Source organism: Winogradskyella sp. A3E31, assembly GCF_046720935.1.
In the GTDB taxonomy this organism is placed as follows: domain Bacteria; phylum Bacteroidota; class Bacteroidia; order Flavobacteriales; family Flavobacteriaceae; genus Winogradskyella.
This window is the reverse complement of record NZ_JBHNWH010000008.1, coordinates 115,344-230,686: the sequence shown is the minus strand read 5'-3', so window position 1 is coordinate 230,686 and position 115,343 is coordinate 115,344. Positions and strand designations below refer to the sequence as shown.

The following is a 115,343-nucleotide window of genomic DNA, read 5'->3' as shown; positions in this document are numbered from 1 at the left end:
TTTATCTGTTGAAAGTTGTGACAACACAGCATGTACAGAAGAAGATGTAGATAACATTTTAAAGGAATGTCCGTGGAAGATAACATCTTATAATGGAAGTGACGATTTGTCCATCTACGAACTAGATTTCAATTTAGAGCAAGAACTTGTTATTACGAATCTCAATACTAATGAAACATCTGTTGGCTCATGGATGACGTTCACAGGCGACAATGGAGTGGATATTACTTTTGAGAACATTGCAGTGCCAAATCTGCAAGCCATAGGTGGAATTTGGACAGTTGTTGAATGTACCGCTGAACAATTGATACTGCACCGCGGTGAGGATCAAATAACCCTAGATCGCGTTTGCGGCTAAAGTTTTAGAATACCGCTATAAATTTTAGTCTTTTGAGGAAAGGACTGCTCATAATGAGCAGTCCTTTTTGCTTTTAATTTATTTGGAACGACTTCATTTATAGACTGTAAATTCTTAAATTTGCAACCTGTTAAATAAGAAGTAAGATTATGTTCAATAATTTAAGTGATAAGTTAGATAAAGCGTTACATGTTTTAAAAGGTCATGGCAGTATTTCGGAAGTAAATGTTGCTGAAACTTTAAAAGAGGTGAGACGTGCGCTTTTAGATGCCGATGTTAACTTTAAAATAGCTAAGGAATTTACTAATACAGTTAAGGAAAAAGCCCTAGGTCAAAATGTATTGACCACCTTACAACCAGGCCAATTAATGGTTAAAATTGTTAAGGATGAATTGACAGAGTTAATGGGTGGAGAAGCCGAGGGCATTGATCTTTCTGGCAATCCAAGTGTTATTTTAATGTCTGGTCTTCAAGGTTCTGGTAAGACGACATTTTCAGGTAAACTAGCTAACTTTCTAAAGAATAAAAAAACAAAAAAACCGCTTTTAGTAGCTTGTGATGTGTATCGTCCTGCGGCGATTGACCAGTTGCATGTTGTTGGTGATCAAATAGGTGTTGAGGTATTTAGTGATAGAGGAAATAATGATCCCGTTGCTATTTCAAAAGCAGGTATTGCCTATGCAAAGGAAAATGGATTTAATGTTGTGATCATTGATACCGCTGGTCGTTTGGCAGTTGATGAGGCCATGATGACCGAAATTTCCAATATTCATAAAGCCATTGAACCACAAGAGACCTTGTTTGTGGTAGATTCTATGACAGGTCAAGATGCAGTGAATACGGCAAAAGCCTTCAATGACATTCTAAATTTTGATGGTGTTATACTTACCAAATTAGATGGTGATACTCGTGGTGGTGCAGCCATTTCTATTAAATCCGTAGTCAATAAACCAATTAAATTTATTGGTACTGGTGAGAAGATGGAAGCTATTGACGTGTTTCACCCATCACGTATGGCGGATCGAATTTTGGGAATGGGAGATGTGGTGTCTCTTGTTGAACGGGCACAAGAACAGTATGATGAAGAGGAAGCACGAAAAATTCAGAAGAAGATTGCTAAAAACCAATTTGGATTTGATGATTTCTTAAAACAGATTCAGCAGATCAAGAAAATGGGTAACATGAAGGATCTCATCGGAATGATACCAGGTGCTGGCAAAATGATGAAGGATATTGATATTGACGATGATGCTTTTAAAGGTATCGAAGCAATGATTCATTCTATGACACCTGAAGAGCGTTCTAATCCTTCAATTATAAATTCAAGTCGAAAAAAACGTATAGGAAAAGGATCAGGGACATCTGTACAAGAAGTGAATCAATTATTGAAGCAGTTTTCACAGATGAGTAAAATGATGAAGATGATGCAAGGCGGAGGCGGTAAGCGTATGATGCAGATGATGAATGGGATGAAGTAGGGTAGAGCCCCATTGTCTTACGACATTTCCCCAGAGGGGAAAGTTTGAAATAACTAAATAAACAGTATATAATATAATGCTTTGCGCTCTTTGCGCCTCTGCGAGATAAAAGAAACAACATGACCATATTAGACGGAAGAAAAGTCAGTAATGACATCAAAAATGAAATTGCCGAAGAGGTAAAACAAATGAAAGCCAATGGCGAAAAAGTACCGCATTTGGCTGCAGTAATTGTAGGTAATGATGGGGCTAGTTTAACCTATGTTGGTAGCAAAGTAAGAGCTTGCGAACGTGTCGGTTTTGAGTCCACTATGGTGCGTTTATCAAATACGACTAGTGAAATAGAATTACTAGATAAAATTGAGGAATTGAACACTAATGATGATATCGATGGATTTATCATTCAATTGCCCCTTCCTCCTCAAATCAATACACGTAAAGTATTAATGGCTGTTCATCCAGATAAGGATGTAGATGGATTTCATCCTACAAATTTTGGAAAAATGGCATTAGATATGTCAACATTTATTCCTGCAACACCGTTTGGTATATTAGAGTTACTTGATCGGTATGGTGTAGAAACAAAAGGGAAACACACTGTGGTTATAGGAAGGTCTCATATTGTAGGTCGCCCAATGAGTATTTTAATGGGGCGAAAAGGATTCCCAGGAAATTCTACTGTGACCTTAACGCATAGCCATACTAAGAATATCACACAAATTACGTCGCAAGCAGATATTATCATTTCCGCACTGGGTATTCCAAAGTTTTTGAAAGCAGAAATGGTTAAGGATGATGCCGTGATTATCGACGTTGGTATTACCAGAGTACCTGATGACTCAGATAAAGGTTATTATATCACTGGAGATGTTGATTATGAAAAGGTTAGTGAAAAAGCCAGTTATATCACACCAGTTCCAGGAGGTGTTGGTCCAATGACTATTGCAATGCTTCTTAAGAACACCTTGTTGGCACGTGAGCAACACAGAAATAATTAAGAAAACTAGATGTTTCTGTTTAAGTCTATTGTAATTAGTGAACGAGTTACAATAGGCAGTATTCAACATTTAGCACCAATAGTTTTGGTAGCTGTTTTAGCGTTCCTATTAATCCCATATTCAAAAAAATATTTAGATAAGCAACAGCAATATCTAGTATTTAAAGGTATTGGCTGCTTGGTTTCTTTAATGGTGATTAGCTATCATATCTGGAAAATTCTTTCAGGTAATTATAACTTTAGCACGGACCTCCCCTTATTCTTGTGTAGTTTTTTAGCATTGATTATTCCTGTTTTCTCATTTTATAGAAAATTTTGGATGTACGAAGTACTCTTATTTATAATTATTGCCGGTACAACTCAGGGAGTTATCACACCAGATATACCAGAAGGGTTTCCTTCTTTTGACTATTTCCGCTACTGGACTGTACATTTGGGATTGCTCTTGGTTATTTTTTATGCCACATTTGTTTTTAGAATGCGGCCAACATTCAAGAGTGTTTTTAAAGCGTTTTTGGCGCTTCAAATTTATGCTATCGTCGTTTTGCTCTTAAATTGGTTGCTGAATGCCAATTACTCATATTTATCAAAAAAACCAGAGTCAGCTTCGGCTCTTGATTTTTTTCACGATTGGCCCTATTATATATTAGAGTTAGAGCTTATTGTTTTGCCCTATTTTCTTCTGATTTATGGGGTGTTTTATGTATTTAGAGCTAAAAATTAAAACCTTTAGTTTTTTGATTTCAGGAATATGACTATCTTTTTGGAAATAATCAATCCAATCATGAAGCCAATTATCTTTATTTCAGTTTTTTCGATGTTGCTATTTGTCAATTGCAATTCCAGCGACTCATTAAAAACTTCAACAACCAAAGTCAGTGTTACTATTTCAGATTCTTTGCAAACAGAACCTTTAGACGGACGATTATTATTGATTTTTGCTGATAATGATGAAAAAGAACCCCGCTTTCAAGTATCTGAAGGCTTAAATGCCCAACCAATTTTCGGTATTGATGTTGAAGATTTTAAAGTTGGTGAAATAGCTGTATTTAATGATAGTGTTTTTGGATTTCCTTATGAGAGTTTATCTCAAATAAAGCCTGGTGACTACTATGTGCAGGCTTTATTGCATACTTATGAAACGTTTAATTTATCTACAGGTCAAACTGTAAAATTACCTATGGATAATGGAGAAGGACAACAATGGAAGACCTCACCAGGTAATCTTTACAGTAAACCATTTAAAGTAACCATAAATGAAAATGGGGTTGAAAACTTTACAGTGACATTAAATAATATTATACCTCCAATCGTAGAGCCAGAGGACACTAAGTGGATTAAACACATTAAAATGAAATCTGAATTGTTGTCTGAGTTTTGGGGCAGAGATATGTATTTAGGGGCTCATGTTTTGCTGCCCAAAGGCTTTGATGAACATCCTGAAGCAAAATATCCGTTGATGATTTTTCACGGACATTTTCCATCAGATTTTGGCGGATTTAGAACCACACCACCAGACCCAAATATAGAACCAGTATATTCTGATCGTTTTGATGTTGAAGGCTATAATATCATACAACAACAAGAAGCGTATGATTTTTATAAACGTTGGAACGAGCCTGACTTTCCAAGGTTTTTAATCATAGAAATTCAGCATCCAACACCTTATTACGATGATTCCTATGCTGTAAATTCTGCAAGTCAAGGGCCTTATGGTGATGCACTGACGTATGAATTAATTCCGCATATCGAAAAACTATTTAGAGGACAAGGAGAAGGCTGGTCTCGGTTTTTGTATGGGGGCTCTACAGGTGGCTGGGAAGCATTGGCAGTACAAGTTAAATATCCTGATGAGTATAATGGGTGTTTTGCAGCGTGCCCAGACCCTATTGATTTTAGCTCGTATATGTTAACAGATATTTATAATGATGACAATGCTTACTATGCTAAAAGTGAGCATAAAACGATTGAGATACCAGGTCATAGAGATTACTTAGGAAACATAAGTTCAACGGTAAGAGAAGGCAATCATCTAGAGTTGGTTTTAGGAGCCAAATCGCGTTCTGGTGGACAATATGATATTTGGGAAGCCACGTATTCTCCACAAGCCGATGATGGTTACCCTGTAAGACTTTGGGACAAATATTCTGGTGATATAGACCACTCCGTTGCTGAGTATTGGAAAGAAAATTACGATTTAAAACATATTCTTGAACGCGATTGGCATAAACTTGGTAAAAAACTCAAAGGAAAGATTCATATTTATTGTGGTGATATGGATAACTATTATCTCAATAATGCGGTTTATAAGATGGAGGACTTCCTAGAAAGTACAACCGACCCATATTACGATGGCGAAGTGGATTATGGTGATAGGGCAGAACATTGTTGGAATGGCGACCAAGACAATCCAAACCATATTTCAAGATTACGATACAACAGTATGTACGTGCCAAAGGTTATGAAACGAATTCTGGAATCTGCACCTAAAGATGCTGATTTAACCAGTTGGAGATATAAATAAACCTATCTATTTAGCAAAAAGCTGATCAATATCCTTAAAAGCTTTAAATTCTAACGCATTACCAGATGGGTCTTTAAAAAACATAGTGGCTTGTTCACCAACTTCACCTTCAAATCGTATATAAGGCTCGATAATAAACGCCACCTTTTTTTGTTTTAATACTCCGGCAAATTCATGAAAATCGCTCCAATCTAATACAACCCCAAAGTGTGGTACTGGAACGTCTTTTCCATCAACAGCGTTTGTATGAGCTTCATCTTCAGATTTAGCCTTGTAATGTATGACCAATTGATGCCCAAAAAAGTTATAATCTACCCAATGGTCACTACTTCGACCTTCCGCTAACTCTAAGGTGTCTGTGTAAAATGCTCTACAATCAGCAAGATTATGAACGGGTATTGCTAAATGAAAAGGTCTTAATGTATTACTCATTTAATCTGATGTATTATCTCCATTAGATTGGACGGGCTTATCTTTTCTGTATTTTAACATGGAAACACCAGAAATAAAAAACACACCTCCTAAAATGGTTAATGCCCATGGACTAAGGCTTACCATATTATTTCCAAATATCCCTAAAACACCTAGAATAAGTGCAATGGCTCCTCCAATTGTCATGATTATGGCTAAAATCTTTATCATAATAAGTACTGTTTAATACAGCTAAAATTAGTTATTAATCATTTACAAAGAAGAAGTGAGTGTCAAAATAGTTAAGAAAAACAGCGTATCAGTTATTTTTCACAGTCAATTTTCCATGTGGGATACACAACTTTTTCGGTCTTATCTACCCATTCTCCAATCCATTTGTACCCAGTTTTGGAGATGTCATAAAACGTCAACCTATAAAAGCCTTCAGTCCCGTTTGGTGCTTTTTGGTCACGATATAAAATTATTTTTCCGTCTTCAGTTTTTGCGCCTTCCCATGAGGGTAGAGTTTTAGGAATACCGCTAGAAGAGTAATAGTGTACATACCACTTACTACTGTCTGCATTAAATTGTCTTATGCTACCCGAATGTGCTCCGTCGGCCTTTAAAGTTTCATCCTGCACAGCTTTTCCATTCATAATGTACTTAAATGTCCATTGCATATCGATAGCTTCAGCCCAGGAGCCGTCTTGTTTTCTTGAGCTCGATTTGCATTTGCTTTTTCCGATAAGAGACTGAAAATCTTTGAGTTGCTGTGGAGCATCTGGGTGGACTTTGCCGAATGGAAATTCTTTTGAAGGTTCATTTTCATATTGGGAATACCCAAATGAAAAACAGAGAAGACATGAAAGGAGGAGTAATGAAGATTTCATAATGATTGAATTAGTTGCTTCAAGATATTTATAAATTCAACCCATCACTGTTAAGGCAATGTGAAAGCCCAAAACTTTAACTTTTACGAGGTCTTCTAGAATTTGACCTGGACTGAAATGTTTTCGTAGAATCCTTTAGCATAGTATTGAGTGTTTTTAGCTCTTCATCTGTAAATTCCCTGTATTCGCCAACAGGCACATCAAGAGAAATATTCATAATCCGAACACGTTGTAGTGTCAGTACTTCGTAATTTAAATATTCGCACATACGGCGTATTTGCCTATTTAAACCTTGGGTAAGAATAATTTTGAAGGTTTTAGAATCTAGTTTCTCAACGACGCAAGGACGTGTTGTTTTTCCTAATTCTTCTAAAGGAATACCGCCCGACATCCGGGATATAAACGTTTGTGAAATCGGCTTGTCAACAGTAACAATATATTCCTTCTCGTGATGGTTACTAGCTCTGAGTATTTTATTAACGATATCTCCATCGTCGGTTAAAAAAATAAGACCTTCACTGGGTTTGTCTAAGCGGCCAATGGGGAAAATGCGTTTTGGGTAATTGATATAGTCAATGATATTGTCTTTCTCCACCCGTGTATCTGTTGTGCAAACAATGCCTACAGGCTTATTAAATGCCAAGTACACAAAGTCTTGCTTACGATCCTTAATGGCTTTTCCATCAACCGCAATGTCATCTTCTGGGGTTACTTTTAAACCCAACTCAGGGATGGTACCATTGACGGTTACACGACCTGCATCAATAAGCCGATCGGCTTCGCGACGCGAGCAATAGCCAACTTCACTGAGGTATTTGTTTAAACGGGTAAGGTTTTCAGACATGCTGCAAAGGTAAGCTAATCTTTAGTTATTGATAAACTCAATAATTTTTGGGGTCAACGACTCATCTTTTAGTCCGTGACCAAACCCAGTAGTACTTATGAATTCAGAATTTTTAAACTTTGAGGCAAATAATTGCCCGTCCTCGTAAGGAATGATTTTATCGTTCTTATCATGAATGATTAACCCTTCTATATCAAATTCAGAAGTAAAATTTGCTGCCGAAAAATAGTCTACAGGTTTCCCTAACTTGTTTAATACATAACGGTCTAGCCCATTGGCCACTTTTTTATTATAGCCCATCATTATTTTGTAGCGTTTAAAAACACCAGTAAAATGAGCTGGCGAGCCTAAGAGAACCACTTTTTTAACTGAAGGCAGGTCATTGTGATGCAAGCAAAATACTGTGGCCATGCCACCAACGGAATGTCCGAGAACAGCTTCTGGTTGAAATTTATTAATTACAATGCTTAAAAATTCGGCATACTTTATGGCATTAAATTGTTTACCGTTGGACTTGCCATGAGCAGGAGCATCCAAGGCAATAATATTATACTCTTCTGTTTTTAATTTTTCAAGAATATACTGCCATCTAGAGGCATTGCTTTCCCAGCCGTGAGCTAAAAGTACGGTCTTGTTTTTCCCAGGCCAACGATAGGTGGCAATGGAATGACCATTAGCTTCAACCTCTTCAAAAAAAGCAGAAGCAATGACTTTGTTTTGTTCAGAATTATAACGGCCTTTACGTGGCGAACTAAAGAGGTCAACAGCTTTTTTTGCAGCATATTTTGGGGCCAATATACTCGTTGCGTTAATAACACCACCAATAGTCTTTACAACAGTTTTAGTCATTCTTCTTCTCGGTTTACGGTGTCTATTGAAAACGCAGGGAGGCAAATTGCTAAATATTCACAAGGTTCTGTAAACGGGTTAGAATACTGAACCCTTGTATCCTTTTCAATTTTTATAGATTGCCCAGCCTCGAGTACAATAGTTTCGTCTTCAATAATAAATTGCTTTTTTCCTTTAATAATGAATGTGTATTCTTCAAATTCTGGAGTTTGAAATGGTTCTGACCAACCAGCAGGAGCAATCATATGTGCAATGCTTATTTTACCATTTCCATCGGTAGCTCTTCCAAAATGCTCTTTAATGATTTTGCCATCATCAGTAGGGATTAGAAATGGTGAGTTTTGTATGGTGTATTTTGCCATATCTTTTTATTTCAAGGGTTTCTTTTTTATCATACCTCCTTTTAAGTCTTTAACAATACCCATAATAATGAAGGCACGTTTGTCTATTTTGTCAATTTCGGTCTGTAATTTTGTCAATTCAAGTCGAGTTACCACCGTATAAATAATGTCTTTATCATAGCTTTTGCCACTTGTGCCATATCCACCTTTACCAGAATAAATCGTACAGGCTCGCTGTAATTTTTCAATAATCATAACCCTGATAGCTTCATGATGTTCAGAAATAATGGTAACGCCAACGTATTCTTCAACACCATCCACAACAAAATCTACAGTTTTGGCCGCTGCCAAATAGGTGAGAATTGCATAAAGAGCGATTTCAACAGATAAAATATAAGCGCCAAAAGAGAATATTAAAATATTAATCAGTAACAATACATCACCCACGGTTATGGCTAATTTCCGACTTAAATATATGGCCAAAACTTCTGTACCATCAATAACACTGCCTCCTCTCATAGACAGGCCAATTCCTAGCCCTAAAAAGAATCCTCCAAATACTGCAATAAGTAATTTGTCGTCCGTAATTGTTGGGTAATCAACAGAGTGAACAATAATGGCCAATAATGAAATTGCCACGATACTCTTAATGGCAAATTTTAAACTGAACATTCTTGATGCTAAAATGATAAATGGTAAGTTCACCAGGATTAAAAAATAACTCAAGTTTAAGTTGGTTATATTTTCTAATAATAGTGAAATCCCAGTAGCACCACCATCAATAAATCTATTGGGAAGTAAAAAACCTTTTAACCCAAAACCTGCTGAGAACACACCAATAATAATAAAAACATACTCCTTTACAGCATGCACCAATTCTACGTGCAGTGTCCTTACCAAGGGAACAATTTGTTTTTTGCTCACCTGTTTGGTCTTTTGCTTTGCTGCTATGCGTTTGCGGGCAATTTCAACTAGTAATTTAGATAAAAATGGATTCATTTATTTTAGTATGAGTATTAATCCCAGTGCAGGAAAAAATATTTGATTTTAGCATCATCAGGAATTTGAATCGGATCAATTTCCATATCCACAAACCGTGCACTTGCTGGTAATTCTTTTTTATCGATTGTAAAGGTGATATTAGATTTCTTGACACTAACAAGCACAGTATTGATTAAGTTAGAAATGCTCTTAATATCATAGGCATCTTTAATATCCTTAAAAGTGCTGATATTTGAAATGCCTTTTTCGGTAATATACCTTGGGTCAATAAACCGAACCGAAGTGATAGTGGAGGTAGAGTCCTTTGCCGTGGCTGGTGTTAGTGCCAACAACGGATTACCGTTTTTCTCAAAAACCTCAATGGTATTGATATTGCTCGAAAAGCCTTCACTCTCCTCAAAGCGATAAATAGAATCCCCTTCAAAAATCGTTTTTAATTCTCTGACTTTGGTAGAATCGGTAAGTAGTCCAACATTTTGTTTGTGGATTTTGAACGGATCTGGATTTTTGTCAGAATTGCATGAAAATATTAGGGCAAGAATCCCGATGGCAGCTATTAATCTAAGTTTCATTATAATGGTTTGGGTTTTATTTAATCATTTTTGTTAATATGCCCAGCACGCTGCGAATAACAGTAGGGCTTGTCAATACTTTAATCAATGGGTTTTGTCGCGTACTTGTGCTGCGACGTGTTGTTGTTTTTCGTTTTGAAGCCGCTTTTTCTAAGGCTTCTTTTTCTTGTCTGGCTTTCTCTTTGGCTTCTTCAGCTTCTGCCTTTTCAATTTTTTCATTCAATAGTTCGTAAGCACTCTCACGATCAATATCTTCATTGTACTTCCGTACTAATTTAGATTCTGAAAATAAATTGCCTAGTTCACTATCAGTCAATATATCCATACGACTCATTGGTGCACGCATCATAGTAGCTGCCAAAGGAGTAGGCTTTCCTTTTTCGTTTAACGCAGAAACCAAGGCTTCTCCAATCCCCAAAGACGTGAGTACTTCGGTAGTGTCATAATACTCAGTATCTGGATAATTTTGAGCGGTCAACTTAATGGCCTTTCTATCTTTAGCTGTAAAAGCTCTAAGTGCATGTTGTACTTTTAAACCAAGTTGACTTAACACCGCTTCTGGGACATCGGTTGGATTTTGAGTTACAAAATACAAACCAACACCTTTACTTCGGATGAGTTTTACGATACTTTCAATCTGACTCAATAATGCTTTTGAGGCTTCATCAAAAATTAAATGAGCTTCGTCTATAAACATGATTAATTCTGGTCTACCAGAATCGCCTTGCTCCGGAAACGTAGAATAGATTTCAGCCAATAAACTCAGCATAAAAGTTGAAAACAGCTTTGGCTTATCTTGAATATCTGTTAAGCGAATAATATTGATATAACCACGACCATTGTCATCAACACGTAATAAATCTTGGGTGTCGAATGATTTTTCCCCAAAAAACACATCTCCTCCTTGTTGTTCAAGCTCTACTAACTTTCTGAGAATAGCTCCAGTTGAAGCGGTAGAAATTCTACCATAAGCCTCTTGAAATTCTTCTTTACCTTCATCAGTGGCATATTGAAGAATTTTCTTGAAATCTTTAAGGTCTAAAAGAGGTAGTTTGTTGTCATCACAATATTTGAAAATTACAGAAATTATACCTGCTTGTGTTTCGGTAACGTCTAAAATCCTCGAAATTAATACAGGACCAAATTCACTGATTGTAGCTCTTAGTCGTACACCATCTCGTTCAGAAAGTGACATGATTTCAACAGGAAAGGCTTTAGCGTCAAATGGAAGTCCGATTTTTTCATGACGTTCATCAATTTTGGGATGTCCAGGGCTTGGTTGAGCCAAACCGCTAAGGTCACCTTTAATGTCCATTAATAAAACGGGTACTCCTTTTTCTGATAAATTTTCGGCAATTACTTGTAGAGACTTTGTTTTCCCTGTTCCCGTGGCACCTGCAATTAGGCCATGGCGATTCATGGTCTTAAGAGGTATGTTAACGTAGGCATCTTTGATGGTTTCACCATCTAACATGGCCGATCCTAAAGTGATATAATCTCCTTTGCAGGCGTTGCCTTCGGTAATATGTTTGAAAAATGTCTCTCGGTTTTGCATGCCTTTCAAAATTTGCATAAAAATAGCGTAATTTTAATCAAGTTTAAAATCTATAGTCATGAAGAATTTTTGTTTAATTACTTTGGTTTTAGTGGGAATAATTTCTCAATCTTGTCAAGAAAGACCCTCAGAAATAACATTCCATAAATCCCACGAGCCGAGTCGCGCCAATGTTCCATTTAGTGACGCTGTTGAAACTGGGGATTTGTTATTCTTAACAGGTCAAATTGGTAAGAATCACAAAGCGGGAGAATTAGTTTCTAGTGGTATTGAGGCTGAAACAAAGCAGGTGATAGAAAATATTAAGGCCGTTTTAGAACATCATCAATTGTCCTTGGATAATGTGGTAAAATGTACCGTAATTTTGAAGGACATTGAAGACTTTTCAAAATTCAATTCTGTTTATACGCAATATTTTACTAAGAAACCAGCACGGACGACTTATGCAGCGGCAGGTTTAGCAGGTGGCGCGAGTATTGAGATTGATGTGATTGCAGCTAAGTAGCTACAGGATTTTTTCTATATAAACATTGGTAGTACCAGCACTGCGCAAGTTTACAGTACCATTATTTCCAGCACGTTGCACTTTTATAGTTAATACTTGATTTCCAGTAACTTCAATAACCTCAGTAAAATTCACTGAGGATTCATTATGGCCAGAGTTACGTCTCATATACCCCGTAGAGGCAAAACCACCAATTTGCATATCATCCAAAGCAACATACATTTCAGGATTGGCGCGTTGAGGACCATTAGAAGCAACAGAAAATGCTGCATTTACAACAATTCTATATCTACCAGTCTCATTAATTGTTATTTCATTTGTAACTGCATTAACACTGTACAATGAAGTATTGTCATTCCATAATTCATTACCACACACAGGAAGGTTTATTGGAGTATTCTGATTTATGTTAGTGGTAATATCCGAATTACTGTATTTAACTGACTGTCCAGGTGAAGATGTAGCCGTTGGTGTTAAGCTAAACGCTAGCCAATTTGGTGTAATTGTATTTCCAGCATTAAACTGAAATTCATCAGAGTCCGTATTAAAAATTAGCAAACCATTTGCAGGATCTATGATATTGTCTCTTTGCTCGGATGTAAGTTTTGGAATTAATAAGCCAGAGTTATTTGATTCAATATGAAGGGCTGAAGAATTGTCTGGAGTAGTTGTGCCGATGCCAACTTGGGCATTAACTGCGCATAAAGGGTACGCAATCAATATTGCCAAGGCAATAAAAATTTTCATAGGGTAATAGCCAATAAATTAATTAATCCGTAGCGAAAATACTACATAATTGAATTTAAAGCAAATAAGATGCTTTTTAATCTATATGTGTATCTTTGCCGACCATGACACGAAGAGAGCGACAAGAATTAATTGATAAAGGACTTTTACTGCCATTGATGGAGGAGTTTTATACCATCCAAGGTGAAGGCTATCATAAAGGAACAGCAGCTTATTTTATTAGGATAGGTGGTTGCGATGTAGGTTGTCATTGGTGTGACGTTAAAGAAAGCTGGCTAGCTGAATTGCATCCACCAACAGAGACCGAAAAGATTGTTGAAAATGCCGTAAAGTATAGTGATACTATTGTAGTCACTGGTGGCGAACCGTTAATGTGGGACATGAACCCATTAACAGACCAATTAAAAGCAAAGGATGTTAACACACACATTGAAACTTCTGGCGCTTATAAACTGACAGGGCAATGGGACTGGATTTGTTTATCGCCCAAAAAGAATAAACTCCCTACAGAAGAAGTATATGACAAAGCTCATGAGCTTAAATGTATCATCTATAATAAAGACGATTTTAGATTCGCAGAAGAGCAAGCATCAAAAGTTAATGACAATTGTATTTTATACTTACAACCAGAGTGGAGCAAACGTGATAAAATGATGCCGCAAATTGTGGATTATGTTATGGCTAACCCCAAATGGAAAGTGTCCTTACAAACACATAAATATTTGAATATTCCATAACCTTAGAAAGTTTATCTTAGAGCTGTTAGGCTTCTAAATCGATACAAATAAAAAAGTTCCGACAGTTATTAAAACTATCGGAACTTTTCAGTTTAATTGATTGATTTAAGCTATTTTGTAAAAGGAACGGCAACTCTCATTTTGCCCCAACCCATATGCATGTGTACACCCTCATCAACTTTTTCGAAAGCCATAGAGAAAGCTTCTAAAGAATCTTCAGCCATTTTTACGGGTACTGTTGCACTTGCAACTACGTTGTCTTTTTTGTATCCGGAAGCACCCCAGTTGTTTCTATCTGAGCTTACAATAACCTCCCAAGTTTTTTCACCAGGGATTGTAAATAATGAGTAGGTGCCAGCTTTAACCGTTTTGCCACCAAGTTTCATATCTGTGTACAAAATAAGCTCAGTCGCTTCATTAGCGCCTGTTCTCCAAACTTTTCCGTTCGGTGTCAAAGACTTTACGTCTCTTCCGTTAAGTTGAGGTCTGCTGTAATAGACTTTAATCACTTGGTCATTTCCTCTACCTAAGGACGCAGCATCCATAGGGCTTTTGTCTAAGCCTCTAAATTCTTGCGCCTCTACATTAAACGATAATAGCATCATAAATGCAAAAGCAATAGTTGTAAATAATCGTGTAGTTTTCATAATATCTAATAGTGTTTTTAGAAATCTAAAATTAATACATAAGCTGTCCTGAAAGTGGTAAAGAAATACTAAAGTTTACAGATTGATAGTTTTTTAAGATGATTTTGCATTTTAAAGTTTCATTTATTATAAAAATTTATAAATATTATTTCAATATGAAACTAATTATATTAGTTATGTTTTATAATTTAAAGTTTAATCTCATTTTTGCTTCGTAATTAATAATAACTGAATGTTAGGCAGAGCAAAGTCGAAGCCTAAATTCAAAATAAAATATAAAAGTTATGTGCGGAATTGTATGTGCATTTGATATAAAGCAAAAATCTGATGAATTGAGACCTCTGGTTTTAGAAATGTCAAAAAAAATAAGACATCGTGGGCCAGATTGGAGTGGCATTTATTCTGATAGTAAAGTCATTATGGCTCATGAGCGTTTGGCAATTGTAGATCCAGCATCAGGTAAGCAACCGTTATTTAGTGAAGACAAAAAGCTCATTTTAGCAGCAAACGGTGAAATCTATAACCATAGAGAACTGCGTGCTCAATTCCCTGATTATAAATTTCAAACACAAAGTGATTGCGAGGTTATCTTGGCTTTGTATCAAGAAAAAGGTCATGATTTTGTAGATGATATGAACGGGATTTTTGGTTTTGCCATCTATGATGTTGAAAAAGACGAGTATTTTATTGCTAGAGATCACATGGGTATTATCCCATTGTATATTGGTTGGGATAAGCATGGTACCTTTTATGTGGCTTCAGAATTGAAAGCTTTAGAAGGCGTTTGTACCAAAATAGAGTTGTTCCCTCCAGGGCATTACATGTCTAGTAAAGATGGACAGTTTGTACAATGGTACAAGCGCGACTGGACCGAATATGATGCTGTAAAGGAAAATGAAACAAGCATTGCCGAAGTGCGCCAAGCTTTAGAGGATGCTGTTCATAGACAGTTGATGAGTGATGTGCCTTATGGAGTTTTGTTATCTGGTGGATTAGACTCTTCTGTAACTTCAGCAATCGCAAAAAAATACGCACAAAGACGAATTGAGTCGGATGACAAAGCAGAAGCATGGTGGCCTCAATTACATTCATTTTCAGTAGGATTGGAAGGGTCACCAGATTTAGCTGCAGCTCAAAAAGTAGCAGATCATATCGGTACGGTACATCACGAAATAAAGTTTACCATACAAGAAGGCCTAGACGCGATAAAGGATGTTATTTACCAGTTGGAAACTTATGATATAACAACCATTAGAGCAAGTACACCAATGTACTTAATGGCAAGAGTTATTAAGTCTATGGGTATAAAAATGGTGCTTTCTGGCGAAGGTGCTGACGAATTATTTGGCGGGTATTTGTATTTTCATAAAGCACCTAATGCCAAAGAATTTCATGAAGAAACTGTTAGAAAACTAAGTAAGTTACACATGTACGATTGCCTACGTGCAAACAAGAGTTTAGCGGCTTGGGGTATTGAAGGGCGTGTGCCATTTTTAGATAAAGAATTTATGGATGTGGCGATGCGAATTAACCCACAAGATAAAATGATTAATGGAGAGCGTATGGAAAAATGGGTGGTGCGTAAGGCTTTTGAAGATATGTTGCCAGAATCAGTGGCCTGGAGACAAAAGGAGCAGTTTAGCGATGGAGTTGGTTATAGTTGGATTGACACGCTAAAGGACATTGTAAATGAAGAAGTCAGTGATGAGCAAATGGCAAATGCCCATTTTCGTTTCCCGATACAAACCCCTCAAAACAAGGAGGAATATTATTACAGGACTATTTTTGAAGGACATTTTCCGAGTGATGCAGCGGCATTAAGCGTCCCTCAAGAACCAAGTGTGGCTTGCAGTACCAAAATTGCACTAGAGTGGGATGAAGCATTTAAAAACATGAATGATCCTTCAGGTAGAGCAGTGGCGAAAGTGCATGATGATGCGTATTAATGAGATTCCAGATGTTCAAGACGCAGTCGTAGAACATCTGGCTAATCGAATTAATCACGCTTTCAGTGCGGGATCTTTTCCGATGATATATAGTTTTCAAGACGCAGTTGTAGAACATCTGGTTAATCGAATTAATCCCGCTCCAGAGCGGGATTTTTCGTGAATGGGTGTAATAATAGGGATAGAAAATTAATATATACTTGAAAGTCAGTTTTTAAGCTGGCTTTTTTGTGCTGTTATTTGTAACATTTTCTTACATTTAAGCACCAATATGTAACACCAACCAACTCTACATACCTCTTCCTGCTTGCAAAGTGATTGTAAGCCATGCTCACGTTTTTTCGTAAAATCCGTAAAGGTCTTCTTACTGACAGTAAGTTCTCAAAATATACGCTGTACGCCATTGGCGAAATTATCCTCGTGGTAATCGGAATATTGATTGCACTTCAATTAAATATTCAAAAAGAAATAGCGAGTGATAAAAAAGTAACAGAAGAACTTTTAATAGGCCTTAAGGCCGATTTAAAATTAGAAGTTGAGCGTATTGAATTTCTGCAGGATTACTACTCTGACATTACGGACGGTATACAAAAAATTCTTCTAAATTATCAAGAAATAGAATTATATAATAATCAAGAATTAGGTCAATATTTCCTAAATACATTTGAGTTTCGAAAATTTTCTAAATTCAACATAAATTATCAAACACTTTACGGCAGCGGACTTCTGCAAAAGATTGAAGACAAAACCCTAACAGAAGAAATTGTAACCTACTATTCCAAACAATTCTTAGAATGGTCTTTAGAAATCTATCAACAAAAAGCCAGCACGTTTAACTTCAATAATGCAACGCAATTTTATTCTTTAGATAAACTTCAAACGCTTACCCCTTATAAATCTATTCCTAATTTTCGCTTAGATATCAATAAGCCTTATGAAACTAATTTTAAAGTTTTCCTCAAAGAGCCTCAAGTATTAAACTTCTTGGTAGACCTGCTACATCAGAGCGAGTTAGTTTATTATAACCTTAAAACATATAAAGATTCAAATACGGTCTTGTCTAACCGCATACAAAAATACCTAGACCAATGATTAAATTCTTTAGAAAAATAAGATATAAACTTATGAGTGAAAATAAGACAGGTCGCTACTTTAAATACGCTATTGGCGAGATTATCCTAGTTGTCATTGGGATTTTAATTGCATTGCAAATAAATAATTGGAACGACGCCAAGAGAGAAAAAAATGAACTCAACCAATATTTGGCTAAAATCAGCAACAATGTAGCATTAGACATTAAGAATTTAAAAGATATAAAGGCAAGAAGACAAGAAACCAATAAAGCCTGTCAACAAGCATTGATCAATTTTCAAAATGATGAGTATAACTTATTTGTAAATATGAACGCAGCAAGTGTTTTTATAGATTTTTATTTTTCACCAAACCAAAGTGGTTATGAGGCTTTAAAAAACTCCTCATATTTAGGTAAAATTAACGGTACTAGAGTTGATGGCTTAATTGACACATACAATACAATAGTCAATAAAACAATAAAAGAAGAAATCAGTTACTTCACCTTTGTAGAAAACATGGAAGTGATGTGGACAGCAAAATTTGATATGTCGGAGTTTATTAGTTTATATATGACCCAAAATAGATTAAACTATGAAGAACTAGATGGTAATCTAAAAAACAACCTCAAAGCAACTTTTGACGATGCAACATTTAGATCTGCGGTAACAAGATGTGCAATTCAGACAGGTATGTTAGGTTATTATGAAGAATTAATAAAGGTTGGAGATGAATTAATTAAAGAAATAAAAATAGTTACCAATGATTAAATTCTTTCGCCAAATACGCCAATCACTAATTATGAAAAACCAAACAGAGAAATATTTTAAATATGCCATAGGTGAAATTATACTTGTCGTTATAGGTATATTAATTGCGTTACAAGTTAATAATTGGAATGAAAGAAGGGTAACAAAAATAGAACTTGATAAAATTCTTGTTGATATTAAATATGACTTAGAAGATGATTTAAAAAAAGTAGAGGAAAGTACTTTGAGTAGTTATAAATTTAACGAAAACTTACGTCAACTCCAGTTAAAAGGAAACACTATGAGTGCTGATACGTTGCTAAAAAGAATTTCTGCAGCACACCGTGTTTTAGCCTTTAAGCCTAAAATATTTGGTTATAGTAAACTAACCCAACACACCCAGACCGACATATTACCCAAAAAATTAACCAAAACACTTTCGAGCTATTACAATATTTTTACCTCAGTTGGTAATAATACTAGTTATGAAAACCTATCTATATATAGTCTAAACAAATTACGCGATTATTTAATTGACTATGGTTTTCCAATAACCAGACCCACTACTGAGACACCTAAGAATATAGAAATCCTTGAAGAGATTATTACGGACAGAAAGTTTCAAGGTATTCTTAGAAATGTAGAGTACAATAGAGTTATTCAAATAATGGGATTAAAAGAGGCGCAATTAGAGATAAAGAATAGTATTAATGCTATTGAGACTTATTTAAAAACCAATGATTAAATTCTTTAGAAAAATAAGATATAAACTTATGAGTGAAAATAAGACAGGTCGCTACTTTAAATACGCCATCGGTGAAATTATCCTCGTGGTCATAGGTATTTTAATTGCATTACAGATTAACAATTGGAATGAAGCTAGAAAAGTAAAACTTCAAGAAATAAAACTTGCAGAGCAATTACTTACTGACGCCATAGCAGATTCAGTTTTTTTTGAATCCAGAATTTCATTTCAGAAAATTAGGGACACTCTTTTCAATAACTTTATAAGTTTAAGCAACAATGAATCGGTAGACTCTATTTCTGTTTTAAAAGTTAATGATGACCCGTTTTTCTTTAGGCTCGCTTTCCAGTCAAACCTTATCAATAATAATCCTACTGCTTACGATTTAATTTCTAATGAGCCCATTAAAAATAAATTAAGGGACTATATAAAAAGACATGATTATGTGGTCAATTCAATAGAATTGAATAATCGTATTTGCGAACAATATGGCGTTCCGCTTCAAATAAAATATGACGAGCTGATTCGCAAATTACCTGCCGCACCTATTTATAATGACTATTTGTTTGTCATTAAAGACAAAGAAACTATTGCAAAATTTAATGTTTTCAAATCTTATGGTTTAGTCTATTTAATTCAATGCCAAGTATTTTTAAAAGTAAATTATGAGCTTATTCAATTACTTGAACAATATCTAAAAGAAAACCAATGATTAAATTCTTCCGTCAAATAAGATATAACCTCATGGAAAAAGGAAAAACTGGTCGCTATTTTAAATACGCTATCGGTGAAATCATCCTAGTAGTGATTGGTATTTTGATTGCATTACAGATCAACAACTGGAATGAAATGAGAAAAGCGAACGCTTTAGAGAAAAACTACTATTGTTTATTGTTAGATAACCTTAACCAAGATCAACAACAAGTAAATGTACTTAAAACTCTAGTACAAGAACGCATTGACTATTCAAACAAAATGATTTCAGTCATTCAACAAGACCAAAGTGATGCCACTAAATTTGGAAAAAATTTAAGATATGCTATACGTTTAGCTTCAAAAACTTTTCAACCTAATGATGCCACTTATCTAGACATAAAGTCTAGTGGAAATCTTAGTCTTATTAGAGACAAGGCTATCATTGAAGCATTAAACACCTATTTTAAAACAACTGACGGTTATAGTAAAACCATTCTTAGGAATGTAGAACTTGACTTTATACAAATTACTAGTTTTAAAAATTGGATGGATATTGGCATATTCAATTCGAATGATGAATTTTACAAGGATCAAATATTTACAAAAGAAATTAGACAGAAACTTAGTGAAGATCTTCCTCAATTTGTCTCTGGGGATATTAAACCAAGGTTATATTCTGTAGCTCTTAGTATAGGTCTAAATAACAGACGACGCCTAGAGTTATTGAACTTAATTGAAAGTGAAGTAATCATTATGCAGAAATTGCTGCAACAAAAATGTAATATTTAATGATAAAATTCTTCCGTCATATCCGCCAATCTATGATAAACCAGAATAGAACAAAAAAATATCTACTCTACGCTATTGGCGAAATTGTGCTTGTGGTTATTGGGATTTTAATTGCATTGCAGATTAACAATTGGAATGAAAAAAGAAAAGAAAGAGTAAGAGAACATAAATACCTTAATCGTTTACTAAATGAAATAGAACGCGATAGTTCTAATTTAGACTGGAGTATTAGACTCACTTCCCAAAAAACTAAACAAGCTGAAAACTTACTTAAACATTTTAATACTACAATTGCAATACAAGATAGTTCAGTATTTGTAAATGATGCTTTTTTAGCTGGCCGTGGCGGAAGCTTTTACCCGAATATCCATGCATATCAAGAGTTGTTAGCGACAGGTGATGTCGGCATTATTCAGAATGAAAACATTACCGAACAAATAGCCAGGTACATAAAAAGAGTAGAAGGCTTTGAGTCTTTTATATACCGAGATGGTGAAACAAGAAGAACTAAGTATAATGATCATTTACACCACTACTTTTCTGCTTTAATCATGAACGAAATATGGAAAGAGGATTTTGGGGAGTATGTCGAGCTTAAGGTTTTAAATGATCTTGGGATAGATATAGAAGGTTTTATAAAAGACTCTAATTCTGCCTATCATATAAGGAATATGGCTGCACTTAACTTGGAACTAAACAGATTATATACTCAAACTATGGAAAGATATATACTTGAAATTTTAAAAGAGCTTAGAAAAGAATTACAACTAAAGTAATATATGATTCTCTATGATTAAATTCTTCCGCCAAATAAGATATAACCTTATGGAACAAAACAAAACAGGAAAGTACTTTAAATACGCCATCGGCGAAATTGTCCTTGTCGTTATTGGGATTCTCATTGCATTACAGATTAATAATTGGAATGAAAGTAGAAAGATAAATAGTCAGGAGGTTGTTTATTTACAAGACCTGAAAAATGATTTCACTTTTGATATTGAGACGCTTAATGCAAAAGTTGCAGATAATAATGAAAGAGTACATAATATTGATACCATCTTAACACTCATTTCCTCAAAAAATGTATTTACAGAACAAGATGAACTGTTACTTGCTAATATGACATTGAAATTATTCGGTGAATCTTATTTTATTCCCGAAAAAGGAACCATTAATCAAATACAATCAAGTAGTTCAGGTAGCTATATAAAAAATAAAACCTTACGAGATCTTATTTTTAGATATTATTCCAACAATGAAAGAATTGAAAAAAACATGGAACAAAGTATTCAAATTTATCAACATCATATTATTACTCCCACATTAATACATCCTGCGATAGCAAAAAAGAGCATGAATATAGATGCAGAAGTATCTCCATTAGACATGTCTCTGTTGATAAAAGATAATGATTATTTAAATGCACTAACATTAAAATCAGTTGGCACTCAAAACCAAAACATCGAGTATATAAAAATCATAAAAAAAGCACAGCAAATCTTAACGATTATCAATAGCGAATTGGCTAATGATTAAATTCTTTAGACATATACGCAAAAACTTACTTATGGAAAACAAAACATCTAAATACTTTAAATACGCCATTGGCGAAATTATACTCGTCGTTATTGGTATTTTAATAGCCTTACAACTCAATAATTGGAATGAGCAACGCAAGGCTAGCCAAGCTGAGAAGAATCTCTTAATTGGTTTACAAAATGAATTCAAATTAAACTTAGAAAAGATTGATGGTTCTGTAGAACTAAACCAAACGAATATTGATGCATGTTTTAGAATAACAGAAATGATACGAGACAATACATTAGAAAAGCAAACTGTAAAGTTAGATAGTCTTTTGGGTCGCCTAGGAGTTATTTCTAGTTTTGATGCCAGACGCGCAGTTACTGATGAAATCATTAATTCTGGAAAATTAGATATTCTAAAAAATGATGCGCTAAGAGTTTTAATTACAAGATGGCCTGCTGAGTTGGAGGAAGCCAGAGAGGACATAGGGTTTACAGTAATGAATTACAATAATAATTTAATGCCATTTTTAATAGATAATTTTCCTTTGGCAAATGCTGAGATTACTAAGAAGTGGGAAAATGATAACATTAAAATGTATTCTAACCCATCTAGTTTTAGCACCAATTTTTCAGAATTAAATACCATGAAGTTTGAAAGTGTTATTTGGCATCATAAACATAACATTGATTTTATTCTTGGTAATGATTACGATTTAAAAGAAACAATAAAAACTATCATTAATGCCATAGAAAATGCACTTGCAGATAAAAACTAAATATGATTAAATTCTTTCGCCAAATAAGATATAAACTCATGAGTGAAAATAAAACAGGTCGTTACTTCAAATACGCCATTGGCGAAATCCTACTGGTAGTCATAGGAATTCTAATCGCACTACAAATCAATAACTGGAATGAATCTAGAAAAGAAGCTGTTAAAGAACAGATTGTTTTAAAAAAGTTGGTTATAGAGCTTAACAATGATGTCCAAGTTATAAAGGAAGTGATTGAGGGAGGCAGACTTAATGTAGCTCACTATAAATTTTGTTTAAATGTTTTGTCTAATCAAGTCAAAACTGATCGAAATACGTTTAGAAAACGATTTTTTTCTACAGTAGTTTTCCTAGGGTTTGATATCAATAGAACAACATTTAATAGTATTACGGAGTCTAGAACAATAGATTTTATTAAGAATAATCAGTTGGTAGATTCTCTTAATGCATTTTATAATTCTGATTATGTGAGTTGGGATACGGCAAGCAGAGACTATACACGAAATATAATTGCACCCTATTTAATGAAGTTTGATTATTTGCCAACTATGGATGAAGAGATATTAGGTAGTAACTTTGATGATAAAAATTTCACCCAAGTAGATTTATCCAAATTTGAAGTCAATGCAAAAACCATAGAAGACTATAAAAAAGATATTTTTATTATTAATCTCTTACGCCAAAGGTTATATCTAACAGAAGGACAAATTGTTAATTATAAAGCTCTAAAGAACAAAATGGAAAGTTTGGTAAAACAGATAGAAGCAGAAATTAAATATGATTAAATTCTTTAGACTATTCGAACATAATTTTGCCTTTGCAAAATCGAAGCTCTTGAAGAGCTTTGGTGAGGATACAAATAGTACCTTAATCATCAATTTATGATAAAGTTTTTTAGACATATACGTTACAACCTTATGGAACAAAACAAGACTGGTAAATATCTAAAATACGCCATCGGCGAAATCCTACTAGTGGTCATAGGTATTTTAATCGCACTACAGATTAATAATTGGAATGAAAGTAGAAAAGCTCAAATACAAGAACAACTGTTGCTTAATAACTTAAGAGTTGAATTTGAGGATAATCTTAAGGATTTAGATTCTATTAATGGAGAAGTAGATAAGGTAATTGTTTCACTTGAAAATGTTTTTGAGTTATTTGGACCATCACCCAAGATAGTATCCTTAGACTCTTTAGATTACATGCTTTCAAGTTCATTAAGCTCACCCAATTGGAGGCCAAGCGAATATTTACTTAATAATTTGGCTGGTTCTGGAAGCATTGCAGATTTAAAAAATGAAAAATTAAAACTTTTACTCTACAAGTGGTCAAGGTTGCGTAATCAAATGCTAGAGGTTGATGTTAGAACAGAGAAAACGGGCGAAGAGATTATAGCCTATTTAAAAAAATATGGATCATTAAGAAATGCCGATGTCACCAATGAACAATTTAATTATAGGAAATCGACACTTGGGGTAAGTAATTTAGAACTTTTATCAGACCCTCAGTTTGAAAATCATATTGATGATAAACTCTATATGTATGGCAACACAAAAACAATTTTAAAAGAAGCGAAAGCTTTAATTGTTAAGATGATTGAAGAAACAGAAGGGATATGATTAAATTTTTCCGTCAAATACGCTTTAAACTAATGGAACAGAAGAAAACTTCACGTTACTTCAAATACGCCATAGGTGAAATTATACTTGTAGTCATCGGAATTTTAATTGCTTTACAGATAAATAATTGGAATGAACACCGTAAACAACTTCGGCAGCAAGATTTACTATTTAACCAATTACTGTCCGATGCTAAAGCAGATTCTATTTTTTTTCAGGATCGCTTAAGGGGACTGTCCATATTGGATAGCACACTAACTGCAATTCGGCAATTTGAAGACAATCCAGACTTTGATATTTCTACTATAAACACCAATGGAACTGGCAATCTGTTTCCAATGTCGTCGTTTAGGCACAACTCTAATCTATTGGCTAATAATGAAGAAGTGTATAAAGAGCTATTGGATTTTGAAATCAAATCTACTCTTAGAGAGTATCGCGCAAAGTATGAATATATCGTGTCGTCTTACAGCCTTTTAAATGCTATCATAGAATCAAATTGGCTAGAGATGGCGAAAAAATATTATAAAGAATTGAGATCTAATAAGGCAAACAAATCTGAGGACGCCTTAAAGGTAATTTATCAAGACCATCAGCTACTATCATCAATTGATCTAATAATGGAGAGAAGTGACATTTGTAAGACCCGTACAAAAGAAATATTAGTAATTAACGCAAAAATGCTAAAGACTCTCAAGAAGATGATCCGTAACGATAAATAACCTTTTTTATAAAAGCTCAATATATATAAACCTCTGATAGTGTTTGGTTTATTTTAGTAATAAATAGGAGAATCCAAGTTTATTTTCTATCTTAGAAATTCCTTTAATAGCACATTGATTTTTTAAGATTATCCCAACTGCTATAATTTCCCTGTCTTATTGTATGGTTATTTTATTAACCAATTAATTAAATCATTAACATGAAAAAATTAGCAGTATTACTATTTATCCTGCCATTACTATGCTTTGCACAAGAGCCACCAGCGATGGTGGAAATGGTAGAAGTCGATGTAAAATTTGGTCACGAGCCATCATTTTACAAAGCAATGACAGAGTATAACGCATGCCTAAAAGAGAATAACTGGGATGGCAGTTATGAAGCATGGTGGCGAAGACAAGGAGAAGGCACACAAGTTGTCTTTGTACGAGATATTATGACCTATGGAGATTTAGACAATGACAGTTCAGAGGCATCAGAAAAATGCCAAAATGACCACATGCCTGATCTGACATCGCATTCGAGGGCATACAGAAGTTCTTACATGGTACCTCTAACAGACTGGTCTGCTTCAACGCCTCCAGTTGGTAAGGTCGTTAACGTTATGAATTTTGATGTCCATGATCCTTTTACATTTGGCGAAATCATTCAAGAAATCGTTGGTACGGTAAAAGATGCAGAAGGCTATAACGCACATTGGCTTGGTTCAAAGGGTGGAGATACTCACGATTTCTCTGTAGTTTTCTTTTACGACAGTTTTGCTGAAATGGGTGAAGATAGATTTAACCCATGGGCAATATATGCTAAAAAACATGGCGAGGAAAAACTAAAAAAAATGCGTTCTAAACTTACGGCTTCAATAAAAAATGTCACGGAGTTTATGTATCAGCTAGATGAAACCATCAGTTATAGGCCTTCAGAAGATTAATAATTATACGCTTAAAAAATCATTAAACAGCACCAATTTGGTGCTGTTTTTAATTTAAAAGAGAGCCTGTAAGCGTTTCGTAAAAAATCATGATTTTAATTTGAGTAAAAATTAATCAAAATCTAATTTAAGCTACTTTTTAGCCGTTTTAAGCAACTTTCTTGTAATTAACAAATGTTGATAAATATTAGCTAAATCCGATAAAATGCTTCTAAAAAGCTTTGATATTTCGTATCTTTGATAGTACTCAAAATGAGACGCCAAGGCGTCTTTTTTTATGGTATAATTAAGAATTAATTTTAAGTAGTATTGTCTGAGGTGTTACACTGAACTTGTCGAAGTGTGCTCAAAGACAAACTCATAAAAACTCAAAATATAATGAGCGAAAAGAAAGAAGAATTTAACAAGCATAACTATTCGGCGGATAGTATTCAGGCCTTAGAAGGGATGGAGCACGTGCGTATGCGCCCATCCATGTATATTGGTGATGTCGGTACAAGAGGACTACACCATTTAGTGTATGAAGTTGTCGATAACTCTATTGACGAGGCATTAGCTGGTCATTGTGACAATATCACAGTCATCATTAATGAGGACAACTCTATTACAACAGAAGATGACGGTAGAGGTATCCCAGTAGATTTACACAAAAAAGAAGGGGTTTCTGCCTTAGAAGTAGTAATGACCAAGATTGGTGCCGGTGGTAAGTTCGATAAGGATTCCTATAAAGTTTCTGGTGGTTTACATGGTGTTGGTGTAAGTTGTGTTAACGCACTTTCTGAGCATCTTAAGGCAACTGTTTATAGAAACGGTGTTATTTGGGAACAGGAGTACGAGCGTGGTAAAGTAATGTATCCTGTTAAGCAAGTAGGTGAAACAGATAAGCGTGGTACCATTGTTACCTTTAGACCAGACTCTACAATTTTTACACAAACGCGAGAATATAGCTATGACACTTTAGCAAGTCGTATGCGTGAGTTGGCATATCTTAATAAAGGTATTACCATTCATTTGATTGATCGTCGTCATAAAAAAGAAGACGGTGAGTTTGAAGGTGAAACTTTCCATTCTGAAAATGGCTTGCCTGAATTCGTAAAATTCTTAGATGGTAATCGTGAGCCTTTAATGAAAGATGTTATAGCATTTGAAGGTGAAAAGAATGGCGTACCAGTAGAGGTTGCTATGGTTTACAATACGTCTTATGCCGAAAATTTACACTCCTACGTTAACAATATTAATACGCATGAAGGGGGAACGCACTTAACAGGTTTCCGAAGAGGATTGACACATACCTTAAAAAAGTATGCTGATGAATCTGGGATGTTAGATAAGTTAAAGTTCGATATCGCAGGTGATGATTTTAGAGAAGGACTGACTGCAATCATCTCAGTAAAGGTACAAGAACCTCAATTTGAAGGACAGACTAAGACGAAACTTGGTAACCGTGAAGTTTCAGCATCTGTATCACAGGCTGTTTCTGAAATGTTGACCAATTATTTGGAGGAACATCCAGATGATGCTAAGATTATTGTACAAAAGGTGATATTAGCGGCTCAAGCTCGTCATGCAGCACAAAAAGCACGAGAAATGGTGCAGCGCAAGACGGTAATGAGTATAGGTGGCTTACCAGGAAAACTATCGGATTGCTCAGAACAAGACCCGACTAAATGCGAAGTATTTTTAGTTGAGGGAGACTCTGCAGGTGGAACAGCAAAGCAAGGTAGAGATCGTAATTTCCAGGCAATTTTACCGCTTAGAGGTAAAATTCTTAATGTGGAAAAAGCGATGACCCACAAGGTTTTTGAGAACGAAGAGATCAAGAATATCTTTACAGCACTTGGTGTCACTATCGGTACAGAAGAAGATAGTAAGGCTTTAAACCTCTCAAAATTACGTTACCATAAAGTTGTTATTATGTGTGATGCCGATATTGATGGTAGCCATATTGCCACTTTGATTTTAACGTTTTTCTTTAGATATATGAAAGAACTGGTAGAAAACGGTCATATTTATATTGCCACACCACCTTTATATTTAATAAAGAAAGGCGCTAAAAAGCAATATGCATGGAGTGATAAGGAACGTGATGCTATTGTTGCAGAATTTGGTGAAAGTTCAAAAATTCAACGTTACAAAGGTCTTGGTGAAATGAATGCTGAGCAGCTCTGGGATACGACTATGAATCCTGAGTTCAGAACAATGCGTTTGGTTCAAATTGACAATGGTGTTGAAGCAGATCGTATATTCTCAATGCTTATGGGTGATGAAGTACCACCTCGTAGAGAGTTTATTGAAAAGAATGCCATCTATGCCAACATAGACGTGTAGAGTTTTATGTGAATAATGTGATGAAATTTTCGTCAGTTAGAGTGGCAAATCTGCGATTTGTTGTATCGAAAACAAGAAAATTTTGAAGTTAAACCACTTCTAGATACACCACGCTTTTTCCGAGGCACTCAAAGAGACGATTTAGAGCTTAAATATTATTCTCGTCATATAGCAAAACAATAAAACCAATAGAGAAGCAGTTACGTTAATAACGTAGCTGCTTTTTTTGTTAAGCACAAACCACGATTAAATGCAGTAAAAACTCGATAAAACGCAAATATTTAATAAATTTTATTATTTTTAAGCCCTCAAATAAACATAACCTATGAAAAAGTTAATCATCTATTCCTTTTTAGGACTACTCCCATTTACAAATCAGGCTCAAGAAAATGTTAATGACCTTTTAGCCGCTGGTGTTGCTGATGCCAAACGCTTTACTACAGATTATTTAGCACCAGCTTCTGATGGACTGGCTTATGGTATTAATAATGGCTGGTTCAATTCGGCCAAGGCAACAGGTCGATTTAAGGTTGATTTATCGATAATTGGAAACATCGGTTTTATTGAAAACGATAAAAAATCCTTCCAACTTAATGTTGCGGACTATGAAAACATACGCTTTCCGGATGACAGTCCTTCAAAATCAGTGGCAACTGCACTTGGTCACAATGATCCAGATATTACTGTAATTGTTACATACGATGACCCTATTTTTGGAAATAGTGAAGCAGAAATAACACTTCCAACAGGTTTAGGTGCCGAAAATATTAACCTAATACCAACAGGATTTTTACAGGCAGGATTTTCTCCATTTGTAGGAACGCAATTAAAAGTTCGCTTTTTTCCAAAGACAGAAGCTGAAGATGCCGAGATAGGTTTATATGGAGTTGGTATTCAACAAGAGTTTACAAAATGGTTGCCTGCTGATAATTTATGGCCTGTGGCAGTATCTGGATTGGTAGCCTACACAAGACTAGATGGAAATTATGATTTAGCTAATACGAGTACTGTTGAAGGAGAAAATCAACAAATCGATACTAAGGTATCTACACTATTGGCTGAACTTATAGTAGGTACAAAACTCAAGATTATTAATTTTTATGGTGCAGTTGGGTATCTAACAGGTACATCGACCACAGATCTTTTAGGAACCTACAGAGTCTCTGATGGTGCGCTCTTCTCTGAGGAAATCGTAGATCCATTTTCTATAGAACAGGATGTCTCGGGCGTTAGAGCAACTGTTGGAGCTAACCTTAAACTAGGATTCTTTGGGTTAAATGCAGACTATACCTTAGCTGAATTTAATAGTGCAACTGTTGGGATAAACTTTTCATTTTAAGTTTCCAAATAATTGTATTTTTAAGCGCTATTAACTAAAAACCAACCACATGAAGGTGATTGCCCGTTTAACGCTTATTCCTATAGGCTTACTTTTTTCGATTTCAACATTTGCTCAATCTAATCAAGATATAGATGATGTTGTTTCCGATCTTATTTTATTATCACAACGGTATATAAACCCGGCGGCAAAAGGTGTCTCTTACCAAGCCTCTTCAGGATGGTATTCTACAGCAGAACAAAAGCACCAGTGGAACTTGGAAGTTTCTGTGCAAGGAGGGTTGTTAGTCCTTCCAGAAAAATTTAAAACATTTACAGTTAACCAATCAGAGTTAATCAACCTAAGTATTTTAACACCAGACCAGGTTGTTGAACTGCCAACGTCCATTGGTGGAACAGACATTTTAGAATTAGAAGGCTCAATCAATGATGAGGTTTTTAGATTTGATGCCCCAGAAGGTATTGATGAAGATTATGTGAGCCAGGTAAATATTCAGGCGGCACTGACGTTTTGGAAAGGCACAACGTTGATGGCTCGTCTTTCTCCAAAAATTAAAGTGAAAGAAACGAGTTACAATACTTTTGGGGTAGGCTTGCATCATAACTTATCGCAATGGTTTGGACAACCAGATTCTAATTTTAGTTTAGGAGCCATGGTGGCGTATTCAAACTTTAATGTAGAAGATACCTTTACAAATATTAATCTTGTTATCGGCAATTTAAATTCAGTAGCTGTTCAAGGAGATTCATTTACATATCAGTTAACAGCATCTCAACGATTGAATGCTTTTGCAATTACTGGGGGGATTGGTTTAATTTCAAGTTCGTTTGATTATGAAGTTGGGGGTGATGGCGATCTTATTTTGTCCATTCTCAATAGAGTTCTAAATGACACCAGCAACTCTAACACACAATTTAAGGCTGATTTAGGGCTGGATTATCAGTTTTCGGACTTCTCAATTAATACCATGGCAACATTTGGGGATTTTCTTAATATAATGTTAGGTGTTAACTATAATCTTTAGATAGATTTTACATTCAAATCTTATACTTTTTTTAAGTTAAAAGCTTTTAGGATTTTGTACTTTTGCAACTCGTAAATAGTATTAACCTAACATTAATTATACATGAAAGTTACAGTAGTTGGAGCAGGTGCAGTTGGCGCAAGTTGTGCTGAATATATTGCCATTAAAAACTTTGCATCCGAAGTCGTTATTTTAGATATTAAAGAAGGGTTTGCCGAAGGTAAAGCCATGGATTTAATGCAATGTGCATCTTTAAACGGATTTGATACAAAAATCACAGGAAGCACAAACGATTATACAAAAACTGCAGACAGTGATATTTGCGTCATAACTTCTGGTATTCCTCGTAAACCAGGGATGACTCGTGAAGAGTTGATTGGTATCAACGCTGGGATTGTAAAGTCTGTATCTTCAAGTTTAATTGAACATTCTCCAAATACTATTATTATTGTAGTGAGTAACCCAATGGATACCATGACGTATTTAGTACATAAGACCACCGATCTTCCAAAGAATAGAATTATCGGTATGGGAGGCGCATTGGATTCTGCACGTTTTAAGTACCGATTAGCTGAAGCATTAGAAGCACCAATCAGTGATGTTGATGGTATGGTTATCGGCGGACATAGTGATACTGGGATGGTACCATTAACAGCTCATGCAACCAGAAACAGCGTTAAGGTTTCAGAATTCTTATCCGAAGAACGATTAAATCAGGTTAAGGAAGATACTAAAGTTGGTGGAGCAACACTGACTAAATTATTGGGAACTTCAGCTTGGTATGCCCCTGGTGCTGCAGTATCAGGTTTGGTGCAAGCCATCGCTTGTGACCAAAAGAAAATGTTTCCTTGTTCTACATTATTAGAAGGAGAATATGGATTGAATGATTTATGTATCGGTGTTCCGGTTATCTTGGGACGTAACGGAATTGAGTCTATAGTAGAAATAGAATTGAGTGATGCCGAAAAAGCACACATGTCCGAAAGTGCAGAAGGAGTTAAGAAAACTAATGGCTTATTAGAGCTTTAAGTATTTGAAACACATAAGAACTATAACCTAACGTCTTATAAGTTCATCTTATAAGACGTTTTTTAATAATAAAAAAGATATGAAAAAACTATTAGTATTTACAATGGCTGTCTGTTTAGCAATTACAGCTGTTGCACAGGAAAAATTTACCGAAGGTGTCATAATCTCAAAAACAACAATGAGTAGTGATAATGAACAAATCGGTTCTCAATTGGCAGCGATTGGAGATATGATGAGTACTTTATATATAAAGGGTAAAAAGACACGTGCTGAAATGTCGAGCCCAATGACGGGAGATATAATTACGGTTTCTGATTTGGAAGCAAAAGAGATGCTAATGGTTATGGGCATGCAAAAAATGTATATAACTCAGTCTTTAGAGGTTTCCGAAGAGATGTTGGAAAAAATAGATCTTAAAGAAGGGGATGAAACCAAGGAAATTCTTGGCTATGAGTGTAAGCAGTATATTATAAGTGTTGATAATGAAGGTGTGGTTGTGGAAATGGAATTGTTTGTTACTGATAAAATACAACCAGTAGTTACACAACAGACCATGATGTTAGGTGATAAAATTGATGGTCTTGTAATGTTGATGACCATGAAAATGAACCAAATGGGAAGCGAAATGGTGATTACATCTGAAGTCACTGAGCTTAAAAGAGAGCCTGTTAAGGATAGCTTATTTAGCCTTACACCTCCAGAAGGCTATACCAAGATGGGTGGTATGTAATTTTATATAAAGGAATTCAAATAAAGACTGTAGCGATACAGTCTTTATTTTTTTATATTTGGCGCATGAAAACAAGGTGGGTATATGGAATTTTATTGGTAGTGTTTGCTGTAACAGGCATTCATTATAATAATAGCCAAGCCCCAAACCAACAGATAGTTGTTCAGTTTCAAGACAACGACATAAGTGTTGAGAGTACACTTACTCAGATAACCCAAAAGCTTACCAATGTTGGTGTCTCTAGAATTTCTATAGAAGAAAAAGGTACGGCGGGATATATTATTACCTATTACAGTACCTCAAATGTAACAAGTGTTCAGGATATATTGACTCAGGATGGACTTATCACTACAGCTATACCTGAAAGTTCAAAAAATTCAGATCCTGAAAAGAAAGATTCAAACGTCTTAACAGTCAATATTTCAGAAATCCAAAACAGCTCCAATAACGCTTGGGATTTTGAAGGTACACTGGTTTCTCAATTTAAAGAGCATTTAGACAGGCCAATAACATCGAATACCTTTTTTGCACTTAGCAATATAGGTGACGATGGTTTAAAATCATTAAACGATTCTCAACATGAGTTAAATGATTACAACCTCGTAGTCATTAATTATGCATCTTATCAAATTCCAGAGGTTCGGGCTGGCCCAATTTGCTAATAATCTTACAATCAAAAAACGGATAACCATTTAAATCAAATAAAATTCAGGTTATCAAAATTCATTTTAATCATAATTATTAATTGTCGGATTTAAGGCGAACGGTTATATTTGCCGGATTCGTAAAAATTCGATTAACTAAAACAACATACAATGCAAAATAAAGGTTTAGTAAAATTATTTGCCCTTTTATTTGGTTTGGTAAGTATTTACCAGTTGTCTTTTACCTTTAAGGCAAACCAAATTGAAAAAGAAGCGGAGCAAATTGCACAGAGTAAATTTGACAATCCAGATCTTATTAACCAAGAAGAGGCACGCTATTTAGATTCCTTAAACACTCAAGAAGTTTATAATTTGGGTATTGCAAGCTTCACTTATAATGAGGTGAAGGAAAATGCCATGAATTTAGGTCTTGACCTTAAAGGTGGTATCAATGCCATTATTCAGATTTCTGTAAAAGATATTTTGAAAGGTTTAGCTAATGGAAGTAAAGATCCTGTTTTTAATCAGGCTTTAGAGGATGCTGATGAACTTCAAACGGATTCTCAAGATTCGTACTTACAATCGTTTTATACAGCGTTTGATGCGATTAAAGGTGATACAAAATTGGCATCTCCAGACATTTTTGGTAATCGCTCGTTGAGTGATGACGTAAAATTCAATATGACTGATGATGAGGTAAAAGGCATTATCGAAACAAAGGTTGATGAATCCATTGTGTCGGCATTTGAAGTCTTAAGAAATCGTATTGACGGATTTGGTGTTGTGTCTCCAAACATACAACGTTTAGGAAATACAGGGCGAATTCTTATTGAATTGCCGGGTGCTAAGGATAAACAACGTGTCATTGATATCATTACGAAAACTGCTCAATTACAGTTTTGGGAAACATATACTACTCAAGATTTAGCAGGGTATTTATTGCAAGTCAATCAAAGATTGGTTGAAGCCAACGAAGCAGCAGAAGAGGAAACAACAGAACAGGAAGAAGCTGCTGAAGAAGTAGATTCTACAACCAGTGCTATTGATGAACTTACAGGACAGATCGAACAAGATTCTACAGCTGTAACTACGGATGTCAATCCATTAGGAATTCAAAGCCTAGGTAATGGTGGACCAGTAATCGGAATGTTCTTGGCAAAGGACAAGGAAGATATTATGGCAAAATTAAATGCCAATAGAGACTTATTGCCTGCAGAACAGCGCTATGCACGTTTTGCTTGGGGTATCCAAGTAGAAGATTCTGAGTTTGTAGAATTGTATGCTGTTAAAAGTAATAGAGAAGATCAACCACCATTAAGTGGTGCAGTTATTACGGATGCACGTCAGGATTATGACCAGTACAACAAGCCTGCTGTCAGTATGCAGATGAATGCCAAAGGAGCAAAGGTTTGGGAAGATATGACCAGAACTGCTTATGAAACTCAAGGCTTTATTGCTATTGTATTAGATAATATTGTGTATTCTGCACCAGGTGTTAGTACAGGGCCAATTTCAGGCGGTAACTCACAGATTTCTGGATCCTTTAAATTAACAGAAGCTATCGATTTAGCAAATGTATTACGAGCAGGTAAATTACCAGCGTCTGCGGATATCATTCAAGCAGATGAGGTTGGACCTTCATTGGGTCAAGAAGCCATTGACTCAGGTACGATATCTTTCGGATTAGCATTGGTATTTGTTTTATTATGGATGATTTTCTATTACGGAAAAGGTGGAATATTCGCTGATATTGCATTACTATTAAACATCTTATTGATATTTGGAGTTCTTGCAGGATTAAAAGCAGTATTGACCTTGCCTGGTATTGCTGGTATTGTTTTAACAATTGGTATTTCGGTGGATGCAAACGTGCTTATTTTTGAACGCATACGTGAAGAACTGGTAAAAGGTAAAGCACAGAAAGATGCCATAAAGGATGGTTTTGCAAATGCGTTATCATCTATTTTAGATGCAAATATCACGACAGGATTAACAGCCTTGATATTATTTGTTTTTGGAACAGGTCCTATCAAAGGTTTCGCAACAACATTAATCATTGGTATTTTAACCTCTTTATTCACTGCAATTTTCATTACACGATTATTGGTTGATTGGTACGTAAACAGAGGTGGCAAATTAGATTTCTCTACGTCGTTGACGAAAGGTCTTTTCAATAACGTGAATATTAAATTTTTACAGAAACGTAAAATCGCCTATGTCATTTCAGGTATTTTAATTGCTGCAGGATTAACATCCTTATTTACAAATAAGTTAGATGCTGGTATTGACTTTGTTGGAGGTAGAACCTATCAAGTACGCTTTGCTCAAGATGTCAGCACAGAGGAAGTCATGGGTACTTTGACTGATGCCTTTGGAAGTGTAGAAGTGAAGACTATTGGTAATGATAACCAATTGAAAATTTCTACCAAGTGGATGGTTGAAGATAATTCAACTGAAGCTGATGAGATGGTGCAGTCTACGTTATTTGAGTCACTTAAGCCATACTTGCCAGATGGTATGACGTATCAAGAATTTTTGGATGGTTCGGGTGATGCTAAAGTCGGAAAAATGATGTCTAGTAAAGTGAGTCCAACCATTGCGGATGATATTAAAACATCTTCCATTTGGGCAATATTAGGATCATTAGTGGTTGTATTCTTGTATATCTTAATCCGATTCAAAAGATGGCAATTCTCATTAGGTGCAGTTGCAGCTGTATTCCACGATGTATTGATAGTTTTAGGTATTTTCTCACTAACATGGAAGTTTATGCCGTTTAGTATGGAAATCGACCAAGCCTTTATCGCAGCTATCTTAACGGTGATTGGTTATTCCTTAAATGATACCGTTGTTGTGTTCGATAGAATTCGAGAATTCTTAAATGAGCATTCTAAGTGGAGCTTCGGTGAGACCATCAATAGATCATTGAACAGTACCTTGAGTAGAACATTAAACACGTCTTTAACGACGTTAGTAGTACTAGCGGCAATGTTCTTCTTAGGGGCAGATTCCCTTAAAGGATTCTTGTTCGCCTTAATCGTAGGTGTATTGGTTGGTACATATTCATCGTTGTTTATTGCAACGCCTGTAATGTACGATACAGCTAAAACCGGTGATGCAGCAGAGTCTTTAAAGAAGAAAGAGAAGGAAGACGAAGACGAAAAGGCTTAAGCCAATTCAATTTATAAATTGAAAAATCCGCTCATTGAGCGGATTTTTTTTGTTATAGAATATTGTTTAAAAAAGAAGTCGTCTCTTCGAGCGGCACGCAAAAAGCGTGGAGTATCGAGAAGTGTATTTAATTTGAAGTGTATTTAATTTCAAAATTTTCTTGTTTTCGATAAATCAAATCACAGATTTGACACTCTAATTGACGAAAACTTTGAATTCTCTATGTGTTAGTTTGTAATTTCAAATCGTATCTTATCCCCAGATTCCAATCCCCATTGTTCAGATAAGCCTGCGTTGACCTCCAATACATATTGAATAGGAGCAGAAGAGGGTAGAGAGGTCTCATCAAAAGGAACAGCGTTCTTCTGAATGTTTACAATAGCACTATCCTTGTCGATATAAATGATATCTAAAGGAATTCTTGTGTTCTTCATATAAAAACTCTTGTAAGCTTCCGTAGGAAATATAAACAGCATCCCGTGATTGGACTTTAAACTATTACGGTACATTAACCCCGTCTGGATTTGATAATCATCATCCGCAACTTCAATATCTAAATTGACAATAATAGAATCGGTCTCTGCTTTTACCAATTGAAGTGTCCCTTCTTTAGTAAAAGGAATATCAGTGGCTTTTGGTGTAGTTGCTTTAGAGTTATCCTTACAGGAAACACTGGAAAGCGTTAACCCTAAACCAAGAATGCAAAGTGATTTTATTCGACTGTTAAATATCATTTGGTAGTAGGCTTAGGTTTATACATAAACATAAAGTAGAGCCCGATAAGTATAAAAGGAATACTCAATAACTGACCAGTATTTAAAACCCAATCAGCACGTTCAATATTTTGAGGTTCTTTTACAAATTCCACGAAGAATCGAACTGTCCATAGCAACACTAAAAACAGACCAAACAAAAAGCCTTGCTGCTCTGATTTTTTGGTTTTCCAATAGAAATAGAAGAGTGCCAAAAACACGAAAACATAACAAAACGCTTCATATAATTGTGCTGGATGGCGAGGAGCCGTTTCACCCAGTTGCTTAAAGACAACACCGTAATCTGTACCAGTATATTCACCAATAATTTCAGAATTGATAAAGTTGCCTATTCTTACAAACACAGCACCTAATGCTACAGGAATTACCACACGATCTAATATCCAAAGCACCGTTTTTTTAAGTACTTTTTTATTATATAAATACATCGAAAAAATCATTGCAATAGCGGCTCCGTGACTTGCTAATCCTTGAAACCCGGTAAAGCGAATGCCATCCTTAAAACTAAATGGTAAGAAGATGCTAAAGAAGTCTTCACTTATCAATTCTGGCTGATAAAATATCACATGACCTAATCGCGCTCCAATCATAATCCCTAACACGGAATAGATGAACAAAGAATCTAATGACTCATCAGATTGTCCTTCGTTTCTGTAGATCCGCTTAGTGATAAAAAAACCAAGAACAAAAGCCACGATCCACATCATACTATAAAAATGAAGTGTAAAAAAGCCTAAATCGATTCCTTTTGTCGGATCCCAAACGATTTGAAGTGCATGCATAGGTGTATAGTTTATTCGGTAAAGATAAGATTTTAGCTGTGAACCAAAATTGGTTTTATGTGGAATTACTTTTCCTTTTCAGGAACAGGGTCATAACCACTACCTCCCCAGGGATGACAACTAAAAATCCTCTTAACTCCCAACCAGCCACCTCGCCATAACCCATGCTTTTCTAGCGCTTCTTTAGTATAGTGAGAACAGGTTGGTTGATATCTGCAGGTTGCAGGAGTAATAGGAGAAATAAAAGTCTGATAGAGTTTGATTAAAAACAGAAAAGGAGCAATCAAGACTTTTTTCATAATAATAGTCAATGTCAATCAATTAGAAAGCATTTAAAAAGTATTCTAATTGGTGGTAAAGGTCGTGCCTTCTCGTCCGTCATTTAAAGTAATACCTACTTCTGCCAATTCATCCCTAATTTTATCAGATAACGCAAAATCTTTATTGATACGGGCTTCCTTTCTTAGATTGATTAAAATTTCAACAGCGCCAGCCAATTGATCAGAATTTGAACTTTCATCTTTACTATCTGTAAGTCCCAAAATATCGAAAGTAAACACATTAAGTGTCTTCTTCAAAATCTCTAAATCTTCAGAAGTAATGGTTTCACTACCATCCTTAATATTATTGATGGTTTTAACAGCCTCAAACAATGTTGCGATTAAAATGGGAGTATTAAAATCATCGTTCATGGCGTCATAGCACTTCTGTTTCCATTCGGACACATCAAAGGTCGAAGACGAACTTGTTTTAAGGCCTTCTGCATTTTTTATGGCTTCCATGAGTCGATTAAACCCTTTTTCACTAGCTAGTAAACCATCATTAGTGAAATCTAAGATGCTTCTGTAATGGGCTTGTAACATAAAGAAACGTGCTACACCAGGAGTAAAAGCTTTGGTAATATGTGGATTGTCCCCTGAAAATATTTCATTTGGCAGAATAAAATTTCCAGTGGATTTTGCCATTTTTTTGCCATTCATAATGAGCATGTTGGCATGCATCCAAAAGTTTACAGGAGCAGAATCGTTACTAGCTTCTGACTGTGCAATTTCACATTCGTGATGCGGAAATTTAAGATCCATTCCACCACCATGGATATCAAAATTTTCACCTAGGTATTTTGTACTCATGGCTGTACATTCTAAATGCCAACCAGGAAAACCGTCACTCCATGGTGAAGGCCAACGCATAATATGTTGTGGCTCTGCTTTTTTCCAAAGTGCAAAATCCTGTGGGTTCTTCTTATCGGATTGCCCATCAAGCTGTCGCGTATTATGAATAAGGTCTTCAACTTTACGCTTACTCAGAATGCCATAGGGCTTTGATTCGTTGTATTTAAGGACATCAAAATAAACAGATCCATTCACTTCATAAGCAAATCCATTATCTAAAATGGTTTTTATGATTTCAATCTGTTCAATAATATGGCCAGTTGCCGTAGGTTCAATACTTGGAGGTAAAAAATTGAACGTGTTAAGGATGTTGTGAAAATCAACAGTATAACGTTGCACCACTTCCATAGGTTCAATAGCTTCTAAACGCGCTTTTTTAGCAATACGGTCTTCACCGACATCCGCATCATTTTCAAGATGACCAGCATCAGTGATATTACGCACATAACGTACTTTATAGTCCAAATGCTTTAAATAGCGAAAGACCACATCAAAAGACATAAATGTCCTCACATTCCCTAAATGCACATTGCTATAAACGGTTGGACCACAAACATACATACCAACATAACCGTCTTCGATGGGGTTAAACGTTTCTTTTTCCCCAGAAAGTGTATTGTAAATCTTTAAGTTTTGTTGCTGGTAAAGTGGCATTCTATTCAATTTCAGTGTGTCGTTAACAAAGCTAAATAACTAAAAACAAAGTAAACGTTAAAATTGTGTGTCTAATTTTATATAATCCAAGAATTCTCGACGTGTCTCTTTTTCCTTGAATTTCCCGCCAAATTCTGAAGTTACCGTGCTACTCTCAATATCTCTAATACCTCTAGAGTTAACGCATAAGTGCTTTGCATCGATTACACAAGCCACGTCTTCAGTATCAAGGACATTTTGTAACTCCTTAACAATTTGTATCGTTAATCGCTCTTGTACTTGTGGGCGTTTTGCAAAATAATCGACAATACGGTTCATTTTGGATAAGCCAACAACCTTACCACTCGATATATAGGCTACATGGGCTTTTCCGACTATTGGCAAGAGATGGTGTTCGCAGGTAGAATAAACCGAGATATTCTTTTCTACCAACATTTCTCCGTATTTGTATTTGTTCTCAAAGGTTGATGCGCTCGGTTTTTTCTTAGGATCCAATCCGCCAAAAATCTCATTGACAAACATTTTGGCCACACGGTTGGGTGTCCCTTTAAGGCTATCATCACTAAGATCAAGGCCTAAGGTCTCCATAATATGGCGTACATCGTCCCTGATAATCTCAATCTTTTCTGAAGCATTTAATCGAAATGCATCTTTGCGCATTGGTGTTTCACTAGAAGATCCTACGTGGTCATCTCCTATAGCATCAATATCATTAAAATCGTTATCTAATTTCATTTATGTCTTATCTTTTAACCGACTTAAAACAAGAGCGCAAAGATACATAATAAAAATAGTATAGTGGAGATAGGCGTTTTAGATTTATACTTGTTTTAAGATAAAGTTCGTTAATAGGTAGGACTCCTCGACAAACGATGGTGAATTTCTTGTAAATTTTAGTAATTTTCACGTCCGTAATTTTTATTACTATGCCCAAAATAAAAATATTCAGTTTTTTATTCTTATTAGTTTCTGCTATTTGTTTTTCACAAGTTAATTCGCCAGGAGGGGTTACTTGTGATGAAGCCGGACCAATTTGTTCTGATAATACAGGAAATTTTGTATTTGAAAACAACAATGATTCTTCAACAAATATCAATACTGATATTGCTTGCTTGGGTACTCCACCAAGACCTTCATGGTTCTTTTTAAGAGTTGGTCAAACAGGTAATTTAGAATTTGAAATAGTACAAACTAGTAATGGTGGTGGTGGTATCGATGTTGACTTTGTTGTTTGGGGACCATTTGCTTCACCAGATGGAAATTGTAATAACATAAACACCAATTGCCCTACTTGCCCTGACAATGTCCAAAACCCTAACTACTATCCAAATGACTTGGATAATTCGAATATTGTAGATTGTAGCTGGTCACCAGCTTCAATAGAATCAATGACCTTACCCAATGCAATCGCAGGAGAGTATTATTTGTTATTGGTTTCTAATTGGGGCGGTGGTGAAGGCGTTATAGAAATTAATCAAACAAATTTTGGTACTCCAGCTGGAGGATCTACCGACTGCAGTATTATAAATGTTGATGGTATTTTAGGCCCAGATCAACGTGTATGTGGTCCACAATCCATTACCTTAGATGCCAACCCAAATAACGAACCAGATTTTATTGGCTACGATTGGGAGTATGACGATGGTACAGGCTTTGTGTCTATACCAGGTACGGTTGGCATGTCTTCCATAACGGTTAGTGATGAAGGGGTTTATAGAGTTACGGTTACCGATATCAATAGTGACTCAGATACTGATGTTATGGAATTTATTATCGATGATATTCCAACAGCTAATCCAGTAAATAATCAAATCATTTGTGATGACAACAACGACGGGTTTTGGGCTTTCGATTTTTTAGCTTTAGAGTCTATCATTTTAGGAGGACAACCAGCTTCAGACTTTGATATTACGTTTCATGCTAATCTCAATGATGCTGAGATGAATATGGCTCCGTTGTCTAACCCATATACAAACCAAACAGCTTACCAAGAAGAAACCATATTTGTTAGAATTGAAAATGTTGCGAATACGGATTGCTATTCAACAGGTAGTTTTCTTATAGATGTATTTATCAGCCTACAGCGAATCCCGTAACATACGAGTTATGTGATGATGCTAATGACGGTGATGACACCAATGGGTTTGTAGAATTCGTTTTAAGTTCAATAAACGGGCAGGTTCTAGGTACGCAAGACCCCATGGAATATAATGTCAGTTATCACGACAATCAAACCGATGCTGACAACAATACCAGTCCATTACCAAATAACTACACTAATGGAACTGCACCTTCTGAACAGATTGTAGTTAGGGTGGAGAATGCTATGGACGCATCATGCTACTCAACCGCTATTGTGACGCTTCAGGTTAATGCCTTGCCAACGATTACCAGTTCTGTAGAATTACGACAATGTGATAATGATTCTGATGGTATTTCGGACTTTAATTTAACTGAGGCGAATGATTTAATTTCGGCTAACGCAGCAAATGAAACGTTTACCTATTATACAAATAGCGCTGACGCTAATATGGCGATGAATGAAATTACAAACCCTACGGCGTATACAAATACAGATCCTTCAGCAAACCCTGATGTCCTTTTTGTTAGAGTTGAAAATGCCGATGGTTGTTATCGGGTCGCCCAATTAGAATTATTTGTCTCAGCATCACAAATTCCGAATGGTTATAATTTGTTGTATGAAGCATGTGATGACGATGCCGTGGACGGAGACAATACAAATGGGATAACCACATTCGATTTTAGTGATGCCACACCTCAGATTGTTGCATTATTTGGAGCGGGACAGGATATTACAGTCACGTATTACGAAAATGAGGCAGATGCCTTAGCGGAGCAAAATGCCATACCAGACATTTCTAATCATAGGAATGACGCTTCACCATTTACTCAAAATATTTATGTGCGTGTCGATAATAATACGGATAACTCCTGTACTGGTTTAGGCCATCATATCACGTTGACAACCATAAACCCAACTCCAAACTTAGACCCCGATGATTTAATGTTATGTGATGATATAACCATTGGAGACTTACAAGAGGTTTTTGACCTCACCGTTAATGAAACTTATATTTTTAATGGTGATCCGGACGTTTTTGCGACCTACTACCTTACAGCTAATGATGCTGAAATGGGAGCGAATATGATTCCGAACCCTACTGCATATACAAATACCAATCCTACAGAAACGATTTATGTTAGAGTAGAAAATTCAAATTCTGGTTGTTATGCGAGGGTAGAATTCGATATTACCGTCTACCCATTGCCAGATGATAGTGTTACGGTAACAGATTTCCCGGTATGCGAAAACAATACAGATTTTGTCTTTCCTTTTGATCTGGAGTCAAAAACTACGGAAATTCTAAATGGTCAAGACCCAAATCAATTTACGGTGACGTATCACGACAGTCAACAAGATGCGGATGATGTAGTGGATGCTTTGGCAAGTCCATATAATAATACCTCTAACCCACAACAAATTTTTGTAGCCATTACCAATATTACCACAGGGTGTTCTGTAAGTACATTGAATTTTAATATTGAAGTCATTGAAGGTGCGGAAGCTAATAGTGATGGTGAACCTTTGATTTATGAAATTTGTGATAATGTTGGGGATAATGACGGTTTTGGGCAGTTCGATCTTACGACTCAAGATGCTGAAGTCTTGGATGGACAAGACCCAATGGCGTTTACATTGACCTATCACGATAGTATGGATGACGCTTTAAATAATGTAGAGCCACTCCCAACGCTATACGAGAATACTTCCGTAAACGGAAACCCAGCAAATCCACAGGTGATTTATGCCCGTGTTAGTAATAACTTAGATCCAGATGCTTGTTTTGAAATAGCAGAAGTTACGCTTCAGGTTAATTTACAACCGATATTTGATATAGATGATAGATACGTCCTTTGTCGAAATGTAAACGGCTCGGAAGTCGTTGATGTGCCCCCAGTGATTGACACCCAATTGTCGGATGCTGATTATTCGTTTGAATGGAGTCTCAACGGAACAGTAATTCCAACGGAAACAAGTTCGAGTTTAATTCCGACACAAGGAGGAACCTATAGTGTCGTTGTTACAGATACAAGTACATCTACAGTGACGATGTGTTCTAGTACAGATAGTACAGAGGTGATAGAAAGTGAGCCTCCAATAGTAACTGCTGAAGTGACCTCCAATGCATTTTCTGGAAACAATAGGATTGAAGCGACAGCGACTGGCAGTAGTACTTATGAGTTTAGTTTAGATAATGGGCCTTGGCAAGATAATGGTTCCTTTGAGGATGTGTCAGCAGGAGAGCATGTAGTGTTGGCAAGAGATATTAATGGTTGCGGTATTGGTACAACAACCGTTTTGGTTATTGATTACCCAAAATACTTTACTCCTAATGGCGATGGTAATCACGAAAGTTGGAACATTGTAGGTATTGATACTCAACCTTTAGCGAAGGTTTATATTTTTGACCGCTACGGGAAGCTATTAAAGCAGTTAGATCCTCAAGGTCCTGGATGGGATGGTACTTACAGAGGCAATTTGATGCCGACTAGCGATTATTGGTTTAAGGTAGAATACGACGAACCGAGAACTGGTGAGCGTAAAGAATTTACAGCGCATTTTAGTTTAAAGCGATAACTAAATCTTAAATGACTACTTTAGTTGTTATAGTGTAGATATTCGTAACTCGCCCGACTTAGTTATTGGGTGGGTATGTATATCCAATTGTTGTGCTTCATCATCAGAAACCGCTAACCAATGATAAAATTCTTCAGACACATTAGACAAAACTTGCTTATGGAAAACAAAACTGGAAAGTATTTTAAATATGCTGTTGGAGAAATCCTTCTTGTTGTAATTGGAATTTTAATTGCGCTTCAAATCAATAATTGGAATGAAAACAGAAAGAATAGCAATAAAGAGACTGCAATTTTGTCAAATATTCATAAAGAATTTAAGCAGAATAAAAAACAGTTAGATTCTGTTGTTAAACAACATCAGCATGTTTATAGTAATTGTGCTAAAATAATGAGTTTGTTTCCTATAACTGCTAAACCACCTTCGTCGACCTTAGATTCATTAAGTTACCAATTGTTTTGGTCTTATGGAGGAGTTACTTTTAATCCCTCTCAAACAAGTATTAATGCACTTTCTAGTACTTCAACTTTTGATATCATTAAGAATGACACCTTAAAAGATTTACTAATTTCTTGGAATGATTTAATTGAAGATTATCAAGAGGAGGAATTACGAGCAAGACATTATATGATTGATCAATACGATCCTTACATGGCAAAACATTTTGATTTTAAATTTAATTTTAAAGATAAACGGAATGATTTTAAAGCGCTGCAAACGTTACAGTTTGAGTATCTAGTAAAAAATAATCATTTACTTATGGAAGACATACTTATTAAATCTGGAGAGTTACAAAAAGTTCAAAAAACTATAAAAACAATTATTGCACTCACTAAACCAAAATAAAATAACGAAAGCACAACAACGTGTATAGTTCATGTCGTTTAAAGATTGTTCGGGAAATTCTGCCGAATTTCTATTGCGTTCGTCCTTTTTTGGTAACTTAGTTCTCCAACGCCACGAAACCATACACGAACACGTTGCATGCCATTTAAACAGAAGACAATGAAAAAAAGATTATTTGGATTTATAATATTGCTATTATTATCAATTAATAGTTTTGCTCAATCTGACATTGAAAATCTCGTAAAAGAAGGAATTCAATATCACGACAATAGAGAGTATGATAAAGCAATCGAAACTTACAAAAGAGCTTTGAAAATAGCCCCTAATTCTACATTAGTAAATTATGAGATTGCTCTGAGCTATTTTTCAAAGGGGGACTATAAAGAGGCTGTTAAGTATTCAGATGTTGTTTTAAAGCAGGATAAGGATTTATTGCTTCAAGCTTATATGACAAAAGGTTCGGCTCTAGATATGCTTGGTAAAACCAAAGAATCAATAAAGCTGTTTAATAAAGCAATTAAAAAAACAGAAGGGCATTATTTACTCTACTACAACTTGGGACTGAACTATTACAAAATAAGCGATTTGGAAAACGCAGAAGACAATATCATAAAGGCAATTGAACTAAACCCAAATCATTCAAGTAGTCATTTAATCTTAGCAAGCATTCATAATCAAAAAGGAAATTCAGTCCAAACTTTACTTTCTTCGCATTATTTTCTCTTCTTAGAACCAAACTCGCAAAGGTCATTAGATGCTTATTCAATACTACAGAAAAACTTTGGTGGAAATGTTTCAAAAGACAAAGAAAAGCCTAATACAATAAACATTTTACTTTCACCAAACAACGATAGCCAATTTGGAGCAGCAGAATTAATGGTTTCAATGCTTGAGGCTTCAAAATCTTTAGAAGAAAATGAAGGTAAAAGTGATGATGAGATGTTTGTCGAAAATACTGAGAAGTTTTTTAAAGTCCTTGGAGAGTTGAAAAAGAAGAAGAATAAAGAAATTTGGTGGACTTTTTATACTACATTTTTCTATGACTTGGCTAAAAGCGAACATTTAGAAACATACTGTAAGTACATTACACAAATTGGCAATGAGAATTCTAAAAATTGGATTGCGGAAAATACTGATGCTTTGAATAAATTTGATGAATGGCTGAAAAACAATTAAAAAAAAGTATGCAACAATGGCTATAAGTAATTGCTTGTTTTCGTCTACTCTTGAAATTCCTGCAGGAATTTCCAACTTGGCATGTACTTGTAAAGTTAAGTGCTAAACCACACAACAGTTCTTATAACAAGTGTTGTATGTAATTTGCTAACCAAAGAAACTGAATGGAAAACGTAATTGGAGCAATTATATTTTTGATAGTTGGTGGAGGATTTTTATACTCAGGATTTTATATTTGGAATTCAAACCGTAGAATACAAGCAGGCGGAATTAGAACAATAGCTAAAATAATTGGCTTCAAAGAAGAGCGGAGCAAGGATGCTGATGGATATTCACAAGTTTACCACTTTTCGATTGTAAAATTTACGGACAATAACGGAATTGAAAGGATTCAAAAATTGAATACAAGTGCAGACCCAAAACGGATTAATCAACCGATTCAAATAATTTACTTGAAAAAAGATAACGAATACGAAATAATAGTAAATAGTGAATTTTGGAAAACATACTTTCCAATGATTTTTGTAATCGGAGGCTTGTTATTTTCTGGAATCGGAATAATACGGTTGATAAGTAAAATATGAATAAAAAACTACCTATGCTATGTTGTATAAAAACAATTATAGCATATTCGACTAAGTCCGAATTCACTCGGAATTGCTACCGTCGGTCCCTACCGAAATATTGTTTAATTTTAAGCCATAACTGACAGTTATACTAACCCGTTGTGCTTCATTATCAGGAACCGCTAACCAATGATAAAATTCTTTAGAAAAATTCGCCAAAACTTGCTTATGGAAAATAAAACTGGAAAGTATTTTAAATATGCCATTGGAGAGATTGTTCTTGTTGTAATTGGAATTTTAATTGCACTTCAAATAAATACTTGGAATCAGAATAGACAATTAAGATTGTCGGAATTAGAAACTCTATCTGAAATACAAGTAGCGCTTAAGCAAGATGTAACTGTTTTATCAACAAACTTAAATAGTTTAGAAACTAAAATACTACAAAGCAGAGAGCTGATATTACATATTGAAAACAAGTTACCCTATGCTAAAAAACTAGATCGTTTATTCATGAATGTCTATTATAACAGAGGGTACAGAACTTTTAACAACTCGGGTTTTGAACTTTTAAAAGAAAGAGGTTTTGATATCATTCTAAATACCGAATTAAGAAAACGAATTACAAAACATTATACGACGGATTTATCAGATATAAATGGTATTCTTATCAGACTTGAACAAATAAGTTTGATTCGAGCGGAAGATGTATATAACAACTTCAAAGTTTATAATAATTCAGAAGGCAGTGGTGTAATGAAAGCATATGATTATGAACAGCTAATTAATGACCCAAAAATTTTAGGACCATTCTATCAATTTGAGCTTTTGAATTTACACTACGAACGAGTCTTAAAAGGTTTCAAAGAAAAAACTGAAGAAGTTCTAAATATGGTTAACACTGAATTAGCAGAACGTAAAAAATAACGAAAGCACAACACCGTATATAGTCCATTGCTGGCGCTTGCTCCTTTTTTATTACCTTTCTAAATTATAAATAACTCGCTGCGCTTGGTAACGATGCCATATACCAGCCCGTTGTGCTTCATTACCACTAACCGCTAACCAATGATAAAATTCTTTAGAAAAATTAGACAAAGACTACTCTCTGAAAATAAATTTAGTAAGTATTTGATTTATGCCATTGGAGAAATTGTGCTCGTCGTATTTGGAATTCTTATTGCATTGCAGATTAATAACTGGAATCAAACTCGAATTAATAAAATTATTGAAATAGAAACTTTAGACAATTTAAGACAAGACTTAGGTTCAGCTTTGACTCAGCTAGATATCAAAATTGAACAAAATTATTTAAATAGGACTTCAGATTCTATAGCCTTGGCGATTATCCATAGTAAAACTGTTGTCTCAACGGATAGTATTTTTAAACTTTTACTTTCACATATTTTCACGCCAACTTTTGATCCAGAATTAGGAACGCTAACAGAAATTTTGAATACTGGCAAAATGGAAATTATAAGGAGCGAACCACTTAGAAATCATATCTCTTCTTGGAACAAGTATATGGATGAACTAGATGAAATAGATAATCGATTGATATTTCTAGATGATAACATTAAAACACCTTTGTATTCTAAGTATTTACCCTATCGCAATTCTTTAAATTATGTTATTAATCCAAATACCAATGACGTTTTTAAAAGTGGATTTGGCGAATCAAATTTTCAAACAGACATAGAATCATTTTTTTATACTCTAGAAGTTGAGAATATGCTTAGTAATTATTATTTCTACGGAACTGTTCAGGAAATTAGATTGAATGATGTTAAAAATAAAATGACTGATATGATTGCTTTAATAGACAAAGAATTAAAAACTGTAAATTAAATAACGAAACCATAGCCAGAATCGTTGTGCTTTATTATAACCAACCATTAACCAATGATAAAATTCTTTAGAAAAATTAGACAAAGACTACTCTCTGAAAATAAATTCAGCAAGTATCTGATTTATGCAATTGGAGAGATTGTACTGGTTATGATTGGTATTTTATTAGCTCTTCAAGTGAATAATTGGAATGAAGCAAGAATTGAAAAGAATCTCACGGATGACATAATCCTTAATTATATAAAAGATCTAAGAAACAATGCTGCCTATTTAGAGCGTAGAAAACTGACAATGGAAAAAGATTTAAAATTTATAAATCAAATAACGGAACGATTGCAATCTTCGGTCTTATTATCTGATACACTTAAAAAAATAGCATTAAACGACTTTTCACCAATTTACTATGCATTCACGGAATTAAAGAATGATACGTACATCTCACTAGTTTCGAACAATCAATTGAGATTAATACCAGACAATCTTTCTACCCAGATGATCAATATAAATTTCAGAATGAACGATTTAACAAAAACACAGGAAAGTGTTGGTGAGTTTTACAGACACAATCTGAGTGAATACTCATTTCAATATCCTATGCCTATAGACATTTCCTTGTATTCAAATAAAGAAAATGAATTATTATGGGAGAGTTTCGACAAGAATAAATTAATGCTTGCTTTTCAAGGTGTTGTGTTTACGAAAAAAGCAGGATATACAAGTATGTTGCCTAGAGCAGACTCCCTTTTGGTTAAAATTGATGCAGTTATAGCTGATATTGAGAGTTCTTTTCCTCATACAATAAACTAAATGCTAAGCTGTTTCAATCACTTATTAAAGCAAAATAGGAATTAAAATAACGAAAGCACAACATTGTAAAACCAACCACCAACCAATGATAAAATTCTTTAGAAAAATTAGACAAAGACTACTCTCTGAAAATAAATTCAGCAAGTATCTGATTTATGCAATTGGAGAAATAATTTTGGTCGTTATTGGAATTTTAATTGCTCTGCAAATAAATAATTGGAATACTGATAAGATTAACCAAAGCGAATCAAATGAATTTAACCAAAGACTATTAAATGAATTTGTCGGAAATCTTGATTTAGCAAATACAAAAATTGACAAAATAGAAAGTATGATAAATAGTTCAAAGGGTATCCTAGAATTGTTTAATAAAACACCCACTGATAGCAACTCAAGAACATTGGATAGTTTACTAGCTATAGCTATGGAAGGCGTAAAGGTTGAATTTAGGACTGGAACTTTAAACGAAGGACTTAACACAGGAAAAGTTGCATTAATTGAGTCTGAATTATTAAAAAACAAAATTTACGGATTGACTTCAAATATTGATTATGTCAGAGAGTGGGACAAAACTTATTCCGGCTACCTTTCTAATATTTTAATGCCATTCTTGTACAAGAATTTTAATTTTAGAAATATGGATAATGCCTTTTCAAAATATTCTACTGGTGAATCGAAATTTAAAAACAATCGTCATAAAGCTCTATTAGATAACGAAGAATTCGAAAATCTCATCGGCAACCATTATTTTCAATCAAATTCTCAATTGGAGTTTCATACCAACTTGAAAAACGAAATAGAAGAAATAAAAAAGTTAATAGAAATAGAATTAAAAAAATAACGAAAGCCTGCCTACCGCAGGCAGGCACAACAAAGTACTGTGGTAAAAACCATTAAAACGGCTTATATATAATACCGTTATAGTTAATTGAAGGAAAAAGGCTTTAGATGAGCTGAGAATTAAAAGAACTATTACTTGAGCTATTAAAATTTAAACCTATGCTAACCGATATTATTCCAAAATTACCAATGCGTAATAAGTCTGTCACAAGAGATTATTATGTCAATCAATTAGGTTTTGAAGAAATAGGAGACTATGAAGATTATTTAATGATTAAAAAGGAGAGCATAGAAATTCACTTCTTTGCATTTAAGGCACTTAAGCCTAAAAAAAATTATGGTCAAGTTTATATTAGAACTGACAATATTGATGATTTCTATCACTCATTGCTAGATAATAACATTAAGATTCACCCTAATGGAAAGTTAGAAACAAAGCATTGGGGACAAAAGGAATTTTCAATTCTCGACCCAGATACTAATCTCTTAACGTTTGGGCAAAGTATATAAAATAATAATCCACTAAGAGGTTATTGAGATTCTTCGTTACACTCAGAATGACACCTAATAAAAAAGCCCTGCATTTCGGAGATTCCAATTTTTTCAGAATTAAAATTAACGGTAAAGATGACTCAATATTTCAATATGAGACATTGTATTGTGTGCACGTGTTGTGATGAATAATTTTTTTGTCATAAATTTAAAGACAAGGCTATCCATGCAGACGATGTTTAAGAACAAAATTATAAAAGGCTTACCAGCCAGTGGTTTCTTTTCGGGTGACGGAAGACGTTTTATCGTATTTTCTATACTATTTGTTTTTATAGCTCTATTTGAGTTGGGTCAGGATTATATAAGTGCTGTAATCAATAAGACTTCAATAGTCTTTATTGAATCTCTAGCTTATAAATTATTTTGGCCATTATTTATTCCTTTTGCCTTGATGCTTGATTACTGTATAAAGAAAGCGAATACATATTTTAAAGGAATAATATATACGATCAGTATTGTATTTCTGGTAATTATTATCACTATTACCCATTTGATTGCTTTTTCATGCATTCTTGCCATCATTTCGAGGGTTGTCCATGAAAACCCTGTGACGCTCATGAATCTGATAACCGAAAAATTATCCACACGCCTTTACATAGCCTTTTCAATCTACCTTGCTCTGGTTGTTTTATTCTTATTTTACTGGAGAAGAAAATCCCAAGATGGAATTCACTCCAAAACACCTATAAAAACGATTACTATAAAAAATCGTAAAGACTATAGTGTTGTGGATGTTACCGACATTAAATGGATTACTTCTGATGGAGCATACCTCGATATCCATACCAATAATAAAAAGTATGTTCTAAAGGATAGCTTAAAAAGCATTATAACGAAACTCCCTAAAAATTTTAAACGCATTCATAGATCGACGATTGTAAATAGTGACAGAATCAAAAAATTAAAATCCAGAGGCAATGGTGATTATGATATTATTTTGGATGATAACCAGGAGTTAAGGCTCAGTAGAAATTATACAAAAGGCCTCAAAGGAAATCTGCTCTAGTCCTTTACTCATATTATACTATGTATAACTCAGCTTGTGTATTTCGCTACGCCAACGGGCACTAGATTTAGTACATTTGAAATTGAACTAGAGTCATTTACCGTTTAAAAATTTATATTATGCGTTTATTTAAAGTTTTTTTTCTTTCATTCCTTTTGTTTGGTCATTTCAGTTGTGCGCAAAATCAGAAAACAGATAGTAAAAAGATAAGGCTAGTCGGTGGGCCTTGTGAAGGATGTGAAGCCGTGCTTGGCTATGGGGAACGTAAACTAACAGCAACCGATACCTTGCCCGAATTTAAAGAAACTGAGCCTAAGATTAAGATCACTGGTACCATTTATGAAGCCGATGGCAAGACACCTGCAGAGGGCGTGGTTCTTTTTGTTCATCATACCAATAGGGATGGAGTGTACCCAAAGCGAGGAGATGAAAAAGACTGGGCAAAAGAGTATGGCTATTTACATGGCTGGATAAAGACTGGAAAGGACGGAACGTATACGTTCTACACATTTAAGCCCGCTCGTTATGGTGGCCTACCAGCTCATATTCACCCGATTATACTTGAGCCTAATGGCAAGTATTATTGGCTTGGCAGCTTTCTTTTTGATGACGACCCAGAGCTTACTGATGAGGACAGAAATGCAACAAGACCCAGAGGGGGAAGCAATGGTATTCTTTCATTAAAAAAAGAAAATGGGATTATGGTGGGGCGTAGAGATTTTATCCTTGGTAAAAATGTGCCTGGTCATGACTAATGCCCATCATTCATAAAAAAAGACTAAACACAAAAAAAGCCCCGCATTGCGAGGCTTTTATATATTATAACAAGTTCAATTTTAATTATTCATAGAAATTAAAAACTCTTCATTATTTTTTGTTTGCTTAAATCTATCGTTGATAAATTCCATAGCTTCTACAGGATTCATGTCGGCTAAATACTTTCGCATAATCCACATACGCTGAATCGTATTTTCATCTAATAACAGATCATCACGTCTTGTACTTGAAGAGGTAAGGTCAATGGCAGGGAAAATTCTACGATTAGATATTTTACGATCTAATTGCAGCTCCATGTTACCTGTTCCTTTAAATTCTTCAAAAATAACTTCATCCATTTTTGAACCTGTTTCAGTCAACGCTGTTGCAATAATGGTTAAAGAACCACCATTTTCAATATTACGTGCTGCACCAAAGAAACGTTTTGGTTTGTGTAGAGCATTAGCATCAACACCACCAGATAATATCTTTCCAGATGCTGGTTGTACAGTGTTATACGCTCTTGCTAAACGCGTAATGGAATCTAGTAATATCACTACATCATGACCACATTCAACCAAACGCTTTGCTTTTTCTAAAACGATATTAGCAATTCTTACGTGCTCGTGAGCTTCCTTATCGAAGGTAGAAGCAATAACTTCGCCACGTACATTACGCTGCATGTCGGTTACCTCCTCTGGACGTTCATCAATCAATAAAATCATTTGATACACCTCTGGATGATTGGCTGCAATAGCATTTGCAACGTCCTTCAATAACATGGTTTTACCTGTTTTTGGTTGGGAAACAATCATGCCACGTTGCCCTTTTCCTATCGGTGAAAACAAGTCCATAATACGTGTAGAAATGGTACTTTGTCGTTCTGCAATATTAAATTTTTCTTTAGGGAAAAGCGGAGTTAAATGCTCAAAGGCTACACGGTCCCTCACCACTTGCGGGCTTTGACCGTTAATTTTACTCACTTTAATTAAAGGAAAATATTTCTCACCTTCCTTAGGAGGTCGTACATGACCTAAAACTGTATCACCAGTCTTTAATCCGAATAAACGAATTTGAGATTGCGATACATAAATATCATCAGGTGAAGACAGGTAATTGTAATCCGAAGATCTTAAAAACCCATAACCATCTTGCATAATATCTAAAACGCCTTCACTTTCTATAATGGCATCGAACTCATAATCTGGCTCACGGTAACGGTTTCTGTTATCCTTATTGCCGTTATTTTTTGGGTTATTAGAACGATTTGAGCGATTATCGCTTTTAGAATTACTACGCCCTCTGTTAGAACTCTTATTGTCGTTGCTCTGATTTTTATTAGAACTCTTATTATCGTTACCTTGGTTGTTATTACCCGAATCATTAGATTTTGATTCGTTCTTTGATTCGTTCTTTGAATCGTTCTTTGAATCATTAGATGATTTAGAACCTCTATTATCACTTTTAGAATCCTTTTTATCCTGATGACTCTTTTGGTTAGAGTTGGATTTTTGATGACTTGAATCCTTTCTTTGAGGGCGAGGTTTTTGCTGACGATTACTTGTGTTAGATGACTCTGACTTTGTTGAGTTATCGTCATTTTTTACAGCAGATTTAACCGCTTCTGGGTTAGCTGCTTGGTAATCTAGAATTTGATAAACTAAATCTAATTTTTTTTGAGTCCTGTATTTAGGTACTTTTAGTTGTTTTGCTATTTCCTGTAATTCAGGCAGTTTTTTAGCTTTTAACTGAGAAATTTCAAACATTATGTATGTGTAATATGAATTATATTGTTTACGATATTGATTCTTTCAAAAATTTCTAAAAATGAATTGACCAAAAAAAGAAATGTGTGAATTGAAATCGGAAGATGTAGTGTTGTAATTCGTTGATGAATACTTCACTACTGCAATAATACGATTTTTATTTTAAAAATAAGGGCATTATTTATAAGAAACTCTTAATTTTGTGCTTCGAAATTTAAGAACCTAATGATTCAACGTATACAAACCTTATATTTATTACTTGCAGTAGTGATTTCAGGTGTGCTTCCATTTGTTTTTTACTTATGGACAGATACTAATGGAAATGAGGTTTTTGCGCAGTCAATTTACTATATTTTGGGCTTGTTTTTGGGCTCAGCATTGTTGGCTCTAATTTCGATTTTTAGGTTTAAAAACAGAAAGTCCCAGTTTATTTTGGGACGACTCAACATCATATTAAACTTTGTTTTACTAGGAGTGTTCGTCTATCAATCTCTAAATTTATCTGGAGAGATTAACGTCTCTGAGAAAGGTATTGGGATGGTTCTTCCTATTTTTTCTATCGTGTGTTTGGTCTTAGCCAATAAGGCCATAAAAAAGGATGAAGATCTTGTAAAATCTGTAGATCGATTACGATAAACACCTAACATCTTAGTAGTATTAGTGCGAAAAACCCAGAGTGAAAACTTTGGGTTTTTTATTTCTTAAACTCAATCACTTCAAGGTTTTCGATTTTACCACCATCAACGGTAAATCGTAACATGGTACGTACTTTATGAAACCCATGTTTGCCAACTGCGCCAGGATTCATGTGTAGAAGGTTCAGTTTTTTATCTGGCATTACCTTTAATATATGAGAATGTCCGCAGATAAAAAGGCGTGGTGGATTTTGTTTTAGCTCATCACGAGTTCTATTGTTGTATTTGGGAGGATAACCGCCAATATGAGTGATCCAAACATCAACACCTTCACAAGTAAAGCGATTATGTTCTGGATATTCGTTTCTGATTGTAGCATTATCAATATTCCCGTATACAGCTCGTAAGGGTTTTAGTACTTTTATGGCATCTGTTACTTTTAAATCACCAATATCACCGGCATGCCAAACTTCATCCGCTTGCTTTACATATTTTAAAATATCAGCGTCAATGTAACTATGAGTATCGGAAAGAAGTAGGATTTTTTTCATATTAAATGCAGAAAAGCTTAAAGAGATAATAGAGTGAAAACCTCAATTTTTTGTTAAGATTAATGCCTTCGCAGGAATAAAATTATCTTTGTGACTTTGAAGGCAAAAGTAAAGGATTAACTTGAGATATTTTATTCAATTATCTTACAATGGGAAAGCATATCATGGTTGGCAGATTCAACCTAATGCGATTACTGTACAAGAAACTTTAGAAAAAGCGTTAACGACCTTATTGGGAGAAACAATTTCTATTGTTGGAGCAGGCCGTACGGACACAGGTGTGCACGCTAAAGAAATGTATGCTCATTTTGATAGTGCTAGCATGTTACAAACAGAACAGTTATGTTATAAACTAAATTCGCTGTTGCCAGTTGATATAGCTGTTAGGAAAATTTTTGAGGTAAATCCACAAGCTCATGCTCGTTTTGATGCACTTGAAAGGACTTATGAATACAGGATATCAACCGAAAAGAACGTCTTTAACCAAGATTTCACCTATAAACACCATTTGTCTTTGGATATGGCTAAAATGAATGAAGCTTGTAAGATTTTATTCGATTATAGAGATTTTCAATGCTTTTCAAAAAGTAATACTGATGTTAAGACGTATAATTGTATCATAAAAAGTGCTAATTGGGAGGTTTCTGGTGACGAATTGCTATTTACTATTTCCGCTGATCGTTTTTTAAGAAATATGGTAAGAGCAATAGTTGGGACAATGATTAATATTGGTTTGCATAAATTAGCAGTTGAGGATTTACATCATATTATAAAGTCTAAAGATAGAGGACAGGCAGGGTATTCTGTACCCGCTCAAGGACTTTATTTAACTAAAATAAAATATCCAGATACTATTTATCTGAAATAAGAAATGGCAAACAACACTAAAAAGATATTTGATGTGACCTTATTTAAAAGGTTATTGCATTACATACAACCCTATAAAGTCGTGTTTTATGGTTCTTTGTTATGTGTCATTGGTCTGGCGTTGTTCGGTGCATTGCGTCCTAAAGTGTTGCAACAAGCCATAGATACCCAAATTGCCCCCAAGGATTTTGAAGGCTTTTTGTTTTACATCTACATAATGTTAGGGCTGCTGGTCGCTGAGGTTATTAGCAACTTATTATTCATTTATTATGCCAGTTGGTTGGGGCAATCTGTGGTAAAGGACATTAGAGTAAAATTATTTAAGCACATGCTTAAATTCAAGATGACCTATTACGATAAATCTTCGGTTGGAGTATTGATAACAAGGGCTGTAACTGATATGGAGCGTATCGCTGATATTTTTGGCCAAGGTCTTTTCATGATTTTTAGTGATGTGATGAAAATGGCTGTAGTCGGTGGTTTTATGTTAGCGATGAACTGGAAACTCAGCTTAATTGTATTTACAGTTTTACCATTGGTCTTATACGCCACAAAGATTTTTCAGAAATATATGAAGCGTGCTTTTGAAGAAGTGCGTAACGAAGTGTCGAATCTAAACTCTTTTGTTCAGGAGCGGATAACGGGTATGAAAATATTGCAGCTATTTACGCGTGAATCTACGGAATACAAAAAATTCAAGGTTATCAATGAGCGCCATAAAAAAGGATGGCTCAAGACGGTTTGGTATAATTCTATTTTCTTTCCGATTGCAGAATTTTTGTCTTCTTTAACCATGGGAGCCATTATTTGGATTGGTGCCATAAACGTTGTAGGTCCAACACCAGATACAACTGTGGGTGATCTAATGGCGTTTATAATGTTTATACCGATGTTGTTTAGGCCGTTAAATCAAATAGCCAATAAGTTTAATACGCTTCAAATGGGTATGGTTGCTGCGGACCGTGTGTTTAAAGTTTTAGATACACAATCTCATATTGACGATTTGGGAACTAAGGAAGCCGATACTTTTAAAGGGAATATTCAGTTTGAGGATGTTCGATTTTCTTATGTCGCAGACGAAGAGGTGCTCAAAGGTATTTCGCTAGATATAAAATCTGGTGAAACAGTAGCAATAGTTGGAGCAACAGGTGCGGGGAAATCGACCATAATTAATTTACTTAATCGTTTTTATGACATCAATTCTGGTACTATAAAAATTGATGGCACAAATATTAAGGATTTAACCCTGAGTTCTTTGCGAAGCCAGATTGCTATTGTGCTACAAGATGTCTTCTTATTTGCTGATACCATACTCAAAAATATCACCTTAGATAATAAAGGGATTTCCGAAGCTGATGTTATTGAAGCTGCAAAAGCTATTGGGATTCACGATTTTATTATGAGCTTGCCAAATGGGTACCAATATAATGTTAAGGAGCGTGGTGTTATGCTATCCTCAGGGCAACGACAACTAATTTCATTTTTAAGAGCTTATGTCACTAACCCAAGTATTTTGGTTTTGGATGAAGCGACATCTTCAGTTGATTCATATTCAGAGCAGTTGATACAAGATGCGACTGATAAAATAACTAAAGGACGAACCTCTATTGTCATTGCGCACCGTTTAGCAACGATTCAGCAGGCTGATAAAATTATTGTTATGGATGCTGGTAAGATTGTAGAAACGGGAACACACCAAAGTCTACTTCAACACCAAGGTGGTTATTATAAAAACTTATACGAAGTTCAGTTTCTTAAGGCTGAAGCTGTCTAACTTATTTAACTTGTTTTGCTGCCTCTATAGCTTGTTTTTGAGCTTCAATCATACTATCTAAAACTCCTGTATATTTAGCAATTACAATAAAAAGTACTGTAAATAGTACACCTAGCACCAATAAGACGCCAAAGAATATTAGGGATCTGAGGATAAAATTCGGCCAATCTAAATTAAATATACGCTTAAGGCAATAGCCAGAATAAATGATTTGGAACACACCTAATATCATTGAAATTAGTCCAACGTCCAAACCACAGGCCGCACCTGCTATCATAATTATAACACCAAATATTGAGAGTTGCGCCAAGATGTACATAAAGACCACAAGGTGCTCAGTATAATTGTATCGAAACTTCTTTTCCCTAATAAATACTATACGAGAAATTAGGGCATAAAAAGGAACGTTTAGCATCATGGCTATGGATTGGTATTCTTGTATAAAATCAAAGATCCCTTTATTAATATCTTCTGTTCCTGGTTGAGAAATGGAAGAAAAGTCTAGTGCTTCAGGAAAGAATTTCTGCAATAAAAACATTTGGAGTCCGGATAATGTAATGGCTATTGCAAAAAAGCTGATAACATTGACGTATTTTTTTCTGGTTCCACTAATGTAAGATCTTATTACTGCTTCAGGTTTAGTGACCATTGCAATTATGGTCTGCACAAAGCGATTGTCATAATTAAGGAATTCCTCAGAAAAGTGACTTAATAAGTTGCCAAAGGTAAGTCTGTTTCTTATCACTCTGGCTCCGCAGTAGCTGCAATAATTGCTTTCGTGACCTATATCCTTCTTACAGTTTTTGCAGTTCATGATTAAACTAAATCTTTCTTTATTTTTTCAGACAGTTCTTCCATATCCTTAAACATCATAAACTCTCCATTTTTTATATAAGATAATTGACCAGTTTCCTCGCTTACAGCAAGAACTATGGCGTCCGTTTTTTCTGTTATCCCTATACCTGCCCTATGTCTAAGCCCAAAGCGTTCTGGAATGGTTTTTTCGTTACTTACAGGAAGAATAACTCGAGTGGCCTTTACAACGTTATTTTCAATGATGATGGCACCATCGTGCAAGGGACTGTTCTTAAAAAAGATGCTTTCAATAATAGGTTGTGACACCGCAATATCAGTTTCGTCACCAGTATTCATCAAAAAATCGAGATTGTTATTTCGTTCAATAACGATTAATGCGCCAGTTTTAGAAGCACCCATTGAAACACATGCGGATAAAATAGCATCGATATCAGTTGTGGTTTCAATATCACTTTTAAGAAAATTAAAACTTTTAAAAATTCGACGTTTGCCCCCAAGATTAGTAGAGCCTACCATAAGGAGAAATTTTCGAATTTCAGGTTGAAAGACAACAATTAAGGCGATAATCCCAACTTTCATAAAACCATCAAAAATACGATGTAGCATCTGCATATTGAGGTAATCGGTGAGTCGCCAAACGAAATAAATAACGAGGATGCCGATAAAAATATTGATAGCAACTGTGCCTTTAACCAGCTTGTAAATGTAATAGAGAAGAATGGCGACCAAGAACACATCGACAAAGTCAATAAATCTAAAATCCCAAAATTGAAAGTTTTCCAAGCCTTATGGTTTTTGCTAATTTAACAAATTAGAAGTAATATAGAAACACAAGACTATATATTCATTTGATTATAGAGCTTAACACATTCCATTGCTTCCTTAACATCATGCACTCTAAGTAGTGATGCTCCATTGTTTAGCGCCAACATATGTAAAGCAGTTGTGCCATTTAGTGCTTCAGAAGAATCAGAACCGAGAACTTTATAAATCATGGATTTTCTAGATATGCCTGCTAAAATCGGCTTGTCCACTATTTTTAATACGTTCAATTTTTTAAGTAGTTCGTAGTTTTGAGCTGTCGTTTTTGCAAAGCCAAACCCAGGATCAATAATAATATCTAGAATATGATGTTGTTTTGCTAATTGAATACGTTCTGAAAAATAGGAAATAATATCCTTAACAATATCGTCATAATCCGTTAGGGTTTGCATGGTCTTAGGATTCCCTCGCATGTGCATCATTACATAAGGCACTTTTAAGCTGCCTACAGTTTTTAGCATAAACTCATCTATTTGCCCTCCCGAAATATCGTTTATAATAGCAGCTCCTGCCTTTATACTTTCTGTGGCAACTTTACTTCTAAAGGTATCTATTGAAATAATGGTTTTGGGAAACTCTTTTAGAATCGCTTCAATTGCAGGAACAACCCTTTGCAATTCTTCTTGTTCAGAAACTTCATTCCCGCCAGGCCTAGAGCTATAACCACCAACATCAATAAATGAGGCGCCTTCTTTTAACATTTCTTCAACGTTATTAAGGATTGAAGAGTTTTCATTAAATCGACTGTTTTTATAAAACGAGTCAGGGGTTATATTTACTATACCCATCACTTTTGGAGACGATAAATCAATTAATTCCCCTTTGCAATTTATAGTCATCTATTTATTTCGAATTTTATAAGGCAATAAGTGTTTTAAACCTTGAAGTATTAATATATTTATGCGAAATTTACACAAATTTTACGCGATAATCGCAATTTAGATATATCAGGGAATACTTTAAATGTTATCAAATTCTGGGCCAGGCGCCTTAATGGTAACCAAAGAGAAGTTTATTTTTAATTATGCAAAATACCTCTAAACAATACGATGCTGTTGTTGATAAATGCAGATCACTTTTTATAAAAAAAATGTCAGATTATGGCAGTGCGTGGCGTATTTTAAGACTGCCGTCATTGACGGATCAAATTTTTATTAAAGCACAGCGAATAAGAGGCTTACAGCAAAACACTGAGCAAAAAATTGACGAAGGTCAGGAGAGTGAATTTATTGGAATAGTGAATTATTGTGTTATGGCACTCGTTCAAATTGATAGGGGAGTCGTTGAGCAACCAGATCTTACTACAGATGAAGCAACTCATTTGTATGATGAAAAAGTAGCATTAACCAAGCAATTAATGCTAAATAAAAATCACGATTACGGAGAAGCATGGAGAGATATGCGAGTAAGCTCTTTGACTGATCTAATTTTACAGAAATTGTTAAGGGTGAAGCAAATTGAAGATAATGCCGGTAAAACCATTGTGAGTGAAGGTATAGATGCCAATTACCAAGACATGATCAATTATGCGATTTTTGCAATGATTCATTTAAGTGAAGTAGAATAATTTTAAAGTATAGAAGAAATGGTCACTGAGGTTCTCGAAGTGACTAATGGATAAATATAAGGGTTACTGAGGCTCTCGAAGTGACTTTATAATTAAAAATAAAACGTGGCTTCGAGAGCCTCAGCCACCAGCGCATTATGAAATATTTAGTTAGTATCAGTAGAATTCTTGTAGGAGTGCTATTCATCATTTCAGGATGGATAAAACTTAATGATCCGCTAGGGTTTTCTTATAAATTGCAAGAGTATTTTGGTGCGGATGTGTTGAATCTTCCTTTTTTAGAACCTTACGCATTAGGGATATCAATTTTAGTGGTAGTATTTGAGGTTGTGCTTGGAGTGTTTTTATTGATTGGCTATAAAAGAAAGTTTACAATCTGGAGCTTGCTCTTAATGATTGTTTTCTTTACGTTCTTAACCTTTTACTCAGCTTATTTCGATAAAGTAAAAGACTGCGGGTGTTTTGGCGATGCTTTAAAGTTGACTCCTTGGGAAAGCTTTACTAAGGATGTTGTTTTATTAGTATTGATATTAATTCTTTTTGTAGGTAAAAAATACATCAACCCTATATTCTCAAAGTTGCCTAATACTATTATTGCTCTCATGGCCTTTTTAGTATCACTTTATATAGGATATGATGTGCTAATGCATTTGCCACATGTGGACTTTAGGGCATATAAAGTTGGAAATAACATTCAAGAACAAATGGCAACTCCACCAGATGCCGCACGTCCTGTTGTAGAATATACTTGGAATTATAAATTGAATGGCGAAGAGAAGACATTCATAGATAATGGTCGTGGCCCTTCAGAATATGATGAAATCATTAATGTTGAAACAAAACAAATAGATGAAGGCTATATTCCTCCTATTCAAGATTTTACTATAGAGTCTGCTGATGAGGATTTAACCTCGTACTTTTTAGAAAAAGATAATTTGGTCATTGTAGCGATGTATAATATAGCAAGTTCTGAGCCTGATGGCTTGGCAAAATTAAAGTCTTTTACGGATAAAGCGATTAATAAAGGTTATACAGTGATAGGTTTATCAGCATCAGGAGAAACTGCCAAACAACAACTAAAAGAGCAGTTTAAGCTCAATTTTGATATTTATTTGTGTGATGAAAAGGTCGTAAAGACTATAGTGCGAGCCAACCCTGGAATTGTTATTCTTAATAGTGGTACTGTTGTGGATAAGGCACATTGGAATGATATTGAAGACATTGAACTATAGCTAGTGTTCCGTTATCTCCTAAATAAAATTTTCTATGCAGGCTTAACGCTTCTGGGAGTAGTAACGGTCATTTTCTTTTTATTTACGGTGTTGCCGGGTGACCCCGCAAAAATGATGTTAGGGCAAAATCAAACTGCCGAACAAGTTGAAGCCGTTAAAAAGAAGTATGGTTTTGATAAACCTTTGAGCACACAATATTTTTACTATTTAAACGATCTTTCGTTCGTTTCTTTCCACTCAACACAGTCAGAAGATTATACCTATTTGGATGAAAATAAGTATGACGCTTTAAAACTATTTTCAATAGGTGAAACTAATCTAGCCCTTAAATGGCCATATTTACGCGAATCCTTTGCAAAGCAAGGTAAAAAAGTAAGTCAAGTCATCGGCGAGACTCTACCTAACACTTTTGTGTTAGCTATTGCGGCGATAATTATTGCCATTATTTTAGGTTTAATTCTTGGTGTGATTTCGGCATTGAAACAAGACACCTGGCTCGATAAGAGTATTCAAGTATTGAGTACTTTGGGGATGAGTGTACCATCTTTTTTTAGCGCCATCCTTTTTGCATGGGTTTTCGGATATGTTCTACATAGATACACTAATTTAGAAATGACAGGAAGCCTCTATGAACTCGATGACTTTGGTGAACGGATGACCATACAATGGAAAAACCTAATATTGCCAGCCATAGTCCTAGGCATAAGACCTCTAGCTGTTGTTATTCAACTCATGCGTAATTCTTTGCTAGAAGTTATGAGTCAAGATTATATTAGAACCGCAAGAGCTAAAGGATTAAGCGAATTCAATGTTATAAAAAGGCATGCCGTAAAAAACGCTTTAAACCCTGTGGTGACAGCAATTTCTGGCTGGTTTGCTTCCATGTTGGCTGGTGCCGTTTTTGTGGAATATATCTTTGGCTGGAATGGCCTCGGAAAAGAAATTGTTAATGCCTTAAACACACTCGATCTGCCAGTAATTATGGGCTCTGTTTTGTTAATAGCCGTCATTTTCATTACTATCAATATTTTGGTAGATGTTATTTATGCGTGGCTAGACCCAAGAGTGAAGTTAAGTTAAAGAGCCGTTGTGTTTATCGTTTAGAACTTCCTCTTTATAATAGTATCTTTGTATTTTAAATTAGTGCACAAAATCATATCTAAAAATTATCATGAGAAAACATATCGTAGCAGGAAATTGGAAGATGAATAATAATCTTTCGGAAACACAATCTTTAATAACAGATCTTAAAAATCAGAATAAAACCTCTGATGCGGAAGTAATGATTGCTCCGTCCTTTACCAATTTATGGCATGCCAATGAGTCTTTGCGAACTACCGAAATTGAAGTTGTTGCCCAAAACATGCATTTTTCTGAAAGTGGAGCTTATACAGGAGAAGTAAGTCCAGAGATGCTAAAAAGCCTAGGGATTACTACTGTTATTTTAGGTCATAGTGAGCGTCGTGCCTATTACAATGAAACTGACGAATCACTTGCCAGAAAGGTGGATGCAGCATTAAAGCACGATATGAGAGTGATTTTCTGTTTTGGGGAGGAATTAAGTGACCGAAAAGCGAATAATCAAGAAGCAGTTGTTGAAAGCCAAATTAAAAACGCATTATTTCATTTAGAAGCAGATGCTTTCAAAAATATCGTTTTGGCTTATGAGCCCGTATGGGCTATTGGCACAGGCGAAACTGCAAGTCCAGAACAAGCACAGGAAATGCACGCGTTTATTAGAAAGACGCTTGAGGACAAATATGGTTCTGAAACAGCTGAGAATGTGTCTATTTTATATGGTGGTAGTGTAAAACCAAATAACGCCGAAGAAATATTTTCAAAGCCAGATGTTGATGGAGGACTAATAGGTGGCGCGTCATTAAAGGCCGAAGATTTCTATGCTATCGTTAATGCGTTTTAATTATTGATTTGTCATTCCGAATGAGGAATGAAGAGGAATCTTGTACATTGAGATGCGATTTGCTAATCCTAACGATTCCATCATTTTTAATTAAAAGCAAAATCAAATATTCAATATGTCCGACAACATTTATATAGGTTACACATTTAATGTTCAACCATTACAACCGGCCGTTGAAATATTAATAGCCGAATTAGGATATGCAGGTTTTGAGAGTTTTGTTGAAACCGATGATGGAGTAGTGGCTTATATTCAAAAAAGTGAATGGACTTCAAGTGTATTGGATGACATACACATTTTAAACTCTGATGAGTTTAACATTTCATATTCTTATGAAGAAATAGCCCAAACAAACTGGAATGCGGAGTGGGAGAAGAACTTTAACCCTATTGTCGTTGATGACCTCTGTACAGTGAGAGCTCCATTCCATGAGGCTCCTAATACAAAATACGATTTGGTTATTGAGCCCAAAATGAGCTTTGGTACTGGTCATCACGAAACCACCCACATGATGATTCAACATATCTTAAACAATGATTTTAAGGGTAAATCCGTTTTAGATATGGGCTGTGGAACTGGCGTACTAGCAATTTTAGCAAAAAAAATAGGTGCAAAAAGTGTTGAAGCCATTGATATAGACAACTGGTGCTATTTAAATAGTATTGAAAATGCTGAACGTAATAATTGTAAAGACATTTCAGTTTATGAAGGTGACGTTGCATTACTGAAAGGAAAAAAATACGATACAATTATTGCCAATATTAATAGAAATATTCTCTTAAAGGATATTGCTACCTATACTGATTGTTTGAACTCAAAAGGGGAATTATATCTAAGCGGTTTCTATGAAGAAGACATCCCGATGATTGAAAATGAGTGTAATAGAAATATGTTAAAATTGAAGGAAACCCTTAAAAGAGGGCAGTGGGTTTCATTAAAATTTATAAATTAGTGCTGTTATGAGTACCAGAGAAAAACAATCCGAAGAATTACTTCTCGAAGAAGACGTAATTAAACAGAATGAAATTGTGCTGTTCAATGATGATGTTAATACCTTTGATCATGTCATTGATACTCTTATTTATGCTTGTGATCATACGCCAGAACAAGCCGAGCAGTGTTCTATTCTTGTGCATTACAAAGGCAAGTGTACTGTTAAAACAGGAGCTTATGAAGATTTAGAGCCAAGATGTTCTAAACTGTTACAAGCAGGTCTTAGTGCAGAAATAGTTTAATTATCTTTTACCTTGCAGGTACTTTTACCTAAAGCTAAATAAAGTGGACAAAGGTTAAAGAAACTTGTCACCACCAATATCCCAGCAATGGCTAACAAAATAATTGCCAATGTGCCCTCGATAATTTCTAAATAAGATAGAATAACAATTATCCCAGCTAATAGCAGTCTTATAAATTTATCCGTACTTCCTATATTTTTAGTCATAATCCATTCTTTATAAAGTTGATGGGCACACAAATTCAGATGTTGGTAAATCCGTTTTCTTTATAGCGCCAAAACCACCAGCAACATCGATCAGATTCTCAAAACCTCTAGCCTTTAGAATTGATGCTGCGATAACAGATCGATATCCACCTGCACAATGAATGTGATAGGTTTTATCTTTATTTATCTCATTCATATTATCGTTTATAAAGTCTAGAGCAAAATGCTGGGCATTTTCTAAGTGCATGGATTTATATTCACCATCTTTTCTGACATCTAAAATATTTACATCACTTTTTTTAACTGCTTCTGCAAACGTTTCTGCAGATATAGATTCTAGTGATTCTGTTTCTCTGCCTGAAGCTTTCCAAGCTTCGATGCCACCTTCTAAATACCCTAATGTATTGTCGTAGCCAACACGAGATAGACGAGTCACAGCTTCTTGGGATTTTCCTTCAGGAACAACTAAAATTATAGGTTGCTCCAAATCTGTAATTAAAGCCCCAACCCACGGTGCAAATTGACCATTAAGACCAATAAAAATAGAATTTGGAATATGGTCTTTGACAAAATCGAATTGAGTTCTTACATCCAAGACTAAAGCCGACTCATAATTAGCCATAGCCTCAAAAGCATCTGGTTGCAAGGGCACGTTTCCTTTTTTAAGAACAACATCAAAATCACTATATCCTTGTTTGTTGAGCATTGCATTTTTAGCGAAATATTGAGGTGGTGGCGCTATACCGGTTAATACTTCTTTTATGAACTCGTCCTTTGTCATATCTGCCCTTAGCGCATAATTTGTTTTTTTCTGTTCACCTAAAACTCCAACAGTTTCTTTACTCAGGTTTTTACCACAAGCAGAACCAGCACCATGAGCAGGATATACAATAACATCATCTGCCAATGGCATTATTTTATTTCTGAGGGAATTATACAACATGCCTGCTAAATCTTCACTAGTTAAATCAGATTTAATAGCTAAATCAGGTCTTCCTACATCACCTAAAAATAAAGTATCACCAGTAAAGATAGCATGGTCTTTGCCGTTTTCGTCTTTCAATAAATATGTGGTAGATTCTAAGGTGTGTCCTGGTGTGTGAAGTGCTTTTATGGTGAGCTTTCCTAATTTAAATTCTTCATTATCCTTAGCAGAATAAATGTCGTAAGCTGTATCTGCACCAGGGCCATAAACTATAGTGGCACCAGTTTTTTTAGCTAAATCTACATGTCCTGAAACAAAATCAGCATGAAAATGGGTTTCAAAAATGTATTTGATTTTTGCATTATTCGATTTTGCTTCATCAATATATTGCTGCACCTCTCTAAGAGGATCTATAATAGCAACTTCTCCTTCAGACTCTATATAATATGCTCCTTGTGCTAAACATCCGGTGTATAATTGTTCAATCTTCATAATCATAAAATTTAATAGTCAAATTTACGAAAGTTGATTCGTTTTTAGTGTAACCAAAATCACATTCAAAAGTTAAAGAGTTCTCTATATATAATATAAAGGCCCATTATTATAGTAAAAATTCCAAACCCTTTTTTTAAGTTTTGGTTTGAAATGTATTTTGAAAGTTTACCACCGATGAGTATACCTACAATTGTTAACCCCGAAAAAGACAATAAGAAAGGCCATTCAATATCAATAGTTTGAAGGTCTCCCATAAACCCTATCAAAGAGTTTATTGTGATTATTATCAGAGACGTGCCTACAGCTTTTTTCATCGGAAGATTAGTCCATAACACTAGCGCGGGTACATATAAAAAGCCACCACCTGCACCAATGATACCAGTTATAGTACCGATTACTATACCTTGTATAAAGGTTTTGTAATAGGCAATTTTTGAGGTATTGGGGCTTGTGCTATTCTTCTTTTTTATCATAGAGAATGCTGCCAAAAACATTACAATTGCGAAGAAAATCATTATTCCCATTTCTTTGGTGAGGTTATATTCACCTATAGAAAAAAGAGTATCTGGGAGGTTGGGGACAAGATATCTTCTGGACATGTAAACTGCTGCAAAAGAAGGGAATGAAAAGGCTAGCCCGGTTTTAATATCCACAAGACCTTTTCTGTGCTTTTGAATAGTGCCAACTAAAGCCGAAGACCCCACGACAAATAGAGAATATGCAGTAGCGATAATAGGATTGTATGCTAAGAGATAAACTAAAATTGGTACCGTGAGTATTGAGCCACCACCGCCAATAAGACCAAGTATTAATCCAACAAATAGAGCACTTATATAACCAAGAATCTCTGTGATATCCATTTAGTGAGGTAGTTTGTCTTTTAAAACACCGTAAACAAATGTGCCTAAGAGTGTAGCGGCAATTAAGATAAGGACCGAAAAGACTCCAGTACCAACCAGAATATACATTGGTCCAGGGCAAGCACCAGAAAGTGCCCAGCCTAATCCAAAAATACTACCACCAATGAGATACCGAGTCCAACTTTTGTCTTTTAGTGGGACATTTATCTGATGCCCTTCAAGATTTTTTATTTTAAATGTTTTAGCAATTAATAGTATAATGACACCTGTAGCTACAGCTGTGCCAATAATACCGTACATGTGAAAGGATTGAAATTTAAACATTTCGAAAATTCGGTACCAAGAAACTGCTTCGGACTTAACCAATACAATTCCGAAGAAAATTCCAACGAGAAAAAATTTAATGTATTTGCCCATAACTAAAATAATATTGGGAATATAAAGTGAATCATAATAAGGCCTCCAATAAAAAAGCCAATAACGGCAATTAAAGATGGCAGTTGTAAACTGCTCAAACCAGTAATTGCATGGCCAGAGGTACAGCCACCAGCGTAACGTGTGCCGAAACCGACCAAAAACCCACCAATCACCAAGATCAGAATTCCTTTAATTGAAAATACAGCATCCCAACTAAAAAGTTCTGGTGGTAAAAGCGTATTGCCTGCATTACTAAAATCTAATGCCTGTAAATCGCTGATTGTTTCTGTACTTAAATTAATGTCTATTGGATTTGACAGGTGAAAATGTGCAATGTATCCTCCTAAAATAGCTCCTACGACGACTATAAGATTCCATCGTTGAGCCTTCCAATCGAATCTAAAAAATCCTGAATACTTTCCCGCGCCTCCAATACTGCAAAGGGTTCTTAGGTTTGAGGACATACCAAATGTGCGTCCAAAATATAATAGCAAAAACATTACTAAAGCAATCAAGGGGCCCGAAATGTACCATGGCCAAGGCTCTAAAATAGATTCCATAATTGATATTTTACACAAAAATAAGTTTTTAAGACTTGGCCTTATGTGACCTATGTTACTTTAAGTTAAAACTTCTACTTTATTTCTGCTAAGGGTGATTTTATTGTTGTTCTCTAGTTGCTTGAGTAATCTAGAAACCACAACTCTAGAAGTGTTTAAATCTTCTGCAATTTGTTGGTGGGTGATATTGAGCTCAGGGTCTCCAGATAGTTTTACACGATTGGTGAGATACTTAAAAAGTCTTTCGTCCATATTCATAAAAGCTAAGGTGTCAATGGTCTGAAGCATTTCGTCAAACCTTATTTGATAACTTTGTAGGATAAACTGCCTCCAATCAGGCTCTGAATTAAACCAAAGTAGCATATTTTCTAAAGGAACCATAACGACTTCAGTATCGGTATCTGCAATGGCTCTAATTTTGCTTTTGGACTTATCTATACAGCATGTCAGTGACATGGCACATGTATCCCCTTTTTCAAGAATATACAGTATTATTTCATGGTCATTATTGTCTTCCCTAAGCACTTTTATATTGCCGCTAATAAGTAGAGGGACATATTTTAAATCTTGATTGATATCAATAATGATGCTGCCTTTCTCGAATTCTTTTAAGAAAGCTGCTTCTTGGATTTTTTGTAGTAAACCAGAATTAAATATATTTTGAAATTGGGAAAGAGATTCTGTTGAAACCATATTCAAAAATAGGAAATTGAATTTATGAATTAAATAGTTTGGTTGGTTTTTAATAAATGTATTATATTTGCACCCACTAAAAATCGGCCTCGTGGCGCAACTGAATAGCGCATCTGATTACGGCTCAGAAGGTTACAGGTTTGAATCCTGTCGAGGTCACAGAATAAATCCTAATTTACTTATTATAAGTGGGTTAGGATTTTTTATTTTTCTGTTAAGCTCGATTTGTAATTATTAGATGTCCTTTTGCCGAAATTAATCTCCCAAAGCATTCTTTGTGACATAAGCCCGCCAACCGATGATGGCCAATTGAAATTTTGATGCCTTTGCCAAATCCAACTCTCTTTTAGTGTATGAAGGTAAAACGACCTTATTGATCTTAGCAAGTATTTTAAACAACTTTCTTTTCATAGTCGATGGTTTCAGTACTTTAAGATGTAAAAATAAAAAAACTTAGCCTTTCGACTAAGTTTTAGATTGGTTGGTTTTTCTAGAAGTTCGAAATGAGTATTTCGATGAGAACTTTTGCTAGTGTGATCATAATTTCTTTGGTTAATAAGGTTAATATTTTACTACGTTTTTGATTGAGTTTTCAATATATATATAGCTGTAGCCTATTACCAAAGATTTTGTAATAAATTAATGAATTTGAATACTAAATTATAAGTTTAAAGATGAGTTTTGTTATAGAATTTTAGATATTATCTACAATAATGTTTTAATTATTAATTATAAAGTATATTTTATATTTCATATTGAAATATTTATAGGGGTGTTTTCAGGCTAATTTTAAAAACGTAGGGAAGTTTTGCCTTCAAAACACCATAAAATTAGCTTTTCATCTTTTGTAGCCAATACTATTAAAAATTGTAGCATCTACTTATTGGGATATTATTTTTTAACATTGCGAATTGTTTTTTACACCTATCTTTGCAAAAAAAAGTATATGCTTAGACTAATAATGTTGTCTTTTTTGTTCGGCTCTGGATTTCTCTACGCCCAAGATTTATTGATTAATGAGTTAGATGGTGATACACCAAGTATTGACGATATGGAGTTTGTAGAATTAAGATCAGCAGCCTCTAATTTTTCAACAAACGGTTATATTCTAGTGTTTTTTAATGGTTCAACCAGCGGAGATGACTCTAGTTACTTGGCTTATGATTTGGCAGGTTATGAAACAGATAGTAACGGCTTATTGGTTTTAGGCAATGTTAATGTATCACCTTTTCCTCAAGTCATAACTTCGGATAACCTTATTCAAAATGGTGCGGATGCCGTTGCGATTTATCAAACTTCAATTGAAAACTTCCCAGAAGGTACAAAAGCAACTACTGATTTTAACTTAATTGATGCCATGGTTTATGGTACTAATGATACAACAGATACTATTTTGTTGGGGCTTTTAGGACAAACGACACAGTACAATGATAATGGTACTAATAGCACACCAAAATCTATTCAACGATTTGTGGATGCTATGGATAATGTAACGTATGCGGCAGCAACTCCTACGCCTAGAGCTGATAATGATGGTAATGGTATTGATTTTAATGCTATTACAATTTCGGTATCCCAAACACAGTTAAATGAAGGTGAAGACCTTACCATAACGTTTACTGCTGAAGATACTATGACTTCAGATCTTAATTTCAACATAAGTCTGAATAACTTTGGATTTGGTAATTCGGATTATACAGGGGCAACAAGCCTTACGATATTAATTGGCCAGAATGAAACCTCTACTGTTATTTCGCTTACTGATGATTTAGATGACGAAGGAGATGAGGTGCTTAAGATCCAATTCTTGGATTTAGAAGAACCTATAATTGCAGGCAATAATTTTCTTGAAGTTAGGGTTGTAGATAATGATTTTACGGTTGCAGAATGGGGAACGCCAGTCAACCCTACTTATGATAAAGTTACGAGCACTCAAGCCGATGGATATTACGATAGTTTAGATGGATTGGCAGGTGAGGATTTAAAACAGGCAATTCAAGATATTATCTCAGACCCAACAATAGTAAGAGCACAGACCTATTCTGACGTGATTGATATCTTAAAAGAAGCTGATCAAAATCCTGAAAATAGTAATGAAGTTTGGTTAGTGTATTCTGAAGAGGGACGACCTAAATTAGATTTTCAAACATCTTCTGACAATACAGGAAAGTGGAACAGAGAGCATACGTTTCCTAGGTCTAGAGCGGGTTATTTTAGCATCGAGGAAGATGATATTGCTGATGGTATTGATGTATTTTGGCAAACAAATGCGGATTCTTTGCGCCACGGCAACTCTGATGCTTATGGTTTAAGAGCTGCAGATGCTGCGGAAAACAGTATCCGTGGAAATGACCATTACGGCATTTATAATGGGCCTACAGGCAATGAAGGAAGTTTTAAGGGAGATGTAGCCAGAAGTGTATTTTTTATTGCTCTTCGTTACAATGGTCTGTCTATAGTCGATGGATTTCCTGCATTGGAAAATCCGACAACTGGGGAATTAGGTGACCTAGCAACATTGCTACAATGGCACCGAGATGACCCTGTGGATGATTTTGAGATGAATAAAAACAATGTTATTGCTAATTGGCAGAAAAACAGAAACCCATTGATTGACCAACCGCTTTTGGTAGAATATATATGGGGAAACCAAGCAGGGAATGTGTGGTCTCAATCTTTGAGCACTGATTCTGAAACTGAATTGTCATTTCAATTATACCCTAATCCGGCAAATGGCACCTTATTTGTTTCTGGTTTGGAATCTGATTTTGATGTGGACATATTTTCTACTGACGGAAAGTTGGTGTATTCTGAAAAAGCAGTAAAAAATAAAATAAGCTTAAACTTAACTCCAGGAATGTATCTAGTAAAGATTGCTAATGAATCGGGTGCTTCAACTAAAAAAATAATACTAAAATAAATAGTAGTGTCATTCAGAGCATAGCGAAGAATCTCTCAAAACTACAACGAGGAAGATTCTCCGACTCCGAATATATTCGGAATGCTCTGAATGACATTGAGCATTTAGAATGTAGAGGAAGAAACCCTTAGCTTACCCCCTTTTTTACCCACTAATATTTTTGGTATTGTTTCTTCGTCATCTCTCCATGTAGCACTAGCTTTAGAACCACTTTCGTCTGTAAGAGAAATTTTGATGCTCGTGATTTCACCGGCGGAATTGCGTTTTATTTTGGAGAATTTCACTTTTATGCCTCTTGATTCAAGCTTGCTTTTATAAACCCCAAATTGCTTGTCAGTTGTATTTTTTGATACGTAATAACTAAAGCCATTTTCGGACGGGTTTTCATCATCAATAAATTCAACACTCGAAACAGCAGTTCTCACTTTCCATGGACTATTTTTTGTTTTAAAACTGTAATTACTTATGCTATCTGCATTTATTATTACTACACCATTTTCTCCTGCTTTTCCGTAAATTTTAGTTGCATTGTCTCCCTTTAATACGCTCATACTATCAATTCGCTTAGGGTCTAAAATCCTCAGCTGGCTTTTGTCAACTCGCTTTCCGTTGATGATGTACAAAGGTTCAGAAGTCGATGACTGCGTAATGATTTTTACATTATCTCTTTGTATAGCATTGAGGTCTTTTTTGCCATCATTTCTATCAATCCAATAAGATTTTTTTATCTCGTCTTTCATCTTAATTGTATCTGCTATAACGTATGCATAATTACCATTTGCAGAGGTTTTTACTTTAGCATCACCATTTTTTAAATAAAAAACATTTTCATCATCATCTTTATCAATAAAATGTAATTCTCCATCATCATTGTGATGCTCTTCATCTTCCTCAGTAGTAATGGTAAATGTATTTTTTCCTTTGCCTTTTTCTTTAGCAACCCAAACATTTTTTTGGTCTGTGGATCCAACTTTAATGCCTCCGGTGTTATTCATCTTAAACACAAAAGGTTGAATACCACTTGGGTCGGTGACACCGTAATTAGCAGTACTTAGCTCAGTGGTAAATGAGACTCTTATGCTCGATATTTTCCCATTATCGTTGCGGTCCAAGTCCTCAATGGTCATTGTAACTCCATTCTCTTTGAGCATTGATGTAATTTTTTCAAGATCAGAATTGCTCATCGTGTTTTTAAAAATAACTTCTATCTCTTTAATGGCTTCGTCGGCATTCTTTTCTAGTGTTGATGGGTCACCAACAGAATTCTCATTAGTGTTTGGCTGAAAATGGCTAACTGAAGTATTAGCAGGGTCAGTTTCTACGTAAATGTCCTTAGTGTTTACACTTAATAGTAAGGCGGTTAAAAGCGGTAACACCAATAATGACTTCCATAGTTTTGCTTGTTTAGATCTCGATTTGTTTAACATGATGATTCGTTTTTTGATTAATGAATTATAAAAATTTGTGGTTATTGGCATGTGTTGGTTAGCAACACTTGTTTTGACCAGTAAATGTTGGTAGTCTTTGTCATTTTCAGTAGCATTTTGAGTTTCATCATCTGCGATGTATTCTAGATTTTGGTGAACCTGGTTTTTGTACATCCACATAATAGGATTAAACCAAAAGATGACGCAAGCTAGCCGAGTTAAAACAATATCTATGGAGTGCAATTGGCGCACATGCACTTTTTCATGCTTTAATATGAGCTGTAATTCTTCTTCCTCAAATAATTCAGGATTATAGACAATCCATTTGAAGAATGAAAAAGGGGACACTTTACTTTTTACAATGATATAAGTATAAATACCATCTTTAGTTTTAGGGTTCTTAAAGAGCAAAAGAATCAAGGACCCAAACTGAAGCATAAACTGTATTAAAAACAGAACAAGGCCAGCTAAATATACAATTGGTAATACATTCTGCCATTGGAAGCTTTGCTCTGTTTGTGTTATTGTCGTAGGGTTTGTGTTTTCTATATAAAAAGCAGTTTCAGGTATTACAGTAGGTTCTACCATGATTTCAACAGGGATCACAACCAAAGGAAAAACCAAAGCAGTGGTAATACCTATCAATAGAAACCAACGGTTATGCTGAAAAAAAGTCTCTTTCTTTAAAAATAGACTGTAGCACAAATAAAATAGAAAGACTACAGCGCTTGCTTTTAGTAAATATTCCATAATTATTTCTTTTGTTCTATTAGAGCGATGATTTCTTTAAGCTCATCCACACTGATTTTTTCCTCCTTTGCAAAAAAAGAAACAACATTTTTATAGGAACTGTTAAAGTAATTTTCAATAGCGGTGTTCATAAATTTGGTTTTGTAACTCTCTTTGCTGACGATTGGATAATATTGGTGTGTTTTGCCATAAGCATTGTAGCTCACATAGCCTTTTTCCTCAAGGTTTCGGATGATGGTGGACAATGTATTATAGTGTGGCTTTTCATCTTTTATCTCAGCCAATACGTCTTTTACAAAGGCTTTTTCGAGCTTCCATAAAATGTGCATTATTTCTTCTTCCTTGTTTGTGAGCTTTTGCATGTGATTTTAGATTTTTAATTGATACCTCAAACATATAACTATTTTTATAGTTATACAACTATTTCAATAGTTAATAAACGTTAATTTTAGTTTTTGGGTTGTGAATTAAGGGTGGTATCTTCGCATTTTAATTTTTGAAAGGAATTTAACGCATGAGTGTTTTTCTAATTTTATTAGGCTTAGTCTGTTTGGTTGTAGGAGGTGAGTTTTTGGTACGTTCTTCGGTGGCTTTATCCTTTAAATTTCATATTTCAAAATTAGTGATTGGGATGACGGTAGTGTCGTTCGCTACATCTGCACCCGAATTGTTGGTGAGTTTACAAGCGGCATTAGATGGGGTGTCGGATATTGCTTTGGGGAATGTCATTGGATCTAACATCGCAAATATTGGCCTAGTGTTGGGTTTAACAGCGATTATCTCCCCCCTAACAATTGATAAGGAGTTTTATAAATTGAACTGGCCTATGATGATGTTAGTATCAATAGGGCTTTATTTTTTATTAAAGAATGACGGGAAGTTAGATGCTGTGGAAGGAGCAATATTATTTATAGCACTTATCATTTTTTTAATCATTCTCATAGGTCGCTCAAGAAAACAAAATAAAAAGGTAGCTGCTGATATTGACGATAATTTGGCTGTTGTTTCAGGCTTCAAAATTACATTATGGTTGTTTATTGGAGGGGCAGGCCTGTATTTTGGATCAGAATGGCTGGTTGAAGGAGCCAAAAATTTAGCTGAAGACGTTGGTATTAGTGATTATGCCATTTCTGTGACGGTAATCGCTGTTGGTACTAGTGTGCCAGAGTTAGCAGCCTCAGTCATTGCGGCCATAAAAAAGGAAAAAGCCATTTCATTAGGAAACCTTATAGGGTCTAATATTTTTAATATTGCATCAGTGCTAGGTTTAACAGCTATAATTAAACCAATTGTGGTAGAATCTCCGAAAATCTTGGCTACCAATATGTTTTGGATGATAGCTTTTGCGGCTATTTTAATTCCACTTGTGTTTATTCCTAAACGTTTTGTTATTAGTCGTTATAAAGGATTTGTGCTCACTGGTGCTTATTTGGTGTTTATTTACTTGGCATTAAAATAAAAAAAAGCCCTCAAAAATTGAGAGCTCCTTTTACCTAATAATTAATCTATTTATTTAGACATCTGCACTTTTAACGGTGTTTACAATACGCCCTGCAACCTTATATGGGTCAGCGTTGGATGCTGGTCTTCTGTCTTCTAGCCAGCCTTTCCAGCCTTTTTCTACTGTTATGATTGGAATACGAATTGAAGCACCCCTATCTGAAATACCATAAGAAAAATCAGTGATAGCTGCAGTTTCGTGTTCACCAGTTAAACGTTGGTCATTAAACTCACCATAAACGTCGATATGTTGTTTTACCACAGGTCTGAATGCTTCACAAATCTTTTCATAAGTTTCTCTGCTTCCACAAGTTCTTAAAGTCGTATTAGAAAAATTGGCATGCATACCAGAGCCGTTCCAGTCCATTTCCTTACCTAATGGCTTTGGGTGGTAGTCAATATAGTATCCGTACTTTTCGGTCAAACGATCTAATAGGTAGCGTGCTACCCAAATCTCATCACCTGCTTTTTTGGCTCCTTTTGCGAATAATTGAAATTCCCATTGTCCTGAAGCTACCTCCTGGTTGATGCCTTCAAAATTTAATCCAGCAGCAATACACTGATCAGCATGCTCTTCAACTAAATCTCTACCGTGAGTATTTCTTCCTCCAACAGAGCAATAGTATAGGCCTTGAGGAGCTGGATAACCACCTACAGGGAAACCTAAAGGTAATTGTGTCTTTCTATCCATGATAAAGTACTCTTGCTCAAATCCAAACCAAAAGTCATTGTCGTCATCATCAATAGTTGAACGTCCATTCGATTCATGAGGTGTTCCATCAGCATTTAAAACTTCTGTCATTACCAAATACCCGTCTTTACGAGCAGGATCTGGAAATATAGCCACAGGCTTTAATAAACAATCTGAAGAACCTCCTTCGGCTTGTCTTGTAGAACTTCCGTCAAAAGACCAAATAGGACAATCCTCTAATTTACCACTAAAATCCTCTTCAACTTTAGTTTTACTTCTCATGTTTTGGGTTGGTTTGTAACCGTCTAACCAAATGTACTCTAGTTTAGATTTACTCATTGCATTGTGTTTTAATTTTGAAAGTGCAAATATTAGCAATTTTCTCAAATACTCAAAAAATAGGGGGGTATTTCGGTGAAATATTATTAACAATTCAAGATGCCCTAAAAAAGTAGGGGTAGATATGCTTGTTATTGTAATATTCTTTATTTTTGCCCTCGTAAATTATAAACTTTTCAACCATGTCTATGCTTAGGTTTTATGCCGTGAAAGAATCTCTCAATAGAGTGCCGCTAAAGGTCAAAGAAACAGAACGTCGCTCAAGTCTTTTTGGTTCAAATGTATTTAACGAAACTGCCATGCGGCAGTATCTTACAAAAGATGCTCTTAAATCTGTTCAGAATGCAATTAACAAAGGCTCTAAAATAGATAGGATGACTGCAGACCATATTTCTACAGCAATGAAGGAGTGGGCCATTTCAAAAGGAGCTACGCATTATACACATTGGTTTCAGCCATTAACGGGTGCAACAGCTGAGAAACACGATGCCTTTTTTGAACCTTCTGGAGATGGTATGGCCATTGAAAAGTTTGATGGTGGTCAATTGGTGCAGCAAGAACCAGATGCTTCAAGCTTCCCTCACGGTGGAATCAGAAACACGTTTGAAGCTCGTGGATATACAGCTTGGGACCCAACTTCACCAGCTTTTATTTATGGTACAACCTTGTGTATTCCAACGGTATTTGTGGCTTATACAGGAGCGGCATTAGATTATAAGACCCCTTTGCTGAGAGCCTTACAAGCTGTTGATAACGCTGCGGTTGCAGTATGTAAGTATTTTGATAAAAATGTACGGAAGGTGAATGCATCTTTAGGCTGGGAGCAAGAGTATTTTTTAATTGACAAAGCCTTGTCAGCATCAAGGCCCGATATCCAGGCGACTGGTAGAACGTTGTTAGGCCATGCCCCGGCAAAAGGCCAGCAACTCGATGATCATTATTTCGGAACAATCCCAAATAGAGCGATGGCATATATGCGCGACTTGGAGACTGAATGTATGTTACTCGGTATTCCTGTTAAAACACGCCATAATGAGGTGGCTCCTAATCAGTTTGAATTAGCCCCAATTTATGAAGAAGCTAACCTTGCGGTAGATCATAATTCTTTATTGATGGACATTATGCAAAAAATTGCGGAACGTCACAATTTCAAAGTGCTTTTACATGAAAAACCTTTTGCAGGAGTCAATGGTTCTGGCAAACATAATAACTGGAGTTTAAGTACAGATACAGGTGTTAATTTACTTTCACCCGGTAGAACACCTATGAGTAATCTTCAGTTTTTGACCTTTTTTATAAATACTATTAAAGCTGTAAGGGAAAACGAAGAACTTCTAAGAGCAGCAATAGCATCGGCTAGTAATGACCATCGTCTTGGAGCAAATGAAGCGCCACCAGCCATTATTTCTGTATTTATTGGTGAGCAATTAACAAAAGTGTTAGAGGAGCTAGAAACCGTTTCTAAAGGAAAATTATCGCCCAAGGAAAAAACAGATCTAAAATTGAATGTTGTTGGAAAAATTCCTGAAATCCTCCTTGATAATACAGATAGAAACCGAACGTCTCCATTTGCGTTTACAGGCAACAAATTTGAATTTAGAGCTGTAGGTTCTAAAGCAAATTGCGCCAATCCAATGACGGTTTTAAACACTATAGTAGCTCAGCAGCTTATTGCTTTTAAGGAAGAAGTTGATGTACTTATTGACGAAAAGTCGATGAAGAAGGATGATGCTGTTTTTAATATTTTAAGAGAATACATAAAACAGTCAAAGGACATTTTGTTTGAAGGCAATGGGTATGATAAGGCATGGGAAAAAGAAGCGAAGAAACGCGGGTTGAGTAATAATAAAACGACTCCAGAAGCTTTAAAAGTGAAGATTTCGGATAAGGCCATCGCTCTTTTTGAAGAGCTAGGGGTTATGAATAAAATCGAATCCCAAGCACGTTACGAAATTGAAATGGAGGAATATAGTCTTCATATTCAGATTGAAAGTCGTGTGTTGGGAGACATCGCTCGCAATCACGTTGTGCCAGTAGCTGTCCGTTATCAAAATATTCTGATTAAAAATGTAAAAGGGTTGAAGGAGATTTATGGAAATGATTTTAAAAAATATGCAAAAGAGCAACTTTCATTAATAGAGGATATTTCTGGTCATATAGAGGCTATAAACAAAAATGTCACTAAAATGATCGAGGCTCGAAAAAAAGCAAATGTTATTGATAGTGCTGAGGACAAAGCAAACAACTATTGTAATAAAGTAAAACCTCATTTTGAGACCATTAGGTACCATTGCGATAAATTAGAACTGTTAGTGGATGACGAATTATGGCCGTTAACAAAATATAGAGAACTCTTATTTACCAGATAATATAAATTGATAAGTATTGTTACTTTTGTAGCACAAATTTTAAGCTTAAATAATGAGCCAATCCACTAATGATAGATATGCCCAACGCGGAGTTTCTGCATCCAAGGAAGATGTGCATAATGCTATAAAAAACATTGATAAAGGACTGTTTCCAAAGGCCTTTTGCAAAATAGTGCCAGATTATTTAACCAATGATGATGAGTATTGCCTCATTATGCATGCGGATGGAGCAGGGACTAAGTCTTCATTAGCCTATATGTATTGGAAGGAAACGGGAGATATTTCTGTCTGGAAAGGCATAGCTCAAGATGCTTTAATTATGAATATCGATGACCTTTTATGTGTTGGTGCTACCGACAATATTATGTTGTCATCGACTATTGGGAGGAATAAGAATCTAATCCCTGGCGAAGTCATTTCAGCAATCATTAATGGAACAGAAGAGCTTATCAATGATCTTAAAACATATGGATTGACTATTCATTCTACAGGTGGTGAAACTGCTGATGTAGGAGACTTAGTGCGTACGATTATTGTAGATTCAACTGTGACGGCCAGAATAAAGCGATCTGACGTTATAGACAATGCCAATATTAAAGCTGGTGATGTTATTGTAGGGTTAGAATCCTTTGGGCAAGCGACTTACGAATCTGAATACAACGGAGGTATGGGCAGTAATGGGTTGACGTCTGCACGCCACGACGTGTTTCATAAATACTTAGCTGAAAAATACCCTGAAAGTTTTGATGCTGAAGTTCCAAGTGACTTGGTGTATTCTGGTGATGTGAAATTAACAGATTCTATTGAAAACTCTCCAATAGACGCAGGTAAATTGGTATTGTCGCCAACACGGACTTATGCTCCAATTATTAAAGAAATTTTAAATACATACAACAGTGCAGATATCCACGGAATGGTGCATTGTAGTGGCGGTGCTCAAACCAAGATTCTTCATTTTATTGATAATCTTCATGTCGTTAAAGATAATTTGTTTCCAATTCCACCGTTATTCAAGCTCATTCAAGAACAATCAAAAACGGATTGGAAAGAGATGTATAAAGTATTTAACTGTGGTCACCGAATGGAATTGTATGTTAATGAGTCAATCGCTCAGGACCTCATTTCTATTTCAAAATCATTTAATGTCAATGCCCAGATTATCGGTCGGGTAGAGGCATCAGAAACTAAAAAATTGACTATTACCAGTACCTACGGAACTTTCCAGTATTCTTAATTTTCATGACATCTTTTATTAAAATTAGCATTGCGCTTGCCGCATTACTTTTAGCTTGTTATATAGCGGAAGCACAACCCGACAGCCTTTATATTCTTCCAGAGAAAGAAAAAAAGTTAGACACCTTAAAATGGAAACTCAAAGAAGAGGTCGGTCTATATCTAAATCAGGTATCCTTCACCAATTGGAATGCAGGAGGTAGTAATTCCATTTCCGCCATAGTATCTGGGAAAGCCTCAGCGAAATATAAGGCTGATAATATATTTTGGAACACAGCACTTTTAACCCGTTATGGAATTAATAAACAAGAAGGCCAAGGTCTTAGAAAAACAGAGGATGTATTGTCTATAATCTCCAATTTTGGTTATGATACTAACGAAAAAAGTAATTGGTTTTACTCCGCACGTTTTAGCTTCAATACACAATATGCACATGGTTTTAATTACCCTGACCGTGACACGCCGATTTCTAAATTTATGGCTCCGGGGTATTTGTTTTTGGGTACAGGACTAGAATATGGAAGGCATATTGAAAAGTTCTCAATTTATGCATCACCCTTTACCCTAAAAACCACTTTTGTCCTAGATGATGACTTGGCAAATGCAGGTGCTTTCGGTGTAGATCCTGCAATTTATGATATGGACGGAAATATCTTAAGACCAGGAAAAAAAATAAGGCGAGAGTTAGGGATACTTCTCACTAATGAGTACGAAAACACCATTTTAGAAAACGTAAAGATGAATAGTCTGCTGCGTTTGTATACGGATTACATCAATAGTTTTGGTAATGTAGATGTTGAATGGGAAGTGACGTTTGATTTTAAAGTCAATAAATATGTCAATGCTATTTTAGGATCGCACATCAGATACGACAATGACATTAAATCTGAAGTAGAGAAAAACGAAATGACCAACGAGCGCATCATTATCGAAGGTCCAAAAATACAGTGGAAACAATTGCTAGGCATTGGTGTAGTAGTTGACTTAACCAGTTTAACTAAAGAGGTGAATTAATCCAAACTCCCTTCAGATACATACTGATAATCTTCTAGCTCTTTGAGGTTGTTGACGAGTTTGGTTGTTCCGTTTTTGAGAAGATAAATAGTGTCCGAAACAGCAATGACCTGTTTGTAATGATGATCGGTAATGATAATCGCTTTGTGTTGTTTTTCTTCTCCAATTAAGGATTTAACTCTCTCGATATGAAGTGGTGCCAAATGCGAAAAAGGTTCGTCCAACAACACAATTTCGCTTTTCCCCTTTAGTATGATATAGGTTTCTACAAGACGACGTTCTCCACCTGATAGCTTTCCGAATTTCTGGTTTTCAAAAATTGAGAAATCTTCGAATAATTCTATGAACTTGGACCATGATACTTTAAACAGTTGAAATGCTTTTTTTAGTTTGAAGCTATTCGGAATAAAATGATATTGTGGTAAATATTTCACCAATCCTATAGTGTAAAGAGGCTTCAAAACAGGTTGATTATTAATCCGAATGAGTTGGTATTTTGCCTTCAAATTACCAAAAGCAATATCTAGCAAACAACTTTTTCCGCAGCCATTCCTACCTAAAATACCTGTCACTTGTCCAGTTTCTGCTTTTAGGTAAATACCGTTTAATATAGGTTTGTTTTTAAAGTAAAGTTCTACATTGTCGAGTTCAAATAGCATTATAAATTTCAGGTGAATTCCTTAAAAATAGTAAGAAATCCGATGGTTAACGTTATATCAATTAAAAATAAGGAAGAAAAGAGTTTAAATTCTGAGATTCCTAAATTTTTATAAAATGTCAATTTTCGCTTAGCGTGGGTTTCAGTGACATAATACCACAGAAAGACCGTAAGAAATAATTTGGCCACAATCACGGGGACAATATGAGAATTTAAAAATCCCATAATAGCGTTAATCCCAAATGACCAAACTACAAACGGTTTGTAAAATGCAAGTATAGTTAGGAGGCGTTGCATATAAGACTAATAACGCTTAACGGAGACGATTATTTTTACAAGAATGGAATGACTACGGTATAAAACTTAAAATTGATTATTTATCGTATTTTTGAACTCGTAATTTTAGAGATTGATGTTAGAGAAAATACAGATAGTGAAGCAGCGTTTTGATGAGGTCAATGACCTTATCATCCAACCCGATATTATTACGGATCAGAAGCGGTATGTGAAGCTAAATAAAGAGTACAAGGACTTAAAGCAAATCGTTGATAAAGGTGAAGTTTATAAGGAATTACTCGATAATATAAGTGAAGCTGAAGAGATTATAGCGGATGGCTCAGACCCAGAAATGGTGGAAATGGCAAAAATGCAACTTGAGGAAGCCAAGGAAGAATTGCCAAAGATAGAAGATGAGATTCGCTTTATGCTTATCCCTAAAGATCCGGACGACGAAAAAGATGTTGTGGTTGAAGTTAGAGCCGGAACGGGCGGTGATGAAGCCAGTATTTTTGCAGGTGACTTATATAGAATGTATTCAAAATACTGTAGTACAAAGAATTGGTCTGTTGATGTGGTAAGTACGAGTGAAGGGACTTCTGGTGGTTTTAAGGAAATTATTTTTGAAGTGTCTGGAGAGGATGTCTACGGTACTTTAAAGTTTGAAGCTGGTGTACACCGTGTACAACGTGTACCACAAACGGAAACCCAAGGGCGTGTGCATACAAGTGCAGCTACAGTTATGGTGTTGCCAGAAGCTGAAGAAATTGATTTTGAATTGGATATGACAGAAGTACGTATAGAGCGTACAACGTCAACAGGTCCTGGAGGACAATCGGTAAATACTACCTATTCGGCAATTAAGTTACACCACGAACCAACAGGTATGATTGTGAGTTGCCAAGACCAAAAATCATCCCATAAGAACTTAGAAAAAGCATTAAAAGTATTGCGTACACGTTTGTATGATTTAGAATTAGAAAAACAGCGTGCTGCAGATTCTGAAAAGCGTAAAAGTATGGTGTCTTCTGGGGATAGAAGTGCAAAGATTAGAACGTATAATTATCCACAGGGTCGTGTCACGGATCATAGAATTGGCCTAACTTTATATGACTTATCGAATATCATTGATGGAGACATCCAAAAAATAATCGACGAATTGATGTTGGCTGAAAATACAGAGTTGTTGAAAGCCGATGATAATGTTATATAGTAGTTTCTAGTAACGAGGATTTTTTAATGAAGAAAAAAGTAATTCTTGTAATATTAGTTTTAATAGGTTTACACTTTTTATTTAAAGAGTTAGGTTTACTTAGAGTATACAATATACCTTCATCTTCTAGCGAACCAAATTTAAAAGAAGGTTCTACAATTATAGGAACAAGTTTAAAAAGCCCTGAAAGACTTGACTTTGCTTATTTTAAATTTTCCGATAGTCTACGGGGTTGGACTATAGTTAAAAGATTAATTGCTATACCAGGGGATACTTTGGAGTGTAAAAATGGAAATTACATTGTAAATAACAAGAAAATTGATAAACATCTTAATCTGAGATTTGCATATAAAATCTTGCCAAATGTGTTTGATTTATATGTAAAAGAACAAATTAATTATGCGGAATATTACAAGTATATCGACAGTGATTCTGTAACAGCTTTTTTAGATAATTCTTTTGTTGAAAAATTACCGATAAAGTTGGATAGAAAGTATGATGATGAAACCCGAAATTTGTCTATTGAAATTTTTAATGAAAATCCAAATTGGACATTAAATAATTTTGGCCCAATTATTTTGCCAAAAGAAAAGTATTTCTTTTCTGGTGATAGCAGGGATAATTCGATTGATTCTAGATATAGAGGTTTTGTTGATGAAGAAAATATTTTAGGTACTGTATTAATGAATTTTTAGATGACCACAGATCAACTCATAGAACAAATCCATAATAAACAATCCTTCCTCTGTATTGGCTTGGATGTAGATTTGGATAAAATTCCACAGCATTTATTGGACAGGGGCGATCCCATTTTTGAGTTTAATAAAGCTATAATCGATGCCACGCATCATCTATGCGTTGCTTATAAGCCTAACACGGCATTTTATGAAGCTTATGGCCTTAAAGGCTGGAAGAGTTTAGAAAAAACGATTAACTATCTCAATGAGAATTATCCCGAGCAATTTACCATAGCAGATGCAAAACGAGGGGACATAGGCAACACCAGTAGTATGTACGCAAAGGCCTTTTTTGAGGATTTAGGTTTTGATAGTGTTACAGTTGCGCCCTACATGGGTAAAGATTCTGTTGAGCCTTTTTTAAAATTTGAAGAGAAGCATACCATTCTGTTGGCACTAACATCTAACCAAGGGGCTTTCGATTTTCAGACTAAAATGCTTGACGGTAAGGAACTTTATAAACAAGTTTTGGAAACTTCAAAATCTTGGGAAAATTCTAAAAACCTTATGTATGTTGTTGGGGCAACAAAAGCAGAATACTTAGCAGATATACGTAAAATTATTCCTGATTCATTTTTGTTGGTGCCAGGTGTTGGAGCACAAGGAGGAAGCTTAGAAGACGTCTGCAAATATGGAATGACCAAAGATGTAGGGTTATTAATAAATTCTTCTCGTGGCATTATTTATGCGTCAAATGAAAAGGACTTTGCTGAAGCTTCTACTACTAAAGCTCAGGAATTGCAGGTTCAGATGAAACGTATTTTGACGTCGTTGTCATGATTGTTAAGGATCAGCTTCAACGAAAACTTCAATTTAAAAAACCACCTAAACGCATAGTGAGTCTTGTGCCTAGCCTCACGGAATTAATTGTGGATTTAGGTTTAGAAAAGGAATTGATTGGCGTTACCAAATTCTGTGTTCATCCAAAACACTTGAGGCATTCAAAAGCTATTGTAGGTGGAACAAAACAAATTAAGCTTGATAAAATAAAAGACCTTCAGCCAGATGTCATTCTCTGTAATAAAGAGGAAAATACCCAAGAAATCATAGAGCAACTACAGGCTGTATCACCAATTCATATTAGTGATATCAATACACTAGATGACTGTTATGAACTTATTGAAATGTATGGGGGTATTTTCAACAAAAAAGAGAAAGTGACTCATCTTATCAGTACTATTAAAAAAGAGCGAGAGCATTTTCAAACATTTATCGAAAACAAACCTCAAAAATCTGTAGCCTATTTTATTTGGAAAGACCCTTGGATGATAGCAGCCTCTGGCACCTTTATAAGCTGTATGCTACAAGAAGCTGGATTTAAAAACGGATTTAGTAAAGAAGCACGTTATCCTGAAATTACTTTGGACGATCCAAGATTATTAAAAGCGGATATTATATTTCTTTCGAGCGAGCCTTACCCTTTTAAAGAAGAACACGTTAAGATGTTGAAATCTCATTTTCCTAACATTGAGATCAAAATCGTAGACGGCGAACTGTTTTCTTGGTACGGCAGTCGGTTGACAAAGGCCTTTACTTATTTTAGGTCATTGTATTAACCAATGAAGCCACAACTCTCGTTATGGCTTCTAACTAACTTTTACTCTACGCGAATAGATAAAACTAACTAAACTGTTGTACAAATATCGGTATATCATTGCGTATCAATGTTATGTTAATATTAGCTGTTAATTAAATCTACTTTAATAGATATAATCTATCATTAATATTATTATGATGAACATTATTGGTACTTTATTATTTATGTTATGAGTTGGTCAAAGAATATATAAAAATCTAAGAAATTAACTACAAATGATGTCTATTATCACTACTTTTCAGTTTTCAATTGTAAACCACATAAACTTAAAAATATGACTATGGCTAAATCAAATAAATATTTATTAAAATCCTTGATTGTTTTTTTGTTTTGTCACTCATTTGCCATTGCACAGGTTGATTTTGTTGAAGGTTATATTATAAAAAACGGAAATAAGGAAAAGGTATTTATCAGAGATTTAGACTGGAGCAACAACCCAGAAAGTTTTAGTTATAAAGTGACTCTTGATAATAATAATTTAATTCAAGGAAATACTAATAATATTGATGAGTTTGGTATCGGAAAAATCTTTCGGTATGTAACTGCAACTGTATCAATAGATCAGTCTTCTTCTCAGGTAAGCAGAATGACCAATTATCCTGAACCTAATTTTATTTCAAAAACAGTATTCCTAAAACAAATTGTAGAAGGCTCTGCAAATCTTTATAGTTATCAGAATAATAAATTTGTTCGATTTTTTTATCAAGTAGATGGTAATAGTATAGAGCCTTTGGTTTATAAAAAATATAAACTCAATCAATCGCAAATAAGTGAAAACCTTGAGTATAAGCTCAAGCTAGCTAATAATTTGAAATGCAATAGTTTGAATACAGCTGATTTCCGTTCTCTAAAGTATGATAACCAAAGTCTGGTAAATTTATTTATTAAATATAATACATGTGCTGGAGCAGATACATTTACATATAATAGAATTGATAAATCTGGTGGATATTTTAATTTTGGCATTAAGGCTGGTGTGTTTACTTTAGGATTGGATGTAAAAGAAGAAGGTGAAGGTTTTGCTGAAGATTTAAGGTCTGCGGACATGGGCACTCAAACATCAATTAGGATTGCTGTTGAAGTTGAGTATATTTTACCTTTTAACAAGAATAAGTGGTCAATTTTTATGGAGCCAGGATATCAATCTTTTTCTTCAGAAGAAGATATTGAGGTAAATTCTCAAAATGAGAATTTTAACCAAAGGTTAATTGTAGACTATAACTATGTTGATGTCCCATTCGGAGTTAGGCACTATATGTTTTTAAATGATAAAAACAAGTTATTTGTTAGTATGGCCTTAGCTTTCACGTTCGATCTTTCAAATAGTAAATTTGATTATGAGGGTAATTTAGGGGTTCGAGATTCAAATATTAATTCTTCTGCTAATTTAGTATTTGGTATTGGGTATAATTTCAATGAAAAAATCTCAATAGAAGCCCGTGTAAATACAGCAAGGAATATTACTAGAGATGAAGCCTTTTTAAATTCTAATTTTAGTAGTTCGGGAATAGTATTGGCATATTACTTTTTATAAATTGATAGCAATACCCCTTTCGAATAATACACTTATTCTAACTTTTACTTTGATGTTTCTGTATTTTTTGAGGCAATAAATGTTATGTTAATATTAGCTGGTAATTAAATCTACTTTAATAGCTTTATAGAAAACTCAGTTAAGATGAAACTAAAATTAGTGTTCTTAAGCCTCGTTTTTATGAGCGCTTTGGCCTTTTCACAATCCCAAACCTGTAACTGTTGCACTGAAAACCATGATGATTTTGATTTTTGGATAGGTGAGTGGTCAGTAAAAAACAGTAATAATGGCACACCAGCTGGCACGAGTAAAATAGAAAAGATTGAGGGTGAGTGTGTCGTTAAAGAAAATTGGACAAGCGCTTCGGCAGGTTATACAGGGACGAGTTTTAATTTCTATAACCAAAAAACAAAACAATGGGAGCAATTGTGGTTAGATAACCAGGGTGCTTCACTTCATTTAAAGGGAAATAGGATAGAAAATCAAATGATTTTAAAATCTGATAAAGAAAAAAATGCACAGGGGCAATTGTTTTACCATCAAATAACCTGGACTAAAAATGAAGATGGTACAGTACAACAAAAGTGGGAAACATTTACCGAAGGACAAGATGTCGTTGTTGCTTTTGATGGCTTGTATTCTAAAAAAGAAGGTTGAATTTTATTGGCTTTTGTTTAATCCTCTTTCCAAAAAGTCAAGTTTTTTTAGTTCATTGAGAATTTTTAGTGCCTCGTATTCTGATAAGTCACTTTTTGCATGATCAGTCTGCCTAAAATTATAGGCATCTTCCACAAAAACACGGTACTTAGCCATTAGCTTTAACCGTTTGCTCCATATACGCTTTGCAACAGACATATTAATCTGAAAATTATAGCTTTAAGTTAGTGAAAAATTCAATGCAAATAACAAAAGCTTCAATTTAAAACCCTTTTTTTGTTATATCTAATCTTGTAGCGCAAAAACCTTTCTCAATAAATCAGTAGTCCTCGATGAGATTTTAGTTCTAATCTCTTTTTCTTCAACAGCAATCATTGTGTAAACCCCTTTTAAAGCTTCACCTGTAACATAATCTGTTAAATCTGGATTTACATTATTGGTAAAAGGGATATTATTATAACGATTGATAAGGTTTTCCCAGATTTGATCAGCACCGACTTTTTGAAACGAATTGGCTATAACGGGATTAAATTTGTCGTACAATGCCGATTGTGTTTTAATGGCGAGATATTCGGTAGCTTCATTATTATCACCAAGTAGAATATTCTTAGCATCATTGAATGTAATACCTTTTACGGCATCAACAAAAATTGGTGTTGCTTCTTTTACAGCATCTTCAGCAGCTCTGTTTAAAACTTTTAAGCCTTCATCTGCTAGGCTAGAAAGACCAATGTCCCTTAAGGTTTTATCAACTTTCTGAAGCTCTTCTGGAAGGAGGATTTTCACCAATTCATTCTTAAAAAAGCCATCTTCTTGGGTTAACTTTGTCACTTGTTTGTCAATACCAAAGTCCAAAGCTTGGCGCAATCCACTGGCAATATCAGCATTACTTAATACGTCACCACCTTGCGGAAGTTGACTTACGACTTGCTGCAGTTCTGCGCACGAAGAGAGTATAAATATAGAAAAAAGAAGGGCGGTAAAACGTTTCATAAGTTTTGTTTTTTTCAAAGATACTTTAAAGTTTTAATTCATTAGAACACAAAATCAATCAAAAAAGCTCTTAAACAATTCATAACTAAACCTTAGAATTTTTGAAAATTCCGTAAATTTGCACCTCTTTAAAGCTAGATAATTACGAATGGAACAAATAGCACCATACAAGCCAAAACATAAAGTACGAATTGTAACTGCAGCCTCACTATTCGATGGTCACGATGCGGCAATTAACATTATGAGACGAATCATCCAGTCTACTGGTGTAGAGGTGATTCATTTGGGTCATGATAGAAGTGTTGAGGAAGTTGTTAATACGGCCATTCAAGAAGATGCCAATGCCATTGCTATGACCTCATATCAAGGGGGGCACAACGAGTACTTTAAATACATGTACGATTTGCTTCAAGAAAAAGGAGCAGGCCATATTAAAATCTTTGGAGGCGGAGGTGGAGTTATTTTACCCGAAGAGATTAAAGAATTGATGGATTATGGCATTACAAGAATTTATTCACCAGATGATGGTCGTGAAATGGGCTTACAAGGCATGATAAACGATTTGGTGAAACAATCTGATTATGCTATTGGTGATGCTCTAAATGGTGAAGCAAAAGTGTTGCACAAAAAGAATCCAAAAGCGATTGCAAGAGTTATTTCTGCAGCAGAAAATTTTCCTGAAGTGGCAAAGGATGCTTTGCAAACAATTCATAATAAAAATAAAAATTCAACAACGCCTGTTCTTGGTATTACAGGAACTGGAGGAGCTGGTAAATCTTCATTGGTCGATGAATTGGTGAGACGATTTTTAATTGACTTTCCTGAGAAAACAATCGGACTAATCTCGGTTGACCCCTCAAAGCGTAAAACAGGTGGTGCATTATTAGGCGATAGAATACGAATGAACGCTATAAACTCTCCACGAGTTTATATGAGAAGTTTGGCCACCCGTCAATCTAATTTGGCCTTGTCTAAATATGTCAATGAGGCTGTTGAGGTTTTAAAGGCAGCTGAATATGATATCATCATCTTAGAAACATCCGGAATTGGACAATCTGATACTGAGATTTTAGAACACAGTGACGTGTCACTATACGTAATGACGCCTGAGTTTGGAGCAGCAACGCAGCTCGAAAAAATTGATATGCTCGATTTCGCAGACTTGGTTGCCATTAATAAATTTGATAAGCGAGGTGCCAAGGATGCCTTAAGAGATGTGAAGAAGCAGTATATGCGTAATCATAACCTTTGGCATGCCGACCCAAATGACATGCCGGTTTTCGGTACTATAGCATCTCAATTTAATGATCCTGGGATGAACACCTTGTATAAGGCTATCATGGATAAGATTGTGGAAAAGACAGATGCTGATTTAAAATCTACTTTCGAGATTTCAAAAGAAATGAGCGAGAAGATTTTTGTAATACCACCTGCTAGAACACGTTATTTATCTGAAATTGCAGAAAATAATAGGGCTTACGATAAAACTGCAGACGAACAAGTTGAAGTAGCACAAAGATTATATGGTATTTATAAGACCATTTCTTCAGTTCTAAACGTCACCTTGAGCGAAGTCGAAAGGTCTTTTGTTGACAAACAAGGTTTGAATAATGATGAGATCCTGAATCAAGTTCAGGATGACAATAAGGATTTAGTAAAACTGCTTATCGCCGAATTCGACCGTGTAAAAATGGATTTAGATCCATACAACTGGGAGGTTATCATTAGCTGGGATGAAAAAGTAAATCGCTATAAGAGTCCTGTGTATTCTTTTAAGGTAAGAGACAAAGAAATAAAGATAGACACGCATACAGAATCCTTGTCACATACTCAGATTCCTAAAGTTGCATTGCCTAAATACCAAGCTTGGGGAGATATTTTAAGATGGACTCTTCAAGAAAATGTACCTGGTGAATTTCCTTATACTGCAGGTTTATACCCGTTTAAAAGAACAGGTGAAGATCCGACACGTATGTTTGCGGGTGAAGGAGGCCCAGAGCGTACCAATAGACGTTTTCATTACGTCAGTTTAGGAATGGATGCTAAGCGATTATCAACAGCGTTTGATAGTGTTACACTCTATGGGAATGACCCAGATTATAGGCCGGACATATATGGGAAAATTGGAAATGCAGGAGTCAGTATTTGTTGTTTAGACGATGCCAAAAAGTTGTATTCAGGGTTTAATTTAGCAGATGCTATGACGTCTGTGAGTATGACGATTAATGGCCCTGCGCCAATGCTTCTTGGGTTCTTTATGAATGCTGCAATTGATCAGCAGTGCGAATTATATATTAAAGAAAACGGGCTCGAGGATGAAGTTGAAGCCAAAATAGAAAAACTATATAAAGGGAAAACAAGACCGTCTTATCAAGGGAATATTCCACAAGGAAATAACGGTTTAGGATTGATGCTATTGGGTGTTACCGGAGATCAAGTGCTACCGAAGGATGTTTATGAGACTATTAAGGCTAAGACAATTTCTCAAGTAAGAGGGACGGTACAAGCGGATATATTGAAAGAAGATCAGGCCCAAAACACCTGTATTTTTTCAACCGAGTTTGCGTTGCGATTAATGGGTGATGTTCAAGAATATTTTATTCAAAATAAAGTTCGAAACTTTTATTCGGTATCGATTTCAGGCTATCATATTGCTGAAGCTGGTGCAAATCCAATTTCTCAACTAGCATTTACCTTAGCAAATGGATTTACTTATGTAGAGTATTACTTAAGCCGAGGAATGGATATCAATAAATTTGGTCCTAATCTATCCTTTTTCTTTTCAAATGGTATTGATCCAGAATATGCGGTTATTGGCCGTGTGGCCAGAAAGATTTGGTCTAAGGCACTAAAACACAAATATGGTGCTAATCCAAGAGCACAAATGCTGAAGTATCACATTCAGACTTCTGGACGCAGTTTACATGCTCAAGAAATTGATTTTAACGATATACGTACAACGCTTCAAGCATTATATGCTATTTATGACAATTGTAATTCGCTACATACCAATGCTTATGACGAAGCCATTACAACTCCGACAGAAGAATCTGTACGTCGTGCTATGGCGATTCAGTTAATCATCAATAAGGAATTAGGTTTAACTAAGAATGAAAATCCAATTCAAGGAGCGTTTATTATTGAGGAATTAACTGATTTAGTTGAAGAAGCTGTTTTACTGGAGTTTGATAGAATTACTGAGCGTGGTGGTGTGTTAGGTGCTATGGAAACGATGTACCAACGTAGTAAGATTCAGGAAGAGAGTTTGTATTACGAAACACTAAAGCATAACGGTGAATTTCCAATCATTGGTGTCAATACATTCTTAAGTAGTAAAGGTTCTCCTACGATACAACCTGCAGAAGTGATTAGAGCTACTGAGGAGGAAAAAAAGTATCAGATTAAGATGCTAGAACATCTTCATGCACGAAACAATACTTCAGATGAATTGAAAGACCTTCAGAAAAAGGCGATAAACAACGAAAATATATTTGAAGCCTTGATGGAGGTTTGTAAGGTTGCTTCTCTTGGTCAGATTACTTCGGCTTTGTTTGAGGTTGGTGGGCAGTATCGAAGAAACATGTAAGCAGATCGCCAAAATTTTCAAGTATAACGTAGAAAGTTTTGTGCAGACTGCTTATCCTGAACGTGGAGGCTGAGGCACTCGAAGCCTGTTTCAGGATCTCTGAGAACCAACTTTTGTTTTGGCAAAAGTTGTGTGAATCGCTTATGCTGTGTTTGTCGAAGTATCTTATTAGAAGAGCACTTTTTTCTTATCAAACAACGCCATTAAACCAAAAACAGGTCCAATCGTAAGTAACATGTAAATATATATTGGATTAATTTCACCTTGTAAAACATTCAGAAGTTGAATGCTAATTATGGTGATGGCAAAACCGATACAGTTTACAATGGTAAGTGCTGTTGCTTTTAATTCTGAAACTGTGTTTTGAGCAACAAGAGTTGAGAAAAGGGGGGAATCTGCTATAACCACCATACCCCAAAAAAGGAGGAAAGAAATAAATAATACTTCAGATTTGGTTGTAAACAGTAAAGGAGAAACAAGGCAGCACATACACGATAAAAGAAGTGCAGTAAAAGCCAGTCGTTTTGTGTCAAATTTTTGAGCAAGGTATCCTCCGATAATGCATCCTACCGCACCAATTCCTATAACTAAGAATGACCACAACGGAATATTGAATGTGGTTTCTGGATGTATTATTTTATATGTGTTAAGAATAACTGGAACAAATGCCCAAAAGGCATATAACTCCCACATGTGGCCAAAGTATCCAAAGGCAGCAGAACGAAAAGGACGATTCTTAAAGACACTGAAAAAGGCAGAGAAATTCAGACCTTTTGATGATTTTCGGAATGGCCCATCAGCAACAAAAACTAACATTAATACTCCTCCCAAAACGGCGAGAGATGACGTAATTATTAGCACAGATTTCCAATAGAAGTTACCGGTTATGTGTTTTGCAAAATGTGGAAATGCAGTGCCAATAACCAAAGCACCAACTAAAAAACTCAAAGACGTTCCTAATCCTTTTTTATAATAGTCTGCTGCTATTTTCATACCGACAGGATATATCCCTGCAAGGAAAAAGCCAGTGATAAAACGAAGTGATAGTAAGGTCACCAAAGTGTTGCCCTCCCAAATCACTCCAAGATTAAATAAGGCACCAAATAAAGCACAGGTAAAAAATACTTTTGATGGCGAATAACGATCTGCAATCGTTAAAATGGCAAAGACTAATGTTCCAGAAATAAACCCGAATTGTACTGCTGAGGTTAAATGCCCTAAAGTGCTTGCTTTGAGACCAAAGTTTTCTATTAGATCGCTTATAACTCCGTTCCCAGCAAACCATAATGACGTACAACAAAATTGAGATAAGATAATGGTTGGCAGTATGGCTTTTGAGGGTTTCATTTAGTGTTAATTGTAAGCTTAAGGGTAGGCCATTTTTGGGAGTATTCAAATTGACCCTTAAAATAAACTAAATATAACTCCAAATGAGAGGATTATAAAGTCAACATCCAAGTGCGCTGTAACTTTCTGAATTTTTTAAGTTCACTTCTTAGTATCGGAAGATAATCCCTTCCATTACTATTAGATTTTTCTAGGCGCTTGCAATTATTGAATAAAAGTGAAGTTAAACGCTCTAACGATTCTAGATGTTTGAATTTTTTATCAGAATGACGCTCACGCTCAGCATTGATAATTTCGGGTGCTAATGAGGTAGATTGCTGAATAATGTCTCCAGTAAAATAGATATTGGTATCCTCTTTGCCATCTTCAGTCAAATAATTTAAATCCTGGTTAAGATAGGTTGAGATACTTCTAGAAAGGTAAATGATATCCATCGCCTTTCTATATAAAGGCATATCAGAGAGATACGATGGAATAGCGTAATTCATTTTCTTAGCAATTTCTTGTAAAAATAACGAGCAGTAATGATAATTCACTTTCAATATTAAAGATAAAATGTATATTTACTTTAATAATTAAATTATTTAAGCTAATTACATTAAAATGAGTATTGACTCTTTAAATTGGAAAATATTGAAGTGCTTACAAGAGAATGCCCGACTATCTAGTGCAGAGATTGGGCGACGTGTAGGCATCAGTTCTCCAGCGGTAACCGAGCGTATCAAAAAAATGGAAGATGCCGAAATCATTCAAGGGTATCATACATCTGTATCACCATTTGAAGCTGGCTATCAATTAAAGGCACTAATTACACTACGTGCTTTTATGGGTATGCTAAAACCTTTTTTGGAAAAAGTAAAAACCTATAAAGAAGTTGTGAATTGCTACCGAATTACTGGTAATGAAAATATTGTTATGGAAGTGGTTTTAAAAAACCAGAAACACTTAGAACAATTTATAGATCAGCTCATTGTCTATGGGGAGACTAAAACACAAATTGTTTTATCGCATGTGGTTAAAAATAGTGAGATAAAGCCACTGCAATAATATGTGTTCGTAAGAACAATTTAGCGTTATTTTAGTAATTGGTTTTCAATCATAGGTCTTTAAGTATGTTAAATTTAGTATCTTGTTAGTGTAAACTAACCAAGCTATGAAACTCAATGATTACCTGAAAGAATTACAGAGGCGTCATGTAGTAAAGGCTGGTTTGGCATATTTAGTGTTTTCGTGGTTGTTAGTTCAAGTTCTATCCATCTTAATTCCTGCATTTGAACTTTCAACGTCTCTACTAAAAACGGCGATAATTATTTTGGCGATAATATTTCCTATATGGTTGGTGTTTTCGTGGGTTTATAACTTTACTCCTGACGGCTTAAAAAAAACAGAAGATATTGAGTATGATGCTAAATCACACGCCAAGAAAAACAGTTTTCTAAATCGATTTATAATTGGAACGCTTTTAGTTGCAATAGCACTATTGATTGTTAATCAGGTAAGGATGAAAAACGAAATGACTGAGATCATTTCCGTGATGAACAAAACTGATTATGAATCTTCAATAGCGGTAATGGCTTTTGCAGATATGAGTCCAAATAAGGATCATGAGTATTTTTCAGACGGTATTAGCGAAGAACTATTAAATTTTTTAGCAAAAATTCCTGAGTTGAAAGTTATAAGTAGAACATCCTCTTTTTCTTATAAAGATAAAGACACCAAGGCTGTTGAAATAGGAAAGGAACTCTCGGTTTCCCATATTCTTGAAGGAAGTATTCGTAAATCTGGTAATATGATTCGGATAACGGCTCAATTGATAAATACAAAAGACGGGTCTCACGAATGGTCCGAGACCTATGATAGAAATCTTGATAGTATTTTTAAAATTCAGGATGAAATTGCTGCTCAGGTAACCAATCAATTGCAAATATCCCTATTAGGCAAACGCTCAATAGTTAATTCTAATAACGCTGAGTCTTATAATTTATATCTGCAAGCAAAACATTTAACACGGCAGAATACCAAGAAGGGATATATTGAGGCAGAAGAGAAGATTAAACAAGCCATAGCATTGGATTCTACTTATGCTCCTTCATGGCAACTACTTGCAGGTATTTATGATACGGGATTCTATAATTTTAGCATTAGAGAAGGTGATGAGGCAATTCCATTAGGAATAAAAGCAGCTCAAAAAGCGATAGAACTAGATCCAATTTCAGGTGAGGCCTATGCTTCGCTTGCAAGTTTATATGATTTGGCGTGGGAATTTGAAAAATCAGCCAAAAACATGAATAAAGCTCTCGAGTTAAACCCCAATAATGCTGTTATTGTTGGTACGGCAGCTTTAAAGAATTTCGGTAATATTGAAAAGGCTATTGAATTGCAGAAAAAGGCTATACAATTAGATCCGTTGGTCTATGGTAATTATTTTAATTTAGGATTTGCATATTTTCGATTAAATAGACTCGAAGAAGCAGAAGAGGCTTTTAAAACATTTGCTATTTATTACCCTAATTGGCAGATTTATCACTATATGATGGCTCGCATACGCTTAGCCCAAAATAATATTGAAGGAGCTCGCGAAGAAATAGAACAAGAGAAGCATGACTTTTTTGGTATTTATGGGCGTAATTTTATTGAATTTGCTGCAGGTAATAGTGAAGAGTCAGACAAACTATTTGCCGAATTTTTAAACAAATTTAGCAGTACAGATCCATCAAATGTTGCTGATTTGTATGCGTTTCGCGGTAATTATGAAAAGGCTTTTGATTGGCTTAAAATAGCTGTAGAAAAGAAAGATCCAGTTTTAACAGAAGCACTCACATATCCCTCATTTAAACCAATGCATAGTGATTCTAGGTGGAAACAAATTATTAACTCCATGAACTTGCCAGCGAATCATGGTTATTCCATGTAGCCTAATTTTTAACTCCTGGTTGTTTAAGTTTCCAGTTGGTTCTCGCTTTTTCAGTATCTACCATAGCTTTTACGTCTTCGAGTAATGTTTTAGCGTCGTAGATAATGCCATCTTTGATGGTGTATTTAACACCTCCAACTCTAACAACCTCATTATTTTCAGTCAATTTAATCGCGCCAGTACCATACAGAACTTTGAGGTTTACTAATGGGTTTTCCTCAACGATAACAAAGTCAGCCAACTTTCCTATTTGGATAGATCCAATTTTATCATCCCAACCTAAAGCTTCTGCACCATTCAATGTAGCTGATCGTATGACTTCTAATGGATGAAAACCAGCTTCTCGTAACAATTCCAATTCTCGGATAAAAGCAAAACCGTACAATTGATATATAAAACCAGAATCTGAACCTGCGGTAACCCGTCCTCCACGATTTTTATATTCATTAACAAATGTCATCCAAAGTTGGTAGTTTTTCTTCCATTCAATTTCTTGTTCTGTTCCCCAAAAGTGCCAGTAACTACCATGGCTTACTTTGCTCGGTTCGTAGAATTTCCAGAGTGATGGTAATGTGTAATCCTCATGCCATTCAGCTCTTCTAGCTCTATGCAAATCTCGACTGGCTTCATAAATATTGAAGGTTGGATCGAGGGTAAAGTCAAGTTCTAATAATTCGTTCATTACAGCATTCCAATGGTCCGAATACGGTTTGGCAGCTTGTTTCCATAATTTACCAGCTTCTTCAAATCGATGTTGCTCATTTTGGTAATTATAATCCAACGGATAATCTTGAACGGTTCTATCCTCAAAAAGAGCCTCAGGAAGACCATACCAATGTTCCATAGATGTTAATCCAGCTCTTGCTGAATGCAGAACATTCCAACGCGCCACACTCAACTGTGCATGATGACATGCAGAACCCAATCCCAATTTTTTATTTTCATCTAAAGCTGCAGCCATAATTTCGGGCTCAGCACCAAAAAATTTGATACCGTCTGCTCCGTTTTTAGCATTTTGTCTCACCCATTCTCGAGCCATTTCTGGTGTGCTTATTGGTTTATCACTGCCTGATCCAAAACCTGTATATTCAAATATTCTTGGTGCAACAATTTCATTTGCTGCGCTTTGCTTTTTTAATTCTAAGGCATTTCGTCCACTTGGTTGCCTAACCGTTGTGATACCATGTGCCATCCATAATTTAAATACATAATCGGGATCAGCACCTTGCGCACTACCACCAATATGACCGTGCATATCGATAAAACCAGGTAAAAGGTACATACCAGAAGCATCTAATTCTTTGCCACCAGATTTTAATGTTGGGCGACTACTGTCTTTAATTTCCACACCTGGATAGCCAACAACATCAATCGATACTATTTTATTATTTTCCACAACAATATCGACTGGTCCACGAGGTGGCGAACCGTCTCCATTAATTAAGGTCACGCCTCTAATAATTAATTGTGAAAATGGACCTTCGCCTTTATGATTGTCTTGAGCATGAGTAAAACAGAAAGACGTTAGTAAAGCAAATATAAATACGTAGTATGGATTAGTGCGCATTGAATGGATGTTGGTTAATTGTATCTAAAATTAACCATAATAATTTATTCTATGACAATATGAGGGACAGTATCCAAATTCCAATCAATAACCAAACCTTTTGAAAGTGATTCTGCAATGTCCTTCCCATAAAGGTATTCGCATAAATAAAGGGCTGCTTCAAAAGATTTTGCACCACCGGCTGAGGTTATATATTTTCCGTCATGGACAAAAAGGACATCTTCTCTAATGTCTAATTCAGGGAACATTTTACGCATGGCGTTAATGTCACTCGGAAAGGTTGTGGACACTTTACCATCCAAAAGACCTGCCTTTGCTAATACAAAAGCTCCATCGCAATGTGATGTCATAAACTGAGCCTCTTTGTTAATACGCTTCACAAAGTCAATCATCACGGCATCTTTTAAATCGGTATCCAAATGATGTTCTGCACTTGGTATGACTAAAATATCAATCTTTGGGAGGCTATCGTTTATGTAATTGAAATCGGGGAGGATACGCATGCCTTCAAACGTCGTAACTGCATTATCTGTATTAGCCACAGTAAACACGTTCATTGGTTTTATACTATCTCTGAAAATCGTATGCTGAAAGATGTCGAAAGGTGCTGTCAATTCTGTATTGTAGGTGCCGTCCATAATCAAGAAGGCGACATTATATCGATTAGGCTCTAGCTTAGGAAATTTTTTGTCATCCTGAACGGAGGCTGAGGTGCTCGAAGCCTGTTTATGGATCTCATTAGAGGATTCACCTTTTTCTGTTGAATTATTGCAGCTTACTATTAAGATTAAAGCAAAAAGTAAAACTATATTTTTCATCTTTTAGATTTGAAACCTACAACGTTTAGATACAGAAACAAGTTCAGCACATAAACCTCGCACGTTGGTTGTTCGTGTTTTTCATTAACCAATTCTCCAAGGTGGATTTTTTCTATTATCACCAGCACTATACAAGATAATATGGTTGCCATCAGGATCTTTTAAATGCGCCTCTCGCCAAAGCCAAGGCTTATCTTCTGGATCATTAGTAAAAGTAAGACCTTTTCCTTTTAGTTCATTGACCACTTCATCTAGATTTTCATTCTGAAAGTAGATGCTTATTCCATTACCTTGAGGTAGTTTTTCAACCTCATGAATTGAAAAGGTGCTATCTCCAGTGGGGCATTCAAAGCGTACGTAGCGAGGCAGAGCATCAACAATCAATAACAAGCCTAATGTCTTGTAAAACTCTGTTGCTGCAACAACATCTTGAGAAGGCACTGTAATTTGATTTAAATTCATAAAACTGAGGTTTCAATATGTTCAGTAATTTGTTTCGCATGAATTCTAGAATTTTCTATAAACCACTTATGGGTTTCTGTACCGCCACAAATAACTCCTGCCAAATAAAGGCCTTCAACATTAGACTCCATAGTTTCGGGATTGTAACTCGGGATATGTTTTTCGTCTTTAGAGAATGTTATTCCTGCAGTTTCTAAAAATTTAAAATTCGGACGATAGCCAGCAAGTGAAATTACATAGTCGTTATTTATAGTTTTTTCACCCTGAGGTGTCTTAATGATAATAGAATCCTCTAGAATTTCTATGATTTCAGAATTAAAAAATGCGTTAATGCTTCCTTCTTTTATTCGGTTTACAATATCTGGCCGTACCCAATACTTTACACGTGGCCCAATATCTTTATCGCGGATAATCATGGTAACATTACCACCTTTACGATAAATTTCTAATGCTGCATCTACAGCCGAATTACTTGCTCCAACAATAGCGATATTTTGCAATGTAAACGGATGGGCTTCTTTGTAATAGTGCATCACCTTGGGCAAATCTTCTCCAGGTTTATCTAAATAATTTGGAATATCATAAAAGCCTGTGGCTATGATTACTTTTTTTGATGTGTACTCAGACTTATCTGTTTTAATGTTGAAATGATCTTTAACCTTATTTAAACTGATGACTTTTTCATACAGATTGATTTTTAATTCATTTGAAGTCGTTACACGACGATAATATTCCAAAGCTTCATTGCGGGTAGGTTTTGGATTATTGCTAATAAATGGTATGTCATCAATCTCTAATTTTTCTGAAGTTGAAAAGAAGGTCATATTTAGTGGATAGTTGAATAAGGAGTTGGTCAACGCTCCTTTTTCTATAACAACATAATTCCAATTGCGTTTTTTGCATTCTAAAGCACAAGCAATGCCTATTGGTCCTGCACCAACGATTAGTATGTCAACATGTTTTTTAGTCATCAATTTTAAGCGTTTTTATTGAAGTTGTCATTATATAGCGATATTTTGTCTGTTTTAAACGAGTTCATGATTCCTTTTTAAGACTTGTCTTAGGTAAATCAAAAGAATTATTCCAAGCAGGCCAAGACCACACATAATATACCAAGTAAATTCATAACCTAATTTTGCTGTCATTTGCAAGCCTAAATTATGACCAAAAATACTAGCTAATGAGAACGTCATGACGTACATGGCTAAGTACTCGCCTTGTTTTCCACGCTTAGAGCGCTCCATGGCAAATGCATTAGACATCGGAAAACCAATCATTTCTCCAACGGTAGCTAGCAACATCCCTATAATCAGAACACCAATCCACGAAGTTAAGTTTAGGACATAAAAACTAAAGATTGTCAGTAATAACCCAAAAAGAGTTAAGCCGATTTTGGTGAATTTTGATTTCTCGAGCCATGCAATTAGTGGCATCTCCAATATAAAAATTAAGAAACCATTAAGCCCTAGTAAAAGCCCAATTTTAAATTCGGACAGAGAATAGACGTCTTTATAATATAAGGGCATTGTGGAGAAATATTGCATAAAAATAACAGCAAAAAGTACCATAGCACTAAAGAATATCCAATATGGTCTATCTTTATTTACTGATATCGGATTCTCGTTTATAACCTCGTCCACAGGTTTTGCTTTTTTAGGATTAAGGACTAAAACCAATAATATAGTTGCTAAAATACATGTAATACCATCAACCCAAAACAAACCACTATAACCTATGGTTGCTATAATTATACCACCAATTGCAGGTCCGGCCGAAAAACCTAAATTTATAGCAAGTCTAATTAATGTTACGGACCTTGTTTTATTTTCAGGTTTGCTATACACACTCATTGCTACATACATTGCAGGTCTAAATGAATCAGCAACGGCCATGACCAAAAATATACCAACGCATATTTGGGCAAAAGTGTCTAGAAATTGCAAAGCAATAAATAAAAATCCTGTGGCTAATAAACTTCTAACCATGACCTTATAATAGCCAATGGAATCTGTTAATTTTCCGCCTAGCCAAACACCAACAACAGAACCCAAGCCAAAACATGTCATAACCCATCCAACATTAGATTGGCTGATAGATAAATCTTCCCTTAAGTATAATGATAAAAATGGTATTATCATTGTGCCAGAACGGTTTATAAATGTCATCAAGGCAAGCCACCAAACTTCTCTTGAAAGTCCTTTAAAGGTGTTGAGGTAGTTGTTAAATAATGTTTTCATTTTGGTTGTTGTTATAAAAATAAAAAGTCCGACGTTGACGTCGGACTTTTAAATATTGTTTAATGGTATAGTTGTATTGTCACAATAGATATAGCGTCCGAATCGATTTCATTGAAATCGTAGAGGTTTGCTTTGTATATGTGACGTTTTGTTTCATGTGTTTTATTTATTGTTTTTTAACGGTCACATGCAGTTCGCTATTAATAATTCTCTTGTGCGATAACCTTTTAACATGCTCGTTTCATAATTGAAGAGCTAAGCTACATAAAAATTTGAGAAGTTGTATTTTTGAAGTGCATTAAAATTATTGATAATGAAATATGTGTTATGCTTTCTAATGGTAATTAGCACAAGTTGTGCTCAAAAAAAAGCTAAAATTCAAGGTGAAACAGCATGGCAAATTGCTAAAAATGCTGAATTTAAAGATGCGACTACCTCTCCGTTAACTAAAAAAGATTTGAAGAATTTTAAGGGATTAGATTTCTTTAAATTAGATTCCTCTTTTGTAGTTAAGGCACATTTGAAACGAACACCAGACTCCAAATGGTTCAATATGAAAACGACAACAGACCGATTGTCTAAAGAAAGAATCTTTGGCATTATTAGTTTTAATATTAATGGTGAAGCCTTTGAATTAAATGTGTATCAAGGTCAGGAATTAATGCAAACTGAAGGATATGAAGATTATTTGTTTTTGCCTTTTTTAGATAATACGAATGGTGAGGAAAGCTATGGAGGAGGGCGTTATATAGATTTAAGAATTCCGAAGGGAGATTCAATTGAGGTCGATTTTAATAAAGCATACAATCCACTATGTGTGTACAATGAAAAATACTCTTGTCCAATTGTGCCTAGAGTCAATTATATAGATACTGAAGTGAGGGCAGGGGTTAAGAATTTTAAGAAATAGTTTTATCTGTTTGATAAAAGTTTCATTGTTTAGTCGTGGAGTTGTTTATACGTTTCACTAATCACTAATCACTAATCACTAATCACTAATCACTAATCACTAATCACTAATCACTAATCATTTAGCTAAATACATTCCGGCAAAAACTGCTAAAAATCCGATGATAAAGCTTGCCACTGTATAAAGAGCAAAACTCGTGAAATCTCCCGATTTTAAAAATACATGATTTTCATAAGCAAAAGTCGAAAAAGTTGTAAACCCACCACAAAATCCGGTAGCTAAAAGTACAGTCTGATTTGATGATAGCGTGTTGTTTTTTGCAGCAACCCCAAGGATAATACCAATCAATAAACTTCCAATAATATTTGCAGCAAAGGTGCCGTAAGGGATTCCGGTAGTTGGACTGTTAAGCCATTTCCCAATTAAAAAGCGTAAGACACTTCCAATTCCACCACCCAAGAAAACCAAAACAAGGTGTTTCATTTGATTATTCTAAAACTATAGTTGGCTTAACGGCGATGTATATTTCTGTAACCCAATCAGCAGGATTAGGGAATTCTGAAGGATCAGTTGGATAGGCTTCTAGCATTGGGCCATTTTCAACGCGCTCATAATTTGGAGATGATTCTATAAATTCAAAGGCCTTTTCCCATGCTTCAGACAAATTGGAATAATCCCCTTTTAGAACAGTTTTAAGTGTCGTAAAGGGTTGTAATTGACCAATTAAAATATCTGGCTCTGCAGAGACAATTTTTGTTTGGGTTGGTATACAACAGGAAAATATAACGGCATCATTCTCTTCGTCCCATTTTTCAATATAAACGAATGGTGCACCTGCGAAGGCTACATTATGAGTCACGGCATAGGCGCCAACTTGAGGAAATAATTCTTGCATTTTAGCAGGATAATCGCTGATTTTACACGATGCAGTTTTATAAATATAATAGCCACCACTATGCTGTGTAATGCCATCGATGTCTATACTGTAGCGTTTCATGTCGGCAACAATGACACTGTCTAACATTTCTAAACTACGCTCGTATTTTGGACCAATTTCGGATTCCATTCCACCCATTAAAGCAGAAAACATCTTAAATTGAAATGGCAGGTCTTCGCCTGAAATAGTCCATGTAACATCAGTTTTGCCATCTTCTGTCGGTTCAAAATATAAGTTTACATCAGATTTAGGGAACTCGGCAAACTGCATTTCAAGCTGAATTTGAGAATGAGGATTTGCACCAATAGTTTTCATGGTGCCTATACCATCCTCATCTTCCCAAGTGTAAGAACCACCAACACCTTCTGTTTTCTCGGGATAGGTCATAACGATATTAGGGTCTTCCTCTTTCCAGGCAGACCAATCTTCCCAATTTTTAAGATCAATAACTTCATTATACACAACCTGTTGAGGTGCATTAATGGTGTGTGTTCTTGTAACTTCAAAACTGTTAGGTTGTACAGCAATATATATGGCAAGGCCAATAACAAGTATGAGCAATAAAAATAAGATGTATTTAAAGGCTTTCATAAGGCTTTGGATGATTCGATTAGTAGTTTAATCCAAAGGTAGTGAAATAATAAAAAGGTAAAAGATTACATAAACATAAACTTCACGGCTGCAATCATACCGATAAAGCCTATGAAGGCTAGTAGAATCCACAAGGTGCCTTTGTAATATTTTCTATGTAGCTTAAGATCTTTGCGGTATTGAAATCCAATTATTATGGCAAAAACCACAAAGAATAATAATCCAAAAATCAATTGACCAGTACTAAACATCTTCTTATTTTTATGCAAAGTTAAGAATAACAGAACTAAACATAAACAATTGATGCAAGATAAAATCAACGCTGTAAAGGCATTTCATACCGCTTTTAAAATAGGTCACAGAGAAATCCCTAAAGCAGACTTAGGGATGGAAAAAAATATGCTACGCTATAAATTAATGCGCGAAGAAAATGAGGAATATTTAGAAGCTGCCAATGACAATGATTTGGTTGAGGTTGCCGATGCTCTAGGGGATATGCTTTACATTTTGTGTGGTACTATAATTGAGCATGGCCTACAGTATAAAATAGAGGAAGTCTTTGATGAAATACAACGGAGTAATATGAGTAAACTGGGAGAAGACGGAGAACCCATTTACAGAGAAGATGGTAAGGTCCTAAAAGGACCTAATTACTTTAAGCCCCATATTGAAGATATTTTGAATAAGTAGAAAAGCAGAAAAGTTTGAATCATGAAAGTTTAAATTAGATATCATAAACTTCTAACTTCTAACTTCTAACTTCTAACTTCTAACTTCTAACTTCTAACTTCTAACGTACCTCGTATCTCCAATTATGGATGTCTTCAGCCAAATTATGCTGAATGTTCAATAAGTGGGATTTTAGCAGGCTTCCGTAGGTTTCGTCTAATTTTGGAAGTTCAAATGTTTCATTGTCGTGCTCAAACCCAAAAACAGGACTAATCACAGCGGCTGTACCAGCACCGAAAATTTCTTTTAGTCTTCCTGCTCTTGCAGCCTCTTTGATTTCATCAACGCGAATAGGTCTTACTTCACATTCTATGTTCAAGTCTTTAGCAATGTCAATCAAACTTTTACGGGTAATACCATCTAAGATTCTATCGTTAGTAGGAGCAGTAATCAATTTGTCATCAATTCTGAAGAAAATGTTCATGGTACCAGCTTCTTCCAAGTACTCATGGGTATTGGCATCTGTCCAGATCACTTGCTGAAACCCTTTTTGTTGTGCTAATTTAGTTGGGTAGAATTGCGCAGCATAATTACCTGCAGCTTTCGCAAAGCCAACACCACCATCAGCAGAACGACTATATTTTTGAGCTATGGTGACGCGTACAGGCTCAGAATAATACGCTTGAGCAGGAGAGCAAATGATAATAAATCGATATTCTTCAGCTGGTGAAGCAGAAATTGCTGGTTCAGTAGCAATGACAAAAGGTCTTATATAAAGTGAATTTCCTACACCGGGTTTTATCCAGTCAGAATCCATTTTCAACAAGGTTTCAAGACCTTCAAAAAAATAGTCTTTCGGAAATTCTGGCATGGCCAAACGGGCTGCTGACTTGTTTATACGATCAAGGTTCTGCTCTGGTCTAAACATAAAGATTTTACCGTTATCGTCTTTGTAGGCTTTCATGCCTTCAAACACAGCTTGTCCGTAATGGAACACACGAGCGGAAGGTTCCATAGTCATAGGTGCATAAGGTTCTATTCTTGGTTTTTGCCATTCGCCGTTTTTAAAATCACAAAAGAACATATGATCCGTAAAGACTTTTCCGAATTTTAAATCGCTAAAATCAACATTTGAGATTTTAGAAGCTTCTACTTTTTCTATTGATAAATCCGAAATAAATTCTATGCCCATAACCACTAGCTTTAGTGGTACAAAAATACAGAATCGAGACGGTATCTAAAAGAATAAATTATCACTTATTTTTTTGTAATTTTGAGTTTAAATCAATCTTAATTCATAATGAAAAAAATAATCGTATTAGTACTCAGCTTAATGGTTTGTGTGGCCTGTAAAAATGAGGCAAAAGAAACTGAAGAAGTAAAGGAAGATGTTGTTGAAGAAACGGCTCCTGAAATGGCTTATATGTCTATAGGTAAATCTATAACGGATGATGATGCCATCTCAACACGTAGAATGCTAGACCACTATAGTGCCATGAAAGTTGGCGATACCGTTAATGCAAAAATGACAGGTAAAATCACTGAGGTTTGTGCTAAGAAAGGATGTTGGATGACGCTAGATATGGGCAATGGCGAGACAGCCCGAGTAACATTTAAAGACTACGGCTTTTTTATGCCGCTAGATGCTTCTGGCGAAGTTGTAATAAATGGAAAGGCTTTTGTTTCGGAAACATCCGTTGAGGATTTAAAACATTATGCCGAGGATGCTGGCAAGTCTGAAGAAGAAATCGCAGCGATTACGGTACCGCAAAAAACCTATGGTTTTGAAGCCGACGGGGTTTTGCTTAAAAAGTAGTGAAACGAAAGATTATAACGACCTCGGATGGTTCTAAAACCATTCAAATTGAAGAATGGAATGAGCAGTACCATTCTATCCATGGAGCATTAAATGAAGCAAATCATGTTTTTATTAAACATGGTTTACATTATACCTTAGGCTTATCGGATTCTGATAAGCCTTTATCAATTTTAGAAATAGGCTTTGGAACTGGCTTAAATGCATTTTTAACATTAATTGAGTGTGAAAAACTAAAGCAGCATATTAATTATGTTGGCGTTGAGGCTTACCCAGTTAATGATGCTGAAGTTAAAGCCTTGGATTACCCGCAATTTATCTCTCCAAAGCATTCGGGCAAATTCGATAAGATGCATAAGGCAGAGTGGGAGAGGTGTATGTCTATTTCTGATTACTTTCAAATTGAAAAACAGCAAAAACTCTTTAAAGACATTAATGCTGTCAATAGTTTTGATTTAATTTATTTTGATGCTTTCGGGGCTCGTGTTCAACCCGAGCTATGGACCGAATCAGTTTTTAAAAACATGTTTGATGCTTTAAAGGCAAATGGTGTTTTAGTAACATATTCAGCTAAAGGCAGTGTAAGACGCGCCATGCAAACTGTTGGTTTTACAGTTGAGAGGCTACCTGGGCCCCCTGGAAAAAGGGAAATGCTAAGAGCTAAGAAAAATTGAGTCAGATGGTTAAGGACGTTAAAGAACTTTAACATCTAGTAACGTTAAATCCAAATTAAAATGGCATAAAGGCCTTTAGCCCTTTCGTATCTTTGATAAATGAAGAAGAAAACGATTTTAATTACCGGTGCTACCGGGCTAATTGGGCAAGAGGTAGTAAAGGCGTGTCACCAAAAGGGCTACATAGTTCATTATTTGTCTACTTCAAAATCTAAACTAGAATCCAAGGACAATTACAAAGGTTTTTTTTGGAACCCAGATCAAAATGAAATTGACGAGACCTGTTTTGAAGGTGTCGAGGCTATTATAAATTTGGTTGGTGCAAGTATATCAAAACGTTGGACGGACGACTATAAACAAGAAATTCTCAATAGTAGAACTAAAACAGCAGAGTTATTAATAGAGACGATAAAGAAACATAATTTCTCGATTGAGCAAATTGTTTCGGCGAGTGCCATTGGAGTTTATCCATCGTCATCAGTCAATTATTATGAAGAGCATAACTCTAGTGTGTCAGATACATTTCTCGGGACAGTTGTTCAAAAGTGGGAGAATGCCGTTGATGACTTTAAGTCAATTGGGGTGAAGGTAGCAAAAGTAAGAATAGGATTAGTACTAGCCGAAGAAGGTGGTGCATTATCAGAGATTGTAAAACCAATGCGATTTGGTTTGGGTGCTGCCTTTGGGTCAGGGGAACAATGGCAAAGCTGGATACACGTCGAAGATTTAGCACGACTATTTGTACATGTTTTAGATGACGAATTAGAAGGTGTTTATAACGGTGTAGCGCCAAACCCAGTTACCAATTCAGAATTGACCAAGACTGCTGCAAAAGTTCTAAATAAACCTTTGTTTTTGCCCAATATTCCTAAGGTTGCAATGAATTTAGTCTTGGGCGAAATGCATATTCTGTTATTTGAAAGTCAGCGTGTCAGCTCAGGTAAAATTGAAGGGGAGGGCTTTCAGTTTAAGTTCCATCATATAGAGCCTGCTTTAAAAGACCTTTTGACCTGATTTAATAAATAATATTATCCAAAATATTATCTAAATTCTCTTCCATCATATTGTACTTTTTGTCACTCATAAAAATCTGACGCATGTCTTTTTTTATTTGTGCAAGTTCTAAACTGGAGTAATGGTGAAATTGTACATTTTCATCAATTTTTTCTAAGCCTTCGTCTTCAGAGTCACTTTGAAACTCTGAATAGATTTTTTCAAAAACTTTTGGGTCTGTTTTAGATTTTATGAGTTCTAATTCTTGATTACTCTCATTAGCATCGGCATTGGCGCAGAGCAATAAAATATAAGTGTGTAACTCTTCTTTACTCCAGTGGTTGTTTATTGATGCCATAAAATTAGTATTGGTGGTGTAGTTACCTCAAATTTAAAGAATTATATGTTATCATTTGTATTTTATTAAAATAAAAAAACCACCAAGAAGATACTTAGTGGTTTTCAATATATATAGAATGTTGTGGCTTTTGCCCAACATGACAAAGCTTGGTCGCTGAGCTTTTTGAAGTTACTTTATCATTTCGTAACTACGTTTAATAAAGCTCGTTAACTCTTCGCCTTTTAGTAAGCCTTGAGATAGTCTAGCTAAATCTAAACTCTGATTAATAAGGCGTTCCTTTTTCTTCTTGGTTTTAGTATTTAATATGTCACTTACCAATTCAGAATTTGTGTTTACCACTAAATTATACATCTCTGGCATGTTGCCCATACCAAACATACCACCGCCACCAGTTTGCTGCATCTCTTTCATACGGCGCATAAACTCTGGTTGGGTAATCATAAATGGTGTGGCATCGCTATCCATAGTTTCTAACTGAACGGAAAATTTTTCAGAAGGAATGACCTCTTTTAATAATTCATCCAACTCTGTTTTTTGCTCTTCACTTAATTTTGAAATCTTGGTGTCTTCTTTCTTAATTAAGTTATCGATATGGTCGGCATCAACACGTGCAAAAGAAATCTTTTCTTTAGAGGTTTCTAACTTTTGCATTAAGTGACTTACAATCGGTGAATCCAATAACAGAACTTCATACCCTTTAGCCTTCGCACTTTCAATATAGGCGTGTTGCTCATCTTTATCAGAAGCGTAAAGAATAACCAGTTTATCATCTTTATCTGTTTGATTGGCTTTTATCTTATTATACAACTCGTCATACGTGTAGTAAGTACCATCAACTGTAGGATATAATGCAAAAGCATCTGCTTTTTCAAAGAACTTCTCTTCAGACAACATTCCGTATTCAATGACTATTTTAATGTCGTCCCATTTCTTCTCAAAATCTTCTCTGTTTGAGTTGAATAACGATTTTAACTTGTCAGCAACTTTTCTTGTGATGTAAGATGATATTTTCTTAACTGCACCATCCGCTTGTAAATAACTACGAGACACGTTTAATGGAATGTCTGGTGAATCGATAACCCCGCGTAACATCGTTAAGAACTCTGGTACTATACCTTCAACATTATCCGTTACAAAGACTTGATTTTGATACAACTGAATTTTATCCTTTTGGATATTCATGTCGTTTGTCATCTTTGGGAAATATAATATCCCCGTAAGATTGAATGGATAATCTACGTTTAAGTGAATGTGGAATAACGGCTCCTCAAACTGCATTGGGTAGAGCTCTCTGTAAAAATCCTTATAGTCTTTATCTTCTAAGTCTGTTGGTTGTTTTGTCCAAGCTGGGTCAGGATTGTTGATGATGTTATCGACAGTCTTTGTCTCGGGCTTAGCATCTTCTTTGGCGTCTTCAGGAAGAGGAAGTGTTTCTTCCTTTGTTCCGAATTTAATCGGAATAGGCATAAACTTGTTATACTTATTCAGTAATTCCGTAATTCTTGAATCTTCTAAAAATTCAGTAGAATCCTCTGCAATATGAAGAATGATTTCGGTACCTCTTTCTTTTTTGTCTGCTTCAACCAAAGTAAATTCTGGCGACCCATCACAGGTCCAATGCGCAGCTGGTTCATCCTTATAAGATTTTGTGATGATTTCAACTTTTTCAGCAACCATAAATGCTGAATAAAAACCAAGACCAAAGTGTCCGATGATGCCAGAATCCTTCGCTGAATCTTTATACTTATCTAAAAATTCCTCAGCACCAGAGAACGCAACTTCATTGATATATTTTTCAACTTCTTCTGCCGTCATACCCAATCCCTGATCGATAATATGAAGTTTTTTACCTTCTTTATCAACTTTAACCTCAATAATCGGGTTTCCATATTCTACCTTAGCTTCCCCAACATTAGTCAGATGCTTTAACTTTAAAGTTGCATCTGTTGCATTACTGATCAACTCACGAAGAAATATCTCGTGATCACTGTATAAAAATTTCTTAATTAAAGGAAAAATGTTTTCTACTGAAACATTAATATTACCTGTTGCCATTTTATATTGTTTTTGTTTTTCAACTCAAGAATTGTCCTGAGTCAATAAAATATTTATTTATAAATCTCAATGAGCAATAGTCAAAAAAAATACCAATTCGTTAAATGTGACAAGATGACACAAAAAAAGCCATTCAAAAAAGAATGGCTTTTGTAAATATGTAAAACGTATTTAATTTTTCATTTCAGCTTCCTTCTCTGCAATAGGCTGCTCTTCTTTTTCCTTATTCTTCACATGGGTTTCTAACCATTGGTCTTGTTCCCATAGTAAATGCATAATGGATTCTTTAGCTCTATAACCATGACTTTCTTTAGGTAGCATTACCAATCTTACCGTAGCACCTAATCCTTTTAAAGCGTTAAAGTAACGCTCACTTTGTAATGGATAGGTACCTGAATTGTTATCAGCAACTCCATGAATAAGTAGAAGAGGTGTTTTCATTTTATCAGCATGCATAAAAGGAGACATGTTATAGTACACTTCTGGTGCTTCCCAGTAGCTACGCTGTTCACTCTGAAATCCAAACGGAGTCAGTGTTCTGTTGTAAGCACCACTTCTGGCAATACCAGCGGCAAATAAATTAGAATGAGACAACAGGTTTGCTGTCATAAACGCACCATAACTATGTCCGCCCACAGCAACACGCTCTCTATCAATATAACCTAACTCATCAACGGCATCAATCGCTGCTTTGGCGTTACCTACTAATTGTGTTCTAAAACTGTCATTAGGCTCTTCCTCACCTTCACCGACTATAGGGAATGCAGCATCATCTAAAACAACATACCCGCGAGTTACCCAATAGATTGGGGACCCATAATACGGATATACAAATTCATTTGGATTTGTAGTGCTTTGTGAAGCACTTGCTTTGTCTTTGTACTCTCTCGGGTAAGCCCATAGAACCATCGGATACTTTTTGCCTTCTTGGTAATCTAATGGTAAATATAAAGTGCCTTCTAAACCTAATCCGTCTTCTCTATCATAAGTAATGACACGTTTATCAATAGATTCTAATGCTTTAAAAGGATTCTCAAATGAAGTGATAGGCGTAAGATCATTGTCTTTGTTAATATTTCTGATATAATAGTTTGGATATTCGGTTTGAGATTCTATTCTTACTAAAATCTCACCTTTTTCCATATCAATGGCTGTATTGAGATTTTCGAGTTTATCGGTATATTCAGACTGATAGAGGCGCTGCTTTTCCCCAGTCTTGATGTTGTACTGATCTATAAAAGGAAACTGCCCCTCTTTTGTATAGCCAGGACCCATTAAATATAGGTTGTCATTGTTCATCTCTAAGGTGTAGCTGCCGTATTTGTTTTTAGAATTCACAAAATTCCCAGGGTTACTATATACATCTTGGTAGTTTCTGTCTGATATTATTTTTGGAGTACTTTTATTATTTGAAGGATTGAATAGATACGTTTTTGTATTCCGAGTATTCCACCAATAATCATAGGCAACTGCCACATCATCATTTCCCCAGTTGATACCAGAGAAGCGTTGCTTGGTTTTTAAAATCAGCTTTGGGTCATTATTAAATGGTGCAGAAACTTGATAAACAGCATCACGATAGTCTACTTCATTTTCTGGGTCTCCTTTATCTAATGCTTCAGCCCAAACTAAAGTTGCTGGTTTATCTGATCGCCAAGACATATTTCTTTTTCCCATTCTTGTAGCCATAAACCCTTTAGGCCTTACTTCGTCTAAAGGCACTTCATTCACAACTTTAACAAGTTTACCATCTGAAGTATAAATAGTTGTCTCACTTGGAAAGCGAGAATAGGTTACTAAATAAGAGAATGGTCTTTTAATGGTTGTGACCATAACATACTCTCCATTGGGTGAAAAATCAACCCCTCTATACATAGCATCTGGCAGAAAATCTGAAACATCACCATTAACAGATACTTTTTTAATTTCAGAACGTGCCAATTGTTCAAAATTAAACTCGTCATTTGGAGTTTTTAATAAATCTTGATAGGTTCTGTTTTGCGCCTTAGCACCATCGCTGACTGAAATTGTTGGTCCAGTCGGAACAGCTTCAGCAGTATTAATTAGTGTTTTTCTGTCTTTTGATAATGTTTTTACCAATAAAGCGGAATTGTCCTTAAACCATTCTAAGGCACCTCCCATATTAGCATTGATATTAGCTTCAGTTATTTTTTTAGCATTACCAGATGCAACATCAACAATCCAAACTTCTACACCTTTTAACGTCGTATTTAAACAAGCAATCATACGTTCATCGGGAGACCAACTAAAACTTGAGAGTCTGGGGTTTTCGGGTAAGCCAGTAACTTGTCTTGCTTCTTTTTCAGAGGTTTTTTTAACTTTTAGATTATTATAAAAAGTGGTTCTGCTACCAATGTTGGTTACAGGATTAATTCTTAGTCCGGCTAAGCGGAGCTCTTCTTCCGAAAGCTCGGCAATGGATTTATATTGGTCTCTATAAATCAAGACCATGTTTTCTCCTTTACTATCAATTTGAACACCAGGAGCAAGGGAGACATCAGCAAGATCTAATATTTCCTTTGGTGGTGTTTGGTAAGGAAGATTGTCTTGGGCATAGCTTGAAAATACAAATAGGGCAATGAATAATCTTAAGAAATGTTTCATAATAATTGGTTTAATGAAAAAGTTCTTGAAGATACTCAAAATTCATTTTTAAAAGGATGAGGTTAGTGTTAAAAAAAATTAAAACTATCAGTCTATACGCTATCTTATTATGCATGCATAACGAATAACTGGGGCTTAAAAATACGACAACTGATTAATGGCTATTTTTGCTATTCAAAACAATAATGTATTCTCTTTAATATAAACACCTTATTTAATGTATAATTCAAAAATAATAGGCTTAGGAAAGTATGTTCCCGAAAATATCGTAACTAACAATGATCTTTCTAAGATGATGGAAACCAGTGACGAATGGATTCAAGAAAGAACAGGAATAAAGGAAAGACGATGGATCGTGCCTGGTAGTGATGATACAACAGCGACAATGGGAGTAAAGGCGGCTAAGGTTGCTATTGAACGTGCTGGTATTGATAAGGATGATATAGATTTTATAATTTTCGCAACGTTAAGTCCAGACATGTATTTTCCTGGTCCAGGAGTACAAGTGCAGCATGCCTTGGATATAAAAACGGTTGGTGCATTGGATGTGCGTAATCAATGCTCGGGATTTGTGTATGCGCTTTCTGTTGCTGATAATTTTATTAAAACAGGAATGTATAAAAACGTTTTGGTCATTGGAAGCGAATTGCATTCCCACGGGTTGGATAAAACAACAAGGGGAAGAGGTGTCACTGTTATTTTTGGTGATGGTGCTGGTGCTGCAGTTGTAAGTAGAGAAGAAGATTCATCTAAAGGTATATTGTCAACACATTTACATTCTCAAGGCGAACATGCTGAGGAATTAG

General features: G+C 35.2%; 116 protein-coding genes and 1 tRNA gene (2 of these 117 cut by a window edge). 69 read left to right on the top strand and 48 right to left on the bottom strand.

Annotated elements, in window-relative coordinates; translation table 11 throughout:
• The 5 genes from ACFEMA_RS11900 to ACFEMA_RS11880 all read left to right on the top strand — a co-directional run.
• Positions 1–358, top strand: partial view of a hypothetical protein gene (locus tag ACFEMA_RS11900; RefSeq protein WP_411768426.1) — the 3' end only. It extends 1,628 nt beyond the left edge of the window; only the last 358 of its 1,986 coding nucleotides appear in the window; its start codon lies beyond the left edge, outside the window; the stop codon is at positions 356–358.
• Positions 359–507: 149 nt separating this feature from the next.
• Positions 508–1,836, top strand: a complete 1,329-nt coding sequence (ffh, locus tag ACFEMA_RS11895) for a signal recognition particle protein (protein WP_411768425.1) — start codon at positions 508–510, stop codon at positions 1,834–1,836.
• A gap of 119 nt (positions 1,837–1,955) precedes the next feature.
• Positions 1,956–2,834, top strand: coding sequence for a bifunctional 5,10-methylenetetrahydrofolate dehydrogenase/5,10-methenyltetrahydrofolate cyclohydrolase (locus ACFEMA_RS11890; protein WP_411768424.1), 879 nt, complete (start codon positions 1,956–1,958; stop codon positions 2,832–2,834).
• 9 nt (positions 2,835–2,843) lie between these two features.
• Complete coding sequence (locus tag ACFEMA_RS11885; protein ID WP_411768423.1) at positions 2,844–3,557, top strand: TIGR02206 family membrane protein; 714 nt, start codon at positions 2,844–2,846, stop codon at positions 3,555–3,557.
• Positions 3,558–3,617: 60 nt separating this feature from the next.
• Positions 3,618–5,357: an alpha/beta hydrolase-fold protein gene (locus tag ACFEMA_RS11880; protein ID WP_411768422.1), complete on the top strand. Its 1,740-nt coding sequence runs from the start codon at positions 3,618–3,620 to the stop codon at positions 5,355–5,357.
• A gap of 6 nt (positions 5,358–5,363) precedes the next feature.
• On the opposite strand, the gene ACFEMA_RS11875 is transcribed toward ACFEMA_RS11880, so the two are convergent.
• From ACFEMA_RS11875 to ACFEMA_RS11835, 9 genes are all read right to left on the bottom strand, one after another.
• Positions 5,364–5,789 carry a VOC family protein gene (locus ACFEMA_RS11875; RefSeq protein ID WP_411768421.1) on the bottom strand — a complete coding sequence of 142 codons (426 nt, stop codon included), beginning with the start codon at positions 5,787–5,789 and terminating at the stop codon, positions 5,364–5,366.
• Positions 5,790–5,999, bottom strand: coding sequence for a hypothetical protein (locus ACFEMA_RS11870; RefSeq protein ID WP_411768420.1), 210 nt, complete (start codon positions 5,997–5,999; stop codon positions 5,790–5,792). It abuts the gene before it with no gap.
• Between the two features lie 92 nt (positions 6,000–6,091).
• Positions 6,092–6,658: a hypothetical protein gene (locus tag ACFEMA_RS11865; protein WP_411768419.1), complete on the bottom strand. Its 567-nt coding sequence runs from the start codon at positions 6,656–6,658 to the stop codon at positions 6,092–6,094.
• 76 nt (positions 6,659–6,734) lie between these two features.
• On the bottom strand, positions 6,735–7,502 hold the full coding sequence (gene rluF / locus ACFEMA_RS11860; protein ID WP_411768418.1) for a 23S rRNA pseudouridine(2604) synthase RluF: 768 nt from the start codon (positions 7,500–7,502) through the stop codon (positions 6,735–6,737).
• A gap of 21 nt (positions 7,503–7,523) precedes the next feature.
• Positions 7,524–8,351, bottom strand: a complete 828-nt coding sequence (locus ACFEMA_RS11855; RefSeq protein WP_411768417.1) for an alpha/beta fold hydrolase — start codon at positions 8,349–8,351, stop codon at positions 7,524–7,526.
• Complete coding sequence (locus ACFEMA_RS11850) at positions 8,348–8,713, bottom strand: cupin domain-containing protein (RefSeq protein ID WP_411768416.1); 366 nt, start codon at positions 8,711–8,713, stop codon at positions 8,348–8,350. Before ACFEMA_RS11850 ends, ACFEMA_RS11855 begins: the two co-directional genes overlap by 4 nt.
• 6 nt (positions 8,714–8,719) lie before the next feature.
• The gene (locus tag ACFEMA_RS11845) at positions 8,720–9,691 is read right to left on the bottom strand and encodes a YitT family protein (protein ID WP_411768415.1); all 972 of its coding nucleotides are present in this window, start codon (positions 9,689–9,691) and stop codon (positions 8,720–8,722) included.
• Positions 9,692–9,708: 17 nt separating this feature from the next.
• Positions 9,709–10,266 carry a hypothetical protein gene (locus ACFEMA_RS11840; RefSeq protein WP_411768414.1) on the bottom strand — a complete coding sequence of 186 codons (558 nt, stop codon included), beginning with the start codon at positions 10,264–10,266 and terminating at the stop codon, positions 9,709–9,711.
• 16 nt (positions 10,267–10,282) lie between these two features.
• Positions 10,283–11,821 (bottom strand): helicase HerA-like domain-containing protein, encoded by a 1,539-nt coding sequence (locus ACFEMA_RS11835; RefSeq protein WP_411768413.1) that lies wholly within the window; start codon positions 11,819–11,821, stop codon positions 10,283–10,285.
• A gap of 58 nt (positions 11,822–11,879) precedes the next feature.
• Here ACFEMA_RS11835 and ACFEMA_RS11830 point away from each other — a divergent pair, with 58 nt between their 5' ends.
• On the top strand, positions 11,880–12,326 hold the full coding sequence (locus tag ACFEMA_RS11830; protein WP_411768412.1) for a Rid family detoxifying hydrolase: 447 nt from the start codon (positions 11,880–11,882) through the stop codon (positions 12,324–12,326).
• Here the strand turns inward: ACFEMA_RS11830 and ACFEMA_RS11825 are convergent, their stop codons facing one another.
• Positions 12,327–13,073, bottom strand: a complete 747-nt coding sequence (locus tag ACFEMA_RS11825; protein ID WP_411768411.1) for a hypothetical protein — start codon at positions 13,071–13,073, stop codon at positions 12,327–12,329. It abuts the gene before it with no gap.
• Between the two features lie 104 nt (positions 13,074–13,177).
• On the opposite strand from ACFEMA_RS11825, the gene ACFEMA_RS11820 reads away from it, so the two are divergent.
• Entirely contained in the window at positions 13,178–13,810 is a 633-nt protein-coding gene (locus ACFEMA_RS11820) for a 7-carboxy-7-deazaguanine synthase QueE (RefSeq protein ID WP_411768410.1), read from the top strand.
• 110 nt (positions 13,811–13,920) lie between these two features.
• Here the strand turns inward: ACFEMA_RS11820 and ACFEMA_RS11815 are convergent, their stop codons facing one another.
• The gene (locus ACFEMA_RS11815; protein ID WP_411768409.1) at positions 13,921–14,457 is read right to left on the bottom strand and encodes a DUF2911 domain-containing protein; all 537 of its coding nucleotides are present in this window, start codon (positions 14,455–14,457) and stop codon (positions 13,921–13,923) included.
• Positions 14,458–14,741: 284 nt separating this feature from the next.
• On the opposite strand from ACFEMA_RS11815, the gene asnB reads away from it, so the two are divergent.
• From asnB to secDF, 20 genes are all read left to right on the top strand, one after another.
• The gene (gene asnB, locus ACFEMA_RS11810; RefSeq protein ID WP_411768408.1) at positions 14,742–16,403 is read left to right on the top strand and encodes an asparagine synthase B; all 1,662 of its coding nucleotides are present in this window, start codon (positions 14,742–14,744) and stop codon (positions 16,401–16,403) included.
• A gap of 327 nt (positions 16,404–16,730) precedes the next feature.
• The gene (locus ACFEMA_RS11805; RefSeq protein ID WP_411768407.1) at positions 16,731–17,495 is read left to right on the top strand and encodes a hypothetical protein; all 765 of its coding nucleotides are present in this window, start codon (positions 16,731–16,733) and stop codon (positions 17,493–17,495) included.
• Positions 17,492–18,244: a DUF6090 family protein gene (locus ACFEMA_RS11800; protein WP_411768406.1), complete on the top strand. Its 753-nt coding sequence runs from the start codon at positions 17,492–17,494 to the stop codon at positions 18,242–18,244. The genes ACFEMA_RS11805 and ACFEMA_RS11800 overlap by 4 nt, the downstream gene beginning before the upstream one ends.
• Positions 18,237–18,968, top strand: a complete 732-nt coding sequence (locus ACFEMA_RS11795) for a DUF6090 family protein (RefSeq protein ID WP_411768405.1) — start codon at positions 18,237–18,239, stop codon at positions 18,966–18,968. Before ACFEMA_RS11800 ends, ACFEMA_RS11795 begins: the two co-directional genes overlap by 8 nt.
• Positions 18,961–19,680, top strand: coding sequence for a DUF6090 family protein (locus ACFEMA_RS11790; protein WP_411768404.1), 720 nt, complete (start codon positions 18,961–18,963; stop codon positions 19,678–19,680). Before ACFEMA_RS11795 ends, ACFEMA_RS11790 begins: the two co-directional genes overlap by 8 nt.
• Positions 19,677–20,453 (top strand): DUF6090 family protein, encoded by a 777-nt coding sequence (locus ACFEMA_RS11785; protein ID WP_411768403.1) that lies wholly within the window; start codon positions 19,677–19,679, stop codon positions 20,451–20,453. The genes ACFEMA_RS11790 and ACFEMA_RS11785 overlap by 4 nt, the downstream gene beginning before the upstream one ends.
• A complete protein-coding gene (locus ACFEMA_RS11780) occupies positions 20,453–21,229 on the top strand; it encodes a DUF6090 family protein (RefSeq protein ID WP_411768402.1) in 777 nt (258 codons plus the stop codon). The genes ACFEMA_RS11785 and ACFEMA_RS11780 overlap by 1 nt, the downstream gene beginning before the upstream one ends.
• Positions 21,230–21,242: 13 nt before the next feature.
• Positions 21,243–21,989 (top strand): DUF6090 family protein, encoded by a 747-nt coding sequence (locus ACFEMA_RS11775; protein WP_411768401.1) that lies wholly within the window; start codon positions 21,243–21,245, stop codon positions 21,987–21,989.
• Positions 21,990–22,020: 31 nt separating this feature from the next.
• Positions 22,021–22,755: a DUF6090 family protein gene (locus ACFEMA_RS11770; RefSeq protein ID WP_411768400.1), complete on the top strand. Its 735-nt coding sequence runs from the start codon at positions 22,021–22,023 to the stop codon at positions 22,753–22,755.
• Between the two features lie 2 nt (positions 22,756–22,757).
• A complete protein-coding gene (locus ACFEMA_RS11765; RefSeq protein WP_411768399.1) occupies positions 22,758–23,537 on the top strand; it encodes a DUF6090 family protein in 780 nt (259 codons plus the stop codon).
• A gap of 132 nt (positions 23,538–23,669) precedes the next feature.
• A complete protein-coding gene (locus ACFEMA_RS11760) occupies positions 23,670–24,374 on the top strand; it encodes a DUF6090 family protein (protein WP_411768398.1) in 705 nt (234 codons plus the stop codon).
• Positions 24,371–25,096: a DUF6090 family protein gene (locus ACFEMA_RS11755; protein WP_411768397.1), complete on the top strand. Its 726-nt coding sequence runs from the start codon at positions 24,371–24,373 to the stop codon at positions 25,094–25,096. Before ACFEMA_RS11760 ends, ACFEMA_RS11755 begins: the two co-directional genes overlap by 4 nt.
• 200 nt (positions 25,097–25,296) lie before the next feature.
• Entirely contained in the window at positions 25,297–26,022 is a 726-nt protein-coding gene (locus tag ACFEMA_RS11750; RefSeq protein ID WP_411768396.1) for a hypothetical protein, read from the top strand.
• A gap of 378 nt (positions 26,023–26,400) precedes the next feature.
• Positions 26,401–28,350, top strand: coding sequence for a DNA topoisomerase (ATP-hydrolyzing) subunit B (gene gyrB, locus ACFEMA_RS11745; protein ID WP_411768395.1), 1,950 nt, complete (start codon positions 26,401–26,403; stop codon positions 28,348–28,350).
• A 325-nt stretch (positions 28,351–28,675) separates the two neighbouring features.
• Positions 28,676–29,689 carry a DUF6588 family protein gene (locus ACFEMA_RS11740; protein WP_411768394.1) on the top strand — a complete coding sequence of 338 codons (1,014 nt, stop codon included), beginning with the start codon at positions 28,676–28,678 and terminating at the stop codon, positions 29,687–29,689.
• Between the two features lie 49 nt (positions 29,690–29,738).
• The gene (locus tag ACFEMA_RS11735; RefSeq protein ID WP_411768393.1) at positions 29,739–30,713 is read left to right on the top strand and encodes a DUF6588 family protein; all 975 of its coding nucleotides are present in this window, start codon (positions 29,739–29,741) and stop codon (positions 30,711–30,713) included.
• 102 nt (positions 30,714–30,815) lie between these two features.
• Positions 30,816–31,742, top strand: a complete 927-nt coding sequence (mdh, locus tag ACFEMA_RS11730) for a malate dehydrogenase (RefSeq protein WP_411768392.1) — start codon at positions 30,816–30,818, stop codon at positions 31,740–31,742.
• Positions 31,743–31,821: 79 nt separating this feature from the next.
• The gene (locus tag ACFEMA_RS11725) at positions 31,822–32,472 is read left to right on the top strand and encodes a DUF4412 domain-containing protein (RefSeq protein ID WP_411768391.1); all 651 of its coding nucleotides are present in this window, start codon (positions 31,822–31,824) and stop codon (positions 32,470–32,472) included.
• 65 nt (positions 32,473–32,537) lie between these two features.
• Positions 32,538–33,134: a hypothetical protein gene (locus tag ACFEMA_RS11720; protein WP_411768390.1), complete on the top strand. Its 597-nt coding sequence runs from the start codon at positions 32,538–32,540 to the stop codon at positions 33,132–33,134.
• A gap of 153 nt (positions 33,135–33,287) precedes the next feature.
• Positions 33,288–36,287 carry a protein translocase subunit SecDF gene (gene secDF / locus ACFEMA_RS11715; RefSeq protein ID WP_411768389.1) on the top strand — a complete coding sequence of 1,000 codons (3,000 nt, stop codon included), beginning with the start codon at positions 33,288–33,290 and terminating at the stop codon, positions 36,285–36,287.
• Between the two features lie 227 nt (positions 36,288–36,514).
• On the opposite strand, the gene ACFEMA_RS11710 is transcribed toward secDF, so the two are convergent.
• From ACFEMA_RS11710 to folE, 5 genes are all read right to left on the bottom strand, one after another.
• On the bottom strand, positions 36,515–37,021 hold the full coding sequence (locus ACFEMA_RS11710; RefSeq protein ID WP_411768388.1) for a DUF192 domain-containing protein: 507 nt from the start codon (positions 37,019–37,021) through the stop codon (positions 36,515–36,517).
• Complete coding sequence (gene lgt, locus ACFEMA_RS11705) at positions 37,018–37,842, bottom strand: prolipoprotein diacylglyceryl transferase (protein WP_411768387.1); 825 nt, start codon at positions 37,840–37,842, stop codon at positions 37,018–37,020. The genes ACFEMA_RS11710 and lgt overlap by 4 nt, the downstream gene beginning before the upstream one ends.
• 65 nt (positions 37,843–37,907) lie before the next feature.
• Positions 37,908–38,141, bottom strand: coding sequence for a membrane protein insertion efficiency factor YidD (gene yidD / locus ACFEMA_RS11700; protein WP_411768386.1), 234 nt, complete (start codon positions 38,139–38,141; stop codon positions 37,908–37,910).
• Between the two features lie 45 nt (positions 38,142–38,186).
• Positions 38,187–39,668, bottom strand: a complete 1,482-nt coding sequence (cysS, locus tag ACFEMA_RS11695) for a cysteine--tRNA ligase (RefSeq protein ID WP_411768385.1) — start codon at positions 39,666–39,668, stop codon at positions 38,187–38,189.
• A 57-nt stretch (positions 39,669–39,725) separates the two neighbouring features.
• Positions 39,726–40,403 carry a GTP cyclohydrolase I FolE gene (gene folE / locus ACFEMA_RS11690; protein ID WP_411768384.1) on the bottom strand — a complete coding sequence of 226 codons (678 nt, stop codon included), beginning with the start codon at positions 40,401–40,403 and terminating at the stop codon, positions 39,726–39,728.
• Between the two features lie 191 nt (positions 40,404–40,594).
• Here folE and ACFEMA_RS11685 point away from each other — a divergent pair, with 191 nt between their 5' ends.
• The 12 genes from ACFEMA_RS11685 to ACFEMA_RS11630 all read left to right on the top strand — a co-directional run bounded on the left by ACFEMA_RS11685 (position 40,595) and on the right by ACFEMA_RS11630 (position 52,724).
• Complete coding sequence (locus ACFEMA_RS11685) at positions 40,595–41,764, top strand: PKD domain-containing protein (protein ID WP_411768383.1); 1,170 nt, start codon at positions 40,595–40,597, stop codon at positions 41,762–41,764.
• 104 nt (positions 41,765–41,868) lie between these two features.
• Positions 41,869–44,328 (top strand): T9SS type B sorting domain-containing protein, encoded by a 2,460-nt coding sequence (locus ACFEMA_RS11680; RefSeq protein ID WP_411768382.1) that lies wholly within the window; start codon positions 41,869–41,871, stop codon positions 44,326–44,328.
• A gap of 120 nt (positions 44,329–44,448) precedes the next feature.
• A complete protein-coding gene (locus tag ACFEMA_RS11675) occupies positions 44,449–45,174 on the top strand; it encodes a DUF6090 family protein (protein ID WP_411768381.1) in 726 nt (241 codons plus the stop codon).
• A gap of 159 nt (positions 45,175–45,333) precedes the next feature.
• Positions 45,334–46,350, top strand: coding sequence for a tetratricopeptide repeat protein (locus ACFEMA_RS11670; protein ID WP_411768380.1), 1,017 nt, complete (start codon positions 45,334–45,336; stop codon positions 46,348–46,350).
• Positions 46,351–46,514: 164 nt separating this feature from the next.
• The gene (locus ACFEMA_RS11665; protein ID WP_411768379.1) at positions 46,515–46,934 is read left to right on the top strand and encodes a DUF3592 domain-containing protein; all 420 of its coding nucleotides are present in this window, start codon (positions 46,515–46,517) and stop codon (positions 46,932–46,934) included.
• A 171-nt stretch (positions 46,935–47,105) separates the two neighbouring features.
• Entirely contained in the window at positions 47,106–47,843 is a 738-nt protein-coding gene (locus ACFEMA_RS11660; RefSeq protein WP_411768378.1) for a DUF6090 family protein, read from the top strand.
• A gap of 141 nt (positions 47,844–47,984) precedes the next feature.
• Positions 47,985–48,764 carry a DUF6090 family protein gene (locus ACFEMA_RS11655; RefSeq protein ID WP_411768377.1) on the top strand — a complete coding sequence of 260 codons (780 nt, stop codon included), beginning with the start codon at positions 47,985–47,987 and terminating at the stop codon, positions 48,762–48,764.
• Between the two features lie 54 nt (positions 48,765–48,818).
• Positions 48,819–49,571, top strand: a complete 753-nt coding sequence (locus ACFEMA_RS11650) for a DUF6090 family protein (protein ID WP_411768376.1) — start codon at positions 48,819–48,821, stop codon at positions 49,569–49,571.
• An 85-nt stretch (positions 49,572–49,656) separates the two neighbouring features.
• Positions 49,657–50,412, top strand: coding sequence for a hypothetical protein (locus ACFEMA_RS11645; RefSeq protein ID WP_411768375.1), 756 nt, complete (start codon positions 49,657–49,659; stop codon positions 50,410–50,412).
• 158 nt (positions 50,413–50,570) lie between these two features.
• A complete protein-coding gene (locus ACFEMA_RS11640) occupies positions 50,571–50,921 on the top strand; it encodes a bleomycin resistance protein (protein WP_411768374.1) in 351 nt (116 codons plus the stop codon).
• Between the two features lie 217 nt (positions 50,922–51,138).
• Positions 51,139–51,969 (top strand): LytR/AlgR family response regulator transcription factor, encoded by an 831-nt coding sequence (locus ACFEMA_RS11635; RefSeq protein WP_411768373.1) that lies wholly within the window; start codon positions 51,139–51,141, stop codon positions 51,967–51,969.
• A gap of 119 nt (positions 51,970–52,088) precedes the next feature.
• The gene (locus ACFEMA_RS11630) at positions 52,089–52,724 is read left to right on the top strand and encodes an intradiol ring-cleavage dioxygenase (protein ID WP_411768372.1); all 636 of its coding nucleotides are present in this window, start codon (positions 52,089–52,091) and stop codon (positions 52,722–52,724) included.
• An 81-nt stretch (positions 52,725–52,805) separates the two neighbouring features.
• On the opposite strand, the gene rho is transcribed toward ACFEMA_RS11630, so the two are convergent.
• Entirely contained in the window at positions 52,806–54,491 is a 1,686-nt protein-coding gene (gene rho, locus ACFEMA_RS11625; protein ID WP_411768371.1) for a transcription termination factor Rho, read from the bottom strand.
• A gap of 225 nt (positions 54,492–54,716) precedes the next feature.
• On the opposite strand from rho, the gene ACFEMA_RS11620 reads away from it, so the two are divergent.
• Complete coding sequence (locus ACFEMA_RS11620) at positions 54,717–55,127, top strand: DUF4293 domain-containing protein (RefSeq protein ID WP_411768370.1); 411 nt, start codon at positions 54,717–54,719, stop codon at positions 55,125–55,127.
• A 58-nt stretch (positions 55,128–55,185) separates the two neighbouring features.
• Here the strand turns inward: ACFEMA_RS11620 and ACFEMA_RS11615 are convergent, their stop codons facing one another.
• The gene (locus ACFEMA_RS11615; protein ID WP_411768369.1) at positions 55,186–55,677 is read right to left on the bottom strand and encodes a metallophosphoesterase family protein; all 492 of its coding nucleotides are present in this window, start codon (positions 55,675–55,677) and stop codon (positions 55,186–55,188) included.
• Positions 55,678–55,798: 121 nt separating this feature from the next.
• On the opposite strand from ACFEMA_RS11615, the gene truA reads away from it, so the two are divergent.
• Together truA and ACFEMA_RS11605 are read left to right on the top strand one after the other, a co-directional pair.
• The gene (gene truA, locus ACFEMA_RS11610; protein WP_411768368.1) at positions 55,799–56,545 is read left to right on the top strand and encodes a tRNA pseudouridine(38-40) synthase TruA; all 747 of its coding nucleotides are present in this window, start codon (positions 55,799–55,801) and stop codon (positions 56,543–56,545) included.
• A gap of 3 nt (positions 56,546–56,548) precedes the next feature.
• Entirely contained in the window at positions 56,549–58,318 is a 1,770-nt protein-coding gene (locus ACFEMA_RS11605; protein ID WP_411768367.1) for an ABC transporter ATP-binding protein, read from the top strand.
• 1 nt (position 58,319) lies between these two features.
• On the opposite strand, the gene ACFEMA_RS11600 is transcribed toward ACFEMA_RS11605, so the two are convergent.
• Genes ACFEMA_RS11600 through folP form a run of 3 tightly spaced genes read right to left on the bottom strand, consistent with a single transcriptional unit; the run spans position 58,320 to position 60,795 of the window.
• Positions 58,320–59,132 carry a DUF3667 domain-containing protein gene (locus ACFEMA_RS11600; RefSeq protein WP_411768366.1) on the bottom strand — a complete coding sequence of 271 codons (813 nt, stop codon included), beginning with the start codon at positions 59,130–59,132 and terminating at the stop codon, positions 58,320–58,322.
• 2 nt (positions 59,133–59,134) lie between these two features.
• On the bottom strand, positions 59,135–59,917 hold the full coding sequence (gene cdaA, locus ACFEMA_RS11595) for a diadenylate cyclase CdaA (RefSeq protein WP_411768365.1): 783 nt from the start codon (positions 59,915–59,917) through the stop codon (positions 59,135–59,137).
• Positions 59,918–59,970: 53 nt separating this feature from the next.
• On the bottom strand, positions 59,971–60,795 hold the full coding sequence (gene folP, locus ACFEMA_RS11590; protein ID WP_411768364.1) for a dihydropteroate synthase: 825 nt from the start codon (positions 60,793–60,795) through the stop codon (positions 59,971–59,973).
• A 185-nt stretch (positions 60,796–60,980) separates the two neighbouring features.
• Here folP and ACFEMA_RS11585 point away from each other — a divergent pair, with 185 nt between their 5' ends.
• The 6 genes from ACFEMA_RS11585 (at position 60,981) to ACFEMA_RS11560 (ending at position 65,911) form a co-directional block, all read left to right on the top strand.
• Positions 60,981–61,523, top strand: a complete 543-nt coding sequence (locus ACFEMA_RS11585) for a DUF1599 domain-containing protein (RefSeq protein ID WP_411768363.1) — start codon at positions 60,981–60,983, stop codon at positions 61,521–61,523.
• A gap of 137 nt (positions 61,524–61,660) precedes the next feature.
• On the top strand, positions 61,661–62,755 hold the full coding sequence (locus ACFEMA_RS11580) for a BT_3928 family protein (RefSeq protein ID WP_411768362.1): 1,095 nt from the start codon (positions 61,661–61,663) through the stop codon (positions 62,753–62,755).
• Positions 62,756–62,758: 3 nt separating this feature from the next.
• Positions 62,759–63,835 carry an ABC transporter permease gene (locus ACFEMA_RS11575; RefSeq protein WP_411768361.1) on the top strand — a complete coding sequence of 359 codons (1,077 nt, stop codon included), beginning with the start codon at positions 62,759–62,761 and terminating at the stop codon, positions 63,833–63,835.
• A 91-nt stretch (positions 63,836–63,926) separates the two neighbouring features.
• Entirely contained in the window at positions 63,927–64,676 is a 750-nt protein-coding gene (tpiA, locus tag ACFEMA_RS11570; protein WP_411768360.1) for a triose-phosphate isomerase, read from the top strand.
• Between the two features lie 115 nt (positions 64,677–64,791).
• Positions 64,792–65,628 (top strand): 50S ribosomal protein L11 methyltransferase, encoded by an 837-nt coding sequence (prmA, locus tag ACFEMA_RS11565; protein WP_411768359.1) that lies wholly within the window; start codon positions 64,792–64,794, stop codon positions 65,626–65,628.
• A gap of 7 nt (positions 65,629–65,635) precedes the next feature.
• Complete coding sequence (locus ACFEMA_RS11560) at positions 65,636–65,911, top strand: ATP-dependent Clp protease adaptor ClpS (protein ID WP_411768358.1); 276 nt, start codon at positions 65,636–65,638, stop codon at positions 65,909–65,911.
• On the opposite strand, the gene ACFEMA_RS11555 is transcribed toward ACFEMA_RS11560, so the two are convergent.
• The 6 genes from ACFEMA_RS11555 to ACFEMA_RS11530 form a co-directional block, all read right to left on the bottom strand.
• The gene (locus ACFEMA_RS11555) at positions 65,908–66,117 is read right to left on the bottom strand and encodes a DUF2892 domain-containing protein (protein WP_411768357.1); all 210 of its coding nucleotides are present in this window, start codon (positions 66,115–66,117) and stop codon (positions 65,908–65,910) included. The two genes, ACFEMA_RS11560 and ACFEMA_RS11555, sit on opposite strands and share 4 nt — an antisense overlap.
• Before the next feature lie 10 nt (positions 66,118–66,127).
• Positions 66,128–67,534 (bottom strand): MBL fold metallo-hydrolase, encoded by a 1,407-nt coding sequence (locus tag ACFEMA_RS11550; RefSeq protein WP_411768356.1) that lies wholly within the window; start codon positions 67,532–67,534, stop codon positions 66,128–66,130.
• Between the two features lie 65 nt (positions 67,535–67,599).
• Complete coding sequence (locus ACFEMA_RS11545) at positions 67,600–68,397, bottom strand: sulfite exporter TauE/SafE family protein (RefSeq protein WP_411768355.1); 798 nt, start codon at positions 68,395–68,397, stop codon at positions 67,600–67,602.
• Positions 68,398–68,814, bottom strand: a complete 417-nt coding sequence (locus ACFEMA_RS11540) for a DUF6691 family protein (protein WP_411768354.1) — start codon at positions 68,812–68,814, stop codon at positions 68,398–68,400.
• A gap of 2 nt (positions 68,815–68,816) precedes the next feature.
• The gene (locus ACFEMA_RS11535) at positions 68,817–69,374 is read right to left on the bottom strand and encodes a YeeE/YedE family protein (RefSeq protein ID WP_411768353.1); all 558 of its coding nucleotides are present in this window, start codon (positions 69,372–69,374) and stop codon (positions 68,817–68,819) included.
• A gap of 60 nt (positions 69,375–69,434) precedes the next feature.
• Complete coding sequence (locus tag ACFEMA_RS11530) at positions 69,435–70,067, bottom strand: Crp/Fnr family transcriptional regulator (protein ID WP_411768352.1); 633 nt, start codon at positions 70,065–70,067, stop codon at positions 69,435–69,437.
• A gap of 85 nt (positions 70,068–70,152) precedes the next feature.
• Between ACFEMA_RS11530 and ACFEMA_RS11525 the strand changes: the two genes are divergently transcribed.
• Positions 70,153–70,226: transfer RNA gene (locus ACFEMA_RS11525), tRNA-Arg, on the top strand.
• A gap of 96 nt (positions 70,227–70,322) precedes the next feature.
• Here ACFEMA_RS11525 and ACFEMA_RS11520 read toward each other — a convergent pair.
• The gene (locus ACFEMA_RS11520; RefSeq protein WP_411768351.1) at positions 70,323–70,478 is read right to left on the bottom strand and encodes an SsrA-binding protein; all 156 of its coding nucleotides are present in this window, start codon (positions 70,476–70,478) and stop codon (positions 70,323–70,325) included.
• A 535-nt stretch (positions 70,479–71,013) separates the two neighbouring features.
• Here ACFEMA_RS11520 and ACFEMA_RS11515 point away from each other — a divergent pair.
• Entirely contained in the window at positions 71,014–72,987 is a 1,974-nt protein-coding gene (locus ACFEMA_RS11515) for an endonuclease (protein ID WP_411768350.1), read from the top strand.
• A gap of 104 nt (positions 72,988–73,091) precedes the next feature.
• Here the strand turns inward: ACFEMA_RS11515 and ACFEMA_RS11510 are convergent, their stop codons facing one another.
• Positions 73,092–75,164: a M56 family metallopeptidase gene (locus ACFEMA_RS11510; protein ID WP_411768349.1), complete on the bottom strand. Its 2,073-nt coding sequence runs from the start codon at positions 75,162–75,164 to the stop codon at positions 73,092–73,094.
• 2 nt (positions 75,165–75,166) lie between these two features.
• Complete coding sequence (locus tag ACFEMA_RS11505; RefSeq protein ID WP_411768348.1) at positions 75,167–75,526, bottom strand: BlaI/MecI/CopY family transcriptional regulator; 360 nt, start codon at positions 75,524–75,526, stop codon at positions 75,167–75,169.
• 152 nt (positions 75,527–75,678) lie between these two features.
• Here ACFEMA_RS11505 and ACFEMA_RS11500 point away from each other — a divergent pair, with 152 nt between their 5' ends.
• On the top strand, positions 75,679–76,623 hold the full coding sequence (locus tag ACFEMA_RS11500; RefSeq protein ID WP_411768347.1) for a calcium/sodium antiporter: 945 nt from the start codon (positions 75,679–75,681) through the stop codon (positions 76,621–76,623).
• Between the two features lie 54 nt (positions 76,624–76,677).
• Here ACFEMA_RS11500 and ACFEMA_RS11495 read toward each other — a convergent pair whose 3' ends face one another.
• On the bottom strand, positions 76,678–77,694 hold the full coding sequence (locus tag ACFEMA_RS11495) for a glutamine synthetase beta-grasp domain-containing protein (protein ID WP_411768346.1): 1,017 nt from the start codon (positions 77,692–77,694) through the stop codon (positions 76,678–76,680).
• Positions 77,695–77,876: 182 nt separating this feature from the next.
• On the opposite strand from ACFEMA_RS11495, the gene ACFEMA_RS11490 reads away from it, so the two are divergent.
• The 3 genes from ACFEMA_RS11490 to ACFEMA_RS11480 are packed head-to-tail and all read left to right on the top strand — an operon-like array spanning position 77,877 to position 82,310.
• Positions 77,877–80,063 carry a glutamine synthetase III gene (locus tag ACFEMA_RS11490; protein ID WP_411768345.1) on the top strand — a complete coding sequence of 729 codons (2,187 nt, stop codon included), beginning with the start codon at positions 77,877–77,879 and terminating at the stop codon, positions 80,061–80,063.
• A gap of 52 nt (positions 80,064–80,115) precedes the next feature.
• Positions 80,116–81,297 carry an AIR synthase related protein gene (locus tag ACFEMA_RS11485; RefSeq protein ID WP_411768344.1) on the top strand — a complete coding sequence of 394 codons (1,182 nt, stop codon included), beginning with the start codon at positions 80,116–80,118 and terminating at the stop codon, positions 81,295–81,297.
• A 5-nt stretch (positions 81,298–81,302) separates the two neighbouring features.
• Positions 81,303–82,310 (top strand): DUF3078 domain-containing protein, encoded by a 1,008-nt coding sequence (locus ACFEMA_RS11480; RefSeq protein ID WP_411768343.1) that lies wholly within the window; start codon positions 81,303–81,305, stop codon positions 82,308–82,310.
• Here the strand turns inward: ACFEMA_RS11480 and ACFEMA_RS11475 are convergent.
• Positions 82,307–82,969, bottom strand: a complete 663-nt coding sequence (locus ACFEMA_RS11475; RefSeq protein WP_411768342.1) for an ATP-binding cassette domain-containing protein — start codon at positions 82,967–82,969, stop codon at positions 82,307–82,309. The genes ACFEMA_RS11480 and ACFEMA_RS11475 overlap by 4 nt on opposite strands.
• 411 nt (positions 82,970–83,380) lie before the next feature.
• On the opposite strand from ACFEMA_RS11475, the gene prfA reads away from it, so the two are divergent.
• From prfA to ACFEMA_RS11445, 6 genes are all read left to right on the top strand, one after another.
• The gene (gene prfA, locus ACFEMA_RS11470) at positions 83,381–84,457 is read left to right on the top strand and encodes a peptide chain release factor 1 (RefSeq protein WP_411768341.1); all 1,077 of its coding nucleotides are present in this window, start codon (positions 83,381–83,383) and stop codon (positions 84,455–84,457) included.
• Between the two features lie 26 nt (positions 84,458–84,483).
• Entirely contained in the window at positions 84,484–85,152 is a 669-nt protein-coding gene (gene lepB / locus ACFEMA_RS11465; RefSeq protein WP_411768340.1) for a signal peptidase I, read from the top strand.
• Entirely contained in the window at positions 85,153–85,974 is an 822-nt protein-coding gene (pyrF, locus tag ACFEMA_RS11460; RefSeq protein ID WP_411768339.1) for an orotidine-5'-phosphate decarboxylase, read from the top strand.
• Positions 85,971–86,750, top strand: a complete 780-nt coding sequence (locus tag ACFEMA_RS11455; RefSeq protein ID WP_411768338.1) for an ABC transporter substrate-binding protein — start codon at positions 85,971–85,973, stop codon at positions 86,748–86,750. The genes pyrF and ACFEMA_RS11455 overlap by 4 nt, the downstream gene beginning before the upstream one ends.
• Positions 86,751–87,071: 321 nt before the next feature.
• A complete protein-coding gene (locus ACFEMA_RS11450; RefSeq protein ID WP_411768337.1) occupies positions 87,072–88,325 on the top strand; it encodes an outer membrane beta-barrel protein in 1,254 nt (417 codons plus the stop codon).
• Positions 88,326–88,469: 144 nt separating this feature from the next.
• Positions 88,470–88,982 (top strand): hypothetical protein, encoded by a 513-nt coding sequence (locus tag ACFEMA_RS11445; RefSeq protein ID WP_411768336.1) that lies wholly within the window; start codon positions 88,470–88,472, stop codon positions 88,980–88,982.
• 3 nt (positions 88,983–88,985) lie between these two features.
• Here ACFEMA_RS11445 and ACFEMA_RS11440 read toward each other — a convergent pair whose 3' ends face one another.
• Positions 88,986–89,180 carry a Lacal_2735 family protein gene (locus ACFEMA_RS11440; RefSeq protein ID WP_411768335.1) on the bottom strand — a complete coding sequence of 65 codons (195 nt, stop codon included), beginning with the start codon at positions 89,178–89,180 and terminating at the stop codon, positions 88,986–88,988.
• Between the two features lie 87 nt (positions 89,181–89,267).
• Positions 89,268–89,975 carry a DUF4197 domain-containing protein gene (locus ACFEMA_RS11435; protein WP_411768334.1) on the bottom strand — a complete coding sequence of 236 codons (708 nt, stop codon included), beginning with the start codon at positions 89,973–89,975 and terminating at the stop codon, positions 89,268–89,270.
• Positions 89,976–90,123: 148 nt separating this feature from the next.
• Here ACFEMA_RS11435 and ACFEMA_RS11430 point away from each other — a divergent pair, with 148 nt between their 5' ends.
• Complete coding sequence (locus tag ACFEMA_RS11430; protein ID WP_411768333.1) at positions 90,124–93,561, top strand: methylmalonyl-CoA mutase family protein; 3,438 nt, start codon at positions 90,124–90,126, stop codon at positions 93,559–93,561.
• Positions 93,562–93,729: 168 nt separating this feature from the next.
• On the opposite strand, the gene ACFEMA_RS11425 is transcribed toward ACFEMA_RS11430, so the two are convergent.
• Both ACFEMA_RS11425 and ACFEMA_RS11420 read right to left on the bottom strand, forming a co-directional pair.
• The gene (locus tag ACFEMA_RS11425) at positions 93,730–94,908 is read right to left on the bottom strand and encodes an MFS transporter (RefSeq protein ID WP_411768332.1); all 1,179 of its coding nucleotides are present in this window, start codon (positions 94,906–94,908) and stop codon (positions 93,730–93,732) included.
• A gap of 92 nt (positions 94,909–95,000) precedes the next feature.
• Positions 95,001–95,396 carry a hypothetical protein gene (locus ACFEMA_RS11420; protein ID WP_411768331.1) on the bottom strand — a complete coding sequence of 132 codons (396 nt, stop codon included), beginning with the start codon at positions 95,394–95,396 and terminating at the stop codon, positions 95,001–95,003.
• A 115-nt stretch (positions 95,397–95,511) separates the two neighbouring features.
• On the opposite strand from ACFEMA_RS11420, the gene ACFEMA_RS11415 reads away from it, so the two are divergent.
• Entirely contained in the window at positions 95,512–95,955 is a 444-nt protein-coding gene (locus ACFEMA_RS11415; RefSeq protein ID WP_411768330.1) for an Lrp/AsnC family transcriptional regulator, read from the top strand.
• Between the two features lie 106 nt (positions 95,956–96,061).
• Positions 96,062–97,822 carry a tetratricopeptide repeat protein gene (locus tag ACFEMA_RS11410; RefSeq protein WP_411768329.1) on the top strand — a complete coding sequence of 587 codons (1,761 nt, stop codon included), beginning with the start codon at positions 96,062–96,064 and terminating at the stop codon, positions 97,820–97,822.
• A gap of 1 nt (position 97,823) precedes the next feature.
• Here the strand turns inward: ACFEMA_RS11410 and ACFEMA_RS11405 are convergent, their stop codons facing one another.
• From ACFEMA_RS11405 to ACFEMA_RS11385, 5 genes are all read right to left on the bottom strand, one after another.
• Positions 97,824–99,389 (bottom strand): amidohydrolase family protein, encoded by a 1,566-nt coding sequence (locus ACFEMA_RS11405; RefSeq protein ID WP_411768328.1) that lies wholly within the window; start codon positions 99,387–99,389, stop codon positions 97,824–97,826.
• A 44-nt stretch (positions 99,390–99,433) separates the two neighbouring features.
• Positions 99,434–100,207 (bottom strand): DJ-1/PfpI family protein, encoded by a 774-nt coding sequence (locus ACFEMA_RS11400; RefSeq protein WP_411768327.1) that lies wholly within the window; start codon positions 100,205–100,207, stop codon positions 99,434–99,436.
• Positions 100,208–100,291: 84 nt separating this feature from the next.
• Entirely contained in the window at positions 100,292–100,669 is a 378-nt protein-coding gene (locus ACFEMA_RS11395; protein WP_411768326.1) for a VOC family protein, read from the bottom strand.
• Complete coding sequence (locus ACFEMA_RS11390) at positions 100,666–101,640, bottom strand: YpdA family putative bacillithiol disulfide reductase (RefSeq protein WP_411768325.1); 975 nt, start codon at positions 101,638–101,640, stop codon at positions 100,666–100,668. Before ACFEMA_RS11390 ends, ACFEMA_RS11395 begins: the two co-directional genes overlap by 4 nt.
• Positions 101,641–101,694: 54 nt before the next feature.
• Positions 101,695–102,906, bottom strand: coding sequence for an MFS transporter (locus ACFEMA_RS11385; protein WP_411768324.1), 1,212 nt, complete (start codon positions 102,904–102,906; stop codon positions 101,695–101,697).
• A 313-nt stretch (positions 102,907–103,219) separates the two neighbouring features.
• Between ACFEMA_RS11385 and ACFEMA_RS11380 the strand changes: the two genes are divergently transcribed.
• Positions 103,220–103,816, top strand: coding sequence for a DUF1684 domain-containing protein (locus ACFEMA_RS11380; protein ID WP_411768323.1), 597 nt, complete (start codon positions 103,220–103,222; stop codon positions 103,814–103,816).
• Between the two features lie 117 nt (positions 103,817–103,933).
• Here ACFEMA_RS11380 and crcB read toward each other — a convergent pair whose 3' ends face one another.
• From crcB to ACFEMA_RS11365, 3 genes are all read right to left on the bottom strand, one after another.
• A complete protein-coding gene (gene crcB / locus ACFEMA_RS11375) occupies positions 103,934–104,299 on the bottom strand; it encodes a fluoride efflux transporter CrcB (RefSeq protein WP_411768322.1) in 366 nt (121 codons plus the stop codon).
• Between the two features lie 4 nt (positions 104,300–104,303).
• The gene (locus tag ACFEMA_RS11370) at positions 104,304–105,344 is read right to left on the bottom strand and encodes an SRPBCC family protein (RefSeq protein ID WP_411768321.1); all 1,041 of its coding nucleotides are present in this window, start codon (positions 105,342–105,344) and stop codon (positions 104,304–104,306) included.
• A 65-nt stretch (positions 105,345–105,409) separates the two neighbouring features.
• Positions 105,410–105,595: a hypothetical protein gene (locus ACFEMA_RS11365; protein WP_411768320.1), complete on the bottom strand. Its 186-nt coding sequence runs from the start codon at positions 105,593–105,595 to the stop codon at positions 105,410–105,412.
• A gap of 52 nt (positions 105,596–105,647) precedes the next feature.
• Here ACFEMA_RS11365 and ACFEMA_RS11360 point away from each other — a divergent pair, with 52 nt between their 5' ends.
• A complete protein-coding gene (locus ACFEMA_RS11360; protein WP_411768319.1) occupies positions 105,648–106,034 on the top strand; it encodes a hypothetical protein in 387 nt (128 codons plus the stop codon).
• Between the two features lie 100 nt (positions 106,035–106,134).
• On the opposite strand, the gene ACFEMA_RS11355 is transcribed toward ACFEMA_RS11360, so the two are convergent.
• Positions 106,135–107,205 carry a branched-chain amino acid aminotransferase gene (locus tag ACFEMA_RS11355; RefSeq protein WP_411768318.1) on the bottom strand — a complete coding sequence of 357 codons (1,071 nt, stop codon included), beginning with the start codon at positions 107,203–107,205 and terminating at the stop codon, positions 106,135–106,137.
• Between the two features lie 108 nt (positions 107,206–107,313).
• Between ACFEMA_RS11355 and ACFEMA_RS11350 the strand changes: the two genes are divergently transcribed.
• The 3 genes from ACFEMA_RS11350 (at position 107,314) to ACFEMA_RS11340 (ending at position 109,517) form a co-directional block, all read left to right on the top strand.
• Complete coding sequence (locus tag ACFEMA_RS11350; protein WP_411768317.1) at positions 107,314–107,829, top strand: DUF4920 domain-containing protein; 516 nt, start codon at positions 107,314–107,316, stop codon at positions 107,827–107,829.
• Positions 107,829–108,503 (top strand): tRNA (5-methylaminomethyl-2-thiouridine)(34)-methyltransferase MnmD, encoded by a 675-nt coding sequence (mnmD, locus tag ACFEMA_RS11345; protein ID WP_411768316.1) that lies wholly within the window; start codon positions 107,829–107,831, stop codon positions 108,501–108,503. The genes ACFEMA_RS11350 and mnmD overlap by 1 nt, the downstream gene beginning before the upstream one ends.
• 99 nt (positions 108,504–108,602) lie before the next feature.
• The gene (locus ACFEMA_RS11340) at positions 108,603–109,517 is read left to right on the top strand and encodes a TIGR01777 family oxidoreductase (RefSeq protein ID WP_411768315.1); all 915 of its coding nucleotides are present in this window, start codon (positions 108,603–108,605) and stop codon (positions 109,515–109,517) included.
• 1 nt (position 109,518) lies between these two features.
• Here ACFEMA_RS11340 and ACFEMA_RS11335 read toward each other — a convergent pair whose 3' ends face one another.
• The 3 genes from ACFEMA_RS11335 to ACFEMA_RS11325 form a co-directional block, all read right to left on the bottom strand.
• The gene (locus ACFEMA_RS11335) at positions 109,519–109,854 is read right to left on the bottom strand and encodes a hypothetical protein (RefSeq protein ID WP_411768314.1); all 336 of its coding nucleotides are present in this window, start codon (positions 109,852–109,854) and stop codon (positions 109,519–109,521) included.
• Between the two features lie 171 nt (positions 109,855–110,025).
• Entirely contained in the window at positions 110,026–111,912 is a 1,887-nt protein-coding gene (gene htpG / locus ACFEMA_RS11330; RefSeq protein WP_411768313.1) for a molecular chaperone HtpG, read from the bottom strand.
• 171 nt (positions 111,913–112,083) lie between these two features.
• Entirely contained in the window at positions 112,084–114,537 is a 2,454-nt protein-coding gene (locus ACFEMA_RS11325; protein WP_411768312.1) for a prolyl oligopeptidase family serine peptidase, read from the bottom strand.
• A 217-nt stretch (positions 114,538–114,754) separates the two neighbouring features.
• Here ACFEMA_RS11325 and ACFEMA_RS11320 point away from each other — a divergent pair, with 217 nt between their 5' ends.
• A protein-coding gene (locus ACFEMA_RS11320; protein WP_411768311.1) for a 3-oxoacyl-ACP synthase III family protein crosses the window boundary here: on the top strand, positions 114,755–115,343 show its 5' portion. The gene runs 422 nt beyond the window's last position; the window shows 589 of its 1,011 coding nt (coding positions 1–589); it begins with the start codon at positions 114,755–114,757; its stop codon lies beyond the right edge, outside the window.

What these genes read in the sequence shown, in the direction of transcription:
- folE (WP_411768384.1), bottom strand. Translation starts at nt 40,403, where the DNA reads ATGAAATTAGATAACGATTTTAATGATATTGATGCTATAGGAGATGAC.
- secDF (WP_411768389.1), top strand. Translation starts at nt 33,288, where the DNA reads ATGCAAAATAAAGGTTTAGTAAAATTATTTGCCCTTTTATTTGGTTTG.
- ACFEMA_RS11390 (WP_411768325.1), bottom strand. Translation starts at nt 101,640, where the DNA reads ATGACTAAAAAACATGTTGACATACTAATCGTTGGTGCAGGACCAATA.
- ACFEMA_RS11500 (WP_411768347.1), top strand. Translation starts at nt 75,679, where the DNA reads ATGAGTGTTTTTCTAATTTTATTAGGCTTAGTCTGTTTGGTTGTAGGA.
- ACFEMA_RS11560 (WP_411768358.1), top strand. Translation starts at nt 65,636, where the DNA reads ATGAGTACCAGAGAAAAACAATCCGAAGAATTACTTCTCGAAGAAGAC.
- ACFEMA_RS11780 (WP_411768402.1), top strand. Translation starts at nt 20,453, where the DNA reads ATGATAAAATTCTTCCGTCATATCCGCCAATCTATGATAAACCAGAAT.
- ACFEMA_RS11335 (WP_411768314.1), bottom strand. Translation starts at nt 109,854, where the DNA reads ATGGCATCAATAAACAACCACTGGAGTAAAGAAGAGTTACACACTTAT.
- ACFEMA_RS11760 (WP_411768398.1), top strand. Translation starts at nt 23,670, where the DNA reads ATGGAACAAAACAAGACTGGTAAATATCTAAAATACGCCATCGGCGAA.
- ACFEMA_RS11740 (WP_411768394.1), top strand. Translation starts at nt 28,676, where the DNA reads ATGAAAAAGTTAATCATCTATTCCTTTTTAGGACTACTCCCATTTACA.
- pyrF (WP_411768339.1), top strand. Translation starts at nt 85,153, where the DNA reads ATGACCACAGATCAACTCATAGAACAAATCCATAATAAACAATCCTTC.
- ACFEMA_RS11355 (WP_411768318.1), bottom strand. Translation starts at nt 107,205, where the DNA reads ATGGGCATAGAATTTATTTCGGATTTATCAATAGAAAAAGTAGAAGCT.
- ACFEMA_RS11455 (WP_411768338.1), top strand. Translation starts at nt 85,971, where the DNA reads ATGATTGTTAAGGATCAGCTTCAACGAAAACTTCAATTTAAAAAACCA.
- ACFEMA_RS11805 (WP_411768407.1), top strand. Translation starts at nt 16,731, where the DNA reads ATGCTCACGTTTTTTCGTAAAATCCGTAAAGGTCTTCTTACTGACAGT.
- ACFEMA_RS11370 (WP_411768321.1), bottom strand. Translation starts at nt 105,344, where the DNA reads ATGAAAGCCTTTAAATACATCTTATTTTTATTGCTCATACTTGTTATT.
- yidD (WP_411768386.1), bottom strand. Translation starts at nt 38,141, where the DNA reads ATGAAAAAAGTCTTGATTGCTCCTTTTCTGTTTTTAATCAAACTCTAT.
- ACFEMA_RS11755 (WP_411768397.1), top strand. Translation starts at nt 24,371, where the DNA reads ATGATTAAATTTTTCCGTCAAATACGCTTTAAACTAATGGAACAGAAG.
- ACFEMA_RS11450 (WP_411768337.1), top strand. Translation starts at nt 87,072, where the DNA reads ATGGCTAAATCAAATAAATATTTATTAAAATCCTTGATTGTTTTTTTG.
- ACFEMA_RS11720 (WP_411768390.1), top strand. Translation starts at nt 32,538, where the DNA reads ATGAAAACAAGGTGGGTATATGGAATTTTATTGGTAGTGTTTGCTGTA.
- ACFEMA_RS11855 (WP_411768417.1), bottom strand. Translation starts at nt 8,351, where the DNA reads ATGACTAAAACTGTTGTAAAGACTATTGGTGGTGTTATTAACGCAACG.
- ACFEMA_RS11640 (WP_411768374.1), top strand. Translation starts at nt 50,571, where the DNA reads ATGCTAACCGATATTATTCCAAAATTACCAATGCGTAATAAGTCTGTC.
- ACFEMA_RS11535 (WP_411768353.1), bottom strand. Translation starts at nt 69,374, where the DNA reads ATGGAATCTATTTTAGAGCCTTGGCCATGGTACATTTCGGGCCCCTTG.
- ACFEMA_RS11350 (WP_411768317.1), top strand. Translation starts at nt 107,314, where the DNA reads ATGAAAAAAATAATCGTATTAGTACTCAGCTTAATGGTTTGTGTGGCC.
- ACFEMA_RS11410 (WP_411768329.1), top strand. Translation starts at nt 96,062, where the DNA reads ATGAAACTCAATGATTACCTGAAAGAATTACAGAGGCGTCATGTAGTA.
- ACFEMA_RS11510 (WP_411768349.1), bottom strand. Translation starts at nt 75,164, where the DNA reads ATGGAATATTTACTAAAAGCAAGCGCTGTAGTCTTTCTATTTTATTTG.
- ACFEMA_RS11385 (WP_411768324.1), bottom strand. Translation starts at nt 102,906, where the DNA reads ATGAAAACATTATTTAACAACTACCTCAACACCTTTAAAGGACTTTCA.
- ACFEMA_RS11890 (WP_411768424.1), top strand. Translation starts at nt 1,956, where the DNA reads ATGACCATATTAGACGGAAGAAAAGTCAGTAATGACATCAAAAATGAA.
- ACFEMA_RS11365 (WP_411768320.1), bottom strand. Translation starts at nt 105,595, where the DNA reads ATGTTTAGTACTGGTCAATTGATTTTTGGATTATTATTCTTTGTGGTT.
- ACFEMA_RS11785 (WP_411768403.1), top strand. Translation starts at nt 19,677, where the DNA reads ATGATTAAATTCTTCCGTCAAATAAGATATAACCTCATGGAAAAAGGA.
- crcB (WP_411768322.1), bottom strand. Translation starts at nt 104,299, where the DNA reads ATGAAACACCTTGTTTTGGTTTTCTTGGGTGGTGGAATTGGAAGTGTC.
- ACFEMA_RS11325 (WP_411768312.1), bottom strand. Translation starts at nt 114,537, where the DNA reads ATGAAACATTTCTTAAGATTATTCATTGCCCTATTTGTATTTTCAAGC.
- ACFEMA_RS11505 (WP_411768348.1), bottom strand. Translation starts at nt 75,526, where the DNA reads ATGCAAAAGCTCACAAACAAGGAAGAAGAAATAATGCACATTTTATGG.
- ACFEMA_RS11685 (WP_411768383.1), top strand. Translation starts at nt 40,595, where the DNA reads ATGCCCAAAATAAAAATATTCAGTTTTTTATTCTTATTAGTTTCTGCT.
- ACFEMA_RS11395 (WP_411768326.1), bottom strand. Translation starts at nt 100,669, where the DNA reads ATGAATTTAAATCAAATTACAGTGCCTTCTCAAGATGTTGTTGCAGCA.
- ACFEMA_RS11420 (WP_411768331.1), bottom strand. Translation starts at nt 95,396, where the DNA reads ATGAATTACGCTATTCCATCGTATCTCTCTGATATGCCTTTATATAGA.
- ACFEMA_RS11815 (WP_411768409.1), bottom strand. Translation starts at nt 14,457, where the DNA reads ATGAAAACTACACGATTATTTACAACTATTGCTTTTGCATTTATGATG.
- mdh (WP_411768392.1), top strand. Translation starts at nt 30,816, where the DNA reads ATGAAAGTTACAGTAGTTGGAGCAGGTGCAGTTGGCGCAAGTTGTGCT.
- ACFEMA_RS11340 (WP_411768315.1), top strand. Translation starts at nt 108,603, where the DNA reads ATGAAGAAGAAAACGATTTTAATTACCGGTGCTACCGGGCTAATTGGG.
- ACFEMA_RS11840 (WP_411768414.1), bottom strand. Translation starts at nt 10,266, where the DNA reads ATGAAACTTAGATTAATAGCTGCCATCGGGATTCTTGCCCTAATATTT.
- ACFEMA_RS11495 (WP_411768346.1), bottom strand. Translation starts at nt 77,694, where the DNA reads ATGAGTAAATCTAAACTAGAGTACATTTGGTTAGACGGTTACAAACCA.
- ACFEMA_RS11710 (WP_411768388.1), bottom strand. Translation starts at nt 37,021, where the DNA reads ATGATATTTAACAGTCGAATAAAATCACTTTGCATTCTTGGTTTAGGG.
- asnB (WP_411768408.1), top strand. Translation starts at nt 14,742, where the DNA reads ATGTGCGGAATTGTATGTGCATTTGATATAAAGCAAAAATCTGATGAA.
- ACFEMA_RS11865 (WP_411768419.1), bottom strand. Translation starts at nt 6,658, where the DNA reads ATGAAATCTTCATTACTCCTCCTTTCATGTCTTCTCTGTTTTTCATTT.
- ACFEMA_RS11480 (WP_411768343.1), top strand. Translation starts at nt 81,303, where the DNA reads ATGACATCTTTTATTAAAATTAGCATTGCGCTTGCCGCATTACTTTTA.
- ACFEMA_RS11825 (WP_411768411.1), bottom strand. Translation starts at nt 13,073, where the DNA reads ATGAAAATTTTTATTGCCTTGGCAATATTGATTGCGTACCCTTTATGC.
- ACFEMA_RS11725 (WP_411768391.1), top strand. Translation starts at nt 31,822, where the DNA reads ATGAAAAAACTATTAGTATTTACAATGGCTGTCTGTTTAGCAATTACA.
- ACFEMA_RS11655 (WP_411768377.1), top strand. Translation starts at nt 47,985, where the DNA reads ATGATAAAATTCTTTAGAAAAATTAGACAAAGACTACTCTCTGAAAAT.
- ACFEMA_RS11425 (WP_411768332.1), bottom strand. Translation starts at nt 94,908, where the DNA reads ATGAAACCCTCAAAAGCCATACTGCCAACCATTATCTTATCTCAATTT.
- ACFEMA_RS11545 (WP_411768355.1), bottom strand. Translation starts at nt 68,397, where the DNA reads ATGGATATCACAGAGATTCTTGGTTATATAAGTGCTCTATTTGTTGGA.
- ACFEMA_RS11845 (WP_411768415.1), bottom strand. Translation starts at nt 9,691, where the DNA reads ATGAATCCATTTTTATCTAAATTACTAGTTGAAATTGCCCGCAAACGC.
- prmA (WP_411768359.1), top strand. Translation starts at nt 64,792, where the DNA reads ATGTCCGACAACATTTATATAGGTTACACATTTAATGTTCAACCATTA.
- ACFEMA_RS11775 (WP_411768401.1), top strand. Translation starts at nt 21,243, where the DNA reads ATGATTAAATTCTTCCGCCAAATAAGATATAACCTTATGGAACAAAAC.
- ACFEMA_RS11605 (WP_411768367.1), top strand. Translation starts at nt 56,549, where the DNA reads ATGGCAAACAACACTAAAAAGATATTTGATGTGACCTTATTTAAAAGG.
- ACFEMA_RS11660 (WP_411768378.1), top strand. Translation starts at nt 47,106, where the DNA reads ATGATAAAATTCTTTAGAAAAATTCGCCAAAACTTGCTTATGGAAAAT.
- ACFEMA_RS11835 (WP_411768413.1), bottom strand. Translation starts at nt 11,821, where the DNA reads ATGCAAAACCGAGAGACATTTTTCAAACATATTACCGAAGGCAACGCC.
- ACFEMA_RS11770 (WP_411768400.1), top strand. Translation starts at nt 22,021, where the DNA reads ATGGAAAACAAAACATCTAAATACTTTAAATACGCCATTGGCGAAATT.
- tpiA (WP_411768360.1), top strand. Translation starts at nt 63,927, where the DNA reads ATGAGAAAACATATCGTAGCAGGAAATTGGAAGATGAATAATAATCTT.
- ACFEMA_RS11405 (WP_411768328.1), bottom strand. Translation starts at nt 99,389, where the DNA reads ATGCGCACTAATCCATACTACGTATTTATATTTGCTTTACTAACGTCT.
- ACFEMA_RS11415 (WP_411768330.1), top strand. Translation starts at nt 95,512, where the DNA reads ATGAGTATTGACTCTTTAAATTGGAAAATATTGAAGTGCTTACAAGAG.
- rho (WP_411768371.1), bottom strand. Translation starts at nt 54,491, where the DNA reads ATGTTTGAAATTTCTCAGTTAAAAGCTAAAAAACTGCCTGAATTACAG.
- ACFEMA_RS11650 (WP_411768376.1), top strand. Translation starts at nt 48,819, where the DNA reads ATGATAAAATTCTTTAGAAAAATTAGACAAAGACTACTCTCTGAAAAT.
- ACFEMA_RS11600 (WP_411768366.1), bottom strand. Translation starts at nt 59,132, where the DNA reads ATGAACTGCAAAAACTGTAAGAAGGATATAGGTCACGAAAGCAATTAT.
- ACFEMA_RS11635 (WP_411768373.1), top strand. Translation starts at nt 51,139, where the DNA reads ATGTTTAAGAACAAAATTATAAAAGGCTTACCAGCCAGTGGTTTCTTT.
- htpG (WP_411768313.1), bottom strand. Translation starts at nt 111,912, where the DNA reads ATGGCAACAGGTAATATTAATGTTTCAGTAGAAAACATTTTTCCTTTA.
- ACFEMA_RS11790 (WP_411768404.1), top strand. Translation starts at nt 18,961, where the DNA reads ATGATTAAATTCTTTAGAAAAATAAGATATAAACTTATGAGTGAAAAT.
- ACFEMA_RS11615 (WP_411768369.1), bottom strand. Translation starts at nt 55,677, where the DNA reads ATGAAAAAAATCCTACTTCTTTCCGATACTCATAGTTACATTGACGCT.
- ACFEMA_RS11515 (WP_411768350.1), top strand. Translation starts at nt 71,014, where the DNA reads ATGCTTAGACTAATAATGTTGTCTTTTTTGTTCGGCTCTGGATTTCTC.
- ACFEMA_RS11645 (WP_411768375.1), top strand. Translation starts at nt 49,657, where the DNA reads ATGATAAAATTCTTTAGAAAAATTAGACAAAGACTACTCTCTGAAAAT.
- ACFEMA_RS11435 (WP_411768334.1), bottom strand. Translation starts at nt 89,975, where the DNA reads ATGAAACGTTTTACCGCCCTTCTTTTTTCTATATTTATACTCTCTTCG.
- ACFEMA_RS11750 (WP_411768396.1), top strand. Translation starts at nt 25,297, where the DNA reads ATGAAAAAATTAGCAGTATTACTATTTATCCTGCCATTACTATGCTTT.
- ACFEMA_RS11520 (WP_411768351.1), bottom strand. Translation starts at nt 70,478, where the DNA reads ATGAAAAGAAAGTTGTTTAAAATACTTGCTAAGATCAATAAGGTCGTT.
- ACFEMA_RS11665 (WP_411768379.1), top strand. Translation starts at nt 46,515, where the DNA reads ATGGAAAACGTAATTGGAGCAATTATATTTTTGATAGTTGGTGGAGGA.
- ACFEMA_RS11540 (WP_411768354.1), bottom strand. Translation starts at nt 68,814, where the DNA reads ATGGGCAAATACATTAAATTTTTTCTCGTTGGAATTTTCTTCGGAATT.
- ACFEMA_RS11875 (WP_411768421.1), bottom strand. Translation starts at nt 5,789, where the DNA reads ATGAGTAATACATTAAGACCTTTTCATTTAGCAATACCCGTTCATAAT.
- ACFEMA_RS11735 (WP_411768393.1), top strand. Translation starts at nt 29,739, where the DNA reads ATGAAGGTGATTGCCCGTTTAACGCTTATTCCTATAGGCTTACTTTTT.
- ACFEMA_RS11380 (WP_411768323.1), top strand. Translation starts at nt 103,220, where the DNA reads ATGAAATATGTGTTATGCTTTCTAATGGTAATTAGCACAAGTTGTGCT.
- ACFEMA_RS11670 (WP_411768380.1), top strand. Translation starts at nt 45,334, where the DNA reads ATGAAAAAAAGATTATTTGGATTTATAATATTGCTATTATTATCAATT.
- ACFEMA_RS11830 (WP_411768412.1), top strand. Translation starts at nt 11,880, where the DNA reads ATGAAGAATTTTTGTTTAATTACTTTGGTTTTAGTGGGAATAATTTCT.
- ACFEMA_RS11820 (WP_411768410.1), top strand. Translation starts at nt 13,178, where the DNA reads ATGACACGAAGAGAGCGACAAGAATTAATTGATAAAGGACTTTTACTG.
- ACFEMA_RS11555 (WP_411768357.1), bottom strand. Translation starts at nt 66,117, where the DNA reads ATGACTAAAAATATAGGAAGTACGGATAAATTTATAAGACTGCTATTA.
- ACFEMA_RS11530 (WP_411768352.1), bottom strand. Translation starts at nt 70,067, where the DNA reads ATGGTTTCAACAGAATCTCTTTCCCAATTTCAAAATATATTTAATTCT.
- ACFEMA_RS11430 (WP_411768333.1), top strand. Translation starts at nt 90,124, where the DNA reads ATGGAACAAATAGCACCATACAAGCCAAAACATAAAGTACGAATTGTA.
- ACFEMA_RS11400 (WP_411768327.1), bottom strand. Translation starts at nt 100,207, where the DNA reads ATGAAAAATATAGTTTTACTTTTTGCTTTAATCTTAATAGTAAGCTGC.
- ACFEMA_RS11880 (WP_411768422.1), top strand. Translation starts at nt 3,618, where the DNA reads ATGAAGCCAATTATCTTTATTTCAGTTTTTTCGATGTTGCTATTTGTC.
- gyrB (WP_411768395.1), top strand. Translation starts at nt 26,401, where the DNA reads ATGAGCGAAAAGAAAGAAGAATTTAACAAGCATAACTATTCGGCGGAT.
- ACFEMA_RS11485 (WP_411768344.1), top strand. Translation starts at nt 80,116, where the DNA reads ATGAGCCAATCCACTAATGATAGATATGCCCAACGCGGAGTTTCTGCA.
- ACFEMA_RS11800 (WP_411768406.1), top strand. Translation starts at nt 17,492, where the DNA reads ATGATTAAATTCTTTAGAAAAATAAGATATAAACTTATGAGTGAAAAT.
- ffh (WP_411768425.1), top strand. Translation starts at nt 508, where the DNA reads ATGTTCAATAATTTAAGTGATAAGTTAGATAAAGCGTTACATGTTTTA.
- ACFEMA_RS11675 (WP_411768381.1), top strand. Translation starts at nt 44,449, where the DNA reads ATGATAAAATTCTTCAGACACATTAGACAAAACTTGCTTATGGAAAAC.
- cysS (WP_411768385.1), bottom strand. Translation starts at nt 39,668, where the DNA reads ATGCCACTTTACCAGCAACAAAACTTAAAGATTTACAATACACTTTCT.
- ACFEMA_RS11440 (WP_411768335.1), bottom strand. Translation starts at nt 89,180, where the DNA reads ATGTCTGTTGCAAAGCGTATATGGAGCAAACGGTTAAAGCTAATGGCT.
- ACFEMA_RS11850 (WP_411768416.1), bottom strand. Translation starts at nt 8,713, where the DNA reads ATGGCAAAATACACCATACAAAACTCACCATTTCTAATCCCTACTGAT.
- lepB (WP_411768340.1), top strand. Translation starts at nt 84,484, where the DNA reads ATGAAGAAAAAAGTAATTCTTGTAATATTAGTTTTAATAGGTTTACAC.
- ACFEMA_RS11620 (WP_411768370.1), top strand. Translation starts at nt 54,717, where the DNA reads ATGATTCAACGTATACAAACCTTATATTTATTACTTGCAGTAGTGATT.
- ACFEMA_RS11680 (WP_411768382.1), top strand. Translation starts at nt 41,869, where the DNA reads ATGGAATATAATGTCAGTTATCACGACAATCAAACCGATGCTGACAAC.
- ACFEMA_RS11870 (WP_411768420.1), bottom strand. Translation starts at nt 5,999, where the DNA reads ATGATAAAGATTTTAGCCATAATCATGACAATTGGAGGAGCCATTGCA.
- ACFEMA_RS11765 (WP_411768399.1), top strand. Translation starts at nt 22,758, where the DNA reads ATGATTAAATTCTTTCGCCAAATAAGATATAAACTCATGAGTGAAAAT.
- ACFEMA_RS11580 (WP_411768362.1), top strand. Translation starts at nt 61,661, where the DNA reads ATGAAATATTTAGTTAGTATCAGTAGAATTCTTGTAGGAGTGCTATTC.
- ACFEMA_RS11490 (WP_411768345.1), top strand. Translation starts at nt 77,877, where the DNA reads ATGTCTATGCTTAGGTTTTATGCCGTGAAAGAATCTCTCAATAGAGTG.
- ACFEMA_RS11445 (WP_411768336.1), top strand. Translation starts at nt 88,470, where the DNA reads ATGAAACTAAAATTAGTGTTCTTAAGCCTCGTTTTTATGAGCGCTTTG.
- ACFEMA_RS11360 (WP_411768319.1), top strand. Translation starts at nt 105,648, where the DNA reads ATGCAAGATAAAATCAACGCTGTAAAGGCATTTCATACCGCTTTTAAA.
- ACFEMA_RS11630 (WP_411768372.1), top strand. Translation starts at nt 52,089, where the DNA reads ATGCGTTTATTTAAAGTTTTTTTTCTTTCATTCCTTTTGTTTGGTCAT.
- ACFEMA_RS11475 (WP_411768342.1), bottom strand. Translation starts at nt 82,969, where the DNA reads ATGCTATTTGAACTCGACAATGTAGAACTTTACTTTAAAAACAAACCT.
- rluF (WP_411768418.1), bottom strand. Translation starts at nt 7,502, where the DNA reads ATGTCTGAAAACCTTACCCGTTTAAACAAATACCTCAGTGAAGTTGGC.
- folP (WP_411768364.1), bottom strand. Translation starts at nt 60,795, where the DNA reads ATGACTATAAATTGCAAAGGGGAATTAATTGATTTATCGTCTCCAAAA.
- ACFEMA_RS11550 (WP_411768356.1), bottom strand. Translation starts at nt 67,534, where the DNA reads ATGAAGATTGAACAATTATACACCGGATGTTTAGCACAAGGAGCATAT.
- ACFEMA_RS11585 (WP_411768363.1), top strand. Translation starts at nt 60,981, where the DNA reads ATGCAAAATACCTCTAAACAATACGATGCTGTTGTTGATAAATGCAGA.
- ACFEMA_RS11885 (WP_411768423.1), top strand. Translation starts at nt 2,844, where the DNA reads ATGTTTCTGTTTAAGTCTATTGTAATTAGTGAACGAGTTACAATAGGC.
- lgt (WP_411768387.1), bottom strand. Translation starts at nt 37,842, where the DNA reads ATGCATGCACTTCAAATCGTTTGGGATCCGACAAAAGGAATCGATTTA.
- prfA (WP_411768341.1), top strand. Translation starts at nt 83,381, where the DNA reads ATGTTAGAGAAAATACAGATAGTGAAGCAGCGTTTTGATGAGGTCAAT.
- ACFEMA_RS11795 (WP_411768405.1), top strand. Translation starts at nt 18,237, where the DNA reads ATGATTAAATTCTTTCGCCAAATACGCCAATCACTAATTATGAAAAAC.